The sequence below is a fragment of the Klenkia soli genome (assembly GCF_900103975.1).
Taxonomy (GTDB): Bacteria; Actinomycetota; Actinomycetes; order Mycobacteriales; family Geodermatophilaceae; genus Klenkia; species Klenkia soli.
In genome coordinates this window covers 69,934-185,276 of record NZ_FNIR01000005.1, presented here as the reverse complement: position 1 = coordinate 185,276, position 115,343 = coordinate 69,934, and the positions used below count along the sequence as shown (strand labels likewise).

The window sequence follows — 115,343 nt, the reverse complement described above, 5'->3', positions numbered from 1 at the left end:
CTGCTCCTCGGTGAGCCCCTCGGCCGTGCGGCGCAGGAAGTACCTGTGCTCGGCGAGGGTGCCCAGCAGGTCGTCGAGTTCACGGTCGTGCGTCATGGCGCCTCCGGGTACGTCGGGTTGCGGTGATGGTGGCACCGGGGTCCGACATCCCGGTGGCGGTCAGGCGCCGGGCAGGGGGACGTTCTGCAGCCGCACCTGGCCGCGGGCGACGGTCTTGCCGTCCTCGGCGCGGGTCAGGGTGACCAGCCACAGCTGCAGGGTGCGCCCTTGCTGCACCGGCTCGGCCAGCACCTCGAGCCGCCCCGACGTCATCGGCCGGAGGAAGTCGGTCTGGTTGTTCACGCCGACCGCGAACTGGCCGCGGTCCTGCACGGCCACGCTGGCGCCGATGCTGGCGGCCGACTCGATCACCGTCGCGTAGACGCCGCCGTGCACCACACCCCAGGGCGTGTGGTGGTCGGGGCCCAGCTCGACCGTGCCGGTCACCCGGGTGCCGGTCATCTCGTCGGGGACGAAGCCGGTGGCGGCGAGGAAGGCGCCGGCCGGCGCGCCGAGGTCGGGGACGGTCATGGCTGCTCCTCGGTGGGGGGTGGCAGTGGAGCGTCCCAGACCAGGCAGAAGGGGTGGCCCACCGGGTCGGCGTACACCCGGAAGTCGCCGCCGGCACCGGGCAGCCGTCGGGCGCCGAGGGCCAGCACGGCGGGCTCGGCGATGTCGATGTCGGCGACCCGGACGTCCAGGTGCGCCTGCTGCGGGCGGGCGGGGTCGGGCCAGTCCGGCGGCTGCAGGTCCGGGGCCTGCTGGAAGGCCAGCCGGTAGCCCTGGCCGGTGACGGTCACCCACCGGTCACCGGGTGAGCCGTGCACCTGCATGCCCAGCAGGTCGGCGTAGAAGGTCGCCAGCGCGTGGGCGTCGGGTGCGTCGACGACGTAGGAGTGCAGTTGACCGATCACGCCCGCCATCGTGGCCCACCCGCGCGGGGTGCACGATCGGTGCCATGACCGCACCGCAGCTGGGCACGCTGACCTGGGCCCCCGCCGCCGACCGCACCGACCTGCTCGCCGCCCCCGTGGCCGCGGCTCTCCCCGGTCTCGGCGGCCCGGCCTGGGTGACCGAGATCGACGACGCCCTGGCCGACACGGCCGCGTTCGGCGAGGCCTACGCGGTGCCGGGGCATGCCTCGGCGAACTGCGTCGTGGTGGCCGCGCGGCGGGGCGGGGAGACCACGCTGGCCGCCTGCCTCGTGCTGGCCACCACGCGGGCCGACGTCAACGGTCTGGTCCGCAAGCACCTGGGCGCCCGCAAGGCCTCGTTCGCGCCGCAGGACGTCGCGGTCGCCGAGAGCGGCATGGCCTACGGCGGCATCACCCCGGTGGGGTTGCCGGCGTCCTGGCCCGTGCTGGTCGACGCCGCGGTGGCCGCCGGGGAGCTGCTGGTCGTCGGGTCGGGCATCCGCGGCAGCAAGCTGGCCGTGCCCGGATCGGTGCTGGCCGCCCTGCCCGGCGCGGTCGTGCTGGCGGGGTTGGGCCTACCGTCGGGCGGGTGAGCGACCTCCCCGGACGAGCGGACCGGACGACCTACCGGCGACCGACCGCGCCGCCGCGCCGGCCCCGCCGACGGGCGACCTCACCGGGCACCGGCGCCGTCGAACCCACCCCGGTCGAGCCCGCCCCCGACGACAGCGACGTGGGCTGGGGGGACCGGCCGCCGGCCGACGAGGAGACCCGCTACCTCACCGACCGGCCGCCGCACTGGGGTTCCGACTAGGGGAAGGACCCCGTCGCCCCCCACGACGCGCTCCGCACGCCGTGGGCCCTGCGACGGGGCCGATCCGGTCGCTACAGCCGGCCGGGCAGCGAGGTGGTGCCGGGGCCCGACGGGTCGGGACGCGGGGCGCCCCCCTGCTGGGCGACCAGCAGGTCGCGGATCTCGACCAGCAGCTCGACCTGGGTCGGGCCGACCGGACCGGCCTCCTCGCCGCTCTTGCGCCGCTCGATGATCTTCTTCATGGGGACGACGACCACGAAGTAGACGACGGCCGCCGTCAGCACGAACGTGATCACCTGGTTGACGAACGCCCCCCAGGTGAAGGTCTGCCCGTTCACCGTGAACGTGCCGCCGTCGACCCCACCGCCACCGATGAGACCGATCAGCGGCTTCAGGAACGAGTCGGTGAACGACCCGACGACGGCGGTGAACGCGGCGCCGATGACGACGGCGACCGCGAGGTCGACGACGTTCCCGCGCAGCAGGAAATCCTTGAAGCCCTTGATCATGGTGGTCCTCCGGGTGGTCGACGAGCCGCGCGTCCCCCTCGCGACGGTCAGGGCGGGCCGAGGGTAACGGTCAGCGTCGACGTGGAGGTTGCGGTCGCCAACCGCGCCGCGGTGTCGGTGGCCACAGCCAGGACCAGCAGCCCGGCACCGGTCTCGGCGGACGGGACGGCGAGCACCAGGGCGTCGGCGGCCACCACCTCGGTGCCCGTGCCGTCGGCCGTGGCGAGGACGTCGACCCGGTCGCCGGACCGGAGCAGGGCGGCCACCGCGAGGTCGGCCAACCGCACCGGCGCGGCCACCTGACCGACCGGCACCTGCGACCACAGCCCGGGCCCGACCAGCCGGGCGTCGGTGACCGGCTCCCCGCGCCGGAGCGGGGAGGCCAGCACACCGCCCACGAGCAGGCCGGGGTCGGCCGCCGAACCGTCGGGCACCACGGCCGGGGGTAGCTCCGCCGTCGTCAGGTCGGCCTCGGCGAGCAGGGCACCGGCGGGCAGGTCGGCGGCGGCCACCACGACCGGCTCGCCCGGGGCCGCGGCCGCAGGGGCGTCGACCGGCGGCCGCAGCGCGAGCAGGAGGGCCCCGCCCGTCAGCAGCCCGGCGGCCACCCGGCGCAGGGTGTGGGCGGGGTGGCGCGGACGGCGCAGGGGGAGGAAGGGCACCGGCCGATCGTCGGTGCACGCCGCCCGGTCGCGACCGGTCCGGGTCGATCTGTGGACGGGCGCCCCCGGTGTGGACGACGGCGGGCGGACAGGCCGCCGTCCGTGCTACGTCAGCTGGACGACGACCCGCCGGTGGAGGACGACGAGGAGGACGACGACGAGGTGGACGGCGCCGGGGTCGACGAGCTGGTCGAGGACGACGAGCTGTCCTTCGACCCGCTGGAGGAGGACTCGCCGCCGGACTCCTTCGCCGAGGACGAGGAGGACGACGACGTCGAGGACTTCTTCGACCCGGAGTCGCGGCTGTCGGTGCGGTAGAAGCCGGAGCCCTTGAACACCACGCCGACCGAGCCGTAGACCTTGCGCACCGGTGCGCCGCACTCGGGGCAGGTCGCGACCGCCGGGTCGGTGAACGACTGGACCACCTCGAAGGAGTGCTTGGTCTCGGGGTTGGTGCAGGCGTACTGGTACGTGGGCACGGGTGCTGGGCTCCTGAGGTCGGTGCTGGTCTCGTCGCGCACCGGGCTGGCACTCGCACCCGGCGACTGCCAATCATGCGCCACCGCAGGTGCGTCGTCCACGAGACACCCCTTACCGTCCCGGTCGTGACGTCGCCGTGGTTGGACGAGCAGCAGCAGCAGACGTGGCGGACCTGGCTCGCCGTGGCCGAGCTGCTGCCGCGGGTGCTCGACGCCCAGCTGCAGCGCGACGCCGGGCTGACCCACGCCGCGTACGTGGTGCTCGCGATGCTGTCCGAGGCCCCCGACCGTCGTCGGCGCATGAGCGAGCTGGCCCGCATGGCCAACCAGTCGCAGAGCCGGCTCTCGCACACCGTCGCCCGGTTGGAGGACCGCGGCTGGGTGCGCCGGGAGAAGGCGGCCGACGACGGCCGCGGCAACGTCTGCGTGCTCACCGACGACGGCTGGGACGTCGTCGCCCGGGTCGCGCCGGGCCACGTGGCCGCCGTCCGCGAGGGGTTCTTCGCCGCGATGACCACGGAGCAGGCGGCCGCGCTGCAGGGCGCGCTGACCGCCGTCCTGGACGGTCTGGAGCCCGACCGCACCCAGCGGTGACCGCTCAGCCCAGGTGGCGCAGGAAGCCCTCCGGCCGGTCGAGGAACTGCCGCCAGTTCGCGGTGAGCTCGAGCTCCTCCCACGTCGCCGGGCGCAGTCCCCACGGCCCGACCTCGAGGACCCGGGCGCCGGGGAGCGCGGCCACCAGCGGGGAGTGCGTGGCGACGACGAGCTGCGCGCCCCTCGCCACCAGGTCCAGCAGTCCGGCCACCAGCCGGAGCTGACCGGCGAACGAGAGGGCGGCGTCCGGCTCGTCGAGCAGGAACACCCCGGCGCCCCGCAGCTTCTGGTCGAAGATCGACAGGAACGCCTCGCCGTGGCTGAGCCCGTGGAAGAGCGGCTCGAGCCGGAGCCGGTCCGGGTTGGCCTCCAGGTAGGTGTAGAGCGTGTGCAGCGTCTCGTCGCGCAGCAGGTAGGCCCACCGCGGCGCGCCCGGGGCCCGCTCGACGACGAGGGGGAGGGCTTCGGGCTCGGAGCGGCGGGTCTCGAGCCGGGCGCCGGCCGACCCGCCCTCGGGGTTCAGGCCGAGCGCCGCGGCCAGCACCTCGACGAGGGTGGACTTGCCCGAGGCGTTCTCGCCCACGAGCACCGTCGCGCCGGGGGCCAGCTCGAGGCCCTCGGCCCACAGCTGGGCCACCGCCGGCACGGTCATCGGCCAGACGTCGGCCGGGGGTGGCTCGGCGCCGCGGTCGGCCCGCACGCGTCGCACCCCGGGTCGCACGGCCACCCGCGCATCCTGGCGCACCGGGGTCAGCGGGCGCGGCGGCCCAGGTGGCGCCAGCGGGTGGCCCGGCTGCGCATCCGCTCGGTGTCGTCGCGACCCAGCAGGCCGGCCAGCTCCTCGGCGAGCACCCGGCCCAGGCGGGCGCAGAACTCGTCGGGCTCGTCGGCGGCGTCCGGACGCTCGGGGACGACGCGGTCGACGATCCCGGCCCGCCAGAGGTCGGTGGCCCGCACCCCCTGCTGCGCCGCCATCTCGCCCGCGTGGTCGACGTCCCGGTGCACGATCGCCGAGGCACCCTCGGGCGGCAGCGGACCCAGCCAGCCGTTCGCGGTGGCCAGCACCCGGTCGGCCGGCACCAGCGCCAGCGCGCCGCCCCCGGTGCCCTGGCCGAGCAGCACCGCCAGCGTGGGCGCCTTGAGGGTGACCAGGTCGGCCAGGCAGCGGGCGATCTCGCCGGCCAGCCCGCCCTCCTCGGCCTCCTTCGAGAGAGCCGCGCCCGGGGTGTCGATGAGCGTGACCAGCGGCAGCCGCAGCTCGGCGGCCAGCCGCATGCCGCGCCGGGCCTCGCGCAGGGCGGCCGGGCCGAGCGGCGCCGACAGCGACTGCCCGCGCCGGTCCTGGCCCAGCACCACGCACGGCGCCCCGCCGAACCGCGCCAGCGCCAGCAGCAGCCCGGGGTCGGACTCCCCGGCACCGGTGCCGTTGAGCGCCACGACGTCGGTGGCCGCGGTGCGCAGCAGCCGCCGCACGCCGGGCCGGTCGGTGCGGCGGGAGGCGGTGACGACGTCCCAGGCGGTGCGGCCGTCCTCGGGGTCGTCGGCGTCGGTGCCGTCGCCCTCCACCGGGCCGGCGACCTGGGCGTCGCGGTGCCAGGTGGCGCGGGCGGCGAGCACCCGCAGCGCGCGGTCGGCGACGTCGGCGACCTGCTCGTGGGGCACCACGGCGTCGATCACGCCGCGCTCGTGCAGGTGCTCGGCGGTCTGCACGCCCTCGGGGAAGGGCTCGCCGTAGAGCTGCTCGTAGACCCGCGGCCCGAGGAACCCGATGGACGCCCCCGGCTCGGCGATGGTCACGTGGCCCAGCGACCCCCACGAGGCCAGCACGCCGCCGAACGTGGGGGAGCGCAGGTAGACCAGGTAGGGCAGGCCGGCCTCCTTGTGCCGGGCGATGGCCTGGGAGATGCCGATCATCTGCAGGAACGCGACGGTGCCCTCCTGCATGCGCGTGCCGCCGGAGACCGGGGCGGCGAGCAGCGGCAGCCCCTCGTCGGTGGCCCGCTCGATGGCGGTCATCAGCCGCTCCGCGGTGGCGACGCCGATCGAGCCGGCCAGGAAGCCGAACTCGCCGGCCACCACGGCCACGCGGCGGCCCCGCAGCCGGCCCTCGCCGGTCACGATCGCCTCGTCCTGCCGGGTCTTCTCCTGCGCCCGGGCCAGGTCGGCGGCGTACTCGGGCGAGACGTCGCGCGGCCCGACCGGGGTGTCCCAGGTGATCCAGGTGTCGGGGTCGAGCACCAGGTCGCGCAGGGTGCGGGCGTCCATGCGGGTGCTCACGAGCGCAGCCAGGCGCGGATCGCGTCGCCGTCGGCGCCGAGCACCGGGGGAGCGGTGTGCGCCGTGCGGGTGGTCTCGGTCTCGCCGTCGGCGGACGGCGCGAAGAACCGCAGCGGCGGCCCCGGCAGCTGCACGGTGCCCAGGGTCTGGTGGTCGACGTCGACCAGCAGGCCCTGCGACCGCACCTGGTCCCAGCCGTAGACCTCGTCGATCGTGCGCACCTTGCCGGCCGGCACCCCTGCCGCGGACAGCCGGGCGAGCAGCGTCTCGGCCTCGACCTGGGCGAACGCGCCCTCCAGCAGCTCGATGACCCGCTGGCGGTTGCCCACCCGCTCGCCGTTCGTGGCCAGCCCCTCGGCCTCGGCGTCCAGCCCGAACTCCGCGCACAGCCGGCGCCACAGCGACTCCGACCCGCACGAGAGCTGCACCGACCCGCCGTCGGCGCAGCGGAACAGGCCGTACGGGGCGATGGAGGGGTGGTGGTTGCCCTGGGCGTGGCCGACCTCGCCCGCCACGGTCCACGCCGTCCCCTGGAAGGCGTGCACGCCGACGACGGCGGCCAGCAGCGACGTCCGCACGACCTGGCCGCGGCCGGTCCGCTCGCGCTCGAGCAGTGCGGCGAGCACGCCGTAGGCGCCGTACATGCCGGCCAGCAGGTCACCGATCGGGACGCCGACCCGCTGCGGGTCGTCGGGTCCGGAACCGGTCAGCGACATCAGGCCGGCCTCGCCCTGGGCGATCTGGTCGTACCCGGCCCGCCCGCCCTCGGGGCCGTCGTGGCCGAAGCCGCTGATCGCCAGGGTCACCAGGCGCGGGTTGAGCTCGGCGAGCACGTCGGTGCCGAAGCCCAGCCGGTCCAGGGTGCCGGGCCGGAAGTTCTCCAGCAGGACGTCGGCGCGGCGCAGCAGCTCGGTCAGCACCGCCTTGTCGGCGTCGTCCTTGAGGTCGAGGGTGATCGACTCCTTGTTCTTGTTCGTCGACAGGAAGTAGGTCGACTCCCGGGCCCCCTCGGGCGGGTCGACGAACGGCGGACCCCAGCCGCGGGTGTCGTCGCCGCTGCCCGGGTTCTCGACCTTGATCACCCGCGCGCCGAGGTCGCCGAGCATCATGCCGGCGTGCGGCCCGGCGAGTGCGCGGGTGAGGTCGACGACGAGGGTGCCGTCCAGGGGGCCGGTCATGGTGTCTCCGTTCATCAGAGCCACCCGGGGACGACGAAGACCAGCCAGGCCACCAGGGGCCCGACCAGGACGACGACGCCCGAGTAGCCGAGGATCTGCTTGTAGAAGCGGTCGCGGTCGACGTCCTGGGCGTTGGCCAGCACCAGGGCGCCGTTGGTGGAGAACGGGCTGACGTCGACGATCGTGGCGCTCACCGCGAGGGCGACGACGACGCCGACGGCCCCGATCTCGCCGGCCAGCAGGAACGGCACGGCCAGCGAGATGGCCACGCCGATGATCGCCGTGGAGCTGGCGAACGCGCTGACCACGGCCCCGATGTAGGCCAGCAGCAGGGCGACCAGCAGCGGGGCGCCGATCGAGGTCACGCTCTGCCCGACGTACTCGATGGTGCCGGCGGCCTGCAGCACCGACACGAAGGTCAGCACGCCGGCGATGAGCAGCACGGTCGACCAGCTGATCTGCATGACCGCGCCCTTGTGCCGGGCGGCGGAGAACAGGGCGAGCACGGTGGCGATGGTGATCGAGACGAAGCCGATGTCCAGGTCGAAGACCAGTGCGAGCAGCACCAGCACGACCAGCCCGAGCAGGGTGAGGACCTGCTCGAAGGTCACCTTCGACGGTGCGGTGACGGTGTCGACGGCGCTGCCCGCCGAGGTGCCGTGGCCGGTGACCTCGGCGGAGGTGTCGCCGTCCTCGGTGCTGGCGGGGACGTCCTCGTCGGTGACCTTGCGGCCGACCAGCTGACGGCCGCCGAGGACCACGAAGATGATCGCGCCGATGGCGACGTTGAAGAACAGGCTGCCCAGGAACACCGTGACCGGGGACGACGGCAGGTCGTTGTCGGCCACGATCGTGTTGACCGTGACGCCGTAGACGCTGATGGGGGAGAACCCGCCGGCCTGCGCGCCGTGCACGACCATCATGCCCATCAGCAGGGGGCTGATCCGGAACCGCGCGGCGAACCCGAGCGCGATCGGGGCGATGATCGCCACCGCCGCCGGGCCGAGGGCGCCGATCGCGGTGAGCACGCCGGTGACGGCGAACATGATCCAGGGGATGAAGGCCACCCGGCCGGCCACCAGCTTCACCGCGCCGCGCACCAGCAGGTCGACCGTGCCGTTGTTCTGCGCGATGGCGAACAGGTAGGTGACGCCGATCAGCGTCAGCACCAGCTCGCCGGGGAAGCCGGCGAGGATGTCGTCGGTGGTCATGCCGACGGCGAGGGTGCCGACCAGGAAGGCGGCCACGAACGCCAGGGCGCCCATGTTGATCGGCAGGAAGGTGGCGATCGCGAAGATCGCCACCAGCGCCAGGATCGAGATGATCTCGGGTGACACGGTCTGCTCCCACGTCGTCGGGGGCCAGCTGTGCGCCGGCTGTGCTCGGATCGTGCTCGTGCCGGCGGGGGCCAGCACCTCGGAGGAGTGGTCCAGTGGCCTAGCCACTGAGCCGGCGCTAGTGTGGCACCCATCACGACCGTCGTGTCAAGGAGGTGCCGGTGGGTCCGGGTCCGCTGCGCCGCAACCGGCTCTACGAGCAGGTCGTGCACCAGCTGCTCACCTGGGCGGCCGCCGCCGGGCTGGGTCCCGGTGACCGGCTGCCGGCCGAGCGCGAGCTGGCCGCATCCCTCGGCGTCAGCCGCGCCACGCTCGCGCAGGCGCTGGTCGCGCTCGAGGTGACGGGGGTGGTCGCCGTCCGGCACGGCGACGGCACCGTGCTGCTCGTGGCGCCGCGCGCGGACACCGTGCTGGCCGCGCTGAACGCCCGGCGCGAGGACCTCGGCGACGTCATCGAGGCGCGGGAGGCGCTGGAGGTCCGGCTGGCCGCGCTGGCCGCCGCCCGCCGGACCCCGGCCGACCTGGCCGAGATCGACGCCGCGCTGGCGGCGATGGCGGCCGACGTCGGGTCCGGCGGTCGCGGGGTGGCCGGCGACGAACGCTTCCACGCCGCCGTCACCGCCGCGGGCCACTCGGCGCTGCTGGCCCGGTTCATGGCCGAGATCGCCGACCGCATCCGGGACAGCCGCATCGAGTCCCTGTCCCAGGAGGGCCGCCCGCACCGCTCGCTGGAGGGCCACCGGGCGATCGCCGACGCCATCCGGGCCGGTGACCCCGACGCCGCGGCCGCCGCGATGGCCGCGCACATCCACCTGGTCTCCGACGTCCCCCTCCTCGGCGGCGGCTAGCGGCGCAGGGCGAGCCAGCCGCCGGACGGGGTGACCACGGCGTGCAGGCGGACGTCGTGCGGCTCCGCCGGCACGGTGTCCAGGAGCTCCTCGTCGAACACCACCCCGACGAGGACGGCGTCCGGCGCGGCGTGGGCCAGGGCGCGGTCGTAGTACCCGGCCCCGCGGCCCAGCCGGGTGCCGTCCAGACCCACCGCCAGCGCGGGGACGACGACCACCGCAGCCTCGCCCAGTGCCTCGGCCGGAAGCCTCGGCCCGCCGGGTTCCAGCAGGCCGTACCGGCCCTGGACCAGCTCGCCCGTCACCCGCGCCCAGGCCAGCACCCGACCGGACGGCGGGACCACGGGCAGCAGGGCGCGGGGGCCCAGCGCGGCGACCAGCTCGCCGTGCCCGGGCTCCTCGGCCGTCGGCACGTACCCGGCGACGACGCCCTCGGGCAGCCCGGCCCGCAGGTGGTCGGCCACGGCGCGGGCGGCCGTCGTCCGCACCTCGGCGGTCTGCGAGGCCCGCGCCGCCAGCAGGGATGTGCGCAGGGCCACCTTGGCACTCACCACGTCGGGGGAATCGCGCACCGCCGCAGGCTAGCTAGGGTCCACCCCATGCCGAGCTCGACGAACAGCCGTCCCGCCCGCAAGGCCGTCATCCCCGTCGCCGGGATGGGCACCCGGTTCCTGCCGGCCACCAAGGCCGTGCCCAAGGAACTGCTGCCCGTCGTCGACCGACCGGCGCTGCAGTACATCGTCGAGGAGTCCGCGCGCGCCGGCCTCGGTGAGGTCCTGATGGTCACCGGGCGCGGCAAGGCCGCGATCGAGGACTTCTTCGACCGCACCCCCGAGCTCGAGGCCGCCCTGGAGAAGAAGGGTGACCAGGCCCGCATCGACGCCGTCGCGGAGTCGACGGACGTCGCGCAGGTGCACTTCGTCCGCCAGGGCGAGGCCAAGGGCCTGGGCCACGCGGTGCTCCAGGCCGCCTCGTTCGTGGGTGACGAGCCGTTCGCCGTCCTGCTCGGCGACGACCTGATCGACGCCCGCGACCTGCTGCTCGAGCAGATGCTCGCCGTCCAGGCCGAGCACGGCGGTTGCGTCATCGCGCTGCTGGACGTCGGCGCGGACAACATCGACAAGTACGGCTGCGTGGCGATCGACGACGCCCCGCAGACGGACGCCGGCGAGGGCGACCAGGTCGTCCGGATCACCGGCATGGTCGAGAAGCCCCCGAGGGACGAGGCGCCCTCCAGCCTGGCCATCATCGGCCGCTACGTCCTGGCACCGGAGATCTTCGACGCCATCCGGGCCACCCCGCCCGGCCGGGGCGGGGAGATCCAGCTGACCGACGCCCTGCTCAAGCTGGTCGAGGACGGCGTCCCGGTGCACGGCGTGGTCTTCTCCGGCCGCCGGTACGACACCGGCGACAAGCTCGACTACCTCAAGGCCGTCATCCGGCTGGCCGTCGAGCGCGACGACCTGGGCCCGGCGCTGCGTCCCTGGTTGCGCGATTTCGTCGGTGACCTTGCTCCCGAGGGCGCGTCGCAGGCCTGACCGGGCCCGCGCACCGGGCACCATCGGGGGCCGGGCGCCCGCTCCAGGTGCGCTGCGGATCGGGACGGCGGTGGTGACGGTGGCGGGTGTGACCGAGGACAGGACGCGGGGCTGGTTCCGGGGTACCCGGGAGACCACGCAGATCGACCTCTCCACCGGCTCGCCGGTCGGCGCCCAGCCGACCCGGCAGATCGCGGCGACGGGCACCCACGCCACGGTGCAGGTCGACCGCGACCAGCTGCCCGAACCCCCCGCCGAGGCCCGCACCGACAGCTGGGCGGCCGTCGAGCCGGTCGTCCGCAGCGTCGAGCAGCACCTGGACCTGATCCTCGCCGCGGCGCCGACCCCCGACCCCATCGAGCTCGCCGTCCTCGACGCGCAGGGCCTGCTCTGCGCCGAGCACGTGGTCAGCGGCCGGGACCTCCCCTCCTTCGAGCAGGCCGCCCTCGACGGCTACGCGGCCCGCTCGGTCGACACCGTCGGCGCCACCCCGGAGGACCCGGTCGGGCTCGCCGTGGTGGGCGAGAGCCAGGCCGGGCCGGCCGAGCCGTCGGCCATCGGGCCGGGTCTGGCGCACCGGGTCGCCGCCGGCGCCATGCTGCCCACCGGGGCCGACGTCGTCGTCCCGACGGTCTGGACCGACTCCGGTGCCGCCCACGTCGGCGTCCACGCCGAGCTGGCCCCGGGCACCTACGTGCGGCACGCCGGGGACGACGTCGCCGTGGGCGACACCGCCGTCGCGCTGAACACCCCCATCGGCCCCGCCCAGATCAGCCTGCTGGCCGCCGTCGGCCGCGAGCGGGTGCTGGTGCACCCGCGCCCGCGGATCGCCGTGCTCTGCGCCGGCAGCGAGCTCGTGGACGTCGGCCGCACCCCGGGCCCCGGTGAGGTCGTCGACGTCAACAGCTACGCGCTGGCCGCGGCCGCCCGCGACGCCGGCGCCGAGGCCTACCGGTCGGGCATCGTGCCCCGGGACCGGCGGCGGCTGGTCGAGCTGCTAGAGAGCCAGCTGCTGCGCAGCGACATCGTGCTCATCGCCGGCACCTTCGCCGGCAACGGCTTCGACCTCGTGCAGGAGGCGCTCGCCCAGCTCGGCGAGGTCACCTGGGCCCAGGTCGCCATGCACCCCGGTCCGGTCCAGGCCTTCGGGCGGCTGGGTCGCGACGGCGTCCCGGTCATCTGCATCCCCGGCGAGCCGGCGGCCGCGCTGGTCGCGTTCGAGGTGTTCGTGCGCCCGGCCATCCGGCTCATGCTGGGCAAGCGCCAGCTGTTCCGGCGCACGGTGCAGGCCGTGTCGGCCCAGCAGCTGCTGAGCCCGCTGGGGTACCGGCAGTACCTGCACGGCCAGGTCATGCGGCACCCCGACGGCGGGTACGTCGTCGAGCCCGTCGGCGGCGGCGAGAGCGGGCACGACGCCGCGCTGGCCCGCACCGCCCGGTCCAACTGCCTGGTCGTGATCGACGAGGACGTCACCGAGGTCTCGCCCGGCGGGCTCGTCACGGTCATGCCCATGCTGCTCGGCGGCTGAGCTGACCGGGTTCTGGTCCGACCCCGCTCTCCACCCGGGCTGGCCCGCCGAGCTCGTGGACGGCGACGTCCGGCTGCACCCCCTGCGCCGTGCCGACGCCGCGGCCTGGTCCCGGCTGCGGGTGGACAACCGCGCGTGGCTCGCGCCCTGGGAACCCTCGGCGCCCGCGTCGTGGGAGCAGCGGCACACCCCCGCGGTCTACCGGGCGATGCGTCGCGCCGCCCGTCGGCGGGCCCAGCAGGGCCTCGCCCTGCCCTTCGCCGTCCGGCACCGCGACCGGCTGGTCGGCCAGGTCACCCTGGACAACGTCGTGCGCGGCGCGCTGCGGTCGGCGCACGTCGGCTACTGGATCGACCGGGCCGCCGCGGGGCAGGGCATCGCCTCCACGGCGGTGGCCCTGGTGTGCGACCACGCCTTCGGTCCGGCAGGTCTGCACAGAATCCAGGCCGACATACGTCCCGAGAACGGTCCCAGCCGCCGATTGGTAGAGCGACTGGGTTTCCGCGAGGAGGGGATGTTCCGCTCGTACCTCGACATCGACGGCGACTGGCGCGACCACCTGGGCTACGCGCTGCTCGCCGGTGACCACCCCCGCGGGGTGGTCGCGCACCTCCGTCGGTCGCACTGACCGACACGCCGACCCGTGCGACACGCCGGGTCGGTGCGACACGACACGGGCACGCCCCGGTGCGCCTCCCTCGATGGGGGGAGCGCGCGCCCTAACGTGCCTCCTCGAGTGACCCGTGTGACTCGTGTGACGCCAGGGATCGGCATCGCACATGCGGGATGCCAGGGATGGGGTGGTTCGCGATGGGATCGGGTGTGCTGCTGGCCGCTCTGGTCGTGCTGTGGTTCGTGGTGCTGGTGCCGATGGTGGTCACCCGCGGCGACGCGGCGCCGGCCCGGGCAGGTGCTGTCGACTCCGGGCGCACGCTGCGCCGTCGCCGGGTCGTGGACCCGGTGGTCCACGCCGACACCGAGCGGGTCTCCATCGACCGCAGCCAGCTCCAGCGGACCGGTGAGCTGCAGGTCGACGTGCACGCGCTGCGCCGCCGCACGCTGGCCGGCCTGGCCGCGCTCGCCGTCCTGGTCCTGGTCGGCGCGCTGACCTACCGCTCCTGGCTCTGGGCACCGCAGGTGCTGCTCGACCTCGCCGTCGTCGGCTACCTCATGGTCACCCGCGCCGCCGCCCAGCGGGAGCGCCGGGCGACGGCCCGCCGGCAGGCCCGGGCGGCCTCCCGCCCGGCGCGTCCCGCGGCCCGTCCCGCCCCCCGCCCGGCCGCTGCGGCCGCGCCGTCGGTCCCGGTGCACAGCCTGCCGCTGGCCCCGGTCCACCCGCTGCGCCCCGGGCGCACCGTCACCCCCTCCCACGCCGCCCCGGCGGCCGCGAGCTGGCAGCACAGCGCCGTGGTCGGCCTGGACGACGAGGACATCGGCTTCGCCGACATCGACGTCTACGCGCCACGGACGGCGACCGGCTGACCCTGCGCGGCAGCCGCACCGCCAGGCGGTAGGCTGTCCGGGTACCAGGGGCTGTGGCGCAGTTGGTAGCGCGTCTCGTTCGCAATGAGAAGGCCAGGGGTTCGAATCCCCTCAGCTCCACCGGTCGCAGAGCCCGGGTCCCGATCGGGGCCCGGGCTCTGCTGCGTCAGGCGAAGCCGGGCGGGCGCTTGCCCACGAACGCGGCGATCCCCTCGGCCGACTCCGGGTCGCCGGCCGACTCCACGATCAGCCGGGCCTCCTCGTCCAGCTGCGCGTCCAGCGTGGTGGTGGCCGCGCGGCGCACCAGACCACGGGTGCGCACCATCGCCCGCACCGGCCCGGCGGCGACCTGGTGGGCCAGCTCGGTGGCGGCGGTAGTCAGCGCCTCGTCGTCCACGAGCCGGCCGACCAGGCCGAACAGGTGCGCGTCTGCCGCGCCGAGCGTGCCGTTGGTGAGCATCAGCTCCAGCGCCCGCGGCGCACCCAGGGTGCGGGCCAGGGCCCACGAGCTGCCGCCGTCCGGGGAGAGCCCGATGGCCCCGTAGGCGGGGCGGAACTTCGTGGCGCGGGCGGCCACCACGAGGTCGCAGGCGCCGACCAGGCCGATCCCCGCCCCGGCCACGGCGCCCTGCACGCCTGCCACGACGGGCACCGGGCAGCCGACCACCCGTCGGACGACGTCGTGCCACCGGTCGGCCAGCGCGCCGATGAAGGCGGCGCGGTCGTCGGCGGCCGCCATGCCCTGCACGTCGCCGCCCACGCAGAACCGCGGGCCGGCGCCGAGCAGCAGCACGGTGCGGGTGTCGGCCGGGCGGTCGTCGAGGGCCCGCACGAGGGCGTCGGCCAGGGCCAGGTCGATCGCGTTGCCGGCCTCTGGCCGGTCCAGGGTGACCACCCAGACGTCGCCGTCCCGTGCCGTGCTCACCCGTCGCGTCGTCGCGCTGCTCGTCATGGCCCGACCGTAGGGGTGCCGGCAGCACCGTGCCCCCGGTCCGTCGGGACCGGGGGCACGGTGGCGCAGGTGGGGCGGGGTCAGCGACGGTGCAGGAGCTCCGCCTCGACCTCGCCGTCGACGGCACCCGGGGCACCGCCGAACTCGTCGGCGATCTCCCCGGCGACGTCGTCGGGTGCGTCGACCGGGTGGCCGTCCTCGGCCATCCCGCGGTCGGCCGCGGCCAGGATCCGGTGCCCGCTGGCCAGCACGGCGACGCCGGCCAGGACGGCCACCGCACCGACGTAGAAGGGCACGTGGACGTCGAAGGCCTCGACCAGCTTGCCCGCCGCGAAGGGCGCCAGCCCGCCGCCGAGGAACCGCACGAAGCCGTAGGCGGCCGAGGCGACCGGCCGCTCGACCGGGCTGACCTGCATGACCGCCTGGGTGGTCAGCGTGTTGTTGATGCCGATGAACGCCCCGGCCACGATCACGCAGGTGATCAGCGCCCACTTCGTGTCGGTGAAGACCGCGATCAGCAGCAGGTCGACGGCGAACAGGCCCAGCGCGCCGTAGAGGCTGCGGGCGGTGCCGAACCGGGCCTGCAGCCGGGGCGCACCGACGACCGAGAACAGCGCGACCAGCAGCCCCCAGCCGAAGAAGACGAAGCCCAGCTCGATCGCCGACAGCTCCATCGGGAACGGGGCGTAGCCGAGCATCGTGAAGAAGCCCCAGTTGTAGAGCAGGGCGGTGATCGCCATGGTCAGCAGGCCCCGGTGCCGCAGCGCCTTGAGCGGGGCGGACAGCGGCATCTTCTGCACGGGCTTGGGCGTCTTGTCCAGCAGGACGACGGTGGCCAGCAGCGCGATCGCCATCAGCACGGCGACGCCGAAGAACGGGCCGCGCCAGCTGATGCTGCCCAGCAAGCCGCCGACCAGCGGACCGGCCGCGATGCCCAGGCCGAGGGCGGCCTCGTAGAGCACGATCGCGCCGGCGAACCCGCCCGAGGCGCTGGCGACGATGACCGCCAGCGACGTGGCGATGAACAGGGCGTTGCCCAGGCCCCACCCGGCGCGGAAGCCGACGATGCCGCCGATGGAGTCGCTGAGCCCGGCCAGCGCGGAGAAGACCACGATGATCGACAGCCCGGCGACCAGGGTCTGCTTGGCCCCGATCCGGCTGGACACCCAGTTGGTGCCGAGCATCGCGACCGCGGTGACGACCAGGTAGCTGGTGAACAGCAGCGTCACCTGGCTCTCGCTGGCGCCCAGCTGGGTCTTCAGCGAGGGCAGGATCGGGTCGACGAGCCCGATGCCCATGAAGCTGACGACGCAGGCGAACGCGACGGCGTACACCGCCTTGGGCTGGCCGAGCATGCTGGACTTCTGGCTGGTTGCGCCGTGTGCGCTCACCAGGTCACCTCCGCAGGTGGGGGTCGTGGGGGATCAGTGCTGGAGGGCCCCGGCCAGGCGGCCGAGGGCGGGGAGTGCTGCGGCGATCCGGGCGACGTCGTCGTCGTCCAGGTCGGCCAGCGGGCGGGCGATGCGCGCGGCCCGCTGGGTCCGCCGCCGGGACAGCAGGTCGGCGCCGGCGTCGGTCAGGCTGAGGACGACGGCCCGGCCGTCGCGCGGGTCGGCGGCCCGGTGGACGAGACCCTGCCCCGACAACCGCGCGATGAGCGCGGTCATCGACGGCTGGCTGACACCCTCGGCGGCGGCCAGCTCGGTGAGCCGGGCGGGGCCGGAGCGCTGCAGGGTCGCCAGGGTGGCGGCCGCGGTGAGGCTGAGCTCGGTGCGGCTGCTGGTCAGCTGGCGCAGCCCGACGACGACGTCGTCCAGGTGCGCGGCCAGCTCGGTCCGGTCATCAACCATGCACCCAGTTGTACAACCCAACTATGGATACGTCAAAACCAGCTGGGGAACCACATGCGCTGCACCCACTCGGCGTAGGACAGCGGCTGCCCGGTGAGGACCGGGTAGAAGAACACGAACGTCAGCGCGACCACGGCCAGGTACAGGCTCACCGCGCCGAGGCCGAGCTGCCGGCGGAACGGGGTGGCCCGGTCGGGGCCGGTCTGCCGGCCCAGGACGTCCTGCAGGGCGAGGGTGACCGCCAGGACGAAGAAGGGCAGCACCGGTGCCATGTAGAAGATGAACATCGTGCGCTCGAGGTTGACGAACCAGGTCAGCCAGCCGGCGGCGATGCCCACCGCGACGGTGATGGCCGCCGGGTCGCGCCGGGCGACGATCCGCCAGACCAGCCACAGCATCGCCGGGGCGAAGACCAGCCAGAGCGTGGGGGTGCCCACCATCAAGATGTAGCGGATGACCTGGTCGCCGGCGGAGTCGGTGAGGCCCTGCGGGTTCCACAGCAGGATCGGCCGGCCGTCGACCAGCCACGACCACGGCCCGGACTCCCACGGGTGCGGGGTGGACAGCCCGTTGTGGAAGGCCAACCACTCACCGTGCATGTGCCACAGCGAGCGCAGCGGGCCGGGGATCCAGGGCCAGTCGGTGTCGGGGTTCTGGTCGGCCCAGTGCCGGCCCTGGGAGTTCTCGCCGCGGAACCACCCGGTGAAGGTGGCCAGGTAGGTGAGCACGGGGAGCAGCCCCAGGGCCCACGCGGCACCGGGCAGGCCGCGCAGCAGCGCCGTGCGGGTGGGGCTGGGCACGCCGGCCTCGCGCCAGGCGGCGCGGTCCCAGAACAGCGACAGGATCGCGAAGAAGGCCAGGAAGTACACGCCGGACCACTTGACCCCGGCCGAGCAGCCGAACAGCACCCCGGCCGCGATCCGCCAGCCCCGGGGGCCGAGCGCGAAGCCGTGGGTGAGCGGGCCGCGGGCGCGGATGCGGGCCCGCACCCGGTCGCGGTCGACGACCAGGCAGGCGACCGCGCTGACCACGAAGGCCTGCAGGAAGACGTCGAGCAGCCCGATGCGGCCGACGGTGAACGCGAAGCCGTCGAGGGCCATGAGCAGCCCCGCGACCAGCCCGAGCAGCGTGGACCCGGTGAGCCGCCGACCCAGCCGGGCGAGCACGACGACCGCCACGGTGCCGGCGACCAGGCTCGGGAACCGCCAGCCGAAGCTGTCGTACCCGAAGAGCTTGATGCCACCGGCGATCAGCAGCTTGCCCAGCGGCGGGTGGACGATGAACGTGTAGCCGCGGTTGTACTCGTACCCCCACTCGAGGACCTCGTTGGCCTCGGGCGGGTAGTAGGCCTCGTCGAAGAGCAGGTCGCCGGGGTAGGAGAGGTCCCAGAGCCGGCTGACGAAGGTCGCGACGCCGAGCACGGCGGCGAGCACCCACGACAGCACCCGGTCGGTGGGGAGCGGCGGGGTGAGCTGGCGGGCCGGACGCCGGGGCACCCGACGGGCCGGCGCGGCCTCGTCGGGCGTGCGCTCGGGAGCCAGCACCGCCATGCCGGTCAGGGTAGGCGGAGGGTCTGACACCCTCGTGCCGTGACGGGACGACTCGTGCTCGGCGGCGCGCCGCTGGGACAACCCGGTGACGTCGGCCCCCGACTGCGGGAGGCGATGGCCACCGCCGAGGTGCTCGCCTGCGAGGACACCCGCCGCCTGCACCGGCTGGCCCAGGACCTCGGGGTGACGTTCACCGGCCGGGTGGTGACCTTCCACGAGACGGTCGAGGCATCCCGGCTGCCCGGCCTGGTGGCCGCCATGGAGGCGGGGCAGACCGTGCTGCTGCTCACCGACGCCGGCATGCCGTCGGTGTCCGACCCCGGGTACACCCTGGTGCGCGCCGCCGTCGAGGCCGGCATCGAGGTCACCTCGGTGCCCGGGCCGTCGGCCGTCACCACCGCGCTGGCGGTGTCCGGGCTGCCGTGCGACCGGTTCTGCTTCGAGGGGTTCCTGCCCCGCCGCGGCCGACGGACGGCGTTCACCGCGCTGGCGGCCGAACCGCGCACGATGGTCTTCTTCGAGTCCCCGCACCGGCTGGCCGACGCGCTGGCCGACGCCGCCGCCGTGCTGGGTGACGACCGCCCCGCCGTCGTCTGCCGCGAGCTCACGAAGACCCACGAGGAGGTCGTCCGCGGCACCCTCGGGTCGCTGGCCGCGTGGGCGGCCGAGGGCGTGCGCGGCGAGATCACCCTGGTGGTCGCCGGTGCCCCGGCGGGCCCCGCCGACCTGACACCGGCCGAGATCGCCGCCGAGGTGGCCCGCGAGGAGGCGGCGGGGGAGACCCGCAAGGACGCCATCCGTGCCGTCGTCACCCGGACCGGCCTGCCCAAGCGCGTCGTCTTCGACGCGGTGGTGGCCGCCAAGCACCCCTGACCCGCCCCGCCCCGCCCCGCCGGGCCCGCTGCCGAGCCCCCGCCCCCGGCCCCGCGGTAAAGGAACCTCTGCACCCCCTGCCGGAGCCAGAACGGGGTGCAACGGATGCTTTGCCGTACTGCAGCGGGGGCGGGCGGGGCAGGGTCAGGCTGCGCGGAGCTGGGCCACCCGCACCCGGTAGACCGCCAGCACCTTCGCCCGCACTCCGTCGGGGTCGCGCAGCACCTCTGCGTAGGTGAAGCGGAGCACCAGCCAGCCCAGCGCGGCGAACACGGCGTCCCGGGCGAGGTCGTCGGCGCGCTGCCGGGGTGAGGTGTGGAAGGCCGCGCCGTGCAGCTCGACGGCGAGCATCGCCTCCTCCCAGGCACGGTCGTGGTGCCTGGTGATGCCGTCGGGGCAGTCCACGGCGAACTGGCCACGGCTGGTCGGCATCGACCGGTGGGTGAACACGCCCAGGACGCCGAGCGCCTCGAGCTCGCTCCGCACCCCGTCCGCGACCAGGGCGATGGCCTGGGCCAGTTGTCGTCGGCCGCCGATGTTGGACCTGCGTCCCAGTGCTGCGACGAGGTGCGCGGGGTCCAGCCGCAGCTCACGGACCGCGTCCACGAGCACCGGGCGGCGCTCGGCGCGGGGGAGCAGCGGCCATGCGGTCACCAGGCTGTCGGCCGGTGGCAGCACGGGCAGCCCGCGGACCCATTGGCGGTCGGCCTCGGAGAAGCCGTCGCGGCGGTGGACGACGAGGTCGGTCGCACCGGCCCTGCGGTGCTTCGAGGCGATGGTGACGTGGACCGGGCCGCTGGCTGCACGTAGGCCGTGCACGGCCAGCGCGGTGGTGTGGCTCAGCGCGACGACGCCGCCGACGCACATCACGGCCGCCCGCAGCCGACGATCACCTGCGGCTGGGTCGCCCTTCGCCGTGTAGACGTGGGGGAAGACGCGGAGCAGGCGGCCGCTGTCGACGTGGTTGTCGACGATGCTCCGCGGGGCCACCCGCAGGAGGTCCTGGCGGGTGGCCAAGCCGTGCTGCCCTCGCAGCAGGTCGTGGATGGCGCGGCGGTGGTGGTCAGCGGGCACGCCGGTGATCGTCGATGCCGGGACGCCGTGGTGGGGCACTGCGCCGCAATCTGTGGACAGCCCGCCGATCCGTGCCGCCTCGAGTTCGGCAAAGGAACCTCTGCACCCCCCAACCGCGCGGATGGGGGGTGCAGAGGTTCCTTTGCCTCGGTTCGAGGTGGGAGCGGGGTGTGGACAGCGGGGCTGGCGCGGGGGTTACAGCCAGCCGCTGCGCTTGAAGGCGCGCCAGAGGGCGGCGCAGGCGGCGGCCATCAGCAGCAGCACCAGGGGGTAGCCCAGGTGCCACTTCAGCTCGGGCATGTAGTCGAAGTTCATGCCGTAGATGCCGGCGATCGCGGTGGGGACGGCGATGATGCCCGCCCACGCGGAGATCTTGCGCATGTCCTCGTTGTCGGCCAGCGAGGTGCGGGCCAGCGAGGCCTGGAGGATGGAGGACAGCAGCTCGTCCAGGGACGCGATCTGGTCGCGCACCCGGATGGTGTGGTCCTGGACGTCGCGGAAGTAGGACCGCATCGCGTCGGGCACCACCTCGACCTGCCGCTCGGCGAGGGCGTGCAGCGGGAGGTCCAGCGGGGTGACCGCACGGCGCAGCTGCATGAGCTCGCGCTTGAGCTGGTAGAGCCGCGGGATGTCGTCGGTGCGCTGCGGGGAGAAGACCGACGCCTCGAGCTCGTCGACGTCCTCCTCGACGCTGGCCGCGACCTCCACGTAGTGGTCCACGACGAGGTCGGCGACGGCGTACAGCACGGCGGAGGGGCCGTGGCACAGCAGGTCGGGCTGCTCCTCCAGGCGGTGCCTGAGGTCGGCCAGCCCGCCGTGCTGGCCGTGCCGGACGGTGATCACGTGGTGCGGGCCGAGGAACACCATCACCTCGCCGGTGTCGACCACCTCGCTGGTGGCGGTCAGCTGCTCGTGCTCCACGTAGATGGCGGTCTTGAGGACCATGAACAGGCCGTCGTCGTAGCGGTCGAGCTTGGGGCGCTGGTGGGCGTAGACGGCGTCCTCGACGGCGAGGGGGTGCAGGCCGTACTCCTCGGCGATGGACTCGAACTCCTTCTCGCTGGGCTCGTGCAGACCCAGCCAGACGAAGCCGTCGCGCTCACGGGCCACCCGCAGGGCATCTGCGGGGGCGACGCCGTCGACGCGGTGGCCGTCGACGTAGACCCCGCACCCCACCACCGGGTCGCCCTCGGGTCGGTGCGGAGCCGGGCCCAGCGGCGCACCGGCCGGGCGTGGGCTGTGCCGCGGGCGGGGCTTGGGGGCCGGGGTGGCCGCAGGTGCGTCGGTCCCGGCGTCGGTGCTGGCCATCTGTCTCCTCCGCTGCGGGTCGACGGCGAGCGTAGGCGTGCGGCCCGACGTGACGCGTGGCACGCTCCGACCACCACACGTGATCAACAAGCAGGGCAGGGGGAACGCACATGGCCGTCACCAACCGCTGGCGCGTCAAGAGCGTCGAGGACTCCATCCACGACACCGAGGAGCCCGAGCACCAGCTCAAGAAGAACCTGTCCGGCCTGGACCTCACGGTCTTCGGCGTCGGCGTCATCATCGGCACCGGCATCTTCGTGCTCACCGGCGAGGTCGCGCAGACCACCGCGGGCCCGGCGGTCGCGATCTCCTTCGTGATCGCCGGCATCGTCTGCGGGCTGGCCGCGCTCTGCTACGCCGAGTTCGCCTCGACCGTGCCGGTCGCGGGGTCGGCCTACACGTTCTCCTACGCGACGTTCGGCGAGCTGGTGGCCTGGATCATCGGGTGGGACCTCGTGCTCGAGCTCGCGCTGGGCGCGGCCACGGTGAGCGTCGGCTGGTCCGGGTACCTCAACCAGCTGCTCAGCGACATCGGCATCGGGCTGCCCGAGACCATCGCCGGCGAGACCGCCCGCTTCAACATCCCGGCCATGTTCATCGCGCTGCTGATGACCGGGGTGCTCATCCTGGGCATCAAGCTGTCGTCGCGCATCACCTCGATCATCGTGGCCATCAAGGTCGCGATCGTGCTGCTGGTGATCGTGGTCGGCGTCTTCTACGTCAAGGCGGCCAACTTCAGCCCGTTCATCCCGCCGACCGAGCCGGCCGAGGGCGGTGGCTCCGGGCTGACCCAGCCGTTCATCCAGCTGCTCACCGGGTTCGCCCCGGCCAGCTTCGGCGTCGAGGGCGTCATCGCCGGCGCGGCCATCGTGTTCTTCGCCTTCATCGGCTTCGACATCGTCGCCACCGCGGCCGAGGAGACCAAGAACCCGAGCAAGGACCTCCCGCGCGGCATCTTCGGCTCGCTGGCCGTCTGCACGGTCCTCTACGTGCTGGTCAGCCTCGTGGTCGTCGGCATGCAGAACTACACCGAGCTGAACGCCTCGGCCCCGCTGGCCGGTGCGTTCTCCAGCGTCGGGCTGCCGTTCTTCGCCGGGATCATCTCGGTCGGTGCACTGGCCGGGCTGACCAGCGTGGTCATGATCCTCATGCTGGGCCAGTCGCGGGTGCTGTTCGCCATGAGCCGGGACCACCTGCTGCCCCCGGGCCTGGCCAAGGTGCACCCCACCTACGGCACGCCGTACCGGATCACGCTCATCACCGGCGTGGTCGTGGCGATCATGGCCGGGTTGATCCCGCTGGGCACGCTGGCCGAGCTGGTCAACATCGGCACCCTGTTCGCCTTCGTGCTGGTCAGCATCGGGGTCGTGGTGCTCCGCAGGACGCGGCCGGACCTCCCGCGGGCGTTCCGCGTGCCGCTGATGCCGGTGCTGCCGATCGTGGCGGCGGTCGCCAGCCTGTACCTGATGATGAACCTGCCCACCGACACCTGGATCCGCTTCGCGGTGTGGATGGCCATCGGCGTGGGCGTCTACTACGCCTACGGCCGCAAGCACAGCCGGCTGGCCAAGGGCGGCGACCACGACCACAGCGTGGAGACCGGCGACGGCACCACGGGTCAGGGCCACCAGCAGTAGCCCCACGACCGGCACGACGACGGCGGGGCCGTCTCACCCACCCGGGTGAGACGGCCCCGTCCTCGTCTCCGGACCCGGGCGCGGCGGGACGACCTCCACGGTGACCGACCGTCGCCGTCCAGGGAGATCCGTTGTCCAGCACCGCAGTCGCGCTGCCCCGCATCCCGGTCACCCCGACCACCGGGCGGCGCCGGGCACCGGCGACCGTCCTGGCCTCGGGTGCCCTCGCCGTCGTCCAGGCCGTGGGCCTGCTCGCGCTGGGCCTGACCTCGCTGGACGCCGTCTGGGGCGACGGACTGCGGCCGCCCGGGGTGCTGGTGGCCGGCACCCTGCTGGGCCTGGCCGGCTGGGTCGTGCTCGTCGCCGCGGGCGGTGCGTCGCTGGTCGACGGCGCCGGCAACCGGCTGCTGGTCTCGGTGTCCGTCGGGGAACTGGTGCTGCTCGGCGTCCTCGCCGTGGGCGGGGTCGCCGACGGGGTCCGGCAGGTCGACCTGGGCGGCCAGACCTTCTCGCTGTCCGCGCTGGCGGTGACGGCCGCCGTCCTCCCGCTCGTGAAGCTGCTGCTGGGCACGTCGCCGGCGGCCGGCGACTGGACGGCGACCACGCGCCGTCCGGTCCGCGTCCCGCGCCCGCCGGCGGCCCACCGCCGGGCCCGCGCCGTGACCCTGGCCGTGATCGCCCTGGCCCTGGTCACGGTCTCGCTCACCGGGCAGCCGGCGCCGGCCGGGACGGCGACGACGAACGTGGTCGACACCGCTCACTAGTCTCGTGCCGTGAGTGATCGGCACATCCTGACCGCGGTCGCCTGGCCCTACGCCAACGGCCCCCGGCACATCGGCCACGTCTCGGGCTTCGGCGTGCCCTCCGACGTGTTCAGCCGGTACCAGCGGATGGCCGGCAACCGGGTGCTGATGGTCAGCGGCACGGACGAGCACGGCACCCCGATCACCGTCGCCGCCGACGCCGAGGGCGTCTCGCCGCAGGAGATCGCCGACCGCAACAACCGGATCATCGTCGGCGACCTCACCGGCCTGGGGCTGAGCTACGACCTGTTCACCCGGACGACGACGGCCAACCACGCGGCGGTGAGCCAGGAGATCTTCCTGGGCCTGCTCAAGAACGGCTACGTCTTCGCGCAGACCACGCTGGGCGCGATCAGCCCCTCGACCGGGCGCACCCTGCCCGACCGGTACATCGAGGGCACCTGCCCCATCTGCGGCTACGACGGCGCCCGCGGCGACCAGTGCGACAACTGCGGCAACCAGCTCGACCCGATCGACCTGGTCAACCCGGTCTCGAAGATCAACGGCGAGACGCCGAAGTTCGTCGAGAGCGAGCACTGGTTCCTCGACCTGCCCGCCTTCGCCAAGGCCCTCGGCGACTGGCTGGGCACGCGCAAGGCGTGGCGGCCCAACGTCCTGAACTTCAGCGTGAACCTGCTCGAGGACCTCAAGCCGCGCAGCTACACCCGGGACATCGACTGGGGCATCCGCATCCCGCTGCCCGACTGGCGCGAGCGGGACGACAAGCGCATCTACGTCTGGTTCGACGCGGTCGTGGGCTACCTCTCGGCCTCGATCGAGTGGGCGCGGCGCTCGGGTGACCCCGAGGCGTGGCGGCAGTGGTGGCAGAGCCCGGACGCCGACGCCTACTACTTCATGGGCAAGGACAACATCGTCTTCCACGCCGAGATCTGGCCCGCGCAGCTGCTGGGCTACAACGGCGGCGGCGACAAGGGTGGCACCCCGGGCTCCTACGGGGCGCTGAACCTGCCCACCGAGGTGGTCTCCAGCGAGTTCCTGACGATGGAGGGCAAGAAGTTCTCGTCCTCGCGTCGGGTGGTCATCTACGTGCGCGACTTCCTCGAGCGCTACGACGCCGACGCGCTGCGCTACTTCATCGCGGTGGCCGGTCCGGAGAACCAGGACACCGACTTCACCTGGGCCGAGTTCCGCCGCCGGAACAACGACGAGCTCGTCGCCGGCTGGGGCAACCTGGTGAACCGGTCGATCTCGATGGCGGCGAAGAACGTGGGCGCCGTCCCGCAGCCCGGTGACCTCACCGACGCCGACCGCGACCTGCTGACGACGACGTCCGGCGCGTTCGGCACGGTGGGCGAGCTGCTGGGCCGCAACCGGCAGAAGGCCGCGATCAACGAGGCCATGCGGGTCGTCGGCGAGGCCAACAAGTACCTCTCGGACCAGGCGCCGTGGAAGCTCAAGGAGGACCCGGCCCGCCGGGACTCCGTGCTGTTCACCGCCCTGCAGGCCATCAAGGACTGCAACGGGCTGCTCTCGCCGTTCCTGCCGCACGCCGCGCAGCAGGTGCACGAGCTGCTGGGCGGCGAGGGCACCTGGTCGGTGCAGCCGCGCATCGAGGAGGTCACCGACCTGGACGACGGCCGGCCCTACCCGGTGATCACCGGCGACTACGCGACGGGTCAGGCCGTGTGGGCCTCGGTGCCGATCACCCCGGGGACGCCGCTGGACACCCCGAAGCCGGTCTTCACCAAGCTCGACGAGTCCATCGTCGAGGAGGAGCTGCGCCGGTTCGAGGAGGGGTCCTGAGCCGCTCGGCGTCCTCGCGGGCGAACAAGCGGGGCGAGCCGCCGCCGAGCCCGGAGCCGTTGCCGGCGCCGGTGCTGGACAGCCACACCCACCTCGACATCGCCGTGGGCGGTGAGGACCGGCTGCCCGACGAGCACGAGGTGGACGCCGAGATCGCCGCCGCGGCCGCGGTCGGGGTGACCCGGCTGGTGCAGGTGGGCGTCGACGTCGCCAGCTCGCAGTGGTCGGCGGCGCTGGCCGCCCGGCACCCGTCGGTGCTCGCCGCGGTCGCCGTGCACCCCAACGAGGCCGGGGCCGGCGCGGCGACCCCGGAGGCGCTGGCCGAGATCGACCGGTTGGCGGCGCTGCCGCGGGTGCGGGCGGTGGGGGAGACCGGTCTGGACCGCTTCCGCACGGGCCCCGAGGGCTGGGCTGCCCAGGAGGCGTCCTTCCGCGGGCACATCGCCGTGGCGAAGCGGCACGGGATCGCGCTGGTCATCCACGACCGGGACGCCCACCAGGAGGTGCTGCGGGTCCTGGACGACGAGGGCCTGCCCGAGCACACCGTGTTCCACTGCTTCTCCGGCGACGCCGCGTTCGCGCGGCAGTGCCTGGACCGGGGGGCGGTGCTCTCCTTCGCCGGCACGCTGACCTTCGGCAACGCCGGCTACCTGCGCGAGGCCGCGGCCCTGGCGCCGCTGGACCAGCTGCTGGTCGAGACCGACAGCCCCTTCCTCACCCCGGCGCCCCACCGCGGCCGCCCCAACAGCAGCCGCCTGGTCCCGCACACCGTGCGCGCCCTCGCCGAGGTCACCGGCACCGACCTCGAGCAGCTCTGCCACCAACTCACGGCAACCGCAGAACGCGTCTTCGGCCCCTGGCACGACTGAGCGGAACGCTCGCCCCCAACCACGGCGATCGGGGACGGCACCTGCTGAGCCGCGTTGCGCGCACGAGGAGCGGGGGCCCGGAGGGTCCCCCGAGGAGTGCTCGCGGGGCTCCACGCAGCCGGGGACGGCCGTTGGCCGCGGCCGGAGCGCGGAGCGCGACATCAGACACAGCGCCGCGTCGTCCGAAGGACCACAATCAACACCGTGGGTCGCCTCATCGCCGTCGTGCTGTTCATCGCCGTGATGGTGCCGTCGGGTCTGCTGGCCCGGGGGTGGGCCCAGGCCTCGGACCGCCGGCTGGTGGCCGGCGGGTCGGTGGAGCTGGTGCCGCCGTCCGAGGCCGGTGCCGCGGTGCTGGCCCGGCAGGCTCGGCACGGGCGGCGGGTCCGGCAGCTGGGCTTCGTGCTGGGGCTGGTGCTGATCGGGATCAGCGTGGCGATGTTCGCCGAGGCGTCGGTGTTCCTGTGGCTGCCGGCGCTGGTGGTGGGGTTGCTGGCCGGGGTGCTGCTGGCCGAGGCGACGCGTCCGCGGCCGCGGTGGGCCGCGGGGTCACGGCGTCCCCGGCGCGGGGAGCAGATCTCGCCCTGGCTCTTGTGGTCGATGCGGGTGGCCGTGGTGGGCGAGCTGGTGGTGGCCTGGACGCTGTGGTCGGCCGGCTCGCTGGACCGCGGCGTGGCCGTGGTCGCGCTGGTGGCGCCGGGGGCGGCGTGGGTGCTGGCCGAGGTGGCCCTGCTGCGGGTGGTCGCGCGACCGCTGGCGGCCGAGGGCGCCGACGTCCCGGTGGACGAGGCGCTGCGCACGTGGACGGCGCACCTGGTGTGCGCGGCGGCGAGCGTGCTCGCGCTGGTGCCGCTGGGGGCCTCGTTGCTGGTGGCCGGGGTCGACCTGGGTGACCGGGTGACCGACGGGGTGGACCTGGTGCCGGTGGCGCTGGTGGCGGGCGGGTTCTCGGCCATCACCGCCGGGTTGGCGGTGGCCTTCTTCCTGGTGACCTGGTTGCGCCCGGTCCGGCACGCGGCCCCGGCCCTGGCGGGCTGACCCAGGTCACACCGTGACGCTGGTCACGTGGCACACGGTCCCGTCGTACGGGGCCGGATAGGGCATTTGTGACGCGTGGTGTCGGCGTGGCTACTCCATGTCGACTGATCGACCTGATCAGATGTCTCCAGCACTGCCGTTGGACGCAACTCGTTCGTTATCGTGTCGTGACCGATCCCGTCGGGGTGGGGATGGACTTCCCCTGCCCGGGCCCCTGTGACCCGTGGATGTGCCGTGCACCGAACGCTCAAGCTCTCGCTCTTCGCCCTGGTACTCGTGGGCCTCGTGGGTGGTTCCACCGCCTACGTCCTGGCCCAGAAGTCGGTGACGCTCACCGTCGACGGCCAGTCCCGCGAGATCAGCACCTACGCCGCGACCGCGGGTGAGGTCCTCTCCGACGAGGACATCGACGTCGCCGCCGACGACGTCGTCCTCCCGTCGGCCGACAGCGCGGTCGACGACGGCGACACCGTCGTCCTCAACCGGGCCCGCCCCCTCGAGCTGACCGTGGACGGCGTGACGACCAGCGTGACGACGACGGCGCTGTCGGTCGACGAGGCGCTGGACCAGCTCGGCTACCGCGGTGACGGCCTGGTGCTCAGCGCCTCCCGCAGCGAGCGCCTCCCGCTGGACGGCATGGCCCTGCAGGTCACCACCCCGAAGACGGTCACGGTCATCGCCGACGGCGTCACCCGCGAGGTCACCACCACGGCCGGCACCGCCGGCGACCTGCTGACCGAGCAGGGCCTGACCCTGTCGGCGACCGACCGCACCAGCCTCTACCCGACCGCGCCGCTGATGGACCGCATGGTGCTGCAGGTCTGGCGGGTGCAGGTCAGCGAGGTCACCGAGACGCAGGCCGTCGACTACCAGACCGTCGAGACGCAGGACCCGAACTCCCCCGAGGGCACCCGCACGGTGACCACCGAGGGCGTCGAGGGCCAGCAGGCGACCACCTACACCGTCACGGTGACCGACGGCGTCGAGACCAGCCGGGTGCCCGGCGCGGTCACCGTCACCCAGGCCCCGGTCGACGAGCAGGTCTCCGTGGGCACCCAGCCCGCGCCCGTGGCGGCGGCGACGTCGGGCGGCAACACCGGCGCCTCGGCGCCGGCCTCGACCAGCGGCCTCGACTGGGACGCCCTCGCGCAGTGCGAGGCCGGCGGCAACTGGGCCATCAACACCGGCAACGGCTACTACGGCGGGCTGCAGTACAACATCTCGACGTGGAACGCCTACGGCGGCGCGGAGTTCGCCTCCCGTCCCGACCTGGCCACCCGGGAGCAGCAGATCGCCGTGGGTGAGCGGACCTACGCCGCCCGCGGTGCCTCGCCGTGGCCGTCCTGCGGCAAGCGTCTCTGATGGAGGACCTCACCGCCCCCCACCGCTCGCGAGCTGGCGGCGGACCCGTGCGGCGAGGCCTTACCTGAGCGCCGTCCCCGACGGCACGGACGGATTGCTGGGCCCGGCTGCGATCCGCAGCCTGGCCCAGCAGCTCGACCTGCGTCCGACCAAGCAGCTCGGGCAGAACTTCCTGCACGACGCGAACACCATCCGGCGCATCGTGCGCACCGCGGAGCTGCGCGCCGACGACGTGGTCTGCGAGATCGGCCCCGGCCTCGGTTCGCTGACCCTGGGCCTGCTGCCCGCCGCCCGGCGGGTCGTGGCCGTCGAGATCGACCCCCGCCTGGCCGACCAGCTGCCCCGCACCGTCGCGGAGCGCACCCCCGCGCTGGCCGACCGGTTGACCGTGGTCACCGCCGACGCCCTGCGGATCACCGAGCTGCCCGGACCGGCACCCACCGCGCTGGTGGCCAACCTGCCCTACAACATCTCGGTGCCGGTGCTTCTGCACCTCCTCGAGCAGTTCCCCACCATCCGCACGGCCCTGGTGCTGGTCCAGCTCGAGGTGGCCGACCGGCTGGCTGCGGCGCCGGGCAGCGACGCCTACGGGGTGCCCAGCGTGAAGGCGGCCTGGTACGCCGAGGTCCGCCGGGCGGGCGCGGTCGGGCGTCCGGTGTTCTGGCCGGTGCCCAACGTCGACTCGGGGCTGGTCCGGCTCACCCGGCGCGAGGCCCCGTCCGGCGACCGGCGGGCCACCTTCGCGGCCGTCGACGCCGCGTTCGCCACCCGACGCAAGGGGCTGCGGGCCGCCCTCGCCGGGTGGGCGGGCAGCCCGGCCGCCGCCGAGACCCGGCTGCGCGCCGCCGGCATCGACCCGACCTGGCGCGGCGAGCGGCTCTCGGTCCTCGACTTCGCCCGGTTGGCGGCCACCGAACCCGTCCCGGCAGGCTGAGGGCATGCCGCACGCGACCTCGGGGGGGCCCGGCCGGATCGCCGGTGACGGCTCGGTCACCGCGCACGCGCCGGCCAAGATCAACGTGCACCTGGCGGTCGGCCCGCTGCGGTCCGACGGGTTCCACGAGCTGACCACCGTCTACCTGGCCGTGTCGCTGCTGGACTCCGTCACGGCCTGGCCCGACGACGGGCTCTCGGTCACCGTGACGGGGGAGGGGGCCGACGGCGCCGTCCCCACCGACTCCCGCAACCTGGTCTGGCAGGCCGCCGAGCTGCTGGCCCGGCACGCCGGGGTGCGGGCCGATGCGGCCCTGCACATCGACAAGTCGATCCCGGCCGCCGCCGGGTTGGCCGGGGGGTCGGCCGACGCCGCGGCGACGCTGGTCGCGCTGGACGCGCTCTGGGGCACCCGCTGCACCCGCGGGCAGCTGGCCCGGTTGGCCGCGCAGCTGGGCAGCGACGTCCCGTTCAGCCTGGTCGGCGGTGTGGCGCTGGGCACCGGTCGCGGCGAGGAGCTCTCGCCGTCGCTGTCCCGCCGCCGCACCGACTGGGTGCTGGGCATCGCCGGGGCCGGGTTGTCGACCCCGACGGTCTACCGGGAGCTGGACCGGCTGCGCGCCGTGGGTCGGCTCCCGGGCGGGTCCACCGCCGGCCCGCCCGACGACGTGCTGACCTACCTGCGCGACGGCCCCGACGCGACCCTGTCCGGCCTCCTGGCCAACGACCTGCAGGCCCCCGCCCTGGAGCTGCGTCCCGAGCTGCGGGCCGGCCTGGCGGCGATGACCGGCGCCGGTGCCCTGGGGGCCGTCGTCAGCGGCTCCGGACCGACCGTCGTCGGACTGGCCGAGGACGCCGACGCGGCCACGGCCACCGCCGGGGCGTTGTCCGACGGGGGCGCCTTCCGGGCCGTCCGCACCGTCCACGGCCCCGTCCCCGGCGCACGCCTGGCCGGCTGACCGGTCCCCGTGCTCGCCCTGCCCGGTCGCGCGCCCTAGGCTCGGAGCCGCCTCCGGCGTGGCCGGGGGCGGTGGGGGATGGGGTAATCGGCAGCCCGCCGGCCTTTGGAGCCGTGCAGTCTCGGTTCGAGTCCGAGTCCCCCAGCTCGATCCCGTCGTCGTCCTGGGGAGTACACGTTGGCCGTACCGCCGTCCGTCACCGCCGTCGTCGTCCTGGCGGCGGGCCAGGGCACCCGCATGCGCTCCCGCACCCCCAAGGTGCTCCACGCGATCGGGGGCCGCAGCATGCTCGGCCACGTGCTCGCCGCGGCCGCCCCGCTGGGCGCCGCCCGCACGGTGGTCGTGGTCGGCTCCGGTCGCGACCAGGTCGAGGCGCACCTGGCCGGCATCGCCCCCGACGCCCGCTCGGTGGTGCAGGAGCAGCAGAACGGCTCGGGGCACGCCGCGGCGATCGCCCTGGAGGCCACCGCCGACCTGACCGGTCCGGTGCTGATCGTCAACGGCGACGCCCCCCTCCTGCGCACCAGCACGATCCAGGCGCTGGTCGAGGCGCACCGGTCGGCCGGGGACCTGCTGACCGTGCTCACCGCGTCGGTCGACGACCCCACCGGGCTGGGCCGCATCGTGCGCGACGGCGCGGGCCGGGTGACCGCCATCGTCGAGGAGCGGGACGCCACCCCCGAGCAGCGGACCATCACCGAGGTCAACGCCGGGGTGTACGTCGGCGACGGCGCCGCCGTCCGCGCCGCCCTCGGCCGGGTCGGCGCGGCCAACGACCAGGGCGAGCAGTACCTGACCGACGTCCTGGGCCTGCTGGTCGGCGACGGCGAGCAGGTCGGCGGGCACCGGGCGGACGACGCCGACGACACCCTCGGCTGCAACGACCGCCGCGAGCTGGCCGCCCGTCGCCGCACGCTCAACGACCGGGTGCTCGACGACCTGATGCGTGCCGGGGTCACCGTCGTCGACCCGCAGACCACCTGGGTCGACGTCACCGTCGAGGTCGGTGCCGACACCGTCCTGCACCCGGGCACGCAGCTGCTCGGCGCCACCGTGGTCGCCGGAGGTGCCGTCGTGGGCCCGGACAGCACGCTCACCGACACCGAGGTGGGGGAGGGCGCCCGGGTCGTGCGCACCCACGCCGAGCTCGCCGTCGTCGGCCCCGACGTCCAGGTGGGGCCCTTCGCCTACCTGCGGCCGGGCACCCGGCTGGCCCGCGGGTCCAAGGTCGGCACGTTCGTCGAGACCAAGAACGCCTCGCTCGGCGAGGGGTCGAAGATCCCGCACCTGTCCTACGTCGGCGACGCCACGATCGGCGAGGGCACCAACATCGGTGCCGCCACCGTCTTCGTGAACTACGACGGCGTCGCGAAGCACCACACGACCATCGGCGACCACGCCCGGACCGGCGCGGACAACATGTTCGTCGCACCGGTCACGGTCGGGGACGGCGCCTACACCGCGGCCGGGTCGGTGATCACCACCGACGTCCCGCCGGGGGCCATGGGTGTGGCCCGGGCCACGCAGCGCAATGTGACAGGGTGGGTGGGACGCCGCCGCCCCGGTACGGCCGCCGCCGCAGCCGCGGAGGCCGCCGCCGGCCGCGGCACCGACGAGCAGCAGGGGTCGCCCGCATGAGCGCCATCACCCAGACGCCCACCAAGAGCCTGATGCTCTTCAGCGGCCGCGCCTACCCGGAGCTGGCCGACGAGATCGGCGGCTACCTGGGGGTCGCGCCGACGCCCACCTCGAGCTACGAGTTCGCCAACGGCGAGCTCTACGTCCGGTTCGAGGAGTCCGTCCGCGGCTCGGACGCGTTCATCGTGCAGAGCCACACCTCGCCGATCAACACCTGGTTGATGGAGTCGCTGCTCATGGTCGACGCCGCCAAGCGCGCCTCGGCCAAGCGCATCACCGTCGTCGCACCGTTCTTCCCCTACGCGCGGCAGGACAAGAAGCACCGCGGCCGCGAGCCCATCTCCGCCCGCCTGGTCGCCGACCTGTTCAAGACCGCCGGCGCCGACCGGCTCATGTCCGTCGACCTGCACACCGCCCAGGTGCAGGGCTTCTTCGACGGCCCCGTCGACCACCTCTTCGCCATGGACCTCCTCATCGACGAGGTCAAGCGCAAGTGGGGCGACCGCGACCTCACCGTCGTGTCGCCGGACTCCGGTCGGGTCCGGGTGTCCGAGCGCTGGTCGGACAAGCTCGGCGGCACCCCGCTGGCCTTCATCCACAAGACCCGCGACATGACCCGGCCCAACGAGGTCGTCGCCAACCGCGTCGTCGGCGACGTCCGCGGCCGGGTCTGCATCCTGGTCGACGACATGATCGACACCGGCGGCACCATCGTGAAGGCGGCCGAGACGCTGTTCGCCGAAGGTGCGGCCGACGTCGTCATCGCGGCCACCCACGGCGTCCTCTCGGGGCCCGCCGTCGACCGGCTCAAGAACAGCCGGGCCGCCGAGGTGCTGATCACCAACACGCTGCCGGTGCCGCCCGAGCGCCAGTTCGACAAGCTCACCGTGCTCTCCATCGCCCCCCTGCTGGCCCGCGCCATCAAGGAGGTCTTCGAGGACGGCAGCGTGACCAGCCTCTTCGACGGCGCGAGCTGAGCGGTACCTGATGTCGCGCTCCGCGCTCCCACCGCGTCCAGGAGCCGTCCCCCGGGTGCGTTGAGCCCTCCCTTCGGTTCCTCGGGGGAGGGACTCGTGCCTCGCCCCTCCCCGCTCGTCGCCGACTGTCCGGGTCGGGTAGCCTTCTCCTGTTGCCCGGCGAGGGAGCTCTTGCTCCGTGATCGACGTGCGTGTGCCTGCTGCAGGTGTGCCGCGCGTCCCGCCGGCCCGCACACCGTCTAGCTAGGAGCACACCACCGTGGCCGACTTCCGCCTCGCCGCCGAGACCCGCACCGAGTTCGGCAAGGGCAGTGCCCGCCGCACCCGCCGCGCCGGCCGCATCCCCGCCGTCCTGTACGGGCACGGCCAGGACGTCCAGCACCTGTCCCTGCCGGCCCGCGAGTTCGCCGCGGCGCTGCGCAACGGCGGCACCAACGTGCTGCTGACCGTGACCCTCGAGGGCACCGAGCACCTGGCCCTCACCAAGGCCGTCCAGCGCGACCCGCTGACCCGCGTCCACGAGCACGTCGACCTGCTCGTCGTCCGTCGCGGCGAGAAGGTCACCGTCGACGTCCCGATCGTCGTCACCGGCGACGTCGCCCCCGAGACGATCATCAACTTCGAGCTGAACACCGTCTCCATCGAGGTGCCGGCCACGTCGATCCCCGAGAACATCGAGGTCGACGTCACCGGCCGCGCGGCCGGCGAGGGCTTCTCCGCCGCCGACCTGACGCTGCCCGAGGGTGCCGAGCTGCTCACCGACCCCGAGGCCCAGGTCATCGGCTTCCTGGCCGCCCCGACCGCCGAGGCCCTCGAGGCCGAGCTCGAGGCCGCCGAGGCCGAGGCCGGCATCGAGCGCGACGAGTCCGACGAGGAGGCTGCCGAGGCGGCCTCCGAGGACTCCGCCGAGGAGGGCGACTCCTCCTCCGACGAGTCCTGACCGAGAGCACGACCCGCAGGGGCGCCGGCACCGCCGGCGCCCCTGCGGCGTCTCCGCAGCCCCCGGCGCAGCCGTCCGAGGGGCCGTTCCTGGTCGTCGGCCTCGGCAACCCCGGGCCGGGGTACGCCGGCAACCGGCACAACGTGGGGGCCATGGTGCTCGCGGAGCTCGCGGCGCGGGCGGGGGCGAAGCTGTCGCCGGGCAAGGGGCCGCGGTCGCGCTCGCTGTCCGGCGACGGCCGGCTGGCCGGCCGGCGGGTCGTCCTCGCCCAGCCCACCACCTACATGAACGAGTCCGGTGGCCCCGTCCAGGGTCTGCTGGGGTACCACTCGATCGCCCCGACCGAGCTGGTCGTGCTGCACGACGAGCTGGACCTGGACTTCGACGTCGTCCGGCTCAAGCGCGGCGGCGGGGAGGGTGGGCACAACGGCCTGCGGTCGATCTCCCGGTCCACCGGCACGAAGGACTACCTGCGGGTGCGGGTCGGCATCGGTCGCCCGCCCGGTCGGCAGGACCCGGCGGACTTCGTGCTCAAGGACTTCTCGGCCACCGAGCGGAAGACCCTGGAGCTGCTCGTCGGCGAGGCGGCCGACGCCGCGGAGCTGCTGCTGGAGAAGGGTCTCGAGGCGGCCCAGAACGTGGTCCACCCCCGCAGCTGACGACGCCGTCCCCCGATCGTGATGGACCTCACGGGCTCGGGTCGCCCGATCGGTGGGGACCGCGCCCTGACGTGTTGACTCTCCGTCACCGACGCGACAGGCTCCTCGGGTCGGCAGAACGGGTCGAGGGGACCGTGACTTCGGGCTCGACCGGTCGTTGGGGGAGATGTGACGAGGGCGCACGCGTCGGCAGACCCAGGTGGCGGCGAGGAGCAGGGGCCGTCGGCCGCTCGTGGCCGGCATCCCGCAGGTAGCCGATTGGTCACGCAGAGTGATGCTCTGGTCCGGTCCGCGCGGGAGGCCAAGGCCGCCGAGGTCGCCGCGGCCGCCGAGCTGGCCGCCGAGGCCGCGGTGTCGGGGCTGGACGAGGACTCCGTGGTCGGTCCGGGGTCCGTCCGCCCCCTGCGGACCATCCGCCCGGTCCCGCCCGTCCGGTCACCCCGCACCGCCCGCGCGGCCCCGGTGCCCGACGCCGCGCCGGCGACGGCGGTGCCGCCCGCAGCTCTCGACCTGCCCCGCTACGACCCGCTGACCGCCCGACGGCGGCCCACCCCCGAGTGGCTGGTGCAGCACACGACCCTCCTGGTGGCCGGCGACCTGGCCGCCGGCCTGGGCTCCGCGGCAGCGGTCGTCGCCGTCGACGGCGGCGTGCGCTGGCCGGTGCTGGTGGGCCTCGCCTGGCCGCTGGTGGTCGCGCTGTGCGGCGGCTACGCCGAGCGGCGGGCCGGCTCCGGGTCGGCGGAGTTCCAGCGGGTGGCCCTCGCCGGGCTGGCCACGGTCGCGGTGCTGGCGGTGCTGCAGGCCCTGCAGCCCACCCCCGTGGTGGGCTGGGCGGTGCTCGTGGGCGTGCCGGCCGTGGTCGCCTGGACCGTGCTGGCGCGGGGATGGGCCCGGCGCAGGCTGCACGCCCGGCGTCGTGCCGGTGCGATGGCGAAGCGGGTCGTGCTGGTCGGCCGGCAGGTCGCCGTGGCCGACCTCGCCCGCAGGCTCGCCCGGGACCCCGCCAGCGGGCTGCGCGTGATCGGGGCCTGCGTCCCGCGGCCCGGGGGGAGCGGCGGTGAGGTGGCGCCCGGTGTCCCGGTCCTCGGTGGTCTCGACGACGCCGTCGCCGTCCTGGAGAACGTGCGGGCGGACGCCGTCGTCGTGGCCTCGGCCAGCGAGACGGCGGCCGAGTACCTGCGGGAGCTGACCTGGCGGCTCGAGGGCACCAACGTCGAGCTGCTGGTGGCCCCCGGCCTCATCGAGGTGGCCCCGGCCCGGCTGCACGTCCGGCCGACCAGCAGCGTGCCGCTGCTGCACGTCCGGGAGCCCGAGTTCCGCGGCCGGCGTCGACTGGCGAAGGCGACCTTCGACCGAGCAGCAGCCGGTCTGGCCCTCCTGGTCGGGGGGCCGGTGCTGCTGCTCCTCGCCCTGGCGGTGAAGGTGGACAGCCGGGGGCCGGTCTTCTACCGCCACCGTCGGATCGGCCGTCGCGGTGAGCCGTTCGAGCTGCTCAAGTTCCGCAGCATGGCCGTGGGCGCCGATGCCGGGATCAGTGCCCTGGCCGGTCAGAACCAGGGCAACGAGGTGCAGTTCAAGCTGCACCGCGATCCCCGGGTGACCCGGGTGGGTGCCCTGATCCGGCGGTTGTCCCTCGACGAGCTGCCGCAGCTGATCAACGTGCTGCGGGGCGAGATGTCCATCGTGGGACCGCGGCCGCACGTGACCCGCGAGGTCGACCAGTACGGCGCCGACATGCACCGGCGGTTGCTGGTCAAGCCCGGCATGACCGGCCTGTGGCAGGTGAGCGGACGGTCCGACCTCGACTGGGACGAGTCCGTGGAGCTCGACGTCCGCTACGTCGAGAACTGGTCCCTGTCGCTGGACCTGGCCATCCTGCGCCGGACGTTCTCGGCGGTCGTGTCCGGCTCCGGCGCCTACTGAGCCGCCGGGCCGCCGGTCGCCCCGGCCCGGCGTGCGGCGGAGCCGTCCTCGCCGCCGACCAGGCGGGCCGCGTCGTGCGTGAGGGGCTCGGCCACCGGGGGAGCCGGGGTCCAGGTCTGCCGGCGGCGCACCGCGGCCGGGTCGAGCACCTCGGCCGGCGGGGCGCCGGCCGGTCCTCCCGAGGCCCGGGTGGCCGCGAAGAACAGCTCCTCGAAGTACCGCTTGGCCTGCAGCTGCGACAGGCTGGCCACGGCGAGGTTGACCGACAGCACGGTCAGGACGACGGCCCACCCCTCGGCACCCAGCGCGCCGGTGGCGATGAGCACGAGGGCCGCGACGCCCAGCACCAGGGCCGGAGCCAGCGGGAACCAGAACGGGCGGAAGAGGTAGGTCATCACGAGGGTCTTCGCGGTGACCCACCGGCTGCGGCGGGACATGAGCTGGGTCCGGCCGGCCCGCTCGCTCAACCCGGACCAGTCCAGGGTCGCGGGGACCTCGACGATGCGGGCCCGGAGCACCTCGGCCTTGTAGATGATCTCGACGTTGATGTCGACGTCGGAGGCCTTGAGCGACAAGGACCGCAGGAAGCCGCCGTCGTAGAGGCGGACCATGCCGGTGAGCGTGCGGATGTCCTGCTGGGAGGTCAGCGAGAGCAGCCGGTTGGCGATGCGGCTGCGGCGCTCCAGGGTGCGCGGCACGTCGACGGTGCGGCCGCCGGGCATGTACGGGGAGGCGATGACGACGTCGGCACGGGTGTCGACCCAGGCGGCGACGAGTGCCAGGGCGTCGCGGACGGAGTAGCTGAGGTCGGCGTCGAGCACCAGGACGATGTCGCCGCGGGTGCGGCCGAAGGCCGTGCGCAGCGCACCGCCCAGCCCGGCGTTGCGCAGGTGCCGGACCACCACCGTCTCCAGCGGCAGCTCGGCCGCGGCGGCCGCCACCTGCTGCAGCGTGCCGTCGGTCGACCCGTCGTCGACGACGACGATCTCCCACTCGAAGTCGGGGTAGGCCTGGGTGACGGCAGCACCGACCTCGGCCAACGAGGCCGCGATGACCGCCTCCTCGTTGAAGGCGGGGACGACCACACTCGCGCGCACCATCTGTCTGCTCTCCACGGGATCGGCTGTCGGGCACAGCTTGCCCGACGGTGGCGGTCTTGCGTCGATCCGCGGCGCGCCTCTCCCCCCTCGGGGGTGCAGGACGGGGGACGGCCGGTCGGCACGGCGTCCCGGTGTGTGAGGCTGGGTGCGGCCAGCGGCGAGGGGGAGCACGGATGAGCGCGGACCGGTCGACCGGCCGATCGTCTGCCGGGCGCCGCGCGTCGGACGCCGTCCGCGGTGCGGCGCAGCGGATCGCCGCCCCGGCGGTGAGCCTGCCGTTCTCCGCCCTGGTCGCCGTCGTGACGGTCGTGCTGCACGTGCACAACGCGGCCGGGGCGCAGCAGCCGCCGCCCTTCGGGTGGTTCCACTTCGCCGACTTCCGCGACACCGTGTGGCTGCCGACGCGCGACCTGCTGGCCGGTCACGACCCCTACGACCTCCCGGCCTACCTGGACCGGAACCCCGGCGCGCAGGAGTTCCCCCTCTACGCACCCGTGGTGCTGCTGCTGGGGCTGGTCTTCGCCCCCCTCCCGCTCTGGGCGGCGATGGCCGTGTGGGCGGTCGTGCTCGTGGCGGCGCTCGCGCTCGTCGCGAGGGTGGGGCTGCGCCTCGCCGGGGCCCCGGTCGGGATCGGGCCGGTCGCCCTGGTCGTCGCGCTGCTGGTCCTGACCCCGCCCGGGCGCCAGGCCCTGTCCAGCGGCCAGTTCGCCATCCCGGCGGCCGCGGCCTGCCTGGTGGCGATGTCGACCGACCGGCGGTGGGTGGGCGCGGCCGCCGTCGCCGTGGCGCTGGTCAAGCCGCAGGTCGGCATCCCGCTGCTGGGCGTCCTGCTGGTGCTGGGTCGGTGGCGGGCCGTCCGGGACGGCTGCCTGCTGGCGGTCGCCGCCTCCCTGCCCGTGGCCGCCGTCCTGGTCGTGCGCTCCGGTGGGGTGCTGCCGTGGGTCCGCACGCTCAGCGACAACCTCGACCAGTCGTTCTCCTCGCCCGCCACCTCGGCCAGCCGTTCGGGCAGCACCCGCGTGGACGTCGCCGGGCTGCTGTCCCGGCTGGGGGTCGACCTGTCGACCACGGGGACGGCGGTGCTGACGCTGGTCGTGCTCGCGGTCACCCTCGTGGTGCTCCGCGCGGTGGTGCGGCGCGACGGGGGGACCGGGCTGCCCGTGGTCTGCGCCGCGACGGGTGCGTTGGTGCTGGCCGCCCCCACCGAGCTCTACGCCTACGTGGTGGCCGTGCCGGCCGTGCTCCTGGGCCTGGCGGTGCTGACCGGGGCCGGCGATCGGCGGCGAGCCGCGCCGGGCCTCCTCCTCCTGGTGCCCTTCCTGCACGCGACGACGGCGGTGCGGGCCGTCGGCCTGCCGGAGCTGACCGTCCTCAACACCACGGCGATCGCGCTGGGGGCGGTCGTGCTGCCGCTCCTGGTGCGACCGGGTGGCCAGCCCGCCGGAGGGCGGGCCCTGTCCTGGTCCCGGGGCGTGGCGGCCCGGGACGCGCCGGCGGACTAGCCTGGGTCGCGGCCCCTCCGCACCGGTTCGGAGCGTGCGGCCGCCGAGACCTCCAGGAGTTCCCCCCGTGACGCTGCGCGGCGTGCTCGACGTCGTCCTGACCGACCCCGGCGTGGCCCGTGTGGTGGAGCGGGCCGGCGCCGCCGACCTCGCCGTGACCGCGCCGCCGACCGTCCAGCCCCTCGTCGCCGCCGCGCTGGCCGCCCCGGCGCCGGGCGCGGACGTCCCGGTGCTGGTCGTGACGGCGGGGGAGCGGGATGCCGACGCGACCGCCGCCCTGCTGCGCTGCTTCGTCCCCGACCGCCGGGTCGAGGTCTTCCCGGCCTGGGAGACGCTCCCGCACGAGCGGTTGTCCCCGCGCGCGGACACCGTCGGCCGGCGGCTCGCCGTGCTGCGCGACCTGACCCACCCCGAGGCGGCCACCGGCCGCATCGACGTGCTGGTCGCCCCGATCCGCAGCCTGCTGCAGCCGCTGGCCCCCGGCCTGGGTGACCTGGTCCCGGTCGAGCTGAGGGCCGGCGACGCCGCCGAGCTCGAGGTGATCAGCAAGCAGCTGGCCGACATGGCCTACACCCGGGTGGAGCTGGTGGAGAAGCGCGGGGAGTTCGCCGTCCGCGGTGGGCTGCTCGACGTCTTCCCGCCGACCGAGCCGCACCCGGTCCGCGTGGAGTTCTGGGGTGACGAGGTCGACGAGCTGCGCTACTTCTCCGCCGCCGACCAGCGGTCGCTGGACGAGCGGCCCGAGCGGCTGTGGGCACCGCCGTGCCGCGAGCTGCTGCTCACCCCCGAGGTCCGGGAGCGGGCCCGCGCGCTGGCCGTCGAGCACCCCGAGCTGGCCGAGGTCACCGACAAGCTGGCCGAGGGCATCGCCGTCGAGGGCATGGAGGCGCTGATCCCGGCGCTGATCGGTGCCGCCCGCATGGAGCTGCTCACCGACCTGGTGCCGCGCGGTACCCACGTGCTGGTCTGCGACCCCGAGCGGGTCCGCAGCCGCGCCGCGGACCTGGTGCGCACCGCCGAGGAGTTCCTCGCCGCCTCCTGGCAGACCGCAGCCGAGGCCGGGCAGGCGCCGATCGACCTGGGCGCCTCGTCCTTCCGCGACCTCGAGGACGTCGCCGACGACGCCCGCGGCCGCGGGCTCCCCTGGTGGACCACCGGCCAGTTCACCCTGGCCACCGAGGACGACGACACCCACGTCACCCTCGACGCGACCGGGGTGGACCGGTTCCACGGCGACTCCGACGCCGCAGCCGCCCGCCTGCGGGAGTGGGCCCACGACGACTGGCGGGTGGTGCTCACCTTCGCCGGCCCGGGCCCCGCCCAGCGGGCGGCCGACCAGCTCACCGAGGCCGACCTGGGCGTCCGGCTGGTGCCCGACATCGCCGCGCCGCAGGACAGCGGCCTGACCTACGTCACCCAGGGCAACCTGGAGGCGGGGTTCGCCCTGCCCGGCGTGAAGCTCGCGCTGATCACCGAGCACGACCTCACCGGCCAGCGCGGCACCTCGATGCGCGACGCCACCAAGATGCCCGCCCGGCGGCGCAACGCGGTCGACCTGGTCCAGCTGCAGCCCGGTGACCTCGTCGTCCACGAGCAGCACGGCGTGGGCCGCTACCTGGAGATGGTCAGCCGCACCGTGCACGGCGGGCAGCGCGACTACCTGATCGTCGAGTACGCCCCGGGCAAGCGGAACCAGCCGCCGGACCGGCTCTTCGTCCCGACCGACGCGCTGGACCAGCTGACCCGCTACGTGGGCGGCGAGGCGCCCGCGCTGTCCAAGCTGGGTGGTGCCGACTGGACCAAGACGAAGGCCCAGGCCCGCAAGGCGGTCAAGCAGATCGCCGCCGAGCTGATCCGGCTGTACTCCGCCCGGATGGCGAGCAAGGGCCACGCCTTCGGCCCGGACACCGTCTGGCAGCGCGAGCTCGAGGACGCCTTCCCCTTCCAGGAGACCCCCGACCAGCTGGCCGCCATCGACGAGGTCAAGGCCGACATGGCCCAGCCGGTGCCGATGGACCGGATCATCTGCGGCGACGTCGGCTACGGCAAGACCGAGATCGCCATCCGCGCCGCGTTCAAGGCGGTGCAGGACGGCAAGCAGGTCGGCGTCCTGGTGCCGACCACCCTGCTGGCCAACCAGCACTTCAAGACCTTCTCCGAGCGCATGGCCCAGTTCCCGGTCACCGTCGCGGTGCTGTCCCGGTTCCAGTCGGCCACCGAGTCCGCCGAGACGCTGCGCAAGCTCGCCGACGGCGAGGTCGACGTCCTGGTCGGCACGCACCGCCTGCTGCAGCCGACCACCCGGTTCAAGGACCTCGGGCTGGTGATCGTCGACGAGGAGCAGCGCTTCGGCGTCGAGCACAAGGAGTACCTGAAGTCCATGCGGACGGCGGTCGACGTCCTCTCGATGTCGGCCACCCCGATCCCGCGCACGCTGGAGATGAGCCTGACCGGCATCCGCGAGATGTCGACCATCCTCACCCCGCCCGAGGAGCGGCACCCGGTGCTGACCTACGTCGGGGCGTGGGAGGACAAGCAGATGGCCGCGGCCATCCGCCGCGAGCTGCTGCGCGACGGCCAGGTCTTCGTCATCCACAACCGGGTGCAGTCCATCGACAAGGCCGCGGCCACCATCCGCCGACTGGTGCCCGAGGCCCGGGTGGCCGTGGGCCACGGGCAGATGAAGGAGCACGAGCTCGAGAAGATCATGGTCGGCTTCTGGGAGAAGGAGTACGACGTCCTGGTCGCGACCACGATCGTCGAGTCCGGCCTGGACATCCCCAACGCCAACACCCTGATCGTCGACCGCGCCGACACCTTCGGCCTCTCGCAGCTGCACCAGATCCGCGGGCGCGTCGGCCGTGGGCGCGAGCGGGCCTACGCCTACTTCACCTACGACCCCAACCGCCCGCTCACCGAGACCTCGGTCGACCGGCTGACCACCATCGCGAACAACACCGACCTCGGCGCCGGCATGGCCGTGGCGATGAAGGACCTCGAGATCCGCGGGTCGGGCAACCTCCTGGGCGGCGAGCAGTCCGGGCACATCGCCGGGGTCGGCTTCGACCTGTACGTCCGGTTGGTCGGCGAGGCGGTCAGCGACTACCGGTCGCAGGCGACGGGGGAGTCCCCGGCGGTGGAGCCGGCCGACGTGCGCGTCGACCTGCCGGTCGACGCGCACCTGCCGCACGACTACGTGCCCGGGGAGCGGCTGCGCATGGAGGCCTACCGCAAGGTCGCCTCCGTCCAGGACGACGACCAGGCCCAGGCCGTGCTCGACGAGCTCACCGACCGCTACGGACCCGCCCCGGCGCCGGTGCTGAACCTGCTGGCCGTGGCCCGGTTCCGCGCGGCCATGCGCGGGTTGGGCATCACCGAGGTGTCGATGGCCGGCCGCAACGTGCGGCTGAGCCCGGTGGACCTGCGGGAGAGCCAGCAGATGAAGCTCAGCCGGCTGGCCGAGGGCGCCACGTACAAGTCGGCCGGCAACCTGGTGTCGATCAAGGTGCCGGTCGGCCCGGACCGCCGCACCCCGCTGCGCGACGTCGCCCTGCTGGAGAAGCTGCACGCCCTGATGACCTCGGTGGTGGCGCAGCCGGTCGCGGCGTCGGCCTGACCCCTCCAGGGGAGACCGGCCCGCCGCAGCGGCCTCCCGGGCCGGCCCGGCACTAGGGTCGTCCGAGGTCTCGCGACGGAGGTGGTCAGCAGGTGGCAGGGGAGTCCCCGACCCGCACGGTCGTGGTGGGCGGCGGCATGCTCGGCGCATCGGTGGCCGGGGCGCTGGCCGCGGCCGGACGCGAGGTCACCCTGCTGGAGGCCGCGCCGTCGCTGGGCGGGCTGGCCTCGGCGTGGCAGCTGGCGACCCCGGACGGGCCGGTGGTCTGGGACCGCTTCTACCACGTGGTCCTGGAGCAGGACACCCGCGTGCGGGCCCTGCTGGCCGAGCTGGAGCTGGCCGACAGCCTCGCCTTCCGCGCGGTGGGCAGCGAGCTGCTGGCCGGCGGCCGGGTGCTGCCGATGAGCTCGGTGGTCGACTTCTTCGCGCTGCCCGGGCTGACCGTGGTCGCCAAGCTGCGCATCCTGGCCACGATGGCCGTGGGTGCCCTGACGGCGGGCCGACCGTCCGCCCGACGGATCACCACCGCGCGCTGGCTGACCCGCTGGTCCGGCACGCAGGCCGCCGAGACCCTCTGGGCCCCGCTGCTGAGGGCCAAGCTCGGCGTGCACGCCGACGCCGCCAGCTCGGTGTTCATCCGGTCGACGTTCGCCCGGCTGGTCCGGGCCCGGTTGGCCGGTGGGTCGGGCGACCGGTTCGGCCAGGTCACGGGGGGCTACGCCACCGTCCTGGGCCGGTTGGCCGACCGGCTCCGGGACCGGGGCGTCGAGGTCGCCACCTCCGCGCGCGTCGCCGCCGTCGTCCCCGGGGAGGCCACCCGCTGGACCGTGCGGCTGGCCGACGGCGACGAGCACGCCGCCGACGACGTGGTGCTGTGCACCCCGGGCCCTGCGGCCGCCGCCCTCGCCCCGCTGCCCCCCGCGCTCACCGCCCAGCTGGCCGCCATCCCGTACCTGGGCTGCGTGTGCGTGTCGGTGCTGCTGCGCCGGCAGCTGACCGGCGGGTACCTGACCTACGTCACCGACGAGACCCCGTACACGGCGGTCGTGGAGATGACCAACCTGGTCGGCCCGGCCGAGACCGGCGGTCTGCACCTGGTCTACCTCCCGCGCTACGTCGCCCCCGACGACCCGCTGTTCGACGAGGACCCCGAGGTCGTCGCCGAGCGCTTCGTCGCCGACCTCGTGACCCGGTACCCCGACCTGCAGGCGGCCGACGTGGTCACCGCCCGCACGGCCGCGGCGCGCTACGTCATGCCGGTGCCGACGCCGTCCCACCCGGGTGCACCGGCCGTGGAGACCGGTGTCCCCGGGCTCTACCTGGCCAGCAGCGCCCAGGTCACCAGCGGCACCCTCAACGTCGAGACCACCCTGCGCCTGGCCGAGGAGGCCGTCGCCGTGATCACCCGAGAGGACACGCCATGACCCGCCAGGGCAGCGTCAGCCTGGACGCCGACAACCTGTGGTCCTACCTGAAGACCCACGGCGACAGCACGTGGGAGGCGCGCCCCAGCTACCTCGACGCACTCCGCCCGCGCCTGCTCGACCTGTACGGCCGGCACGGGATCACCGGCACCGTCTTCGTCGTCGGGCACGACGCCGCGAAGGAGGACGGTCAGCGGTTGGTGTCGGAGATGGCCGCCGCCGGGCACGAGGTCGCCAACCACTCCTACGAGCACGAGCCGTGGCTGCACCTCTACGACCGGGGGCAGCTGGAGGCGGAGCTCGACCGCACCGAGCAGGCGGTGGTCGACGCCGGGGCGCCGCGGCCGGTGGGGTTCCGCGGTCCCGGGTACAGCCTGAGCCCCGAGCTGCTGGAGCTGCTGGCCGAGCGCGGCTACGAGTACGACGCCACCACGCTGCCCACCTGGATCGGCCCGCTGGCCCGCGCCTACTACTTCAAGACCTCCCAGCTGCCGGCCGAGGAGCTCGACCAGCGCGTCGCCCTGTTCGGGTCGGCGTCGGAGGTGCTCCGGCCGGTCAAGCCCTACCGCTGGGACGTGCGCGGACCGGCGTCGGCGGCCGGGTTGGCCGAGCTGCCGGTCACCACGATGCCGCTGGCCCGAGTGCCGGTGCACGCCAGCTACGTGCTGCACGCCCACTCGGTCAACCCCCGCCTGGCGAAGCTGATGGTGGCCGCCGCGGTCCGGGCCTGCCTGCTCACCGGCACCGCCCCCAGCCTGCTGCTGCACCCGTTGGACCTGCTCGACGCCGCGGACGCCCCCGGCCTGGAGTTCTTCCCCGGCATGCAGATCCCGGCTGCCGAGAAGGCCCGGGTGCTGGACCACCTGCTGCGGTCGCTGACGAAGCACTGGACGCTCGGCCAGACGCGGGCGCACGCCGCCGCGCTGCCCGTGGGTGGCACGGTGCTCGGGCACGACACGGCCGGACCGGGGTCCACCAGCTCCCGGGTGCGCGCGCTGCTCCGCCGCTGACGGGGTCAGCGACCGCCGGCGCCGAACACCTCGCGCACCGTCAGCAGGATGATCTTCACGTCGAGCCACAGCGACCAGTTGGCGATGTAGTAGTTGTCGAAGCGGGCGCGGTCGTCGATCGAGGTGTCGCCCCGCAGCCCGTTGACCTGGGCCAGGCCGGTCAGCCCCACCGGGACCCGGTGCCGGGCCCAGTACCGGGCGTGCTCCACCGCGAAGGCCGCGGCGAAGCCCGGTCGCTCGGGTCGGGGACCGACCAGGCTCATGTCCCCGCGGACGATGTTCCACAGCTGGGGGAGCTCGTCGACCGAGGTCCGCCGCAGGACGCGGCCCACCGGGCCCAGCCGGGGGTCGTCGGCGATGGTCCAGGTCTGCTGGGACTCCGCCTCGTCGACCGGCCGCAGGCTGCGGAACTTGTAGATGTCGAACGGTCGGCCGTCCAGGCCGACCCGTTCCTGCCGGAAGATGATCGGCCGGCCCCCCTCGGCCAGGACGCCGAGGGCCGCCAGCAGCAGGACGGGGGACAGCACGGCGAGGGCGGTGGCCGCGACCAGCAGGTCGAACCCGCGCTTGGCCCACCAGGTGGGACGCCGGCCGGGGTCGCCGTGGAAGCGGATGAGCGGGTAGCCGCGCAGCCGCTCGACGTCGGGCCCGTCGTGGTGCAGCTCGTAGAGCCGGGGGACTACCAGCAGGCCGGTGCCGTTGCGGGTGCCCTCGATCACCGCGTCGATCAGCTTCGCCTCGCGGTCGGAGCTGAAGGCCATGACGACGGTCTGCACGCCGTACTGCTCGATGATGCCGGCCAGGTCCGCCACGGAGGTGCCCAGCACCGGCAGGGGAGGGGACGCCCCCAGGGGTGCGCCGTCGAGGAAACCGACCGGCCGGAGCCCGAACTCCGGGTGCTCGAGCATCGTGGTGGCCAACTCCACGCCGACGTGCCCGGCACCCAGCACGAGGGTGCGCTCGCCGATGCCCCAGTGCCGGCGGACCCAGCGCCCGGTCGAGAGGACCAGGACGTGCAGGACCGACGTGGCGAGCAGGAAGGCCGCCGCGGACCAGCCCACCCGCGGGACGACGTCGGTGCCGGGGACGAGCCAGTGCCCGGCCGCGACACCGACGAGGGAGGCCAGCGCGGTGGAGGTCAGCGCACGGGGGACGTCGTCCAGGAACGACAGCCGCAGCCGGACCCGGTACAGCCGCGCACCGAGCCGGAGGGCCACCACGGCCACGGCGAACGCGGCGACGTCCGTGCTGTGCCCGGCGGCGACCAGCACGGCGGCCGCCGTGAGGACGTCCGCCGCCGCCAGGGCGAGGGACACCCCGGACACGCGGTCCAGCCAGCTCGGGGCGAGCCTCGTCGCCGCGGCAGGGCCGCTGGCGGAGGTGGTCACGGTCACGGACGCGTCCTCGCAGGGTTGGGGGGGTCGGCTGTGGCATGGTCGGCAGGTCGAGCCGCGGAGCGGAGCCGAGCACGGGTCCGGGTCACCAGGATGGGGGATGGCATGTCGTCAGGTACGGCGGTGGTGGTCGGCACCCGTCCGGAGGCCGTGAAGCTGGCCTACGTCGCCCGCGCGCTGGGTGACCGGGCGGTCGTCGTGCACACCGGCCAGCACTACGACGCGACCCTGTGGGCCGACGTCGTCGGCGACCTGCCGATGCCGCCCATCGCGCACCACATCGCCGTCGGCGGGCGCAGCCGGGGCGAGCAGATCGGGCGCGCCACCGAGCTGCTGACCCGCCTCCTGATCGAGCACCCGGTGCGCGCCGTGGTGGTGCAGGGCGACACCAACTCCACCCTGGCCGGGGCGTTGGCGGCCAACGCCACGGGCACGCCGCTGGTGCACGTCGAGGCCGGCCTGCGCAGCGACGACCGGTCGATGCCCGAGGAGAGCAACCGGTTGCTCGTCGACCGCATCTCGGACCTGTGCTGCGTGCCGATCGCGGCCAACGCCGCCCGCCTGGAGCGGGAGGGGGTGGCGGCCGACCGCATCGAGGTCACGGGGAACACCCTGGCGGATGCGCTCAGCGATCTCGTCCCGCGGACGGGTGAGGCCGACACCCTCCTGGGGGGCCTGGGGCTCGAGCGCGGTGGTTTCGCGCTGGCCACCGTGCACCGGGCCAGCAACGTGGACGACCGGCGGACCCTCGCGGCGCTGGCCGACGGGCTGGCCGCCCTCGCCCGCAGGGTGACCGTCGTGCTGCCGCTGCACCCGCACACCCGCGCCCGGCTGGCTGAGTTCGACCTGACCGACCGGCTGGCCGGCGTGCGCACCGTCGACCCGGTGGGTCCACGCCAGTTCCTGGCGCTCGAGGCCGCCGCCGGGCTCCTGGTCAGCGACTCCGGGGGCGTGCAGGAGGAGGCCTGCCTGCTCCGTCGTCCCCTCGTCGTGCTGCGCAACAGCACCGAGCGCCCCGAGCTGCTCGACGGGTGGTGCCGCCTGCTGGGCGACGCCGACCCGGTCGGGGTGCTCGAGCAGGCCTGGGCGGACGTCCCCTCGTGGACCGCGGACCTGGCGGTGCGCCCCCTGCCCTACGGCACCGACAGCGCGAGCGCGCGGATCGTCGCCGAGATCGACCGCCGGTGGCCGGTGCCCCGGTGATCCTCGGCGTGGTGGCCCTCGCGGTCGCCGTGCTCTGCTACGGCGTCGCCGGCTCCCGGCTCAGCGCCGGGGCGCAGGAGGCTGGTCCGGTGCTCCGGTCGGCGTCCTGGTGGACCGGCACGGCCCTGCAGGGCGGCGGGTTCCTGCTGGCCTTCGTGGCCCGGCGCGACCTGCCGCTGCTCGTCGTCCAGTCCGCGGTCGTGGCCGCCCTCGCCGTCACCGCCGTGCTGCAGCAGGTCGCCGGCGTCCGACGGTTCTCGCGCATCGACGCCCTCGCCCTCGTCGGGACCGTGGCCGGGCTGGCGCTCCTGGGGGCGGCGACCGTGCCCGGCCCGGCAGGTGGGCGGGAGTCGACGGTCCTGGTCTGGTCGGCCGGTCTGGCGGTGGTCACCGCGGCGGGTCTGCTGCTGCCGCCCCGGGCCTGGCTGCTGGGCGTGCTGGCCGGCGTCGGCTTCTCCGTGGCAGCGGTGGGTGCCCGCACGGTCGTCTCGCGGCTGCCCGCCGACTGGTGGCGGTTCTGGGACCTGCCGGCGCTCGTGTGGGTGGTCGGGGCGGTCACGGCGGCCGGTCTGCTGCTGGGCCAGGCGCACCTCACCCGGGGCCTGGCGGCGGCACCGGCCGTGCCCGTGCTGGCCACGATGTACGTCACCAGCACCGTGGTGCCGGCCGCCTTGGGGCACTGGTTGCTCGACGAGCGGATGCGGGCTGGCTGGGGTCCGGTCGCCGTCGTCGGGTGCGGCCTGGCGCTGGCCGGTGCGCTGCAGCTCCTGCGCGGGGAGCGGACCGACGGCCGGCTCAGCCCGGCGGGCGGCGGGCCACGAACGTGACCAGGTCGTCCAGCGGGTAGGGCACCGGCACCCGGCTGGTCAGCGGCACGGCCCGCTGCAGGGCCCGGCCGACCGCGGCCGGTGCCGAGGACGCGAGCTGACCGAGCACCGTGGCCAGGCTCACCGACTTCGGGCTCCGCCGCCAGGACACCGGTTCCAACCCGGCCCCCCGGACGAGCCGCGCCCCGCTGGGCGGGTCCAGCAGCCACAGGACCGAGGGCGCGGTCAGCTGCTGCCACCCCGCCCCGGCGGCCCGCGCCGTGCGGCTGGACAGGTCCCACGTCTCGCACACCAGCCAGCCACCGGGGCGGAGCAGCTCCGCGGCCCGGGCCAGGTCGGCCACCGGGTCGGGGACGTGCTCGAGGGACTGGAAGAAGGTCACCACGTCGACCGACCCCGGGGTGCGGTCGACCTCATCCAGCGTCGGGACGACGGTCAGCCCGCGGCCGCGTGCGCGCTCGGCGGCCCAGCGCGAGGGCTCGACGGCCACGGGGTCCCACCCGCGTGCCGCGGCGACGGACGCGAGGTGCCCGGTGGCGGCGCCGACGTCGACCAGCACCGGCCGGCCGACGGGGGCGCCGGCGTGCCGATCCACCCGGTCGAGCCGGCGCTGCGCCGTGCGGCGGTGGACCCGGGCATCGGCCTCGTAGTCCTGGTAGCCACCGCGCGCGCCCCCGGCGACGAAGTAGTCCTCGTCGTAGACGGCGGCCAGCGCCGTCGGCGCCGGCAGCGGGTCGATGCGGCCCAACCCGCACCCGGTGCACCGGACGTAGCCGTGGCCGCTGGTGTCGCGATCACGCAGCAGGGTCGTGCCGGTCGCCCCGCAGGACGGGCACCGCTCGTCAGCGGTCATCGATCCACGGCCGGGGTCGTGAGCACCGTGCCAGCCATCGGGTGGACCACCTCTTCCTCTTCTGCGGCGAGCCTAGGGCCGGGGGCCGGCCGGCAGGACGCCCCTCGCTCGTCCGGGGTGGCCCGCTGCGCCGTGGATCACACCCGGGCGTGAGAAGGTCACCCCGTGCGCCGACGTCCGATCCTGTCCCTGCTGGTCCTGGGCCTGGCCGTGGTGGGCTCCACCGCCCTGGCCGGCTGCCGCACGTCCCCGGACGTCGCGGCCTACGTCGGCGACGAGCAGGTCGGGGTCACCCAGCTGCAGGCCGCCGTCGCCGAGCGGCTGGCCGACGACGACGTCGCCACCTACGCGGCCGGGCTGGACGACGGCGGGTTCGCCCGGCAGGTGCTCAACCTGATGATCGGCGAGCGGGTCTACGACGCCGTCGAGGAGCGCTACGGCATCACCGTCACCGACGCCGACGTGGCCGCCCGTCTCGAGGAGCTGCTGGCAGGGGAGGACCAGGACGCCCTGTTCGCCCAGCTCGCCCAGCAGCAGGGCCTGGTGCCCGACGACGCCCGCGAGATCATCCGCGAGCTGCTGGTCCGCGAGGAGCTGGCGCAGGAGCAGGGTCTCGCCGACCTCACCGACGCCGGCATCCAGGCGGCCTACGAGGACGCGAAGACCTCGGGGCAGCAGTTCGACCTGGGCTACATCACCGTCCCCGACCAGGCGACCGCCGACGCCGTGGCCGCCCAGCTGCGCGCCGACCCGTCGAGCTACGCCACCCTGGCCGGCCAGTACGCCGGCACCTACACCCTCACCACCCCGCAGCTGCGCACGGCGGACCAGCTGCCCTCGGTGCTCGCCCAGCCGGTGCAGGCCACCCTGCCCGAGGGCGTGTTCACCGTCGCGGTCGCCGAGACCGGTGGCGTGGTGGTCGGCCAGGTCGGGCTCCCGACGCTCGACGACCTGCGGGCCGACCTCACCAGCCAGGCACGGCAGGACGCCTCCGACGCCGCCCAGCCGGTGGTCGACGACCTCGAGTCCGGGCTCGACGTCACGGTCAACCCGCGCTACGGCTCCCTGGAGGACGGGTCGGTGGTGGCCGGCGACGGCGGCGTGGTGCAGATCCTGTCCGGCGGGGGGACGACCGACGGGTCCGCTGCCGGAGACTGATCGGGTGCCCCTCCTCCTGACGGTCAGCCCCCGCCTGCCCGGACTCCTCGGTCCCGCCGCCTGGCGGGTGCTCGCCGACGCGCCCGCCGTGCTGGCCCTGCCCGGGGCGGCGGCGACGGCCGCGTCCCTGCGGGCGGCCGGGCTGGCGGTCACCGACGTCCCCGGTGCCGAGCACGCGGGACCCGACGACGTCCTGCTGCTCACCGCCGAGGAGGCCGGTGACGCCGAGGTCGTGGTGGGTGCACCCGAGCCGGTCGGCGCCCGGCTGCTGGACGTCGTCGCCGTCATGGACCGGCTGCGCTCGCCCGGGGGGTGTCCCTGGGACGCCGAGCAGACCCACGCCTCGTTGCGCGGCTACCTGCTGGAGGAGGCGCACGAGGCCTACGACGCGATCACCGACGAGGACCCGGTGGCCATGCGCGAGGAGCTGGGCGACGTGCTGCTGCAGGTCGCCTTCCACGCCCGCGTCGCCGCGGAGTCGCCGCAGGGCTTCGACGTCGACGACGTGGCCGCCGAGCTGGTGGCCAAGCTCGTCCGCCGGCACCCGCACGTGTTCGCCGACGCGGGCGAGCTCGACGTCGCCGGCGTCGAGGCCGGGTGGGAGGCGATCAAGAAGGCCGAGAAGCAGCGGCGCTCGCCCACCGAGGGGGTCTCGTCGTCGCAGTCGGCGGCCGCGTGGGGCGCGGCGCTGGTCTCACGGGCCCGCCGGGCCGGGTTGCCCACGCCGCCGCCGGCCGAGCTCGCCGTGGCCGACCAGGCCGCGCTGGGGGAGCAGCTGCTGGCGACGGTCGCCGCGGCCGCCCAGCGTGGCTGGGACGTCGAGGACGCCCTGCGCACCGCCGTCCGCGGGTACGCCGCCGACCTCGACGCGGCTGCGGCGGCCGCTCAGCCCTGATCCCGCGCCGCGGCCGGGGAGGAACCCAGCAGCTGCGGCACCCAGAGCAGGACGACGGCGGCCAGCGCCGTGGCGACTGCGAAGCCGGCCGGACCGCTGCCGTCGACGTAGGCCCACAGCAGGCCGACGACCGGGGCGAGGGCCAGGGCCACGGCGTCGCCGCGCAGCTGGCGGGCCATGCCCACCTCCGTCGCGGCGGGGTCGACCGGTGCCTGCCGCACGTCGCCGCGCGGGGCCGAGCGGCGGGACCGGCCCGACGGCCAGAGCTGCTGGCCGTCGACCACGGGCAGGACCCGGGCGGCGACGGCCGGGTCGCCGTGCACCGTGATGGCGGTGTCCGCCCGCATCCGGTCCAGCTCCGGCGCCCAGTGCACGGGCAGCCAGCGCACCCCGCGCGCGGTGCCCAGCTCGAGCCAGCTGCGCACCAGCAGGCCCTGCCGGACGACGAGGTGGGTGGCGGTCGCGGTGGTCGCCGGCCGGCGGGCCAGGCGGGGCCGGGTCGTCACCCGGGTCACCGTCAGCACCACGACGGCGGCCACCACCAGCGCCACCACGACCAGCCCGAACAGCACGTCCTGCACCGCCGCGTGCGCGGCGTCCCCGTCGGCGTAGACCAGGCCGTCGTCGGACGGCGCGTACTGCACGGCGATCTCGGCACCGGTCGGGACGTCGACGGCTTCGCGCAGCTCGAGGCGGCCCTGCCGGTCGCGGCCGTCGGCGTCGGTGAACGCCACCTCGACCTCGCGGTCCTGCACCGACTCGACGGTCGCGGTGGCCGTGCCGGTGGCCCGGGCCAGCGGTTCCTGGGTGGTGCCCAGCCGCAGGGCCAGCACGACCAGCAGCGCCACGCCGACCACCAGCACCGGCACCAGCCCGAGCAGCAGCTGGGTGCGGGCCCGGGTGTGCGGGCGGGACGGCGGAGGGCCGGTCGAGGGGCCGGTCGAGGGCCTGGTCGGGGGCCTGGTCGGGGGCTCGGTCATCGCCGCCCATGCTCCCGCACCGCGGGCGGCCCCGCCCCGATAGGCTCCTCCTCGTGGCCAGCATCGAAGCCGTAGGCGCGCGAGAGATCCTCGACTCGCGCGGAAACCCCACCGTCGAGGTCGAGGTAGCACTCGACGACGGGACGATCACCCGGGCGGCGGTGCCCAGCGGCGCCTCCACCGGCGCCTTCGAGGCGGTGGAGCTCCGCGACGGCGGTGACCGCTACCTCGGCAAGGGCGTGACCAAGGCCGTCGACGGCGTCCTGGACGTCATCGGCCCCGAGCTCGTGGGCTTCGAGGCCACCGAGCAGCGGCTGGTCGACCAGGCCCTCATCGACCTCGACGGCACCCCCGACAAGTCCCGCCTGGGCGCCAACGCGATCCTCGGCGTCAGCCTCGCCGTGGCGAAGGCGGCGGCCGAGTCCTCCGGGCTCCCGCTGTTCCGCTACGTCGGCGGGCCCTCGGCGCACGTGCTCCCGGTGCCGATGATGAACATCGTCAACGGCGGCGCCCACGCCGACTCCAACGTCGACGTCCAGGAGTTCATGATCGCCCCCATCGGGGCGGCCACCTTCGCCGAGGCCCTGGCCACCGGTGCCGAGGTCTACCACGCGCTCAAGGCGGTGCTGAAGAAGCGCGGGCTGTCCACCGGCCTGGGCGACGAGGGCGGCTTCGCCCCGTCGCTGCCCAGCAACCGCGACGCCCTGGACCTCATCACCGAGGCCGTCGAGAAGGCCGGGTACACCCCGGGCACCGACATCGCCTTCGCCCTGGACGTCGCGGCCACCGAGTTCCACTCGGCCGACGGCTACGCCTTCGAGGGCAAGACCCTCACCGCCGGTGACCTCACCGAGTACTACGCCGGGCTGCTCGACGCCTACCCGATCGTCTCGATCGAGGACCCGCTGTCCGAGGAGGACTGGGAGGGCTGGGTCGACCTGACCGCCGCCATCGGCGACCGCGTGCAGATCGTCGGCGACGACCTCTTCGTCACCAACCCCGTGCGGCTGGCCGACGGCATCGCCCAGGGCGCGGCCAACGCGCTGCTGGTCAAGGTGAACCAGATCGGCACGCTCACCGAGACCCTCGACGCGGTCAACCTGGCGCACCGCTCGGGCTACCGCTGCATGATGAGCCACCGCTCGGGCGAGACCGAGGACACCACGATCGCCGACCTCGCCGTCGCCACCGACTGCGGGCAGATCAAGACCGGCGCCCCGGCCCGCTCCGAGCGCGTGGCCAAGTACAACCAGCTGCTCCGCATCGAGGAGGAGCTGGACGACGCCGCTCGCTACGCCGGTGCAGCCGCCTTCCCGCGGCTGACCCCGGCGTCCTGACCGGGCGCTCGACGTGGTGAACGACCGCCCCCGCCGGGGCACGGCCCCCGGCGGGGGCGGTCGTGGTTCGGCCCGCCGTCGAACGGCGGCCCGGCCGGCTGCTCCCGGCGGGCGGGGCGCCGCCGATGCCCGGCAGGGACGCCGGCGGACCCGGCGCCCGGCCCGCACGACGGCCGTGCTGGGCCGCAGCCCGCTGGTCACCGGCCGGGCCGTGCTGCTCGGCGTCCTGGTCCTCCTGCTGGCCCTCACCCTGGCCGGACCCGTCCGGTCCTTCGTCGCCGGCCGGCAGGAGCTGGCCCAGCTGGCGGCCGACAACCAGGCCCTGTCCCTGCGCGAGCAGCAGCTGCAGGCCGAGCTCGACCGGCAGTCCGACCCCGCCTACCTCCGCCAGCAGGCGCTGGCCCGGTTGAACTTCGTGCTGCCCGGCGACCGGCTGGTCATCGTCGCCGACGGCACGGTGGTCGAGGGCGAGGCGCCCGCGCAGACCCCCGGCGTGGCCGACCAGGACACCCCCGACGTCCCCTGGTACGACGGCCTCCTCGAGTCCGTCGCCACCGCCGACGGATGAAGCCGAAGGACCCCCTCGCCCCCCACGGCACGCTCCGCGCGCCGCGGGCCCCTGCGAGGGAGCCGTTCCAGCAGGTCACCTCGGGTGTGGCCCGGGTGGTGGTGCTCCTGTCCGGCACCGGGTCGCTGTGCGCCGCCCTCCTGGCCGCCCAGCAGACCGCGTTCACCGTGGTCGCCGTCGGTGCCGACCGCGAGGCCCCCGGCCTGGCCGCACCGCGTGAGCTCGGGTTGCCGACCTTCGTGCTGCCGCTGCGCGACCACCCCGACCGGGGCTCCTGGGACGTCGCCCTGGCCACGGCGATCGCCGCCCACGAGCCGGACTGGGTGGTCAGCGCCGGGTTCATGAAGCTGCTGGGTCCCGCCGTCCTCGCCCGGTTCGGGGGGCGCGTCGTCAACACCCACCCCGCGCTGCTGCCGGCCTTCCCCGGGGCCCACGCCGTCCGCGACGCACTGGCCGCCGGCGTGCGCACCACCGGCGCGACCGTCCACCTGGTGGACGAGGGCCTGGACACCGGCCCGGTGCTGGCCCAGACCTCCGTCCCGGTCCTGCCCGGCGACGACGAGACCCACCTGCACGAACGGATCAAGGTCGCCGAGCGCACGCTGCTCGTCGACACCCTGGTCTCCCTCACCAGCTCGAGGAGCGGCACCCCATGACCGATCGCACCCCCGTCCAGCGGGCCCTGCTGGGCGTCTACGACAAGACCGGCATCGAGGAGCTGGCCCGCGGGCTGGCCGACGCCGGGGTCCAGCTGGTGAGCACCGGCGCCACCGCGCGCCGCATCGCCGAGGCCGGCATCCCGGTCACCCCCGTCGAGGAGGTCACCGGCTTCCCCGAGTGCCTGGACGGCCGGGTCAAGACCCTGCACCCGGGCGTGCACGCCGGGATCCTGGCCGACCGGCGCAAGCCCGACCACGTCCGGCAGCTCGACGAGCTGGGCATCGCCGCCTTCGACCTCGTGGTGGTCAACCTGTACCCGTTCCGCGAGACGGTCGCCTCCGGTGCCACCCCCGACGAGTGCATCGAGCAGATCGACATCGGCGGCCCGGCGATGGTGCGGGCCGCGGCCAAGAACCACCCGTCGGTCGCGGTCGTCGTCGACCCCGGCCGGTACGCCGACGTGCTCGCCGCGGTGCGCGAGGGCGGGACGACGCTGGTCCAGCGCCAGCGGCTGGCCACCGACGCCTTCCGGCACACCGCCTCCTACGACATCGCCGTGGCCTCGTGGCTGGGCAGCGTGGTCGCACCCGACGAGACCGGGTTCCCGGCCTGGACCGCCGCGTCGTGGGAGCGGGCCGACGTGCTCCGCTACGGCGAGAACCCGCACCAGGGCGCCGCGCTGTACCGGCACTGGCGGCCCGGCCTGGCGCACGCCGAGCAGCTGCACGGCAAGGCGATGAGCTACAACAACTACGTCGACACCGACGCCGCCTGGCGGGCCGCGCACGACCACGAGGCCCCCTGCGTGGCGATCATCAAGCACGCCAACCCCTGCGGCATCGCCGTCGGCACCGACCTCGCCCAGGCCCACCGCAGGGCGCACGCCTGCGACCCGGTCTCGGCCTTCGGCGGCGTGATCGCGGCCAACCGCGAGGTCGACCTCTCGACCGCCGAGCAGATCGCCGAGGTGTTCACCGAGGTCGTCGTCGCCCCCTCCTTCACCGCCGACGCGGTCGAGGTGCTGACCCGCAAGAAGAACGTCCGGCTGCTGCGCATGCCCACCGAGTCCGCGCCCGACCCGGTCGAGTTCCGGCCGATCAGCGGTGGCGTGCTCGTGCAGCAGGTGGACCAGGTGTCCGCCGACGGCGACGACCCCACCACGTGGACGCTGGCCACCGGCTCGCCGGTCGACGCCGCCACCCTCGACGACCTGGTCTTCGCCTGGCGGTCGGTGCGGGCGGTCAAGTCCAACGCGATCCTGCTGGCCGCCGACGGCGCCACCGTCGGCGTGGGCATGGGCCAGGTCAACCGGGTGGACGCCGCCCGGCTGGCCGTGCAGCGGGCGGGTGAGCGGGCCGCCGGGTCGGTCGCGGCCTCCGATGCGTTCTTCCCGTTCGCCGACGGGCTGCAGGTGCTGCTGGACGCCGGGGTCACCGCGGTCGTGCAGCCCGGCGGATCGGTGCGCGACGAGGAGGTCGTGGCCGCCGCGGCCGAGGCCGGCATCGCGCTCTACCTCACCGGCACCCGCCACTTCGCCCACTGACGCGCGCACGCTCCCGTGGGGCCGTCAGCGGACCTTGGGGCCGGTGAGGAGGGCCTTGAGGGCGCCGAGCAGGCCGAGGCCCGCGACGCCGAGGGCGAAGAAGTAGCCCAGGTCGAAGTCGGCCAGCTGCCAGTCCCGGGCGTGGGCGGGCACCAGCACGGCGGCCACCACCACGCCGGCGACGACGAGGGCCAGCACGCCGAGGGTGCGGTGGGCGCGGGCCGGCACCAGCAGGAGGAGCCCCAGCACGAACAGCACCGCGCCACCGGCCAGCACGGCTCCCGGCTGCCAGAGCCCGCGGTCGAACAACCCCGTCCAGTCGGTGCCTGCCTGGTCGACCACGTCGCGGGCGAGGTCCAGGCCGGTCGGGCCCTGCGGGGTCCACGGCAGCACCAGGCTCAGCGCGGCGGCGACCCCGGCCAGCAGGAGGCACAGCGCCCCGAACGTGTCGGCCCGACGCACGGCGACCGGCTTCGTGGACCACGCCGGCGCGGTCGTGGCCGGGTCGACCGGCGGCCGCCACGTCTCGGGGGCGGGCCGGTCGACGCCGTAGCCGGGGCCGTCGGCGGCCGCGACGCTGCGCACCGGCTCCGGCGCGGTGTCGTGCCGCGCGGTCGGGGCCACCGGGTGGACGGCGGTGGCCTGCTGGTCGGCCGGGTCCGCGGGCGGGGTGGTCCGCGGGGCGGCGTCCGGCGTGTCGTCCGGGGCGCGGAACACCCGGGTGCGGTCGTCGGCGGTCTGCTCGGGCTCGCTCACGGGTCCTCCTCGGGCACTGACCGGTCGGGCCGAGCCTAGGAGAACGGGCGGGCCTCGTCCCTCCCCACCACACGCTCCGCGCGCCGCGGGGCCCCGGGACGAGGCCGTGCCGGTCCGTCACCATGCGGCAGACTGGGCGGCGTGAGTGCGACGCGTCTGGACGGCAAGGCCACTGCGGGAGCGATCCGCACCGAGCTCACCGAGCGGGTGGCTGCCCTGACGGCGGCCGGCCGGCAGCCCGGGCTGGGCACCCTGCTGGTCGGCGACGACCCGGGCAGCCGCTGGTACGTGAACGCCAAGCACTCCGACTGCGCCCAGGTCGGCATCGCCAGCATCCAGCACGAGCTGCCCGCCGACGCCTCGCAGGCCGACGTGCTGGCCGTGGTCGCCGAGCTGAACGCCGACCCCGCCTGCACCGGCTACATCGTGCAGCTGCCGTTGCCACGCCAGGTGTCCGAGGCCGCCGTGCTGGAGGCGGTGGACCCGGACAAGGACGCCGACGGCCTGCACCCCACCAACCTGGGCCGGCTGGTGCTCGGCGTCCCGGGCCCGCTGCCGTGCACCCCGCTGGGCATCGTCGAGCTGCTGCGCCGGTACGACGTCCCGCTGGCCGGCGCCGAGGTCGTCGTCGTCGGCCGCGGGGTGACCGTGGGTCGTCCGCTGGGTCTCCTGCTGACCCGGCGCTCCGAGAACGCCACCGTGACGCTGTGCCACACCGGCACCCGCGACCTGGCCGCGCACACCCGCGCCGCCGACGTCGTGGTCGCCGCCGCGGGCGTCCCGGGCCTGATCACCGCGGACATGGTCAAGCCGGGGGCCGCCGTGCTCGACGTCGGGGTGAGCCGGGTCGACGGCAAGATCGCCGGGGACGTCGCCGCCGAGGTGGTCGACGTCGCCGGCCACGTGGCGCCCAACCCCGGCGGGGTGGGCCCCATGACCCGGGCGATGCTGCTGAGCAACGTCGTGACCCTCGCGGAGCAGGCCGGCTGAGGTGGCCCGCACCCCGCTGTACACCCGCCGGCCGCTGGTGGCCGGGGTCCTCCGCCAGCTGCCGCTGACGGCGGTGCTGCTGGTGGTGGCGGGCGGTCTGGTCATGGTCACGGCGGGGAACTGGCGCCGTGGGCTGGTGGTCATGGGTCTGGCCCTGGTCGCCGCCGGGGTGCTGCGCATGCTGCTGCCGGTGCGCCGGCTGGGGTTCCTCGCCGTCCGGAGCACGACGACCGACGTCGTCCTGACCACCGGGTGCGGCCTGGCCCTGGCCCTCGTCGCGCTGGCCATCCCGCCCGGCTGATCGGGGCCCGGGGGCGCAGGCGACGGGCTCCGGCGCTAGGTTTGCGGCCATGGCGACGAAGCCCGGCAAGATCACCGTGGTGGGTTCCGGCTTCTACGGTTCCACCACCGCGCTCCGTCTGGCGCAGTACGACGTCGTGGGCACGGTCGTGCTCACCGACATCGTCGAGGGCAAGCCCGAGGGGCTCGCCCTGGACATCAACCAGTCCCGCTCGATCGAGGGCTTCGAGACCGAGGTCGTCGGGGTCGGCGGCGGGTCCTACGAGGGCACCGAGGGGTCCGACGTCGTCGTGGTCACCGCGGGTCTGCCCCGCAAGCCCGGCATGAGCCGCATGGACCTCATCGAGACCAACGCCGGCATCGTGCGCTCGGTGGCCGAGAACGTGGCCCGCACCTCGCCCGACGCCGTGGTGATCGTGGTCAGCAACCCGCTCGACGAGATGACCGCGCTGGCCCAGCTGGCCACCGGTTTCCCCACGCAGCGGGTCATGGGCCAGGCCGGCATGCTCGACACCGCCCGGTTCACCGACAACGTCGCCCGCGAGCTCGGCGTCGCCACCTCCTCGGTGCGCACGCTGACCCTGGGCAGCCACGGCGACACCATGGTGCCGGTGCCCAGCCGCTGCACCGTCGACGGCCAGCCCCTGGCCGACGTGCTCGCGGCCGACCGCATCGCGCACCTGGTCGACCGCACCCGCAACGGCGGCGCCGAGGTCGTCGCGCTGCTGAAGACGGGGTCGGCCTACTACGCGCCGTCCGCGGCCGCGGCGCGCATGGCGAAGGCGGTCATCGAGGACTCCGGCGCGGTGCTGCCGGTGTGCGCGTGGGTCGACGGCGAGTACGGCATCTCCGGGGTCTACCTGGGGGTGGAGGCCGAGATCGGCCGCGAGGGCGTGCGCCGCGTGGTCGAGGGCGACCTCACCGACGACGAGCTGGCCGGGCTGCGCGACGCAGCCGAGGCCGTACGGACCAAGCAGGCGGACGTGGCCGACCTCTGAGTCGGCCTCCAACAGAGAGGGATCACCCACACGTGAGCAAGATCAAGGTGCAGGGCAAGGTCGTCGAGCTCGACGGCGACGAGATGACCCGGATCATCTGGCAGTTCATCAAGGACGAGCTGATCCTCAAGTACCTCGACGTCGACCTCGAGTACTACGACCTCGGCATGGAGAACCGCGACGCCACCGACGACCAGGTGACGATCGACGCGGCCAACGCCATCAAGGAGCACGGCGTCGGCGTCAAGTGCGCGACGATCACCCCGGACGAGGCGCGGGTCGAGGAGTTCGGCCTCAAGCAGATGTGGCGCTCGCCCAACGGCACGATCCGCAACATCCTCGGCGGCGTCATCTTCCGCGAGCCGATCATCATGCAGAACGTCCCGCGCCTGGTGCCGGGCTGGACCAAGCCGATCATCGTCGGCCGTCACGCCTACGGCGACCAGTACCGCGCCACCGACTTCAAGTTCCCCTCCGCGGGCACCCTGAAGGTCGTCTTCACCCCCGAGGACGGCGGCGAGACCATCGAGCGCGAGGTCTTCCAGGCCCCCTCGGCCGGCATCTCGCTGTCGATGTACAACCTCGACGACTCGATCCGGGACTTCGCCCGGGCCTCGCTGAACTACGGCCTGGCCCGCAACTACCCGGTGTACCTGTCGACGAAGAACACGATCCTCAAGGTCTACGACGGGCGCTTCAAGGACATCTTCCAGGAGATCTTCGACGCCGAGTTCGCCGAGAAGTTCGAGGCGGCCGGGATCACCTACGAGCACCGGCTCATCGACGACATGGTCGCGGCCAACCTCAAGTGGGAGGGTGGCTACGTCTGGGCGTGCAAGAACTACGACGGCGACGTCCAGTCCGACACCGTGGCGCAGGGCTTCGGCTCGCTGGGCCTGATGACCTCGGTGCTGGCCACCCCGGACGGCAAGACCGTCGAGGCCGAGGCCGCGCACGGCACGGTCACCCGGCACTACCGCCAGCACCAGGCCGGCAAGGAGACCTCGACCAACCCGATCGCGTCGATCTTCGCCTGGACCCGGGGCCTCGCGCACCGCGGCAAGCTGGACGGCACCCCCGAGGTCACCGAGTTCGCCGAGACCCTCGAGCGCGTGTGCATCGAGACGGTCGAGGGCGGTCAGATGACCAAGGACCTCGCCCTGCTGATCAGCAAGGACGCCCCCTGGCTCACCACCCAGGACTTCCTCGCCGCGATCGACACCAACCTGCAGAAGGCCATGGCCTGACGTAGCCGTCGTGCGTCCGGGGCTCGTGATCACCTCGGGCCTGGTGCTGCCTCAGGAAGACGCAGGCAGCGCCGGAGCCGAGGTGATCATGCCTGTGGACAACTCGACGCGTCCCGGGCCCGGGACGGGCAGGCTGCCCCGGTGCCCGTGCCGCCCGCCGTCCCTCCCGCGCTGGTCGGGCGGGTCTTCCGCGGCAGCGACGTGGTGCGGCGGGGGATTCTGACCGCGGCCCAGCTCCGGAGCTCGGCGTGGCGGCGGATCCGGCACGACGTGTACGTGGACACCGCCGTCCCCGACACGCACCTGGTCCGCGCGGCGGCCGTCGCGCTGCTGGTCCCGTCCGGTGCGGCGTTCGGTGGCCTGACCGCAGCAGCGCTGTGGGGTGTGCCGGACCTCGTGGACGCAGACGACCCGGTCGAGGTCGTCGTCCCCACCGGTGTCCGCTGGTCCCCGGCGGCCGACGTCGTCGTCCGGACGGCGGAGCTGGCCGGTGGCACCGAGCGTCGGCACGGCCTGCCGGTGACCGATCGGCGCCGCACCGCTGTCGACCTCGCGAGGCGGCAGCGCTGGCCGACGGCCTGGCCGAGTCGCCGCAGGAGACGAGGACCAGGCTGGTCCTGCGCCTCGGCGGGGTGCCGGCGCCGGTGGCTCAGCACCGGGTGGTGGTCGAGGGCCGGTTCGTGGCTCAGGTTGCCGCAGCAGCGGGCGGCCCTGGAGTACGACGGGGTCTGGCACGCCGAAGCGGGGCAGTTCGCGCGCGACCGCGCCCGGCTCAACGCCCTCCAGGCAGCCGGGTGGCGGGTGGTCTTCGTGACCGCCCGGGACCTGCACCACCCCGAGGAACTCGTCGCCCGGGTGCTGGCAGCGCTCGCCGCATGATCACCACGGGTCAGGTGCGGCCCCCACGGCGGTGAGGCAGCACCCGGGCCGGGGTGATCACACGTGTCCGGTCAGGAGCCGAAGAGCTGGGTCCACCAGGGGCCGCCGTCGCCGTCGGCGACGCCGACGCCGAGGCGGGTGAGGCTGCAGTCCAGGATGTTGGCGCGGTGGCCGGGGCTGTCCATCCACCCGGCCATCACCGAGGCGGCGTCGGCGTAGCCCTGCGCGATGTTCTCCGCCCGGGCGCCCGACACCCCGGCGGCGGCCGCCCGGTCGAAGGGGCTCTGGCCGTCGGGCGAGGTGTGGCTGAAGTAGCCGCGGTCCCGCATGTCGGCGCTGTGCGCCCGCGCCACCCCGGCCAACCCCTCGTCGGCGACCACCGGACCGCAGCCGGCAGCGGCCCGCTCGGTGTTCACCAGGGCCAGGACCTCGCCCTCGGGCCCCGGGGCGGCGGGGGCGGCCGCGGGTGCCGGAGGGGGTGCGGTCACCGGTGCCTGCGCCGTCTGCGGGGGAGCAGGTGTGGTCGGCACCGGCTCGGTGGTGGTCACCGGTGCCTCCGTCGGCGTCGGCGTGGGCGTCGGCGTCGGCGCGGTGGTCGTCGCGGTGGTGGCCGAGGTCGACGTGCTGGAGGACGGTGCGGTGGTCGCCGCCGCCGGGACCGGGTCGGTGGGGCCCGGCAGCAGCCAGAGCCCGCCGGCGACCACCGCGAGGACGGCGAGGACGGCGACCAGCGGCACCCAGGGGCGGGACCGCAGGCGCTCGCGCAGGCGGCGGGGCGGTCCGGCGGCGGTCACGGGGATCGACCGTAGCGGCGCGGTGGGGTCCCGCGGCACCCCCGGGGAGCGATCGGCGGAACGGACCGGCGGCACAGGCCGTTGCCAGGTGGACCGTCCGCGCCCGGCACGGGATCCTGGGACCGCCGTCCCCCACCAGCAGAAGGAGCACGCCGCCCTGTGAGCGACGTCTGGCTCAACATCGTCATGGTCGTCGTCTTCGTCCTCATCGGCGGCGCGTTCGCCGGCGCCGAGATCGCCCTGGTCTCGCTGCGGGAGTCGCAGGTGCGGGCCCTCGGCGAGCGGGGCGGGCGCGGCCGGGCGCTGACCAAGCTGCTGGGCGACCCCAACCGGTTCCTGGCCGCGGTGCAGGTGGGCGTGACCCTCGCCGGGTTCTTCTCGGCCGCGTTCGGCGCCAGCACGCTGTCCACCCCGCTCAGCGACTGGCTGGTCGGGCTCGGCCTGACCGAGGGCGTCGCCGACCCGCTCAGCTTCGTGCTGGTCACCATCGGCATCAGCTACCTGTCCCTCGTCGTCGGCGAGCTGACCCCCAAGCGGTTGGCGCTGCAGCGGGCCGAGGGGTTCTCCCTGGTCGTCGCCGGGCCGCTGAACCGCATCGCGACGGTGTTCCGGCCGATCATCTGGCTGCTGTCGCGGTCCACCGACGTCCTGGTCCGGCTGCTCGGCGGTGACCCCAAGCAGAGCGGCGAGTCGATCAGCCAGGAGGAGCTGCGCGACCTGGTCGCCGCGCACGAGTCCCTGTCCAGCGACGAGCGCCGGCTGATCGACGAGGTGTTCCGGGCCGGCGACCGCGAGGTCCGCGAGGTGATGACCCCCCGCACCGAGGTGGACTTCCTGGACGCCTCGATGACCGCCAGCCGCGCGGCCAAGCTGATCGCCGAGTCCGGCCGGTCCCGCTACCCGGTCGTGGGCCGCACCCAGGACGACGTCGTCGGGTTCGTGCACGTGCGCGACCTGCTCCTGCCCAACCACCCTGCGGGTCGCGCGGCCACGGTCGGCGACCTGGCCCGCGAGGTCAAGCAGCTGCCCGGGACGGCGGGGGTGCTGACCGCGCTGTCCGAGATGCGGCGCGAGAGCCAGCACCTGGCGATCGTGGTCGACGAGTACGGCGGCACCGACGGCATCGTCACGCTCGAGGACCTCATCGAGGAGGTCATCGGCGAGATCTACGACGAGTACGACGAGGACGCCGTCCCCGAGAGCGACGACCCGGCCGAGGGGCCGCACGACGTCGACGGCCTGCTCAACCTGGACGACTTCGCCGAGGCCACCGGCCTGCACCTGCCCGAGGGCCCCTACGAGACGGTGGCCGGCTGGGTGCTGGCCGAGCTCGGCCGCATCCCCGCGGTCGGCGACACGGCCGCGCACGAGGGCCGCGAGCTGACGGTCACCGAGCTGGACGGCCGGCGGATCGCCCGCATCGCGGTCTCGCCGGCCCCGCCGCCGGAGATCGACGGCGACACCCTCCGCACCGGCGCGGCGGCTACCTGACCAGGGACCAGGCGTCGCGGACCATCGTGGTCAGGTCGGCGTGCTGCGGGGTCCAGCCCAGGTCGGCCCGGATGCGCTCGGACGACGCGACCAGCTGGGCGGGGTCGCCGGCCCGGCGGGCGCCGACGACGACCGGCACCGGGTGCCCGGTGACCTCGCGGACGGCGTCGACGACCTGCTGCACGCTGAACCCGGTGCCGTTGCCCAGGTTGTAGATGCGGTGCTCGCCGGGCGCGGGGGCCGGCAGGGCCAGCAGGTGCGCGTCGGCGAGGTCGAGCACGTGCACGTAGTCGCGGATGCAGGTGCCGTCGGGCGTCGGGTAGTCCTCGCCGTAGACGGTGACGGCGTCGCGGGTGCCGGCCGCCACCTGCAGCGTGATCGGGATGAGGTGGGTCTCGGTGGCGTGCCGCTCGCCCCGGCCGAACCCGGCACCGGCCACGTTGAAGTACCGCAGGCTCACCGCGGCGAACCCGTGGGCGACCGCGTAGGAGGTCAGCATGTGGTCGACGGCGAGCTTGGAGGCGCCGTAGGTGTTGGTCGGGCGGGTGGGGGCGTCCTCGGTGATGGGCACCCGCTCGGGCTCGCCGTAGGTGGCCGCGGTCGAGGAGAACACGATGCGCCGGCAGTCGACGGCCCGCATGGCCTCGAGCAGCGCCAGCGACCCGCCGACGTTGGTGTGCCAGTAGTCCTCGGGCTGGGTCTGCGACACCCCGACCAGGCTCTTGGCCGCGAAGTGCAGCACCGCCTCGGGACGGACGTCGGCCAGCACCGGCCCGGAGTCGTGCAGCCCGGCCCGGACGAACGCCGCACCCTCGGGGACGGCGTCGGCGTGGCCGGTCGAGAGGTCGTCGAGCACGGTCACCTCGTGGCCCCCGTCGAGGAGGGCAGCCGTGACTACGCTGCCGATGTAGCCGGCTCCACCGGCGACGAGTACGCGCATGCGCACACCCTAGGAGAGGACCCGTCATGGTCAGCCCGCGCGCAGCGGTGAACGCCCTCCCGGCCTACCGGCCCGGCCGCAACCCCGCGGACCTGGCGCGGGAGATCGGGGTGCCGCGGGCGGTCAAGCTGGCCAGCAACGAGGTCGCCTTCCCGCCGCTGCCGGCGGTCGTGGCGGCGATCGCGCAGGTGGCGGCCGAGACCAACCGCTACCCGGACAACGGCGCCGCGGTGCTCACCGGGGATCTCGCCCGCCGCTACGGGGTCGAGCCCGCGCAGGTGGCCGTCGGGTGCGGCGCGGTCACCCTGCTGCAGCAGGTCGCCCAGGCCTTCTGCGACCCCGGCACCGGGCTGGTCTACGCCTGGCGGTCCTTCGAGATGTACCCGCTGCTGGCCCAGGTCGCCGGCGCGACCGCCGTCCAGGTGCCGTTGGTGCCCGGCGACGAGGGCGGTCCGGCCGACACCCACGACCTCGACGGCCTGCTGGCCGGGATCGACGACACCACCCGCGTCGTCCTGGTCTGCAACCCGAACAACCCCACGGGGACGGCGGTCCGGCGGGCGGCGCTGGAGCGCTTCCTGGACGCCGTGCCGGCGCACGTGCTGGTGGTGCTGGACGAGGCCTACCGCGAGTTCGTCACCGACCCCGACGTGCCCGACGGCGTGGAGCTGATGCGCGGGCGGGCGAACGTCGCGGTGCTGCGCACCTTCTCGAAGGCCTGGGGGCTGGCCGGGCTGCGGGTGGGCTACCTGATCGCCGAGGACCCCGCCGTCGCCGAGGCCGTCCGCAAGACCCACGTGCCCTTCGGCGTCTCGATGGTCGCCCAGGCCGCCGCGGTCGCCGCGCTGGCCAGCGAGGACGAGGTGCGGGCCCGGGTCGCCGAGGTCACCGCCGAGCGCGACCGGCTCACGGCCGCGCTGCGGTCGCGCGGGCAGTCCGTGGCCGACAGCCAGGCCAACTTCGTGTGGCTGCCGCTGGGCGAGCGCACCGCCGAGGTCGCGGCGGCCCTCGAGGCCCGGGCGGTGATCACCCGGCCGTTCGCCGGCGAGGGCCTGCGGGTCACCGTCGGCACGCCCGAGGAGGACGACGTCTTCCTGCAGGCGTTCGACGAGATCGCCGCAGGCTGAGCGGGTCCGGCCGGGGACTCGTGGGGTGCGTGGTTCGATGAGGGACGTGCCTGCTCCCCGCGTGCTGTCCGGCATCCAGCCGACGGCGGACTCCTTCCACCTCGGCAACCACCTCGGGGCGCTGCGGCAGTGGGTCAGCATGCAGGCCGACCACGAGGCGTTCTACTGCGTGGTGGACCTGCACGCGATCACCGTCGAGCAGGACCCCGCCGTGCTCCGCCGGCGCACGCTGGTGAGCGCGGCGCAGCTGCTGGCGCTGGGTGTCGACCCCGACCGCAGCGCGCTGTTCGTGCAGAGCCACGTGCCCGAGCACGCGCAGCTGGGCTGGGTGCTGCAGTGCCTGACCGGGTTCGGCGAGGCCGGCCGCATGACCCAGTTCAAGGACAAGTCCGCGCGGCAGGGCACCACCAGCACCAGCGTCGGGTTGTTCACCTACCCGATCCTGCAGGCCGCCGACATCCTGCTCTACCAGGCGCAGCGGGTGCCGGTGGGCGAGGACCAGCGCCAGCACCTGGAGCTCACCCGCGACCTCGCGACCCGGTTCAACGGCCGGTACGGCGACACGTTCGTGCTGCCCGAGGCCTACATCCCGCCGGGCGCGGCCAAGGTGCTGGATCTCCAGCAGCCGGACAAGAAGATGTCCAAGAGCCTGCCCGAGGCCGGGTGCGTCAACCTGCTCGACGACCCGAAGGTGATCGCCAAGCGGATCCGCAGCGCCGTCACCGACACCGGCCGCGAGGTCGTCTTCGACCCCGCCGACAAGCCCGGGGTGAGCAACCTGCTCACGATCCACTCGGCGCTGTCCGGGCAGAGCGTCGCGCAGCTCGAGGAGCACTTCGCCGGGCGCGGCTACGGCGACCTGAAGAAGGAGCTCGCCGAGGTCGTCGTCGACTTCCTGACCCCGGTGCAGGCCCGCACCGCCGAGCTGCTGGCCGACACCGCCGAGCTCGAGCGGGTGCTCGCCGGCGGCGCGGCCCGGGCCCGCGAGGTGGCGGCCCCCACGCTGGCCACCGTGCACGAGCGGATCGGCTTCCTGCCGCCCACGGGGGTCCGGTGACCCCTCCGGTACCCCCACCCCGGCCGCGGTCGGCGCCGCGCCGGCACGACGACACGTTCGTGCCGCGCAGCGCCAACCGCGACGTCGGCGACACCGCGGTCCTGGGCGTGGTCGTCGACATCCCCGAGCCGTGGGCGCAGCTGCTGGTCGACTGGCGCGCCAAGTGCGGTGACCCGCAGGCCCGCGTCGTCCCCCCGCACGTGACGCTGCTGCCGCCCACCGAGGTGGCCGTCGCCGACCGGTCGCTGATCTCGGCGCACCTGGCGGGGGTGGCCCGCAGCCACCCCCCGTTCGACCTGCACCTGCAGGGCACCGGCACCTTCCGGCCGGTCTCCGAGGTGGTGTTCGTGACCGTTGCGCGGGGCATCCTCGACTGCGAGCGGATCGCCACCGACGTCCGCAGCGGGCCGCTGGCCCGGCCGCTGAGCTTCCCGTACCACCCGCACGTCACCGTCGCCCACGACGTCCCCACCGACGCCCTGGACATGGCCGCCACCGAGCTGGCCGGGCTGGCCTGCACGTTCCGGGTCGAGCACTTCACCGAGTTCGAGCAGTCCTCGGGCGGCGCCTGGACCGTCGCCCGCCGGCACCCGCTGACCGGCCCCGCGCGCGGCTGACCGCACGCCCCCGGTCCTGCGGGCGCCGGGTGCGACCCGCACAATCTCCGCCGTGACCACCCCGCAGGAGCCGACCCCCGGCGGCAACGTGATCACCCGGACGATCGACCGGATCCGCGACCTGATCCACCGCGAGCGGGCCCGGCACCCGTGGTTCGACCACCTGGTGCACGCCGGCGGGCACTACAACCGGGCCCAGGCCGACACCCTGGCGGCCGCGGTGACCTACTACGCCTTCCTGGCGCTGTTCCCGGTCGTGCTGCTGCTGGCCTCGATCGCCGGGTTCGTGCTGGCCGGCAACACCGCGCTGCAGCTGCAGCTGATCGGCGCGGTCCAGGACGCCGTCCCGGGGAAGACCGGCAGCGACCTGGCCCAGTCGGTGGTGAGCGCGATCAACGCCCGCAGCACCACCGGGGTCATCGGCCTGGTCGGTTTCCTGGTCGTCGGCCTCGGCGCGGTCGACAAGCTGCGGGTCGGCATGGACGTCGTCTGGCGCGGCGAGCCCGATCAGCCCGACTTCCTCGGTGACCGGCTCAAGGACCTCCTCGTCCTGCTCGGTCTGGCCGCCGCCGGGGTGCTGTCGATCGGGCTGAGCACCGGGACGACGGCCGCCGCCTCGTTGGTCTTCGACGCCCTCGGCATCGACGAGGTGCCCGGCTTCTTCCTGCTCACCGCGGTGCTGGGCATCGGCCTGGCCCTGGTGGGCGACACCCTGGTGTTCCTGTGGGTGCTCAAGGGGGTGCCGAACACCCCGCACCGGGCCCGGATGCTGCTGCCCGGCGCGGTCTTCGGGGCCGTCGGGTTCGAGGTGCTGAAGTTCCTCGGCGGCTACTACCTGAACATCCTCAGCGGCAACGTCACCGTCTCCGCCCTGGGGGGCTTCGTCGGGCTGATCATCTGGATCAACGTGCTCGCCCGGTTCGGCTTCTTCACGGCCTGCTGGACCGCGACCCTCCCGGCGGTCGAGCACTCGGACGCGCAGGTGCCGTACGGCCCCGCTGCGCCGACCCGGCTGCCCGACGTGGTGCTGGTCGACGAGCGGGGTCCCCGTCCTGCTCCGCTCGGGCTCGCGGCGGGCCTGCTGGGGGCAGGGGCCCTGATGGGTGCGGCGGCAGGTCGGTGGCTGCCCGTCGCGGTCGGTCGACGCCGTCGGGCTCCGGACCGGGGCCGGCGTCGGGACGGCGCGGCGGCGGACGCCTGACCGCCCGGTCGTCGGACCACCCGCCCGCGGGCACCAGCCGGACCGCACGCCGCCGGCCCACCATCGTGGCGACGACGATCGCCACCGCCCCGGTGCCCAGCGCCGCGGGCAGCAGCACCGACTCGGCCGGGCTCTCGGTGGCCGCGGGTGCCACGGCGGGGGTCCGGGTCGCGGCGGCCGCGGCCTCCTCCGAGCTGAGCGTGCCGTCGGCGGGGGACGGGACGGCGAGGTCGGCCGCCGCGGTGTCGGTGGCGACGTCGCCGGGGGAGACCAGCGTGCCCACCCCGCCGCCGGCCGGGGTCGCGAAGCCCCAGTCCAGCAGCCGCTCCGCCTGCTCGGTCGTGGAGACCGGGTAGCGCTCGGTCTGCATCAGGCTGACCACCAGGCGCCGGCCGTCCCGCGCCGCGGCGGCCACGAAGGTGTGCCGGGCGGCGTCGGTGAACCCGGTCTTGCCGCCCAGGGTGCCCGGGTAGTCGGTGAGCAGGGTGTTCTGCGTCTGGATCTGGTAGCCGTCGCTCTTGCCGGGGACGGCGGGCATCTGCGCGGTGGTCTGCTGCAGGATCGCCGCGGTGGTCGGGTCGTCCACCAGCTGGGCCATGATCAGCGCCAGGTCGTAGGGCGAGGAGGTCTGGCCGGCGACGTCCAGGCCCGACGGGGTGCCGGCGACGGTGTCCAGCGCCCCGATCCGCCGGGCCGTGGCGTTCATCGCCGCCAGGGTCGCCGGCACCCCGCCCGCGGCCCGGGACAGCGCGTTGGCGGCGTCGTTGCCCGACTGCATGACCAGCGCGTCGAACAGCAGCGACACCGGGTACTGGCCGCCGGCGACCAGCCCGACCCGGCTGCCCTCGATCTGCTCGTCCTCGGTGGTGCCCTCGACGACGAGGGCCGGGTCCAGCTCCGGGGCGAGGGTCAGCAGCGTCAGGGTCTTCAGCGTGCTGGCCGGGTAGTAGCGGCCGTGCGGGTCCTGGGCGCCGAGCACCTCACCGGTGTCCAGGTCGGCGACCACCCAGCCGTGCGCGTCGATGCCCTCGGGGAGGGCGGGGGCACCGTCGGCCGTCACCAGCCCGCGGGTGTCCAGGCCCTCGCCGCCCACGGTGCTGCCGTCGGGGGCGTGGCCCTGGGCCGGCCCGCCGTCGGGCGGCGCGGTGGGGGTGGGGGCGGACGGGTCCACGGTGGGCCGGGGGGCGTCCTCGGCGAGGGCGGCCGGGGCGCCGGCCAGCAGGACGAGACCCGTGACCAGAGCCACCGCGGCCGCACGGGCACCGGGCAGCAGGGATCGCATGGGGGTGGACGCTAACCGCGCCGGGGCCGACCCGGGGGTGTCCGCAGCGTGTCGGGCGTCGTCCCGTGACGGATGTGCCGGGTGTGCCGGTCTGGGTCCGCGACGTTGCCGGGTGCTAACGATCGGGTCTCGGTGTCCCGGTGGTGGTGCCGGTGGCCCGCCGGCCGCGGCTAGCGTGCGCCAATCGCCGCCCTGCCCCCCGCGGGCCCGGGACGGCGGACCACCGGAACGCACACCCGGGGCCGCACCCACCTGGTGGTGGGTGCCGCCCCACACGAGAGGAGACCCCCTTGCGCCGAGCGCGTGGGATGAAGCTGGCCGCCCTGGCGATCGCCGGCAGCCTGGCCCTGGCCGCCTGTGCCAGCGACGAGCCCGCCAGCGGGAGCGGTGGCAGCGGGAGCAGCGGCGGCAGCGGCGACGGCCCCAAGATCGGCCTGGCCTACGACACCGGCGGCCGCGGCGACAAGTCCTTCAACGACTCGGCCTACGCCGGCGTCGAGGCCGCCATCGAGACCAACGGCGGCACCGTGCAGGAGGTGTCGCCCAACAGCGACGCGTCCGACCGGGCCGACCTGCTCACCCAGCTGGCCGACCAGGGCTACAACCCGGTCATCGCCGTCGGCTTCGCCTACGGCGACGTGATCGGCGACGTCGCGAAGCAGTACCCCGACGTCGACTTCGCCATCGTCGACTCCACCGGTGTCGACGTCGCCGACAACGTGACCGGCCTGCAGTTCGCCGCCAACCAGGGCTCGTTCCTGGGTGGCGTCGCGGCCGCGACCAAGAGCACGACCGGCAACGTCGGCTTCGTCGGCGGTGTCGAGACCCCGCTCATCCAGGCCTTCGAGGCCGGCTACGTCGCCGGTGCCAAGGCGGTCAACCCCGACATCACGGTGCAGGTGCAGTACATCTCGCCGGCCGGCGACTTCTCCGGGTTCAACGACCCGGCCCGCGGCCAGATCGTGGCCCAGGGCATGTTCGACGCCGGTGCCGACATCGTCTACGCCGCCGCCGGCGGTTCGGGCATCGGCGTCTTCCAGGCCGCTGCCGCCTCGGGCGGTCGCGCCATCGGCGTCGACTCCGACCAGTACGAGACCGTCGGCGACGCCTCGCTGCAGGCCGTCATCATGACCTCGGTCCTCAAGCGGGTCGACAACGCGGTCGAGGCCTACATCGGCACCTTCGTCGACGGCTCCGTGCAGGGCGGTCAGGACGTCGTCAACGACCTGTCCACCGAGGGCGTGGGCCTGTCCTACTCGGGCGGGTTCATCGACGACATCAAGTCGACCATCGACGACTACACCCAGCAGATCGTCGACGGCGAGATCACCGTGCCGGAGACCCCGACCAACTGACGTCGGGCACGTATCCAGCAGCAGGACGACGGGCCCGGGCGGCAGCGCCCGGGCCCGTCGTTCTTGCTGTGTACGGTCCATCCGACCGCAGATCGTCCACGGAGACCATCGGGAGTGGCAGTGACGGAGTCAGCACCGCCGGCTGTGGAGCTGCGGGGGATCACCAAGCGCTTCCCCGGTGTGGTGGCCAACAAGGACATCGAGCTGCGGGTCGCCCGCGGCGAGGTGCACGCCATCGTGGGGGAGAACGGCGCCGGCAAGTCGACGCTGATGAAGACCCTCTACGGCATGCACCGCCCCGACGAGGGCCAGATCCTGCTCGACGGCCGCGAGGTCGTGTTCAAGAGCCCGGCCGACGCGATCGCCGCCGGGGTCGGCATGGTGCACCAGCACTTCATGCTCGCCGACAACCTGACGGTGCTCGAGAACGTCGTCCTCGGGGCGGAGAAGCTGCACGGCATCGGCGCCGACGCCCGAGCGCACATCCTGACGATCTCCGAGTCCTACGCGCTGGGCCTGGAGCCCGACACCCTGGTCGAGGACCTCGGGGTGGGCGACCGGCAGCGGGTCGAGATCGCCAAGGTGCTCTACCGCGGGGCCACCACGCTGATCCTGGACGAGCCGACCGCCGTCCTGGTCCCGCAGGAGGTCGACGAGCTGTTCGGCAACCTCGCCGAGCTCAAGCGCGAGGGCCTGACGGTCATCTTCATCTCGCACAAGCTCGACGAGGTGCGCAAGGTCGCCGACTCCATCACCGTCATCCGCCGCGGCACCACCGTCGGCACCGCCGACCCGCGGACGACGACGGCCAAGCAGCTGGCCGAGATGATGGTCGGCTCGGAGCTGCCCACCCCCGAGACCCGCACGTCGACCGTCCGCGACACCCCGGTGCTCGAGCTGCGCGGTGTCACGGTCGGCGGCCAGGGCGCCCGCCCCGCCGTCGACGACGTCACGCTGACCGTCCGCGAGGGCGAGGTCGTGGGCATCGCCGGCGTCGAGGGCAACGGCCAGGCCGAGCTGGTCGACGCGATCATGGGCCTGCGCCCGCTGGCCGCCGGCACGATCGTGCTGGGCACCGACGACATCACCACCTGGTCCACGCGGACCCGGCGCGAGCGCGGCATCGGGTTCATCCCCGAGGACCGGCACCGTCAGGGCATGCTGCTGGACGCCCCGCTCTGGGAGAACCGCGTGCTGGGCCACCAGACCGAGGCGCCCAACGCCAAGGGCCTGTTCATCGACCGCAAGGCCGCCCGGGCCGACACCGAGCGGATCATGCGCGAGTACGACGTCCGCGCCCCCGGGCCCGACACCCTGGCCGTCGCCCTGTCCGGCGGCAACCAGCAGAAGCTGATCGTCGGCCGCGAGATGAGCGCGGCACCCCGGCTGCTCATCGCCGCCCACCCCACCCGCGGGGTCGACGTCGGCGCGCAGTCGGTCATCTGGGAGCTGCTCAAGGACGCCCGCGCGGAGGGGATGGGGATCGTGCTGATCTCGGCCGACCTGGACGAGCTGATCGGGTTGTCCGACACGCTCCAGGTGATGCTGCGCGGCGGGGTGGTCGCCACCCTGGACCCCTCGGCGGTCACCCCCGAGCAGCTGGGCGGCTACATGACCGGCGCCGTCTCGGGTGCGGCATGAGCGTGCTCCGCCGGACCGGCCAGGCGCTGCTGGCGCCGCTGCTGGCCGTGGCGATCGCGCTGGTCATCTCCGGCGTGGTCATGGCCGCCATCGGCGTCGACCCGCTGCGCGCGCTGTCTGTGATGACCGACTTCGGCGACACCCCCAGCCAGCAGGTCACCGCGATCGTGGTGATCCTCAACCGGGCGGTGCCGCTGTTCCTCGCCGGCCTGGCGGTCGCGGTGGCGTTCCGCATGGGCCTGTTCAACATCGGCGTCGAGGGCCAGTACCGCATGGCCACCGTCGTCGCGGCCGGTGTCGGCGCCTCGGTCACGCTCCCGGGCCCGCTGCACGTGCTGCTGATCGTCGTGGTGGCCATGGGGGTCGCGGCGATCTGGGCCGGCATCGTCGGGGTGCTCAAGGTGACCCGCGGCGTGTCCGAGGTGATCAGCTCGATCATGCTCAACTTCATCGCGCTGGGGTTGGCGTCGTTCCTGCTCACCGGTCCGCTGCGCGGCAGCGAGCCGGGCGCGTCCATCGTCACGACGAAGGAGATCCCCGAGTCGGGCTGGTTCCCCTCGCTCAACGGCCTGCTCGGGGCGCTGGGCCTGGCCAACCCGCCGCGGCAGCTCTACGGGTTCCTGCTGGTGGCCGTCGTGGTGGGCGTGGTCGTCGCGGTGCTGCTCAAGCGCACCCGGTTCGGCTTCGACCTGCGCGCCACCGGGCTGAGCGCCTCGGCCGCCTCGGCCAGCGGCGTCGACGCCAAGCGCATGGTCATCACCACGATGCTGATCTCCGGCGCGGTCGCCGGTCTCATCGGGCTGCCCGACCTGCTGGGCTCCGACCACAACTACGGCACCCAGTTCACCTCGGGCCTGGGCTTCCTGGGCATCGCGATCGCCCTGCTCGGCCGCAACAACCCGGTCGGCATCGCCGTGGCCGCGGTGCTCTTCGCCTTCCTGGACCGCTCGTCGGTGCCGCTGCAGATCGCCAGCATCCCGTCGTCGGTGGTCACGATCATCCAGGGCACGATCGTGCTCGCGGTCGTCATCGCCAACGAGGTCGCCCGCCGTATCGCCCGCCGGCAGGCCGAGTCCGGCACGGCCGTCGCCCCGCCGGCCACCGGTGACGGCAGCAGCGGCGAGCCCGGCACCGGGCCCCCGACCGGCCCGGCGCAGAGCACCTCGACCGCCGGCCGCACCGACCCGACGGGGAGCGCCCAGTGAGCACCGCCACCACCACGACGAAGGCACCCTCGCGGGGCCCGGTCACCGAGCTGTTCCTGGGCGGTGGCCGCGGCCGTCGGCTGACCTGGATCCTGGTCGGCCTGCTGCTGCTGGTCTCCGCCGTCCGGGTCATCTCCGGGCAGGAGGCGCTGACGTCGTCCTCGACCATGGCAGCCACGCTGCTGCTGGCCGTGCCGCTGCTGCTGGCCGCGCTCGGCGGGTTGTTCGCCGAGCGCGCGGGCGTGGTGAACATCGGCCTGGACGGCATGATGATCCTGGGCACCTGGGGCGCCGGGTTCGCCGGCTACCAGTGGGGCTGGCAGGGCGCCGTGCTCGGCGGCATCCTCATGGGCGCCCTCGGCGGGCTGCTGCACGCGGTCGCCACGGTCACCTTCGGGGTCGACCACGTCATCTCCGGCGTGGCCATCAACATCCTGGCCGCCGGCGTCGTCCGGTTCCTCTCCGAGAGCCTGTACGTGGACAACCCGGCCGGCGGCGGGGTCACCCAGTCCCCGGCCATGTCGTCGCGGCCGCCGACGTTCTCGTTGCCGGTGCTGTCCTCGGGCCCCGACCTGCTGGGCAAGCTGGAGAACCTGCACTGGTTCCTGCTCAGCGACCTGGCCGGCGTGCTGCGCGGGTTCACCAACGGGGTCGGCGTGCTCACCGTGGTCGCCGTCCTCATGGTCCCCGGGGCCTACCTGCTGCTGTGGCGCACGGCGTTCGGGCTGCGGCTGCGCTCGTGCGGCGAGAACCCGGCGGCGGCGGACTCCCTCGGCGTCCCGGTCTACCGGCTCAAGTACGTCGCGGTGATCATCTCGGGCTCGCTGGCCGGGCTGGGCGGGGTCTTCCTGGTCTTCATCGCCAACATCTACCGCGAGGGCCAGACCAACGGCCGCGGGTTCATCGGCCTGGCCGCGCTGATCTTCGGCAACTGGCGGCCCGGTGGCCTGGCCGCGGGCGCCGGGCTGTTCGGCTTCGCCGACGCCCTGCAGCTGCGCAGCCGCACCGGCGTCGTCGCGCTGCTGCTGCTGGTGGCGATCCTGCTGCTCGCCGTCGCGGTGGTGCAGGGCGCGCGCGGCAAGATCACCCAGGCCGTGACCGCGGCGGCGTTCGCCGCCGCCTCGCTGGTGGGCTACATCCTGATCGACGAGCTGCCCGAGGGCATCGTCAGCTTCACCCCGCACCTGACCACGCTGCTGGTCCTGTCGCTGGCCTCGCAACGACTGCGGATGCCCAAGGCCGACGGACTGGTGTACCGGAGAGGCGAACATTGATCGACTGGGATGCCCTGCGCGCCGCGGCCCGCGAGGCCATGACGCACGCCTACGCCCCCTACTCGCACTTCCCGGTCGGCGTGGCCGGGCTGGTCGACGACGGCCGCGTGGTCACCGGCTGCAACGTCGAGAACGCCTCGTACGGCATCGGGCTGTGCGCCGAGTGCGGCATGGTCAGCGAGCTGGCTCGCAGCGGCGGTGGCCGGCTGGTCGCGGTGGCCTGCGTGGGCGGTGACGGCCAGCCGCTCATGCCCTGCGGGCGCTGCCGGCAGCTGCTCTGGGAGTTCGGCGGCGCCGAGATGATGATCGAGACGGTGTCGCTGGGCATCGTGCCCATGCGCGAGGTGCTGCCCGACGCCTTCGGCCCCGACGACCTGGTGAAGGCGGCGAACCGGTGAGCGCCCACGACGCGATCGACGTCATCCGCGCCAAGCGGGACGGCGTCGAGCTGACCGGTGACCAGATCCGCTGGGTCATCGGCGCCTACACCGCCGGCCAGGTGCCCGACGAGCAGATGAGCGCACTGCTCATGAGCGTGTTCTTCCGCGGCATGACGCCGGCCGAGCTGGCCGCCTGGACCCAGGCCATGATCGACTCCGGGGTGCGCAAGGACCTCTCCTCGCTGGGCCGACCGACCGCCGACAAGCACTCCACCGGTGGGGTCGGCGACAAGACCACGCTGCCGCTGGCACCCCTGGTCGCGGCCTGCGGCGTGGCGGTGCCGCAGCTGTCGGGGCGCGGGCTGGGCCACACCGGCGGCACCCTGGACAAGCTGGAGGCCATCCCCGGGTGGCGCGCGGCGCTGACCGAGGACAAGTACCTGGCCCAGCTGCGCGACGTCGGCGCCGTGGTCTGCGCCGCCGGCAACGACCTGGCCCCGGCGGACAAGCTGCTCTACGCGCTGCGCGACGTCACCGGCACCGTCGAGTCGATCCCGCTGATCGCCAGCTCGATCATGAGCAAGAAGATCGCCGAGGGCGCCGACGCGCTCGTGCTGGACGTCAAGACCGGCTCGGGTGCGTTCATGAAGGACGTCGAGAGCAGCCGCGAGCTGGCCCGCACCATGGTCGGGCTGGGCGAGGCCGCCGGCGTGCGCACGGTGGCCCTGGTGACCGCGATGGACCGGCCGCTGGGCCGCTCGGCGGGCAACGCCGTCGAGGTCGCGGAGTCCCTCGAGGTGCTGGCCGGGGGCGGTCCGGCCGACCTGGTCGAGCTCACCCTGGCGCTGGCCCGGGAGATGCTCACCGGCGCCGGGTCCGACGCCGACCCGGCCGACGTGCTCGCGTCGGGTCGGGCCATGGACTCCTGGGAGGCCATGATCCGCGCGCAGGGCGGCGACCCCGACGCACCGTTGCCGCAGCCGACCGAGCGGCACGTGGTGACCGCCCCGGCCACCGGCACGCTCACCCGGCTGGACGCCTTCTCCCTCGGCGTGGCCGCCTGGCGGCTGGGTGCCGGCCGGGCCCGCAAGGAGGACCCGGTGTCCGCCGCCGCCGGGGTGGTCTGGCACGCCACGGTGGGGGAGCAGGTGACCGCCGGCCAGCCCCTGCTGGAGCTGCAGACCGACGACGCCTCCCGCATCGAGCGGGCCCTGCAGTCGCTCGAGGGTGCCGTCGGCGTCGACACCGACGACGTCCCGTTGCCCTTGGTCGTCGACCGGATCACCGCCTGAGCAGGTCGCTGGGGGAGACTGTCTCCCCGTGAGCAGTTCCGCCGCGACGGCATCAGCCAGCAGCACCCCTCTCGACCCGGACGCCGCCATCAGCGTGCGGGGGCTGGTGAAGTCCTACGGCGGGCGCAACGCCGTCGACGGGCTGGACCTCGACATCCGGCGGGGCGAGATCTTCGCGCTGCTGGGCCCCAACGGCGCCGGCAAGACCACCACCGTCGAGGTGCTGGAGGGCTACCGCAGCCGGGACGGCGGCCAGGTCGCCGTCCTCGGGGTCGACCCGGCCACCGGTGGCCGCCGCTGGCGGGCCGACATCGGCATCGTGCTGCAGTCCGGCGCCGGCGACAGCCAGCTGACCTGCCTGGAGCTGCTCACCGCCCAGGCCGCCTACTACCCCGACCCGCGGGACCCGCACGAGGTGCTCGAGCTGGTCGGCCTGACCGAGAAGGCGGGGGCCCGCGGTCGCTCGCTGTCCGGTGGCCAGCGCCGCCGGCTGGACGTCGCCCTGGGCATCGTCGGCAAGCCGGCCCTGCTGTTCCTCGACGAGCCGACCACCGGCTTCGACCCCGAGGCCCGCCGGCAGTTCTGGTCGCTGATCCGCTCCCTGCGCGAGCTCGGGACGACGATGCTGCTCACCACCCACTACCTGGACGAGGCCGAGGAGCTGGCCGACCGGGTCGGTGTCATCACCGCCGGCCGGCTGGTCGAGGTCGCCGTCCCCGCCGAGCTGGGCGGCCGCGGGCAGGCGCCCGCCGTCGTCAGCTGGACCGAGGACGGCCTCCGCCGCACCGAGGCCACCCAGACCCCGACCGCGTTCGTCGCGGGTCTGGCCGCCCGCTTCCCCGGCGAGGTGCCCGACCTCGCCGTCGCCCGCCCGACCCTGGAAGACGTGTACCTGCAGATGATCGGCCAGCCCTCGTGACCGCCCCCACCACCCGGTTGCCCGCGCTGGGCCGGGTCTTCCGGGTGCGCGCCGGCGTGGAGCTCAAGGAGTTCTTCCGGCAGCGGGAGTCGGTGGTCTTCACCCTGATGTTCCCGGTCATCCTGCTGGTGGTCTTCGGCGCCGTCCTGGACTACCAGATCGGCGAGGGCGTCACCTTCACCCAGTACTTCATGGCCGGGGTGATCGCTGCCGGCATCCTGGGCGCCAGCCTGCAGAACATGGCCATCGGCATCGCCACCGAGCGCAGCGACGGCACCCTCAAGCACCTGGCCGGCACGCCGATGCCCAAGGCCGCCTACTTCGTCGGGAAGATCGCCCAGGTCGTCGCGGTCACCGTGGTCACCATCGCGATCCTGCTGGTGGTCGGGGTCGTGCTCTACGGCATCGACCTGCCCAGCGGCAGCCAGTGGCTGACCTTCGCCTGGGTCGCCGTCCTCGGGTCGGCCGCGTGCACCCTGCTGGGCATCGCGGTCTCCAGCCTGGCCAAGAACGGCCGGTCGGCGTCGGCCACGGTCACGCCGTTCGCGCTGGTCCTGCAGTTCATCTCCGGGGTGTTCTTCCGGTTCGACCAGATCCCCGAGTGGATGCAGACCATCGCGGCGGTCTTCCCGCTCAAGTGGATGGCCCAGGGCCTGCGGTCGGTGTTCCTGCCCGATGCCCTGGCCGCCTCCGAACCGGCCGGCTCGTGGGAGCTGGGCCGGGTCGCGCTGGTCCTGCTGGCCTGGGTCGTCGTCGGCCTGCTGCTGTGCGTGCGCACCTTCCGCTGGCGCGACCGCGCCGACGGGTAGCGTTCCGCGGATGCCCGCGCCGCTGACCCAGGAGACCCTCGCCCGCGCCCCCAAGGTGCTGCTGCACGACCACCTGGACGGCGGGCTGCGGCCGCAGACGGTCCTGGAGCTGGCCGACGCGATCGGCTACACCGACCTGCCCGCGGACGACGCGGAGTCCCTCGGCGCCTGGTTCCGGCAGGCCGCCGACTCGGGCTCGCTGGTGCGGTACCTGGAGACGTTCGCGCACACCGTCGCCGTCATGCAGACCCCCGAGGCCGTGCAGCGGGTGGCCCGCGAGTGCGCGCTGGACCTCGCCGCCGACGGCGTCGTGCACGCCGAGGTGCGCATGGCCCCCGAGCTGCTGACCGCGATGCCGGTCGAGGCCGCGGTCGAGGCGATGCTGGACGGCTACGCCGCGGGCGCGCGCGAGGCCGGCACGATCCGGGTCGGGGCGCTGCTGTGCGCGATGCGCCAGGCCGACCGGTGGGACGAGGTCGCCGGGCTCGTCGTCCGGTACCGCGACGCGGGCGTCGTCGGGTTCGACCTGGCCGGGCCCGAGATCGGGTTCCCGGCCGACCGGCACCCCTCGGCGATCGCCCTGCTGGACGACGCCGGCGCGCACCGCACCATCCACGCCGGCGAGGCCGACGGCATCGAGAGCATCCGCGGTGCGCTGGACGGCGCCCGGGCGGAACGGCTGGGCCACGGCGTCCGCATCGCCGACGAGGTGCCCGAGGACGGCGGTCCGCTCGGCCCGGTCGCGCAGCGGGTGCTCGACGAGCAGGTGGTGCTCGAGGTGGCGCCGTCGTCCAACGTGCAGACCGGGGCCTACTCCTCGATCAGCCGGCACCCGGTCGGTCGGCTGCACCGCGCCGGGTTCGCCGTCACGCTCAACACCGACAACCGGCTGATGAGCGGGGTGTCGGTGAGCAGCGAGTTCGCCGCCGTGGTCGACGCCCACGGCTGGGGCTGGGACGACGTCCAGACCGTGACCGAGCGGGCCGTGGGCGGTGCGTTCCTGGACGACGGGGACCGGGCGCAGCTGCTGGCCCGCGTGCGCGAGGGGTACGCCGCCCTCCGCGGGTGACGGGTGGGGTCCGGCGGTCGGGGCGGGGTGACGGCTCCCACCCGTCGCGGGGAATGCGCGGGCCGGGATCGCTGCTAACCTGGGCAGGTCGGCGATCGCCGGCCACACCTCCCGGGCGGTTCTGCCCGGGGTAGAGCGCATCCGTGCAGACCTCCGCGTCACCGCAGACGCATCCTGGGGTCGCCCAGTGAGTCCCGCCCTCGGGCGGGCCCGGCACTACATCACGGGACGCGCCCGATACGCATCGGAGTCCCCGCTTGTCCTCGTTCGACACTGTCGACACCAGCACGACCGTTCCCACCGACGCTCCCGAGATCGCCGTCGAGACGGCCCCGGAGCCCACCGGCCCGTCCTTCGCCCAGCTCGGTCTCCAGCAGCAGCTGGTCACCGCCCTGGAGCGCAAGGGCATCAAGCACCCCTTCGCCATCCAGACCTCCGCGCTGCCGGACGCCATGGCCGGCCGCGACGTGCTCGGCAAGGCCGCCACCGGCTCGGGCAAGACCCTGGCCTTCGGCCTGCCGCTGCTGCACCGCCTCGGCCAGGACGTCCAGCAGGGCCGCCGCGCCCCGCGTGGCCTGATCCTGGTCCCGACCCGCGAGCTCGCGCAGCAGGTGCACGACAACCTCGCGCCGCTGGGCCAGTCCAACGGCGTCCAGTTCGCCGCCGTCTACGGCGGTGCCTCGATGTACCGCCAGATCCAGCAGCTGCGCCGCGGCGTCGACGTCGTCATCGCGACGCCGGGCCGTCTGCAGGACCTGATCAACCAGGGTGAGTGCACCCTGGCCGAGGTCGAGATCGCGATCATCGACGAGGCCGACTTCATGTCCGACCTGGGCTTCCTGCCCGTGGTCAAGGAGCTGCTCGACCAGACCCGCCAGGACGGCCAGCGCCTGCTGTTCTCGGCCACCCTGGACGGCGAGGTCGACACCCTGGTCCGCCGCTACCTCAAGGACCCGGCCCGGCACTCGGTCGTCACCGCGGCCGACTCGGCCCCGCCGGCCGAGCACCGCGCCTACAGCGTGTCCTTCCCGGACCGGCTGCGGGTCACCGAGCAGCTGGCCGCCCGCCCGGGCCGCACGATCATCTTCGTGCGCACCCAGCACGGCGCCGACCGGCTCGCCGACAACCTGCAGCAGGTCGGCATCAAGGCCGAGCCGATCCACGGCGGTCTGCCGCAGGCGGCCCGCCGCCGCGCGCTCGAGGCGTTCACCGACGCCCGCTCGCCGGTGCTGGTCGCCACCGACGTCGCCGCCCGCGGCATCCACGTCGACGACGTGTCGCTGGTCCTGCACTACGACCCGCCGGCCGACCACAAGACCTACCTGCACCGCTCCGGCCGCACCGCGCGCGCCGGTGCCGCAGGTGTCGTCGTGTCGCTGCTGCTGCCCGACCAGGTGGGCCAGGCCAAGCGCCGGTTCCGCCAGGCCGCGGTGAACACCGACGTCTCCCGGATCCGTCCGGGTGACGCCCCGATCGCCGAGCTGGTGGCGTCGGGCGTGCACGTGGAGCCGGTCGAGCGCCCGGTCCGCCCCTCCCGGGGTGGGCAGGGCAGCGGCCGTCCGCGTCGGGACGGCGACCGTCGTCCCCCGCGTCGCGACGGTGACCGCCCGGCCCGTTCGTTCGGCGACCGGCCGGCCCGCCCGGCCGGTGACCGGCCGTCCTACGGCGAGCGCTCGGAGCGGCCGTCCTACGGCGACCGCCCGGCCCGCTCGGACCGGCCCGCCTACGGGGACCGTCCGGCCCGCCCCTCGGGTGACCGGCCCTCCTACGGCGACCGGCGGCCCAGCGGCCCCCGCCCCCAGGGCGGCAGCACCGGCGGACGCCCGCCGCGCCCGGCCCGCTCGTACTGACGCACCGAGCACCACGAACGCCCGGTCCCTCCTCGGAGGGGCCGGGCGTTCGGCGTAGGTGAGGTGCTGGAACGGCCCTGTCGTAGGGCCCGCCGTGGCGCCCCGCGCCATGCACCCACCCCGGCATGGGAGCCCATGCACCTACCTGCGGGGCTCATGGGTGGGTGCATGGGCTCCCATGCCGGGCGGGCCGGGCGTCGTAGCCGGGTCCTCCGTCAGTCGCGGAAGACGAGGGCGGTGCTGATCTCGCGGACGAGGTCGTCCCACGGGCCGGTCAGGGTGGCGGCGTCCTCGGCGCGCAGGGCCGCGCCGGGGTCCCGCTCGGCGCGGGCCGCCGCCTGGCCCAGCGGGGTGCCGGGGGCCAGCAGCGCCTCGACCCGGGCCAGCCCGGCGTACTCGGCGAGGTCGCGCACGCCCTCCAGCGGCTGCACCAGCACGCTGTGGTCGACCAGCCCGGCGGCGCCGTCGGCCACCTCGGCCAGCACCTCGGCCACCTCGACGAGGTCGTAGCGGTCCTGGTCGACCGGCAGCGGCAGGGTGTCGGTGTCGGCGACCTCGGGCCAGGAGGCGATCTCGGTGAGGTCGTGCTCCTCGTCGCCGTGGGCGAACGCGGCCAGCTCGGCCGGGGTGCCGAACAGGTACACCTCGCGGTCGGCGCCGAGGAACCGGGAGGCGTCGTCCACGTAGCAGCGCAGGGTCAGCCCCGCGCCCTCGGGGACGACGACCTCCACGGGCAGGATGCCGACGCCCTCCCAGAAGCCGGCGGCCGCGGCCACCGCGGTCGGGTCGATCGCCACCCGGCCGCCGCTGCTGATCGTGCTGGTCGGCGAGGCGGCAGCAGGTGCGGACGGCGTCTCGGCGGCGGACTCGTCGTCCTCGTCGTCGTCCTCGGTCTCCTCCTCCGACGGGCCGGCCTCGGCGGCGGACGGGTACTCGTCGATCTCGGCGGTACCCGCGCCGGTCCAGTCCAGGTGCTCGTCGAGCTCCTCGAGGACGTCCTCCCAGAGCTCGTCGACGGCGCCGCCGAGCCGGATCCAGGCGTCCTCGCCGGCCCGGCCGACGAAGGCGTCGAGGCCGAGCCCGAGCAGGGCGACCTCGGGCTTGGCCATCAGCTCCGCGACGGACTCGAACGCGGTGTCCTCGGCGTCGTCCTCGTCGTCGTCGTCCTCGGGGGCGGTGTCGCAGCACTCGGCCAGCCGGCCGGTGATGTCGAAGGTGGCGGCGAGGTCCTCGACGGCCCAGCGGTCCGGGTTGTCGGCGACCACGTCGTACACGCCGTCCAGGTCGTACCGGTGGTCGTCGTCGGGGGTGACGTCGGCCGCGCCCAGCCCGGCGACGACGGGCCAGACCGGGTGGTCGGCGAGGTCGTGGTCGGTGCTGGTGCGGCAGAACGCGGCCAGGGCGTCGGGCGTGGGGAACAGGTGCACGACGGCGGTCTCGCCGTCGCTGTTGCCCAGGAAGGCCTGCCACTCCTCGCCGTCCTCCTCCCACGGCGGGGCCCACAGGGTGTAGCCCGTGCGGTCGTCGAGGGTGAGGGCGATGGGGACGATGCTCGGCCTGGCCACGGGCCCATCCTGCCGTGCCCGGCTGTGATCAGTCCCGCGGGTCGCCCACGGGGGTCACCCGCTCCCGCCAGACGAACGCCACGAGCGCTGCGGCGGCGAGCATGACGACCACCCCGATGCCGGCCGCGGCGTCCATCCCGGCGCTGAACGCGGCGCGGGCGCTGTCGGCGACGGCGGCCGCGGCGTCGCCGGGCAGCCCCTCGGCGACGTCCACGGCACCGCCCAGGGTGCTGGCCGCGGCCCGCTGGCCGGCGTCCAGGGTCTCCGGGAGCACGAGCCGCGAGGTGTAGACCGCGCCCAGGACGCTGCCCAGCACGGCGACGCCCAGGCCCGTGCCCAGCTCGTAGGCCGTCTCGCTGACCGCGCTGGCCTGGCCGGCCCGCTCGGCCGGGGCCGCGGTGAGGATGGCGTCGTTGGTCAGCGTCTCGCTCAACCCGGCACCGGCGGCCACCAGGCCGAAGGCGACGACCACCAGGACGACGCCGGACTCCGGACCCAGCCGGGTGGCGACGACGTAGCCGGCGGCGCCGAGCAGCAGCCCGGCCACGACCAGCCAGCGCACCGGCGCGACCCTGGCCAGCGGCACCGCCGCGAGACCGGCGAGCACCGAGGCGAGCAGACCGGGCACGAGCAGCAGGCCGGAGTCCAGCGGGCTCACGTCGAGCACGAGCTGCAGGTACTGCGAGGTGAGCAGCAGCAGGCCGGTGAGGGCGGCGATGCTGAGCAGGTTCGCGCTGATCGCCGCGCTGACCACCCGGGAGCGGAAGAGCCGGAGGTCCATCAGCGGATCGCGACCGGTGAGCTGGCGCCGGACGAACGCGACGCCGCTGGCCACGCCGACGACAGCCGCGACGACCCCGGTGACCGGCGACGAGCCGGCGGCGAGGGTCTTGATGGCGTAGACCACCGGCAGCATCGTGGTCAGCGACAGGCCGACGCTGACCAGGTCCAGGCGGCCCGGCGAGGGGTCGCGGCTCTCGGGCAGCAGCAGCGGGCCGACCACCAGCAGCAGGGCCAGCACCGGCACGTTGACCAGGAAGACCGAGCCCCACCAGAAGTGCTCGAGCAGCCAGCCGCCCAGGATCGGGCCCAGCGCGGCGCCGCCGGAGAACCCGGCCGCCCAGACGGCGATGGCCAGCCGCCGCTGCTGCCGGTCCAGGAACAGGTTGCGCAGCAGGGACAGGGTCGAGGGCATGAGCGCCGCGCCGAAGATCCCCTGCAGGGCGCGGGCGGTGATCAGCCATCGGACGTCGGGGGCGTAGGCGGCCAGCACCGAGGCGATGCCGAACCCGGCGGCGCCGACCAGCAGCATGCGACGCCGGCCGAACCGGTCGCCGAGGCTGCCCGCGGTGATCAGCAGGCCGGCGAGCACCAGGGGGTAGACGTCGACGGCCCACAGCAGCTCGGTGCCGGTGGGCACCAACGCCCGGGTGATCGAGGGGACGGCGAAGGTCAGCACCGTGCCGTTGACCGAGACCAGCAGGACCGGGAGCATGAGGACGACGAGGCCCAGCCACTCCCGTCGTCCGGCGCGGGGGGTGCTGGTGTCGACCGCCGCGGCGGTCGGGGTGGTGCTCATGGTCCCTCGTTCGACTCGTGGTGGATGTACCGTCCAGCCGGTACAGTAACCGACCATGGCGAGACCGTCGAACCGCGACCGCGTGCTGGACGCCTACGAGGGGTTGCTCGTCGAGGGCGCCGGGGCCACCGTCACCCTCGACGCGGTGGCCCAGGCGGCCGCGGTGTCCAAGGGCGGGTTGCTCTACCACTTCCCCAGCAAGGAGGCCCTGGTCGACGGGCTGGCCGACCGGCTGCGGAGCCGGGCGGCCGAGGACGTCGAGCGGCTGCGGACCTCACCCGAGGGCCCGGTCGCCTACTGGGTGTCCACGGCCACCAGCGAGGTGGCCACCGGCCTCGGTCGCACCTACCAGGCACTCCTCGGCCTGGCCGGCACCGGTCAGCCGACCGCCCGACGAGCCATCGCCGACGTCGAGCACGGCTGGACATCGGCCCTCGAGGAGCTGATCGCCGACCCGGTGGTGGCCCGGCTGGTGCGGCTGGTGGGTGACGGCCTCTACCTGGAGAGCCTCACCGGCCTGCCCGGCGTCGCCGACGACAGCGCCCTGGTCACGCTGCTCGAACGCCTCGCCACCTCCTGACCCAGAAACTGCGGTTCTCGGCAGTCAGAGGCCGATCGGGTGCCAGCAGAAGGACCCCCTCGCCCCCCACCCCTCGTTCCTCGGGGCGGGCCCCTGCGAGGGGCCTCACACGCCGATCGGATGCCAGACGGTCTTGGTCTCCAGGAACGGGGTCATGCGGGTCAGGCCGGGGTCGGCCGTCCAGTCCGGCTCCTCGGCGGGAGCACGCAGCACGCGCTTGAGCGTGCCGGCGGCCGAGCGCTCGAGCTCCATCGCCGCCGTCCCCGCCCCGGCGAGGTCGATGCCGTCGACGTCGGCGTGCTCGGCCAGCCACGGACCGATCTCGGCCGCCGACCCGGTGAGCAGGTTGGCCACCCCGCCGGGGACGTCGGAGGTGGCCAGCACCTCGGACAGCGTGATCGCCGGCAGCGGGCGCTCGTGCGAGCTCACCAGGACCGCGGTGCACCCGGTGGCCAGCACCGGGGCCAGCACGCTGACCAGGCCCAGCAGCGAGGACCGCTGCGGTGCCAGGACGGCGACCACCCCGGAGGGCTCGGGCACCGAGAAGTCGAAGAACGGTCCGGCGACCGGGTTGGTGCCGCCGAGCACCGACGCGAGCTTGTCGGTCCAGCCGGCGTACCAGACCCAGCGGTCGACCGCGGCGTCGACGGCGGCCCGGGCCTTGGCGGCTGACAGGCCCTCGCCCGCGGCCACCTCGTCGGCGAACTGCGCGGCCCGGCCCTCCATCACCTCGGCCACCCGGTAGAGCACCTGGCCGCGGTTGTAGGCGGTCGCGGTCGACCACCCGGCGAAGGCGCCGCGGGCGGCCACGACGGCGTCCCGGGCGTCCTTGCGCGAGGCCCACGCCGCGTTGGCCACGAAGGCCCCCTTCGCATCGGTGACGGAGTAGGTGCGGCCGGACTCCGACCGGGGGAACTTCCCGCCCAGGTACAGCTTGTAGGTCTTGCGCACGGCCAGCCGGTCGCTCATCAGGACTCCTTCAGGTACGCGCGCAGGCCCAGGCGGCCGCCCTCGCGTCCGTGGCCGGACTGCTTGTAGCCACCGAACGGCGACGTCGGGTCGAACTGGTTGAACGTGTTGGCCCACACCACGCCGGCCCGGAGCTGGTTCGCGATCGACAGGATCCGCGAGCCCTTCTCCGACCAGATGCCGGCCGACAGCCCGTAGGTCGAGTTGTTCGCCTTGGCCACCGCCTCGTCCGGCGTGCGGAAGGTCAGCACCGACAGCACCGGGCCGAACACCTCGTCGCGGGCGATCCGGTGGGCGGGGGAGACGTCGGTGAACACCGTGGGCTTGAACCAGTTGCCCCGCTCGGGCAGCTCGCCGGCCGGCTGCCACAGGTGCGCGCCCTCGGCCTCGCCGATGCCCACCAGCTCGCGGATGCGGGCCAGCTGCTCGCGGGAGTTGATGGCCCCGATGTCGGTGTTCTTGTCCAGCGGGTCACCCACGCGCAGCGTGCCCATGCGCCGCTGCAGCGAGGCGATCACCTCGTCGTGCACCGATTCCTGCACCAGCAGCCGGGAACCCGCGCAGCAGACGTGGCCCTGGTTGAAGAAGATGCCGCGCACGATGCCCTCGACGGCCTGGTCGACCGGCGCGTCGTCGAAGACGATGTTCGCCGCCTTGCCGCCCAGCTCCAGGGTGAGCACCTTCTGCGTCCCCGCGACCGCGCGGGCGATCTGCTTGCCGACCTCGGTCGAGCCGGTGAAGGCGACCTTGTCGACGTCCGGGTGCTCGACGACCGCGCGCCCGGTGTCGCCGGCGCCGGTCACGATGTTGACCACGCCCGGGGGCAGATCGGCATGCTGGCAGATCTCCGCGAACAGCAGCGCGGTGAGCGGCGTGGTCTCCGCCGGCTTCAGGACGACGGTGTTGCCCGCCGCCAGTGCCGGGGCGACCTTCCAGGCCAGCATCATCAGCGGGAAGTTCCACGGGATGACCTGGCCGGCCACGCCGTGCGGGCGGGGGGCGGCGCCCAGGCCCACGTGGTCGAGCTTGTCGGCCCAGCCTGCGTGGTAGAAGAAGTGCGCCGCGGCGAGGGGGACGTCGACGTCGCGGGACTCGGTGATCGGCTTGCCGTTGTCCAGGGTCTCGAGGACGGCGAACTCCCGCGCCCGCTCCTGCAGCAGCCGGGCGATGCGGAACAGGTACTTGCCGCGGTCGGCGGGGCGCATCGGCCCCCAGACGCGGGTGAACGCCTTGCGGGCGGCGCGGACGGCGCGGTCGACGTCGGCGTCGGTGCCCACCGCGATCTCGCTGAGCACCTCCTCGGTCGCCGGGTTCACGGTCGTCAGCGGGGTGCCCTGCCCGGCGGTGAACTCGCCGTCGACGAAGAGCCCGTAGCTGGGGGCGATGTCGACGATCGACCGGGACTCGGGGGCGGGGGCGTACTCGAAGACGCTGGTCATGTCAGTCCACCGAGACGTGGTCGGGGCCGGAGTAGTGGCCGGTGCGGAGCTTCTGGCGCTGCAGGAGCAGGTCGTTGAGCAGGCTGGAGGCGCCGAACCGGAACCAGTCGGGGCTCAGCCAGTCGGCGCCGACCACCTCGTTGATCATCACCAGGTGCTTGACGGCGTCCTTGGTGGTCTTGATCCCCCCGGCGGGCTTGACGCCGATCTGCACCCCGGTGGCGTCGCGGAAGTCGCGCACGGCCTCCAGCATCACCAGGCAGACCGGGAGCGTGGCGGCGGGGGAGACCTTGCCGGTGGAGGTCTTGATGAAGTCGCCCCCGGCCAGCATCGCCAGCCAGGACGCCCGCCGGACGGCGTCGTAGGTGCGCAGCTCACCGGTCTCGAGGATCACCTTGAGGTGGGCGGGGCCGCAGGCCTCCTTGACCGCCACGACCTCCTCGAACACGTCGAGGTAGCGGCCGGCCAGGAACGCGCCGCGGTCGATGACCATGTCGATCTCGTCGGCGCCGGCCTCGACGGCGTCCCGCACGTCGGCCAGCTTGACCGCGCGACTGGCCCGGCCCGACGGGAACGCGGTGGCGACGGCGGCGGTGTGGATACCGGTGCCGGCCAGGGCGTCGCGGGCCACCCCGGCCAGGTCGCCGTAGACGCAGACCGCGGCCACGGCCGGGCAGCCGGCGTCGGTCGGGTCGGGGCGGCGGGCCTTGGCGGCCAGCGACCGGACCTTGCCCGGGGTGTCGGCGCCCTCGAGCGTGGTCAGGTCGACCATCGAGATCGCGGTGTCGATCGCCCAGGCCTTGGCCGTGGTCTTGATCGAGCGCGTGCCCAGCTGCGCGGCGCGGGCCTCGGCGCCGACCTGGTCGACCCCGGGCAGGCCGTGCAGGAAGGCGCGGAAGGCGGAGTCGGACCGGGTCACGTCGGCGAACGCGTCGGGTGCCCCGGTGGTGACCGGGCGCCCCGCTGCCGTGGGGTCGAGCACGTGCGTCATGACCGGCATTCTCCACGTCGCCGGTCTGCCCGGGTCCGGCCGTGCAGCGATCAGGCCGCCGCCGGGGTGCAGTCCGGGCACGACCGCGACTCCCGGCGACCGCGGCGCAGCGCGCCCAGACCGCCCAGCAGCAAGGCGCCACCGGCCAGCGAGGCCAGGGTGGACCCCGCACCGCCGGCGACGAGGCGGCCGACCCAGGGGATGACCAGCACCGACCGGCCGAGGTCGGCGCCGGCGAGGGAGACCTGCCAGGGGTCGGCGGTGGGGTTGGCGTCGCCCTGGGTGGTCATCAGCGGTGACCCGGGGGCACCGGTCAGGCCCGCGACCCGGTGCAGGATCGGGTGCCCGCCGACGACCTCGAAGGGAGCCGGGGGGCGGAAGGCCACGACGTCGCCCACGGCGACGTCCTCCCCGGCGACGGGCACGGTGACCACGAGGGAGCCGGCCGGGGAGTAGGGGGTCATCGACCCGGTGAGCACCGGGACCAGCCGGACGCCGCACAGGTGCACGACGACCACCGCGGCCACGACCAGGACCTGGGCGACGACGACCGCGGTGCGGCGCAGGCGGTGGCTCACGTCGTCGTCCGGTCCGCGCCGCCCGGCCGGGTGACGACCGGTGTCGCGGTGAGGGTGACCGTGTTGAGCACGCCGGTGACCTGCACCTTCAGGTAGATCGAGGCGTTGGCGTCCACCGGGGCGGTGGTGCTGTAGGTGACGGCCTGGTTGGGCTGCGCGGCCGACCCGACCGTCGCGACCACACCCGGGCAGACCCCGGTCGTGGTGTTCCACGGCACGGGGCAGACCGAGACCGGCGACGTCCCGATGAGGTTGCCCGTCGACATCGACAGGGTGAGGGTCGCCGGGATGGTCGAGGTGTTGGCCAGCTCCACGTACCCGGTGGCCGTCGTCAGCAGGCCCGACAGCGCGTACTGCGTCGGCGACACCGTGCCGGTCCCGACGGCGTTCTGGAACGAGCTGCCCACCCGGGCCATCGTGACCGGGCTGGACGTCGTGGCGGTGCCCACCCAGGGGGCGGCCACCGCCGGGGTCGCGGCCTGCAGCAGGACGACGAACCCCAGGAGGAACCCCGCCACGACGAGGGCCGCGGCGGTGGTCCGCCCGGTCCTTCGTCGTGGCGGGGTCGTCAGCACGGCGGATCAGCCGCCGGTGCGGTCGTTGCCGCCGACCGCGGTGTTGCTGACGGTCGCGGAGAGGCTGCCGGTCTTGCCCTGCAGGGTCGAGGGGGCACTCGCGGAGAAGGTGAACTTGTAGCGCACGTGCTGGGCGGCGGAGGCACCGTTCGCGACCGTGCCGTGGTTGACGACCAGCGGCGTGGCGGCGGTCGGCGTCCCGGTGCCCAGCGCGGTGGTCGTGCCGCTGCAGACGCTGCCGGCGGTCCACGCGACCGAGCAGCTGGTCGCCTCGACCAGCACCTGGCCGGCCAGGTCACCGGAGGCGGTCACGGTGCCGGTGAACGTGCTCGGCGCGGAACCGTCGTTGCGCACGTCGACGTAGCGGTAGAAGTAGTCCGCGGGCAGCAGGTTGGCCACCGCGGTGGTGAACGAGCCGCCGTTGGCGTCCACCAACGCCGGCGTGACGACGCCCGCGGCCACGTTGCCCGACACGGCGGTGGTGGCGTTCCAGGCCGAGAAGGCGCCGGTGCCCAGCAGGCTGGCGCCGGCGAGGGCGACCGCGGCGGCCCCGACGATCCGGCCCCGACGGCGGTGGGTGTGGCAGGGGGCGGGTGCCGCGGACGGGGTGACCGTCGGGCCGGTGGTGGTGGTCGAGGTGGTCACGGGCTCAGCTCCGGGGTCGATGCGACGGACGATGCTTTCTCGGAACCATTTCGTCCCGTTGTGCACGATCAACGGATCCGGTGATTCGGAACCTGAGCGTCCGTAGTTCGACCTCACCCGTCGGGGTGGGGCGTCGCACCGATCGGGTTTCGCCGTGGTCTCCCGGTCACCGTGGGTCGGCGGCTACCGTGCAGCGGTGCAGCTGACCGTCGTGGACCACCCGATCGCCCGCGCCCGACTGACCCGGATGCGCGACGAGCGCACCGACAACGCCGCGTTCCGCGCCGCGCTGCGGGACCTCACCGAGCTGCTGGTCTTCGAGGCCACCCGCGAGCTCACGGTCGAGGAGTACGAGATCACCACCCCGGTGACCACCACGACCGGCTACCGGTTGGCCGCCCCGCCGCTGATCGTGCCGGTGCTGCGGGCCGGGCTCGGCATGGCCGACACCGCGCACTCGCTGCTGCCGGAGTCGCAGATGGGCTTCGTCGGGCTGGCCCGCAACGAGACCACCTTCGAGCCCGAGGCCTACATGGCCTCGCTGCCCGAGACGCTGGTCGACCGCGAGGTCTTCGTGCTGGACCCGATGTTGGCCACCGGTGGGTCGCTGGTGCACTGCTGCACGTTGCTCACCCAGCGCGGCTGCACCTCCATCACCGTGCTGTGCGCGCTGGCCGCCCCCGAGGGCCTGCGCCGGCTGGAGGAGTCCGGCCTCCCGCTGCGGGTGTTCACCGGCTCGATCGACGAGGAGCTCAACGAGAACGCCTACATCGTCCCGGGCCTCGGCGACGCCGGCGACCGCCAGTTCGGCGCCGTCTAGTGCGCTTCGCCGTGCTGGGCAGTGGGTTCTGGGCCACCGAGGTGCACGCGGCCTCCCTGGCCGAGCACCCCGACGCCGAGCTCGTGGGCATCTGGGGCCGGGACGCCGGCAAGGCGCAGGCCGCCGCCGCGCGGTACGACGTGGCCGGCACCGACGACCTGGACGCGCTGCTGGCCGACGTGGACGCCGTGAGCATCTCGGTCCCGCCGGCCGTCCAGCCCGACCTCGCGGTGCGGGCGGCGGAGGCCGGGTGCCACCTGCTGCTGGAGAAGCCGGTCGCCCTCTCGGTCGCCGACGCCGACCGGGTGGTCGCCGCGACCGCTGCGGCCGGGGTCGCCTCGGTGGTGTTCCTGACCTTCCGCTTCCGGACGTCGGCGACCACCTGGCTGGAACAGGCCTCCCGCTCGACGCTGGTGGGTGGCTCCGTGACCTGGCTGGCCAGCACATTCGCCGCCGACAGCCCGTTCCGGGGGTCGGTGTGGCGGGCCGAGCCCGGTGCGCCGCTGTGGGACCTCGGCCCGCACGCGCTGTCGCTGCTCACCCCGGTGCTGGGGCCGGTGGTGGCCGCGCAGGGCAGCCGGGCCGCCGACGGCACGGTGAACGTGATCCTCGAGCACGAGGCCGGCCCGACCAGCACGCTCACGCTCTCGGCGACCGCGTCGCCGCTGTCGGCCGGCGAGGAGTTCTGGGTGCACGGCGACGCCGGTCGGCTGGTGCTGCTGCCCGAGGAGGGCCGCACCGCCCACCTGGCGCACGCGGTGGCCGTCACCGAGCTGCAGGCCGCGGCGCTGACCGGTGGTGCGCACCCCTGCGACGCCGCCTACGGCGCCGAGCAGGTGCGGGTGCTGGCGGCGGCCGAAGCGGCCATCGCGGCGGGGGCCCGGCAGCGGGTCTGAGGGTCGGGCACCCCGTACCGTCGAGCACCAGGTCGGGAGTCGGAGGAGCGTCGTGGAGTTCATCAACTGGTACGTGCGGCGGGGCCGCATCGGCCGTCGGGTGTTCTGGCTGCACTACGTGCTGCCCATCATGCTGCTGACCGTGCTGGCGATCGGGGTCGACCTCTCCTTCGGCGACACCAACCTGCTGGCCGTCGCCGAGGGGCGCGAGACGGTGCTCGAGCTGGGTGCGGCGACCACGGCCATCGGCTACCTGACGATCGCCCCGACGCTGAGCTCGCAGGCCACCCGGCTGCACGACCAGGGCCGCTCGGCCTGGTGGCTGCTGCTCAACGTCGTCCCGCTGTTCGGCCAGCTGGCGCTCTTCGGCATCTGCGGCTTCGTGCCCGGGCAGCCCGGCCCCAACCGCTACGGCCCGGCGGTCGACGCCGCCGCGCCCGCGGCGCCGCCGGCCGAGCCCCTCGCCCCCTGGACGCCGGGCCCGGCCGACAAGGCGCCGGACTACCCGCCGTCGGACTGGCGCTGACGGCGGCGCCTGCGCACCCGCAGCGCCACCACCGCGCCCAGGGCGAGCACCACGACGGCCACCAGCCCGCCGGTCGAGATGTTCCCCAGCAGCTTCTCGGCGGCGGCGCCCAGGGCCACGACCACCGCGGTGGTCACCCCGGCCCACAGGGCTGCGCCGGCCCAGTTGGCGATCGCGAACCGCCGGTAGGGCATGCCCAGCGACCCGGCCAGGGGACCGCTGAGGATGCGCAGCAGGGCCACGAACCGGCCGAGGAAGACCGCCCACATGCCGTGCCGCTCCATGAGCGAGCGCGCCGCGGCCACGCGCTCGGGGCCCAGGTGCTTCGGCGAGCGACGAGCCGCCCAGGCGAACAGCCGGTCGCCGTACCGGCGGCCCAGCAGGTAGCCGATGCTGTCGCCGACCGCGGCCGACAGCGCCGCGCACACCGCGACCGTGACCGGGGAGACGACGCCCTGCCCGGCCAGCAGCGCCGCACCGATGAGCACGGTCTCCCCGGGCAGCGGGACGCCGATGCTCTCGACCCCGACGACGAGCAGGACGGTCAGGTACACCGCCAGCGGGGGCAGGCCCTGCAGCCACTCGACCACCGCGCTCAGAGCCCCAGGGCGGTCGACATCTCCGCGCGGAGCCGGGCCAGGTCGGCGTCCCCCTGCACGCGGGCGGCGGTGACGTCGCCGGTGACCGGGACGACCGACTGCAGGTAGGCCTTGAGCTTGGGCTCGGTGCCGCTGGGGCGCACCACCACCCGCAGGCCCTCGCCGGTGAGCCGCACGCCGTCGACCTCCGGCAGGAGGTCCTCGGACGTCACGGGCCGGTCCAGCAGGCGGGCCGGCGGTGCGGCGCGGAGCCGGGCCATGGCGTCGCCGATGACCGACAGGTCGGTGACCCGCACCGACAGCTGACCGGTGGCGTGCAGGCCGTGCTCGGCGGCCAGCTCGTCGAGCCGGTCCAGCAGCGTGCGGCCCTGCGCGGCGAGCTCGGCCGCCAGCAGCGCGACGGCCAGGCAGGCGGAGATGCCGTCCTTGTCCCGGGCGACCCCCGGGGTCACGGCGTAGCCCAGGGCCTCCTCGTAGCCGAACACCAGCGGGGCGGCCGGGCCGCCCGCGCGGATGATCCACTTGAAGCCGGTCGGGGTCTCCTCGGCGGGTTGCCCGTGGGCGGCGGCGAGCTCGCCCAGCAGCGACCCGCTGACCAGCGAGCGGGCGTAGGTGCCGGTGACACCGCGGCGCAGCAGCCAGTCCCCGAGCAGCACGCCGACCTCGTCGCCGGTCAGCTGCCGGCCGCCGCACACCACCGAGCACCGGTCGGCGTCGGGGTCCTCGGCGAGCGCGACGTCGGCGCCGAGCTGCTCGGCGAGCGCCAGCAGCAGATCGACCGCACCGGGCTCCTCGGGGTTGGGGAAGGCGACGGTCGGGAAGTCGGCGTCGGGGTGCTCCTGCTCGGGCACCGCGTACAGCTCGGCGAACCCGGCGGCCCGGAACACCGCGCGGGTGGTCGCCGTCCCGACGCCGTGCATGGCGGTGGTCGCGATGGTCAGCCGGTCGCGGCCGGGGACCCGGCCGGGGTCGAGGGCCGCGACGACGGCGGCGACGTAGTCGGCCTCGACGTCGTCGCCGAGGGTCTGCCAGCCGTCGCCCCTCGGCAGCTCGCGGGCCGGGCCCACGGCGGCGATGGCCGCCTCGATCTCCCGGTCGGCCGGCGGCACCAGCTGCGCGCCGTCGCCGAGGTAGACCTTGTAGCCGTTGTCCTGCGGCGGGTTGTGGCTGGCGGTCACCATCACCCCGGCCACGGCCCCCAGGTGCCGGACGGCGAAGGACAGCACCGGCGTGGGCAGCGGACGCGGCAGCACCTGGACGGCGAACCCGGCCCCGGTGAGCACCTGCGCGGTGATCCGGGCGAACTCGTCGGAGCGGTGCCGGCCGTCGTAGCCGACCACCACGCCCCGCCCCGCCGTCCCCTGGTCGGCGAGGTACCGCCCCAGACCCGCTGCCGTGCGGGCGACGACGGCGGCGTTCATGCCGCCCGGCCCCGCCCGCAGCGGACCGCGCAACCCGGCGGTGCCGAACGCCAGCGGCCCGGCGAACCGGGCGGCGAGCTCGGTGTCGTCCCCCGCGTCGAGCATTGCCTGCAGCTCGGCGGCGTCGCCGAGATGGGGGTCGTCGGCGATCCAGCGCTCGACGGCGGCGCGGTCCACCCCGGTCACGGCTGCTGCGCCCGGGCGGCGACGGCGTCGACGGCGAAGTCCGGCCCGGCGTACTCGCCGCCGACCCGGTCGAACTCCACCGTGCCCGGGGTCGGTTCCCCGTGCGCGGCGCTGATGGCCGCGGCGTGGGCCTCGGCGTCGTCGACGGGTGCGTAGCCCAGCGCGCGGGCCGGGGCGAGGTCCCACCAGCCGCGGGTGTTGGCCGAGACCCCCCACACGACGGCGAAGCCGGGGGCGGGCGCGGTGAGCGCGGCGTCGACCAGCCCGACGGTGTCGGAGGGGGACAGCCAGGTGGACAGGTGCCGGGGGGTGCGCGGCTCGGGCAGCGCGGAGCCGATGCGCAGGCAGACGACGTCCAGGCCGTAGCGGTCGACGTAGAGCGACCCGAGCGCCTCCATGGCCACCTTGGACACCCCGTAGTACGTGTCCGGGCGGGGCTGGGCGTCGGTCTGCGCCAGCTCGGTGCGCAAGGACATGCCGGTCGCGTGGTTGCTGCTGGCCAGCACCACCCGGGGCACCCCGGCCAGCCGCGCGGCCTCGAGGGCGACGTAGGTGCCCTCGATGTTGGCGTGGCTGATCGCGGCCCAGGAGGACTCGGTGGCGATGCCGGCCATGTGCACCAGCGCGCCGGCGCCCTGCGCGGCGGCGGTCACCGCCGCCAGGTCGGTGGCGTCCGCGACCAGGTGCTCCTCGCCCGGGCGGGGGTCGGTGATCGGGACGACGTCCAGGCTGCGCAGCGCGTGGCCCCGCTCGGGCAGCCCCTCCCGCAGCAGCCGCCCGATGTACCCGGCGGCCCCCGTCAGCAGGACCGGCCCCGTCACGAGCGGGCGATGAGGTCGACGAGGAAGGAGCCCAGCCGGGTCGCGGCGGCCTTGCCGGCGGCCAGGACCTCCAGGTGGTCCAGGGGCTCGCCGGTCATGCCGGCCGCGGCGTTGGTGACCATCGACAGGCCGAACACCTCGACGCCCTCGGCGCGGGCCGCGATCGCCTCGAGGGCTGTGCTCATGCCGACCAGGTCGGCGCCCAGGGTGGTGAGCATGCGGATCTCGGCCGGGGTCTCGAAGTGCGGGCCGGGGAGCGCGGCGTAGACGCCCTCGACCAGCGACGGGTCGATCTGCCGGGCCAGCTCGCGCAGCCGGGGGGAGTACAGGTCGGTCAGGTCGACGAACCGGGCGCCGACCAGCGGGGAGCGGGCGGTCAGGTTCAGGTGGTCGCTGATCAGGACCGCCTGGCCCACGGTGTGCTGGGGCGAGAGCCCGCCGGCGGCGTTGGTCAGCAGCACGGTGCGGACCCCGGCGGCGGCCGCCGTCCGGATGCCGTGGACGACGGGCTCGACGCCCCGGCCCTCGTAGAGGTGGGTGCGGCCGAGGAACAGCAGCACCTTGTGGTCGCCGACGGCGACCGAGCGGATCTCGCCGCCGTGGCCCTGCACCGTCGGGGCGGCGAACCCGGGCAGCTCGCCGATGCCGACGCTGGCCAGGGTCTCGCCGAAGGCGTCGGCGGCGGGCGCCCAGCCCGAGCCCATGACGACGGCGGTGTCGTGCCCCGCGCCGAGCGCGGCGACGAGGTCGTCGGCGGCGCGGGCAGCCAGGGCGGCGGGGTCGGTGGGGGAGGTCTCGGCGGTCACGGGCACGACGCTAGCCCAGCCGCCGGGACCTCCCGGACGGTCAGCCGACGGTGATCGCGTCGACGTCGATCCAGCCGGTGTCGCCCTGGTTCATCGCGATGCCCACGGTCGAGCCGCCGGCCGGCAGGTCCACCACGAAGCTCTGCTGGCTCCAGGTGTTCCAGTCGGCGGTGGCCGCGTAGGAGACCACCTGGGTGGCCTGCCCGCCCACGAGGGCCGTGAGGGTGCGCGCCCCGGCGGGCCCGCCGCCGCCGGCGGCGTACCGGACGGTGATCGTGACCGGCCCGGCAGCTGCCCGGGTGACGGGCACGGTGGTCGAGGACCCGGCGGTGATCAGGTTGGCCACGTACCCGGTCCCGGTCCACCCGGTGCTGCCGGTCCAGACGACCGCCGAACCGGCCAGCGTGCCGGTCTCGCCCTGGACGACGGCCGCCGCCGGGGCGGTGGTGAGCCCGGTCCGGACCGTGAAGCTCGCGTCGGCCGTGAACAGGGCGGACCCGTCGGTGGCCTGGGCGACGAGCTGGTAGTTCTGGTGCCGGAGGTAGACCCCCGGGGTGCCCCACAGCTGCAGGGAGGTGCCCTGCCCGGTCAACCCGGTTACCGGCAGGAACGTCGCCGCGGCCGCACCCGCCGCGGTGCCGTCGGGCCGGGCGAGGGTGACCCGGCCCCCGGTGCCGTTGGCCCTCAGGTACTGCCCGGGGAAGCCGACCGCCTCCAGCGAGATCCCACCGGCTCCGGCGAGGCCGGGCCGGACGACGAAGGAGCTGTCGGCCTTGTCCCCGGCGCCGCTGGCGGCGCCGATGGCCGAGAGGGCGCCCTGGAAGTTCTGGTGCCGCACCAGGTAGCCGGCGATGTTCCCGGCCTCCAGGCCGACGCTGGTGCCCACGGTGAGCGGCACGGTCGGGACGCCCGTCAGACCGGCCCGGACGGCGAAGGTGGCGTCGTTGCGGAACAGGTCGGAGCCGTCGGTGGCCTGGCCGTACAGCTGGAAGTTCTGGTGGCGGAGGTAGACCCCCGGGGTGCCCCACAGCTGCAGCGACGTGTTCTGCCCGTTCAGCCCGCCGACCGGGAGGAAGGTCGCCGCCGCGGCCCCGGCGGCGGTGCCGTCGGGGGTGGCCAGGGTGACCCGGCCGCCCGTGCCGTTGCTGCGCAGGAACTGGCCCGGGGAGTTCACCGACTCCAGGGAGACGCCGTCGGCACCGGCGAGCCCGGTGCGCACGACGAAGGAGCTGTCGGCCTGGTCGGCGGCTGCGCTGGCGGCGGTGATCGCCGACAGGGAGCCCTGGTCGCCGGCGTGGCGCACGCGGTACCCGGGGTAGTTCACGGCCTCCAGGCCGACGCTGGTGCCCACGGTCAGCGGGACCGAGCCGGTGGGCGTGGTGGCCGGGGTGCCGCCACCGGTCGCGGTGGTGGGGGCGTTGACGGTGACGCTGCCGGCCGCGCCGTTGCGGATGGTGAGCACCTGGCCGGCCGAGGGCACGCCGTTGGAGTCGACCGTGCTGAGCAGGTAGTCGCCGGCCGGCAGCGTGTTCGCGCTGGTCGGCAGGGAGACCTTCACGCTCGCCCCGTTCTGCGTCACCGTCAGCGGCACGCGGCGCTGGTCGGTGGCGTAGGAGTGGGTGACGCCGCCCATGCTGATCAGGGACGCCTCGCGGATGGTCCGGTTGTCGCCCATGCCGAGGGTGAGCTGGCCGCCGTAGGTGGCCGAACCGGCCAGGGTGGTGATCGTCGGCCGGCTGGCCCACCGGGTGACGCCGTCGGCGCCGCGGGTGAACAGCGACGGCGGGTAGAACATCTCGGCGTTCAGGTTGTCCTCGGGACCGGGCACGCCGCCCCCGCCGGTGAAGACCGCGCCGCTGGGCATGACCAGGGCGGTCGAGTGGTAGGTCCGGATGCGCTGGGCCGTGGCGGCCGCCGTCCAGGTGCCCGTGGCCGGGTTCCAGATCTCGGCCCGGCGCACCGCCGAGTCCCCGTTCGTGCCGGTGGCCGTGCCGCCGGAGGCGAGCACGCGGCCGTCGGGCAGCACGGTCAGGTTCAGCCAGTTGCGGGCCGAGGCCATCGAGGCCGTGGAGGTGATCCGCGGGGTGGTGCCGGTGTAGTCGACGACCGCGGCGCGGTTGGTGGCCGCGGTGCCGTCCTCGTTGAACGCCTGGCCGCCACCGGCCACGAGCACCCGGCCGGGGGCGTACATGACCTGGGAACCGGAGACGCGGGGGTTGAACGGCAGGGTGCCCGTACGCGTGACGCTGCCGGTGCCGGCGACCGACATCCGCCAGACCACGTCGCCGGAGGTGCCGACGATCGTGCCCCCCGGGCCGTTGAACGCGCGGGGGTACCACCAGCGGTTGTCCGTGGCCCCGAAGGCCAGCGCGCTGTTCGCACCGGTCAGCGACGTCCAGGCACCGGTCCCGGTGCCGATCTCGGGGGTGGTGGCGACCTTGGAGTTGTCGTTCGGGGTCCGGTAGGCGCCGGTGTTGTAGTAGTCGGCCCCGCCGAGGACGACGACCCGGTCGTCGGGCAGCCGCAGGGCGGTGGCGTACCAGCGCTGGCGGGCCAGGTTCGCGCCCATCGTCTGGTCGCGGCTGGTGGGGTCGTAGACCATCGTCTGCATGGTCGAGTTGCCGCCGACCATGAGGATCCGGCCGTCGGGCAGCGTGACGCCGGCGTTGCAGAAGCTGTTGTAGTCGTGCATCGAGGGCGACTGGGTGTGGGTCGCGGCGGCGGCCCCGGCCGAGGGGTCCCAGTCGTCCTAGGTCAGGCCGCCCTGCTGCGCGGTGCCCAGCGGCGTGCCGTAGGTGACCAGGTGGCCGTTGCGGGCCACGACGGCGTGCAGCGGGATGACCGGCCAGGCCATCTGCGGGCCGAACATGCCGGCGGTGGCCGCGTCGGCCGCGGGCTGCAGCGTGCCGAGGTAGGGGTCGGCCGGCTGGTTGAGCGCGATCGGGGTGGTGCCGACGACGTAGGTGCCGGGGGTGGCGGCCGCGGCGGGGGCGGCCGCGACGACGGCGGCGACGGAACCGGCGAGGGCGACGGCGAGGCCGCCGGCCAGCAGGCGGGGCCCGCGCAGGCGGCGGGCGGTGGAGCGGAGGGACACCAGGAGCTCCCGGGACGACGGGCTGCTGGCTCGTACCAGCCGGGAGAGGATGACGCACGGTGATCGTCCTGCCAAGAAACCCCGGCATGCGCGGTGGTCTCGACTACTCTCAGTGGTCGAACGGTTGTGGTTCGGCGCACACCCGGGGCGAGGACGGGTGGGTCCCCGGGCCGCCGTCAGCCTCCCGGGTGTCATCCGACCCGTCGGGGTGGGTGCGTGCTCCGCCGTGCCCGCGGTCGCGACACACCACCCCGCTCGGGGGACGGTCGTTGTTCCGAGCCTGGGAGGTGCACATGATCTCCCTGTGCAGCGCATCCTCCTCGACGGCGTCCCCGTCCTCCACCTGTCCGGCTCCCGTCGGACCTCCATGGCGCTGGTCTTCGGCGTCGGGGTCCGTGACGAGACGTTCGCGACCCGGGAGACCACGCACCTCGTCGAGCACCTGGTCATGGGCGCGCTGCCGAAGAGCAGCCTGCAGCGCAACGCCACCACCGGCATCGGCACCACCGACTTCCACGCCACCGGGCGGCCCGAGGCCGTCGCCGCGTTCGTGGAGCAGGTGTGCGGGGCCATCCGCGAGCTGTCCCTGCAGCGGATCGACGCGGAGATCGGCGTCCTGCAGGCCGAGGACTGCTCGGGGGTCGGGGGGTTCGTCGAGAGCATGCTGGCGCAGCGCTACGGGCTCACGGGACCGGGGGTCGCCTGGCCCGGTGGGCCCGGGCCGCACTTCCTGCGCGACGAGGACGTCCTCGCCCATGCCCGCCGGTGGTTCGTGGCCGAGAACGCGGTCCTGGTCTGCCACGGCGAGCTCCCCGAGGGGCTGCGCCTCGACCTGCCGCACGGGCCGCGCCCGGTCCACGCGGAGGCCGTGCTGCGATCCCAGCGCGCGGCGTCGTGGTCGAAGAGCTGGGCGGCCGGCGTCGGCCTGATGGTGTCGGCGGACGGGGCGTGGGACCCCGCGCTGCGGCTGGCCCTGGACGTCGTCCGCGAGCGGGTGCAGGACGTCGCACGCGTCGAGCGCGGCCTCAGCTACTCCTCGGGGGTCGCCGTCCTGGAGTTCGAGGCCGGCCACCGCGAGCTGGTGCTCGCCGTGGATGCCCGCGAGGGCCAGGAGGGTGCCGTCGCCGGGATCGTCTGGGACGCCTGGCGGTCCCTGTGCGCCGACGGACCGCGGGCCGACGAGGTGGCGCACGTCGTGGACGAGGTCCGGGAGGAGCTGGACGGGGCCGACCCGGACGACCTCGCGTCGGGTGACCTGCACGAGGCCGCGGCCGCCCAGCTCCTCGGCCTGGAGTCGCGCCCCAACGCGTCCCTGCTGGACAGCTACCTCGCCGTGACCGCCGAGCAGGTCCGGGACGCCGCGCGAGCGGTGTGGACCTCCGCCCTGCTGCAGGTGCCCGAGTGGTCGACCTTCGAGGGGCTCCCCGGGCTCGAGCGCTGGCGCGCGTGCGGGTGGGCACCGGAGGTCCCCGCCGGTCGCACCCTGCGTCCGTCGGCGCTGGTCCGCATGCTGCCCGGGCCGGCCAAGAAGCGTCGGGTCGTCCTGTCCGACCACGGCATCGCGCACCAGGACGACGACGGGGACGTCCACGTCATCTCCTGGGGCGACCTCGACACCGTCTTCCGCCAGGGCGAGGTCAAGGACGAGAAGGGCAAGGTCCAGGACGGCGGTGCGCTGGTGGTGATCGGGCGGAACGCCTGCATGTTCCGCGTGGACGACGACTCCTTCGGCACGAAGGCCGTCGAGACGGCGTCGGCGCACGTGCGCCGGCACGTCCCCGGTCTGCGGTGGCCCGCGGAGCGGGTGCCGCAGTGGACCCGTCCGCAGTGGGCGGGTGCCTGAGCCCCGCCGCTCCTACACTCAGCCGGTGCAGATCCCCTTCACGTCCTCCGAGCGCTCGAGCCTGGGGGTCGAGTGGGAGCTGCAGCTGGTCGACCGCGAGACCCGCCAGCTCACCTCCGGCGCCACCGAGATCCTCGCCGAGCTCAAGCCGGCCGACGCCGACGAGCACCCCAAGGCCAAGCACGAGCTGCTGCAGTCGACCGTCGAGATCATCACCGGCATCTGCAGCACGGTCGCCGAGGCCAAGGCCGACCTGGCCGGCACCCTCGCCGAGGTCGTCGAGGCCGCGGACCGGCGGGGGCTCGGGGTGCTCTGCGCCGGCACGCACCCGATCACCGACTGGCAGACCCAGGACATCTCGCCGAAGGAGCGGTACGCACAGCTGGTCGAGAAGATGCAGTGGCTGGCCCGCCGGCTGCAGATCTTCGGCGTCCACGTGCACGTCGGCGTCCGGTCCTCGGACAAGATCATCCCGATCGTGAACGCGCTGACCCAGTACGTGCCGCACTTCCTCGCCCTGTCCGCGTCCTCGCCCTACTGGGTCGGTGCCGACACCGGTCTGGCCAGTGCCCGGTCCAAGGTGTTCGAGGGCATGCCCACGGCGGGGCTGCCCTACCAGCTCTCGGGCTGGGACGGCTTCGAGCGGTACATGGAGACGCTGATCTCCACCCACACGATCGAGACCGTGCGCGAGGTGTGGTGGGACATCCGCCCGCACCCCGAGTTCGGCACCGTCGAGCTGCGCATCTGCGACGGCCTGCCCACCCTCGACGAGATCGGCGCGGTCGCGGCGCTCAGCCAGTGCCTGGTCGAGCAGTTCGACCGCGAGATCGACCGCGGCTACACGCTGCCGGTGCCCGCGAGCTGGGTGCTGCGCGAGAACAAGTGGCGCGCGGCGCGCTACGGCCTGGACGCCGAGATCATCGTCGACGACCGCGGCACGGTGCAGCCGGTCCGCGAGGCCCTGCGGGAGCTCGTCGAGCAGCTCACGCCGACGGCCAAGAAGCTGCAGTGCCTCGACGAGCTGTTCGACGTGCTGCGCATCCTCGAGGTCGGTGGGTCCTACCAGCGGCAGCGCGCGGTCGCCGCGGCCAACGACGGCCGGCTCGAGCCGGTGGTGGACAGCCTGCTGGCCGAGATGAGGGACGGGCTGCCCTCGTGAGCGCGGCCGACTCCGTCGACCGCTGGGTGGAGGCGCACCACGACGAGCTGGTCGCGACCCGCCGGCACCTGCACGCCCACCCGGAGCTGGGGTTCGCCGAGCACGAGACGACGGCCTACCTCGAGCGCCAGCTGCGCCGGGCGGGCCTCACCCCGCAGCGGCTGCCCGGCGGCACCGGGCTTATCTGCGACGTCGGGTCCGGGGGACCGGTCACCGTGCTGCGGGCCGACATCGACGCGCTGCCGCTGGCCGACCTCAAGGACGTCCCGTACGCCTCCACCCGTCCCGGCATGTGCCATGCCTGCGGGCACGACGTCCACACCACCGTGCTGCTCGGGGTGGCCCGGGCGCTGGCCGCCCAGGGCGACCTCCCCGGCACCGTGCGCGCGGTCTTCCAGCCCGCCGAGGAGCAGGTGCCCGGCGGGGCGCTGCAGGTGCTCGAGGCCGGGGTGCTGGACGGCGCGAGCCGGGCCTTCGCGCTGCACTGCGACCCCTCGGTGCCGGTCGGGCGGGTGGGCCTGCGCACCGGGTCGATCACCGCGGCCTGCGACCGGCTCGAGGTCACCCTCACCGGTCCCGGCGGGCACACGGCCCGACCCCAGCTGACCGTCGACCTGGTCCACGCCCTCGCCCGCGTGGTCACCGAGGTCCCGGGCCTGCTGGGCCGGCAGGTCGACCCGCGGGCCGCGATGTCCCTGGTCTGGGGCGCGGTGGGGGCCGGTGTCGCGGCCAACGCCATCCCGCAGACGGGGATGCTGCGCGGGACCGTGCGGGTGCTCGACCGGGCGGTCTGGGACCGGTCCGAGGAGCTGGTCCGGCGCCTGGTGCACCGGGTCGGCGAGGACTCCGGGGCCACGGTCGACGTCGAGTACGTGCGCGGCGTCCCGCCGGTGGTCAACGACCCGCGCGGGGTCGCCCTGCTGCGGTCGGCGGCCCTCGAGACCGTCGGCGGCGACGGGGTCGTGCTGTCGCCGCAGAGCATGGGCGGCGAGGACTTCGGCTGGTTCGCCGAGCGGCTGCCGATCGCCCTGGCCCGGCTGGGCACCCACGGCGGGGGCGACCCCCTCGACCTGCACCGGGGCACCTTCGACGTCGACGAGCGCGCCATCGGGGTGGGCGTGCGGTTGATGGCCCGCACCGCGCTGCACTCCCTCTCCGCCGACGCGCCGGCCGCGGCCCGGTCCGGTCAGGTGTGACCGTCCCGACAGCCGCTGCGGGCGCCGCCGTCGGTGACGTCCGGTAGACACAGCGGCGACGCACACCCCGGCGTTGCACACAGCAGGAGAACGGTGATTCGACGATGAGCCACCCCACCCCCGAGGCCGCGACCGAGCCGGTCGCGCCGCCCGACGACCTCGCCCTGGCCGCCGACTTCCCGCAGCCCACCCTCGACCAGTGGCGCGAGCTGGTCGCCGGCGTGCTGCGCAAGGCCGGCCGCGAGGAGCTCCCCGAACCGGTCGAGGAGGCGCTGCGCAGCACCGTGGCCACCGGGGTCTCGGTCCGGCCGCTGTACACCGCGGCCGACGTCGCGCTGCTGCCCGGCACCGGCGCCCCGGGCCTGCCGCCGTTCGTGCGCGGTTCCCGGGTGGTCCGCCCGTCCCCGGCCGCCGCCGACGGGCAGGCGGCCACGAGCACGCCGGCGGGGTGGGACGTCCGGCAGCGGCACGCCGACCCCGATGCCGGGACGACGAAGGACGCGATCGGCGCCGACCTCGAGCACGGCGTCACCTCGCTCTGGCTGGTGCTCGGCGAGGGCGGCACCCCGGTCGACGCGCTGGGTGAGGTGCTCGCCGACGTCCTGCTCGACCTCGCCCCGGTCACCCTGCAGGGCGGCCCCGCCGCGGCGGAGGCGTTCCTCGACCTGGTCGAGGGACGCACCGACCTCGCCCCCGGCGGCAACCTCGGGCTGGACCCGCTGGGCGTGCAGGCCGCGTCGGGGCAGGCGCAGGACCTCTCCGGGCTGGGCGCGCTCGCCCGGCGGGCCGCCGAGCACGGCGACCTGCGGTCCGTCGTCGTCGACGCCACCGTCGTGCACGACGCCGGGGCCACCGCGGTCGAGGAGCTGGGCTGCGCGATCTCGGCCGGGGTCGCCTACCTGCGGGCGCTCACCGAGCAGGGCCTGCCGGTGGCCGAGGCCGCGGAGCAGCTGGAGTTCCGGTTCGCCGCGACCGCCGACCAGTTCACCACCATCGCGACGCTGCGGGCCGCCCGCCGGTTGTGGGACCGGGTGGCCGAGGCCTCCGGCGTCCCCGCGGCCCGGCGCGGCATGCGCCAGCACGCCGTCACCTCCTCGGTGATGACCACCGCGCGCGACCCCTGGGTGAACATGCTGCGCACCACCGTGGCCTGCTTCGCCGCCGGCGTCGGCGGGGCCGACGCGATCACGGTGCAGCCCTTCGACGCCGCCCTGGGCCTGCCCGACCCGTTCGCCCGGCGCATCGCCCGCAACACCCAGGCACTGCTGCTCGAGGAGAGCCACCTGGGCCGGGTGCTCGACCCCGCCGGCGGCTCCTGGTACGTCGAGTCGTTGACCGACGCGCTCGCGCACGCCGGCTGGGAGTGGTTCACCGAGATCGAGCGGGCCGGCGGGTACGCGGCCGCGCTGTCGTCGGGCCTGGTGGCCGAGCGGGTGGCTGCGGCCTGGGCGGACCGGTCGCGGCGGCTGGCCACCCGGCGGGACCCGATCACCGGCGTCAGCGAGTTCCCGAACCTGGCCGAGAAGCTGCCCGAGCGTCGTCCGGCGGGCGAGGCGCTGCCGCCGGGCCCGGGCGGGTTGCCGCGGGTGCGTGCCGCGCATGCCTTCGAGCAGCTGCGCGACCGCTCCGACGAGCCGGGCGACCGCCCGTCGGTCTACCTGGCCACGCTCGGCAAGCCCGCCGCGCACACCGCCCGGCTGTCCTTCGCCTCGAACCTGTTCCAGGCCGGTGGCCTGGCCACCCCGTCCGGCTCCGGCGTCGAGGGCTTCACCGACGCCCGGACGACGACCGCGTGCGTCTGCGGGTCCGACAGGGACTACGCCACCGGCGCCGCGGACCTCGTCGCCGAGCTGCGGGCCGCCGGCGCCCAGCGCATCTGGCTCGCCGGGAAACCGGAGCTCGACGTGCCCGGCGTCGACGGCCACGTGTTCGCCGGCTGCGACGCCGTCGACGTCCTCACCACCACCCTCGACGAGCTGCTGGGAGCACGGGCATGAGCGGCATCCCCGACTTCGGGTCCCTCGAGCTGGGCACCACCGACCCCGCCACGGCTGCCGACTGGGCCGCCGAGTTCGCCGAGCGCACCGGCCGGGCGGTCGGCGATGCCGAGTGGGAGACGCCCGAGGGCATCGGCGTGCCGCCGCTGCTGACCGCCGAAGACCTGGCCGGGCTCGACCACCTCGACGGCCTCCCGGGACTCCCGCCGTTCGGCCGCGGGCCCTACCCGACGATGTACACGACGCAGCCGTGGACGGTCCGGCAGTACGCCGGGTTCTCCACCGCCGCGGCCTCGAACGCGTTCTACCGGCGCAACCTGGCGGCGGGGCAGAAGGGCCTGTCGGTCGCCTTCGACCTGCCCACCCACCGCGGCTACGACTCCGACCACCCGCGGGTGCCCGGCGACGTCGGCATGGCCGGGGTGGCCATCGACTCGATCTACGACATGCGCCAGCTCTTCGACGGCATCCCGCTGGACCGCATGAGCGTGTCGATGACGATGAACGGCGCCGTGCTGCCGGTGCTGGCGCTCTACATCGTGGCGGCCGAGGAGCAGGGGGTGGCGCCCGAGCAGCTGAGCGGGACCATCCAGAACGACATCCTCAAGGAGTTCATGGTCCGCAACACCTACATCTACCCCCCGGGGCCCTCGATGCAGGTGATCAGCGACATCTTCGCCTACACGTCGCAGAAGATGCCCCGGTTCAACTCGATCTCGATCTCCGGGTACCACATCCAGGAGGCCGGGGCGACGGCCGACCTGGAGCTGGCGTACACCCTCGCCGACGGCGTCGAGTACCTCAAGGCCGGCCGCGAGGCCGGCATGGACGTCGACGCGTTCGCGCCCCGGTTGAGCTTCTTCTGGGGCATCGGGATGAACTTCTTCATGGAGGTCGCGAAGCTGCGGGCCGGCCGGTTGCTGTGGGCCAAGCTGGTCGAGCGCGAGGGCGCGACCAACCCCAAGTCGCTGTCGCTGCGCACGCACTCGCAGACCTCGGGCTGGTCGCTGACCGCGCAGGACGTCTACAACAACGTCGTCCGCACCTGCGTCGAGGCGATGGCGGCCACCCAGGGCCACACCCAGTCGCTGCACACCAACGCCCTGGACGAGGCGCTCGCGCTGCCCACCGACTTCTCCGCCCGGATCGCCCGCAACACGCAGCTGCTGCTGCAGCAGGAGTCGGGCACCACGCGGGTCATCGACCCGTGGGGCGGGTCGGCGTACGTGGAGAAGCTGACCGCCGACCTGGCCCGCAAGGCCTGGGCGCACATCGAGGAGGTCGCGGCGCACGGCGGCATGGCGCAGGCGATCAGCGACGGCATCCCCAAGCTGCGCATCGAGGAGGCCGCGGCCCGCACCCAGGCCCGCATCGACTCCGGCCGGCAGCCGGTCATCGGGGTGAACAAGTACCGGGTCGAGGCCGACGAGGCCATCGAGGTGCTGCGCGTGGACAACGCCGACGTGCTGGCCCAGCAGGTGCAGCGGTTGAAGGACCTCCGCGCCGAGCGGGACCAGGCGGCCTGCGACGCGGCGCTCGCGAAGCTGGCCGAGGCCGCCCGGGCCGCGGCCGACGGCAAGCGGGGCCAGGAGCTGGAGACCAACCTGCTGGCCCTGGCCGTCGACGCCGCGCGGGCGAAGGCGACGGTCGGGGAGATCTCCGACGCGCTGGAGGAGGTCTACGGCCGGCACGCGGGCCAGGTGCGCACGATCTCCGGGGTGTACCGCGAGGAGGCAGGGGAGGGCGGCCCGATGCAGGAGACCCGACGGCTGACCGAGGAGTTCGCCGAGGCCGAGGGCCGCCGTCCGCGCATCCTGGTGGCCAAGATGGGCCAGGACGGCCACGACCGCGGCCAGAAGGTGATCGCCACCGCGTTCGCCGACCTGGGCTTCGACGTCGACGTGGGCCCGCTGTTCCAGACGCCGGAGGAGGTCGCCCGGCAGGCGGTGGAGGCCGACGTGCACGTCGTCGGGGTCTCCTCGCTCGCCGCGGGCCACCTCACGCTGGTGCCGGCGCTGCGCGACGCGCTGGCCGAGCTCGGGGCCGACGACGTGCTGATCGTGGTCGGCGGGGTGATCCCGCCCGACGACGTGCCGACGCTGCGCGAGATGGGCGCCGCGGCGGTGTTCCCGCCCGGGACGGTGATCGCGGAGGCCGCGCAGGAGCTGCTGCGCGAGCTGTCGTCCCGCCTCGGTCACTGATGGAGCTCGCGGACGGGGTCCTGGCGGCCGACCGCAGGTCGGTGGCCCGGGCCATCACGCTGGTGGAGTCCCGGCGGCCCGACCACCGGGAGCGGGCGCAGGAGCTGCTGGTCGAGCTGCTGCCGCACGCCGGCGGGGCCCGGCGCGTGGGCATCAGCGGGGTGCCCGGGGTCGGCAAGTCGACCTTCATCGACCAGCTCGGCGTCGACCTGACGGCCCAGGGCTCGAAGGTGGCCGTGCTCGCGGTGGACCCGTCGTCGGCCCGGTCGGGCGGGTCGATCCTGGGTGACAAGACCCGCATGGCCCGGCTGTCGGTGGACCCGGCTGCGTTCATCCGGCCCTCGCCCACGGCGGGGACCCTGGGCGGGGTCGCGCAGGCCACCCGGGAGTCGATGGTGGTGGTGGAGGCCGCCGGCTACGACGTCGTGCTGGTCGAGACCGTCGGCGTCGGGCAGAGCGAGACCACGGTCGCCGAGATGGTCGACACCTTCCTGTTCCTCACCCTGGCCCGGACCGGCGACTCGTTGCAGGGCATCAAGCGGGGGATCCTGGAGATCGCCGACGTCATCGCGGTCAACAAGGCCGACGGCCCGTCCGCCGGCGATGCCCGCACGGCGGCCCGCGAGCTGGCCGGCGCCATCCGCATGCTGCGCGGCGCCTCGGACTGGGACGTGCCCGTGCTCACCTGCGCCGGGCTGACCGGCGAAGGCCTGGCCGAGGTGTGGGCCCAGGTGGTCGCGCACGAGGAGCGGCTGCGGGCGTCGGGGGAGTTCGTCCGGCGGCGCAACGCCCAGCAGGTGCGCTGGACCTGGCAGCTGGTCCGCGACGGCCTCGAGGCCCGGTTGCGCGAGCACCCCGACGTCCGGGCCTCGTCGGGTGAGCTGGAGCGGCGGGTGCTGGCCGGCGAGCTCACCCCGGCGCTGGCCGCCCGCGAGCTGCTGAGCACGTTCCTGGCCGACCCGACCCCCTGACCCCATGCGTCCCGCAGTCACCGCCGGACCCGTGTCGGACCGCCACGTCACACCGCCCACCGTCGGCACGTCGTAGCTTTCCGCAGTCGGTCGATGACGGTCATCCCGACGGTGCCCTCGGGCGCGGTGCTGTGCGGGGGAGAGCTGTGACGACGACGGGTGTGGTGCACGAGCGGGTCGGCGGCCGGCTGGCGCTGCTGGACGGGTTGCGGTTCGTCGCGGCGCTGGCGGTGGTGGCGTTCCACTACACCGGCCGGGACAGCGTGGCGTGGTCCCAGAGCGTGCGCGACGTCTTCCCGACCGTCAGCCGGTTCACCCTCTACGGCGGGTTCGGGCCCTACCTCTTCTTCATGATCAGCGGTTTCGTCGTCCTCATGAGCGCCTGGGGGCGCTCGGTGCCGTCCTTCCTGGCCTCCCGTGTCGGCCGGCTGTTCCCCGCCTACTGGTTCGCGGTGGCCTTCATCGCTGCGGTGCTGCTGGTCGACCGCCAGACCATCCCGATCTGGCGCGACCTGGGGTTCTCCGGCGTGGCGATGAACATGACCATGCTGCAGTCCGCCTTCGGCGTGGGCCATGTCGACGGCGTCTTCTGGACCCTCTGGGTCGAGCTGAAGTTCTACGTGCTCGTCGCGGTGCTGGCCCACGTCGGGCTGACGACCCGCCGCGTGCTGGCGCTCTGCCTCGCGTGGCCGGTGCTCGGCGCGCTCGCCGCGCAGACCGGGACGTCCTGGGCCGTCACCGCGCTCGAGCCCACGTACGCACCCTTCTTCTGCATCGGCATCGCGGTGTACCTGGTGTTCCGCAACGGCTGGACCCCGCTCACCGCCCTCGTGCTCGGGGTGAACTACCTGGCGGCGCTGTGGACCGCCACGACCTACTACGTGCAGTGGTCGCAGGACGTGGCGGGTGCGCCGGTCTCGCGCCGGGGCATCGCGCTGCTGCTCACCCTGTGCGTGCTGGCGCTCGTCGCGGTCACCCTGACCCGGTTGCGGCGGGTGTCGTGGCGGTGGGTCTCGCTGCTGGGTGCGCTCACCTACCCGCTGTACCTGGTGCACGAGTACCCCGGGTGGATCGCGATCCACCACCTCGGGCCGGTGCTGCCGGCGCACCTCCTGGTCCCGGTCGTGGTCCTGCTCGCCCTGGTGCTGGCCTACCTGGTGCACCGCTGCGTCGAGCGACCGCTGGGACCGTGGCTGCGGCGCACCGTCGAGCGCGAGCTCACCGGGACCGGCGCCCCCGACGGTCCCGGAGCCCGTCCCGCGGGTCGGCGGCGCAGCAGGCACGCCCCGCGTGCGGTGCACGTCGAGCAGATCGGCACCCCTGTCGCCCGGACCCCCGCCGACTGACCGGCCCGGTCGAGGTGGGTGCGCCGCCCCGGAGACGGCACCAGGGAGGATGGGGGAGCACACCCACCGCACAGCACCGCACGGGAGCCCCTTCATGACCCGCATCGTGATCATCGGCGGCGGACCGGCCGGCTACGAGGCCGCCCTGGTCGCCGCCCAACTGGGTGCCGAGGTCACCGTCGTCGAGCGGGACGGTCTCGGCGGCGCCAGCGTCCTCACCGACTGCGTGCCGTCCAAGACCCTCATCGCCGCCGCCGGCGCCATGACCGCGGTGCGCGACTCCGCCGTCCTCGGGCTGCAGGGCTCGGACCTGGCCACCGTCAGCCTCGACCTGGCCAAGGTGAACCACCGGATCAAGGGCCTGGCCGTCGCGCAGTCGGCCGACATCCACGCCCGGCTCGAGAGCGTCGGGGTGCGCTGCGTGAGCGGACAGGCGCGGTTGTCCGACGAGATCCGCGGGCTGATCGCCCACCGGGTCGAGGTCTGCGACTTCGACGGCGGGGTCAAGCAGGAGATCGAGTGCGACGTCGTCCTCATCGCCACCGGCGCCGACCCGCGCGTGCTGCCCGGGGCCGAGCCCGACGGCGAGCGGATCCTGTCCTGGCGCGACGTGTACGAGCTGGAGGAGCTGCCCGAGCACCTGGTGGTCGTCGGGTCCGGCGTCACCGGCGCCGAGTTCGCCTCCGGGTACCTCGAGGCCGGGGTGCCGGTCACGCTCGTCTCGTCCCGCGAGCAGGTGCTGCCCGGTGAGGACGCCGACGCCGCCGCAGTCGTGGAGCAGGTCTTCCAGTCCCGGGGCGGCAAGATCGCCGACCGTGGTCGGGCGGAGTCGGTCACGCGGACCCCGACCGGGGTCGAGGTGCGGCTGACCGACGGCCGGGTGGTCACCGGTTCGCACGCGCTCATGACGGTCGGCACGGTCCCGAACACCGCCGGGCTGAACCTGGAGCAGTGCGGGGTCGCCACCTCGCCGTCCGGGCACGTGGTGGTGGACCGGGTCTCCCGCACCTCGGTCTCGGGCATCTACGCCGCCGGCGACGTCACCGGGGTCTTCCAGCTCGCCTCGGTCGCCGCCATGCAGGGCCGCATCGCGATGTGGCACGCCCTGGGTGAGGCGGTGTCGCCGATCCGGCTCAAGACCGTGGCCGGCAACGTCTTCACCCATCCCGAGATCGCGACCGTCGGCGTGCAGGAGAAGACCCTGCCCGAGGGCACGGACATCGAGAGCGTCCAGCTGCCGCTGGCCACCAATGCCCGGGCGAAGATGAGCGACCTGCGCGACGGCTTCGTCAAGATCTTCGCCCGTCGGTCGACCGGGGTCGTGGTGGGCGGGGTCGTCGTCGCCCCGGGGGCCTCGGAGCTGGTGCTGCCCATCACGCTCGCGGTCAGCAAGGGCCTCACGGTCGACGACCTGGCCCAGACGTTCTCCATCTACCCCTCGCTCTCGGGGTCGATCACCGAGGCCGGCCGGCGGTTGATGAACAGCCAGGACGACTGAGATCAGCACACCAGGACGGGTGAGGTGACCACCCAGGACGGGTGATGTCCTCAAGCTGCACCGCCACCGGGCCGAAGACCTGGCAGATCCCCTTCTGCTCAGGAGTCCCACGTGCCCCACGCCCGTCGCCGCAGGTTGCGCTGCTCGGTGCTCGCCGCCTCCGTCGCGGTGATCGCCTCGCTCGCGGTCGCCCCCGCGGCGCAGGCCGACACCGCCGTCCCCACGGGGACGGAGGCCGCGCCCACGACGCAGTCCGAGCCCTCCACCGGGGTGACCCCGACCACCGACAGCCCGGCGCCGACGACCACGGACGCGCCGACCGCGCTGCCGACCGACGCACCGACCTCGTCCACGGCCGACGCCACGGCCGACCCCACGGCCCCGGCGACCACCGACGCGGCCGAGGTCACCGCGGGCGACACCGTCGTCGGTGAGCTGGTGCAGGCCTACCCGGACCCCGAGTCGGTCGACCACGACCACGAGCAGGGCGCGGCCCACGACGACGCCCCGCTCAGCTGGATCGAGACCCCCGCGGGCGACGCCGTCCGGGTGCCGACCGACGACCTGCCCGAGGTGGCGACCGGGTCCACCCTGGCCGTCACGGTGGGCGACGAGGTCACCGACGAGGCGAGCCAGGAGCAGGGCCTCGCGCCCGCCCTCGAGGTGCAGTCGGCCAGGGTGCTGGCCGCCGCCGGCACCGACCCGACCACCGCGGCCGCCGGCACCACCCCGACCAACCTCGTGACCGTCGTGATGGTCCTGCCCGCAGGTGCCTCGCCCGACGGCACGACGGTGGACCAGGTCGTGGCCCAGGTCAACGGCGGTGTCGCCGCGTTCTGGAACGAGCAGAGCGGCGGCACCGTGCGCATCGAGGCCGGCTGGGGCGCCCGGGGGTGGGTGCGCTCCACCGCCGACTGCACGGACCCGCAGGGCCTGTGGAACACCGCCGTCTCGGTGACGGGCTGGCGGCAGGACCCAGGTCGGCACCTCATGGTCTACGTCCCCAGCACCGCCTCGGGCTGCGCCTACGGGCTGGGCACCATCGGCTCGTCGGTCGGCACCGGCGGCCGCGCCTACGTCAAGGACGTCGCGACCTCGGTGATGGCGCACGAGCTGGGCCACAACTTCGGGCTGGGCCACTCCTCCCAGTTCCAGTGCGACGGCACGGTGGAGACCGGCCGCTGCCAGACCGTGCAGTACGCCGACTACTACGACGTCATGGGCTTCAGCTGGGCCCAGGTGGGCTCGCTGAACACCGCCCAGGCAGCCAGGATCGGGCTGCTCCCGGCGTCGGAGATGGTCGCCCTCACCCCGGCCAGCGCGCCGACGACGGTCACCCTGGCCCCGGTCTCCGCGGCGAGCGGTACCCGCGCGGTCAAGCTGACCGACTCGGCCGGCGCGGTGTACTGGATCGAGTACCGGCAGGCCAGCGGCCAGGACGCCTGGCTGTCGACGCCGTCGAACAGCCGCCGGCTCGACGTGGGCATCGTGGTGCGCCGGGTGACCGGGGACGGCAACTCCACCTCCGTCCTCCTCGACGGGACCCCCAGCGCCGCGGCGAACTGGAACGCCGACCAGCAGAGCGCGCTGCCCGCGGGCAGCTACGTCGACGTCGGGGCGGACTTCGCCGTCCGCGCCGGGAGCGGCGGGGTCGTGACGATCGGCAACCGGGCGAACGTCGCGGCCGACATCGATGCGGCGTACGCCCGCGCCGGCGGTTCGGGCGGGTCGCTCCGGGCGCCGACCAGCGGTGTCATCTGCGGGATGGTGGGCTCCGGCTGCGGTCGCAACTACCAGGGCGGGGTCATCTATTGGACCCCGGGCTCCGGGGCCCACGTGGTGGCCGACCCGGTGCTCTCGGCCTGGGGTCCGCGCCGTGAGACCGGCGTGCTGGGCTACCCCGTCTCCGACTACGCGTGCGGCATGGCCCTCGGCGGTTGCGGTCAGGCGTTCCAGGGTGGTCGGGTGTACAGCACCTGGAGCACCGGTACCCACGCGGTGTACGGGGCGTTCCAGGACGTCTGGACGGCGCAGGGGTACGAGAACGGTCCGCTGGGCTACCCGACCACCGACGTGATCTGCGGCATGCGCGGTGGTGGGTGCGGTCAGGTGTTCCAGGGTGGTCGGATCTACTCCTCGCCCTCGACCGGGACGTACGCGATCAGCGGTGCTGTCCACGCCGCGTGGG

Annotated in this window: 105 protein-coding genes, 2 tRNA genes and 1 pseudogene (1 of these 108 running past the window's edge); 69 read left to right on the top strand and 39 right to left on the bottom strand. The window is 74.5% G+C overall.

Going from position 1 to position 115,343, the window contains the following annotated elements:
* The 3 genes from BLS67_RS09480 to BLS67_RS09470 form a co-directional block, all read right to left on the bottom strand.
* Positions 1 to 96, bottom strand: the start of a protein-coding gene (locus tag BLS67_RS09480; protein ID WP_091243760.1) for a DinB family protein. Its footprint begins 399 nt before the window's first position; only the first 96 of its 495 coding nucleotides appear in the window; the start codon lies at positions 94 to 96; its stop codon lies beyond the left edge, outside the window.
* 63 nt (positions 97 to 159) lie between these two features.
* Positions 160 to 570, bottom strand: coding sequence for a PaaI family thioesterase (locus BLS67_RS09475; RefSeq protein WP_091243757.1), 411 nt, complete (start codon positions 568 to 570; stop codon positions 160 to 162).
* Positions 567 to 953 carry a VOC family protein gene (locus BLS67_RS09470; protein WP_207500448.1) on the bottom strand — a complete coding sequence of 129 codons (387 nt, stop codon included), beginning with the start codon at positions 951 to 953 and terminating at the stop codon, positions 567 to 569. Before BLS67_RS09470 ends, BLS67_RS09475 begins: the two co-directional genes overlap by 4 nt.
* Positions 954 to 997: 44 nt before the next feature.
* Between BLS67_RS09470 and BLS67_RS09465 the strand changes: the two genes are divergently transcribed.
* Positions 998 to 1,546, top strand: a complete 549-nt coding sequence (locus tag BLS67_RS09465) for a YbaK/EbsC family protein (protein ID WP_207500446.1) — start codon at positions 998 to 1,000, stop codon at positions 1,544 to 1,546.
* On the top strand, positions 1,543 to 1,767 hold the full coding sequence (locus BLS67_RS09460; protein WP_091243752.1) for a hypothetical protein: 225 nt from the start codon (positions 1,543 to 1,545) through the stop codon (positions 1,765 to 1,767). Before BLS67_RS09465 ends, BLS67_RS09460 begins: the two co-directional genes overlap by 4 nt.
* A 71-nt stretch (positions 1,768 to 1,838) precedes the next feature.
* On the opposite strand, the gene mscL is transcribed toward BLS67_RS09460, so the two are convergent.
* The 3 genes from mscL to BLS67_RS09445 all read right to left on the bottom strand — a co-directional run bounded on the left by mscL (position 1,839) and on the right by BLS67_RS09445 (position 3,417).
* Positions 1,839 to 2,276 (bottom strand): large conductance mechanosensitive channel protein MscL, encoded by a 438-nt coding sequence (mscL, locus tag BLS67_RS09455; RefSeq protein ID WP_091243749.1) that lies wholly within the window; start codon positions 2,274 to 2,276, stop codon positions 1,839 to 1,841.
* Between the two features lie 47 nt (positions 2,277 to 2,323).
* Complete coding sequence (gene cpaB / locus BLS67_RS09450; RefSeq protein ID WP_091243746.1) at positions 2,324 to 2,938, bottom strand: Flp pilus assembly protein CpaB; 615 nt, start codon at positions 2,936 to 2,938, stop codon at positions 2,324 to 2,326.
* A gap of 110 nt (positions 2,939 to 3,048) precedes the next feature.
* Positions 3,049 to 3,417, bottom strand: a complete 369-nt coding sequence (locus tag BLS67_RS09445) for an FmdB family zinc ribbon protein (RefSeq protein WP_091243743.1) — start codon at positions 3,415 to 3,417, stop codon at positions 3,049 to 3,051.
* Positions 3,418 to 3,543: 126 nt separating this feature from the next.
* On the opposite strand from BLS67_RS09445, the gene BLS67_RS09440 reads away from it, so the two are divergent.
* Positions 3,544 to 4,011, top strand: coding sequence for a MarR family winged helix-turn-helix transcriptional regulator (locus tag BLS67_RS09440; protein ID WP_207500444.1), 468 nt, complete (start codon positions 3,544 to 3,546; stop codon positions 4,009 to 4,011).
* A 4-nt stretch (positions 4,012 to 4,015) separates the two neighbouring features.
* On the opposite strand, the gene BLS67_RS09435 is transcribed toward BLS67_RS09440, so the two are convergent.
* The 4 genes from BLS67_RS09435 to BLS67_RS09420 are packed head-to-tail and all read right to left on the bottom strand — an operon-like array spanning position 4,016 to position 8,911.
* Positions 4,016 to 4,738 carry an AAA family ATPase gene (locus BLS67_RS09435; protein WP_091243737.1) on the bottom strand — a complete coding sequence of 241 codons (723 nt, stop codon included), beginning with the start codon at positions 4,736 to 4,738 and terminating at the stop codon, positions 4,016 to 4,018.
* 23 nt (positions 4,739 to 4,761) lie between these two features.
* The gene (locus BLS67_RS09430) at positions 4,762 to 6,288 is read right to left on the bottom strand and encodes an acetyl-CoA carboxylase carboxyltransferase subunit alpha/beta (protein ID WP_242653954.1); all 1,527 of its coding nucleotides are present in this window, start codon (positions 6,286 to 6,288) and stop codon (positions 4,762 to 4,764) included.
* Positions 6,285 to 7,466, bottom strand: a complete 1,182-nt coding sequence (locus BLS67_RS09425) for a CaiB/BaiF CoA transferase family protein (RefSeq protein ID WP_207500442.1) — start codon at positions 7,464 to 7,466, stop codon at positions 6,285 to 6,287. The genes BLS67_RS09430 and BLS67_RS09425 overlap by 4 nt, the downstream gene beginning before the upstream one ends.
* Positions 7,467 to 7,480: 14 nt before the next feature.
* On the bottom strand, positions 7,481 to 8,911 hold the full coding sequence (locus tag BLS67_RS09420; RefSeq protein WP_242653953.1) for an SLC13 family permease: 1,431 nt from the start codon (positions 8,909 to 8,911) through the stop codon (positions 7,481 to 7,483).
* Between the two features lie 53 nt (positions 8,912 to 8,964).
* On the opposite strand from BLS67_RS09420, the gene BLS67_RS09415 reads away from it, so the two are divergent.
* On the top strand, positions 8,965 to 9,651 hold the full coding sequence (locus BLS67_RS09415) for a FadR/GntR family transcriptional regulator (protein WP_207500440.1): 687 nt from the start codon (positions 8,965 to 8,967) through the stop codon (positions 9,649 to 9,651).
* Here BLS67_RS09415 and BLS67_RS09410 read toward each other — a convergent pair.
* Positions 9,648 to 10,223 carry a 5-formyltetrahydrofolate cyclo-ligase gene (locus BLS67_RS09410; RefSeq protein ID WP_091243725.1) on the bottom strand — a complete coding sequence of 192 codons (576 nt, stop codon included), beginning with the start codon at positions 10,221 to 10,223 and terminating at the stop codon, positions 9,648 to 9,650. The genes BLS67_RS09415 and BLS67_RS09410 overlap by 4 nt on opposite strands.
* Positions 10,224 to 10,250: 27 nt before the next feature.
* Here BLS67_RS09410 and BLS67_RS09405 point away from each other — a divergent pair, with 27 nt between their 5' ends.
* The 5 genes from BLS67_RS09405 to BLS67_RS09385 all read left to right on the top strand — a co-directional run bounded on the left by BLS67_RS09405 (position 10,251) and on the right by BLS67_RS09385 (position 14,319).
* Positions 10,251 to 11,189 carry a UTP--glucose-1-phosphate uridylyltransferase gene (locus BLS67_RS09405; protein ID WP_091243722.1) on the top strand — a complete coding sequence of 313 codons (939 nt, stop codon included), beginning with the start codon at positions 10,251 to 10,253 and terminating at the stop codon, positions 11,187 to 11,189.
* 88 nt (positions 11,190 to 11,277) lie between these two features.
* Complete coding sequence (glp, locus tag BLS67_RS09400; protein ID WP_242653952.1) at positions 11,278 to 12,717, top strand: molybdotransferase-like divisome protein Glp; 1,440 nt, start codon at positions 11,278 to 11,280, stop codon at positions 12,715 to 12,717.
* A 55-nt stretch (positions 12,718 to 12,772) separates the two neighbouring features.
* The gene (locus BLS67_RS09395) at positions 12,773 to 13,345 is read left to right on the top strand and encodes a GNAT family N-acetyltransferase (protein WP_242653951.1); all 573 of its coding nucleotides are present in this window, start codon (positions 12,773 to 12,775) and stop codon (positions 13,343 to 13,345) included.
* Between the two features lie 182 nt (positions 13,346 to 13,527).
* Entirely contained in the window at positions 13,528 to 14,199 is a 672-nt protein-coding gene (gene sepX / locus BLS67_RS09390; protein ID WP_091244212.1) for a divisome protein SepX/GlpR, read from the top strand.
* A 47-nt stretch (positions 14,200 to 14,246) separates the two neighbouring features.
* Positions 14,247 to 14,319: transfer RNA gene (locus BLS67_RS09385), tRNA-Ala, on the top strand.
* Positions 14,320 to 14,365: 46 nt separating this feature from the next.
* Here BLS67_RS09385 and BLS67_RS09380 read toward each other — a convergent pair.
* The 4 genes from BLS67_RS09380 to BLS67_RS09365 all read right to left on the bottom strand — a co-directional run bounded on the left by BLS67_RS09380 (position 14,366) and on the right by BLS67_RS09365 (position 18,551).
* Positions 14,366 to 15,151 carry an enoyl-CoA hydratase/isomerase family protein gene (locus tag BLS67_RS09380; RefSeq protein ID WP_091243716.1) on the bottom strand — a complete coding sequence of 262 codons (786 nt, stop codon included), beginning with the start codon at positions 15,149 to 15,151 and terminating at the stop codon, positions 14,366 to 14,368.
* Between the two features lie 80 nt (positions 15,152 to 15,231).
* The gene (locus tag BLS67_RS09375; RefSeq protein WP_242653950.1) at positions 15,232 to 16,542 is read right to left on the bottom strand and encodes an MFS transporter; all 1,311 of its coding nucleotides are present in this window, start codon (positions 16,540 to 16,542) and stop codon (positions 15,232 to 15,234) included.
* Between the two features lie 33 nt (positions 16,543 to 16,575).
* Positions 16,576 to 17,001 carry a MarR family transcriptional regulator gene (locus BLS67_RS09370; RefSeq protein WP_091243711.1) on the bottom strand — a complete coding sequence of 142 codons (426 nt, stop codon included), beginning with the start codon at positions 16,999 to 17,001 and terminating at the stop codon, positions 16,576 to 16,578.
* A 32-nt stretch (positions 17,002 to 17,033) separates the two neighbouring features.
* Positions 17,034 to 18,551, bottom strand: coding sequence for a dolichyl-phosphate-mannose--protein mannosyltransferase (locus BLS67_RS09365; protein ID WP_091243708.1), 1,518 nt, complete (start codon positions 18,549 to 18,551; stop codon positions 17,034 to 17,036).
* Positions 18,552 to 18,590: 39 nt separating this feature from the next.
* Here BLS67_RS09365 and rsmI point away from each other — a divergent pair, with 39 nt between their 5' ends.
* The gene (rsmI, locus tag BLS67_RS09360) at positions 18,591 to 19,424 is read left to right on the top strand and encodes a 16S rRNA (cytidine(1402)-2'-O)-methyltransferase (RefSeq protein ID WP_091243706.1); all 834 of its coding nucleotides are present in this window, start codon (positions 18,591 to 18,593) and stop codon (positions 19,422 to 19,424) included.
* 144 nt (positions 19,425 to 19,568) lie between these two features.
* On the opposite strand, the gene BLS67_RS09355 is transcribed toward rsmI, so the two are convergent.
* Both BLS67_RS09355 and corA read right to left on the bottom strand, forming a co-directional pair.
* Entirely contained in the window at positions 19,569 to 20,498 is a 930-nt protein-coding gene (locus BLS67_RS09355) for a DUF559 domain-containing protein (RefSeq protein WP_091243703.1), read from the bottom strand.
* Between the two features lie 195 nt (positions 20,499 to 20,693).
* Positions 20,694 to 21,806 carry a magnesium/cobalt transporter CorA gene (corA, locus tag BLS67_RS09350; protein WP_091243698.1) on the bottom strand — a complete coding sequence of 371 codons (1,113 nt, stop codon included), beginning with the start codon at positions 21,804 to 21,806 and terminating at the stop codon, positions 20,694 to 20,696.
* A 110-nt stretch (positions 21,807 to 21,916) separates the two neighbouring features.
* Between corA and BLS67_RS09345 the strand changes: the two genes are divergently transcribed.
* The 14 genes from BLS67_RS09345 (at position 21,917) to BLS67_RS09280 (ending at position 37,308) form a co-directional block, all read left to right on the top strand.
* Positions 21,917 to 23,443: an amino acid permease gene (locus BLS67_RS09345; protein ID WP_091243693.1), complete on the top strand. Its 1,527-nt coding sequence runs from the start codon at positions 21,917 to 21,919 to the stop codon at positions 23,441 to 23,443.
* 131 nt (positions 23,444 to 23,574) lie between these two features.
* Entirely contained in the window at positions 23,575 to 24,207 is a 633-nt protein-coding gene (locus tag BLS67_RS09340) for a hypothetical protein (protein ID WP_091243690.1), read from the top strand.
* A 9-nt stretch (positions 24,208 to 24,216) separates the two neighbouring features.
* Complete coding sequence (gene metG, locus BLS67_RS09335) at positions 24,217 to 26,010, top strand: methionine--tRNA ligase (RefSeq protein ID WP_091243688.1); 1,794 nt, start codon at positions 24,217 to 24,219, stop codon at positions 26,008 to 26,010.
* 59 nt (positions 26,011 to 26,069) lie between these two features.
* A complete protein-coding gene (locus BLS67_RS09330) occupies positions 26,070 to 26,879 on the top strand; it encodes a TatD family hydrolase (RefSeq protein ID WP_242653949.1) in 810 nt (269 codons plus the stop codon).
* 204 nt (positions 26,880 to 27,083) lie between these two features.
* On the top strand, positions 27,084 to 27,917 hold the full coding sequence (locus BLS67_RS09325; RefSeq protein ID WP_091243685.1) for a hypothetical protein: 834 nt from the start codon (positions 27,084 to 27,086) through the stop codon (positions 27,915 to 27,917).
* 234 nt (positions 27,918 to 28,151) lie between these two features.
* Positions 28,152 to 29,279, top strand: coding sequence for a resuscitation-promoting factor (locus tag BLS67_RS24720; protein ID WP_091243682.1), 1,128 nt, complete (start codon positions 28,152 to 28,154; stop codon positions 29,277 to 29,279).
* Positions 29,280 to 29,373: 94 nt separating this feature from the next.
* The gene (gene rsmA / locus BLS67_RS09315) at positions 29,374 to 30,213 is read left to right on the top strand and encodes a 16S rRNA (adenine(1518)-N(6)/adenine(1519)-N(6))-dimethyltransferase RsmA (RefSeq protein ID WP_242653948.1); all 840 of its coding nucleotides are present in this window, start codon (positions 29,374 to 29,376) and stop codon (positions 30,211 to 30,213) included.
* A 4-nt stretch (positions 30,214 to 30,217) separates the two neighbouring features.
* On the top strand, positions 30,218 to 31,171 hold the full coding sequence (locus BLS67_RS09310; protein WP_091243677.1) for a 4-(cytidine 5'-diphospho)-2-C-methyl-D-erythritol kinase: 954 nt from the start codon (positions 30,218 to 30,220) through the stop codon (positions 31,169 to 31,171).
* 72 nt (positions 31,172 to 31,243) lie between these two features.
* A tRNA-Gln gene (locus tag BLS67_RS09305) sits at positions 31,244 to 31,316 on the top strand.
* Positions 31,317 to 31,348: 32 nt separating this feature from the next.
* A complete protein-coding gene (gene glmU, locus BLS67_RS09300; protein WP_242653947.1) occupies positions 31,349 to 32,809 on the top strand; it encodes a bifunctional UDP-N-acetylglucosamine diphosphorylase/glucosamine-1-phosphate N-acetyltransferase GlmU in 1,461 nt (486 codons plus the stop codon).
* Entirely contained in the window at positions 32,806 to 33,786 is a 981-nt protein-coding gene (locus tag BLS67_RS09295) for a ribose-phosphate diphosphokinase (protein ID WP_091243673.1), read from the top strand. The genes glmU and BLS67_RS09295 overlap by 4 nt, the downstream gene beginning before the upstream one ends.
* Positions 33,787 to 34,045: 259 nt before the next feature.
* Positions 34,046 to 34,726 (top strand): 50S ribosomal protein L25/general stress protein Ctc, encoded by a 681-nt coding sequence (locus tag BLS67_RS09290; RefSeq protein WP_091243670.1) that lies wholly within the window; start codon positions 34,046 to 34,048, stop codon positions 34,724 to 34,726.
* 89 nt (positions 34,727 to 34,815) lie between these two features.
* Positions 34,816 to 35,385: an aminoacyl-tRNA hydrolase gene (gene pth, locus BLS67_RS09285; protein WP_091243662.1), complete on the top strand. Its 570-nt coding sequence runs from the start codon at positions 34,816 to 34,818 to the stop codon at positions 35,383 to 35,385.
* 258 nt (positions 35,386 to 35,643) lie between these two features.
* Positions 35,644 to 37,308 (top strand): sugar transferase, encoded by a 1,665-nt coding sequence (locus tag BLS67_RS09280; RefSeq protein WP_165617534.1) that lies wholly within the window; start codon positions 35,644 to 35,646, stop codon positions 37,306 to 37,308.
* Here BLS67_RS09280 and BLS67_RS09275 read toward each other — a convergent pair.
* Positions 37,302 to 38,405, bottom strand: a complete 1,104-nt coding sequence (locus BLS67_RS09275) for a glycosyltransferase family 2 protein (RefSeq protein ID WP_165617533.1) — start codon at positions 38,403 to 38,405, stop codon at positions 37,302 to 37,304. The genes BLS67_RS09280 and BLS67_RS09275 overlap by 7 nt on opposite strands.
* Positions 38,406 to 38,581: 176 nt before the next feature.
* On the opposite strand from BLS67_RS09275, the gene BLS67_RS09270 reads away from it, so the two are divergent.
* From BLS67_RS09270 to BLS67_RS09255, 4 genes are all read left to right on the top strand, one after another.
* Positions 38,582 to 39,910: a glycosyltransferase 87 family protein gene (locus BLS67_RS09270; protein ID WP_091243650.1), complete on the top strand. Its 1,329-nt coding sequence runs from the start codon at positions 38,582 to 38,584 to the stop codon at positions 39,908 to 39,910.
* A 67-nt stretch (positions 39,911 to 39,977) separates the two neighbouring features.
* The gene (gene mfd, locus BLS67_RS09265; protein ID WP_091243647.1) at positions 39,978 to 43,526 is read left to right on the top strand and encodes a transcription-repair coupling factor; all 3,549 of its coding nucleotides are present in this window, start codon (positions 39,978 to 39,980) and stop codon (positions 43,524 to 43,526) included.
* A 92-nt stretch (positions 43,527 to 43,618) separates the two neighbouring features.
* Complete coding sequence (locus BLS67_RS09260) at positions 43,619 to 44,950, top strand: FAD-dependent oxidoreductase (protein WP_091243644.1); 1,332 nt, start codon at positions 43,619 to 43,621, stop codon at positions 44,948 to 44,950.
* Positions 44,947 to 45,960, top strand: a complete 1,014-nt coding sequence (locus BLS67_RS09255; RefSeq protein WP_091243620.1) for a polysaccharide deacetylase family protein — start codon at positions 44,947 to 44,949, stop codon at positions 45,958 to 45,960. The genes BLS67_RS09260 and BLS67_RS09255 overlap by 4 nt, the downstream gene beginning before the upstream one ends.
* A gap of 5 nt (positions 45,961 to 45,965) precedes the next feature.
* Here the strand turns inward: BLS67_RS09255 and BLS67_RS09250 are convergent, their stop codons facing one another.
* The gene (locus BLS67_RS09250) at positions 45,966 to 47,354 is read right to left on the bottom strand and encodes a sugar transferase (protein WP_165617532.1); all 1,389 of its coding nucleotides are present in this window, start codon (positions 47,352 to 47,354) and stop codon (positions 45,966 to 45,968) included.
* A 105-nt stretch (positions 47,355 to 47,459) separates the two neighbouring features.
* Here BLS67_RS09250 and wecB point away from each other — a divergent pair, with 105 nt between their 5' ends.
* On the top strand, positions 47,460 to 48,557 hold the full coding sequence (wecB, locus tag BLS67_RS09245; protein WP_091243613.1) for a non-hydrolyzing UDP-N-acetylglucosamine 2-epimerase: 1,098 nt from the start codon (positions 47,460 to 47,462) through the stop codon (positions 48,555 to 48,557).
* Positions 48,539 to 49,384, top strand: a complete 846-nt coding sequence (locus tag BLS67_RS09240) for a hypothetical protein (protein WP_207500438.1) — start codon at positions 48,539 to 48,541, stop codon at positions 49,382 to 49,384. Before wecB ends, BLS67_RS09240 begins: the two co-directional genes overlap by 19 nt.
* Here the strand turns inward: BLS67_RS09240 and BLS67_RS09235 are convergent.
* Entirely contained in the window at positions 49,353 to 50,237 is an 885-nt protein-coding gene (locus BLS67_RS09235) for a class I SAM-dependent methyltransferase (protein ID WP_091243609.1), read from the bottom strand. The genes BLS67_RS09240 and BLS67_RS09235 overlap by 32 nt on opposite strands.
* Positions 50,238 to 50,402: 165 nt before the next feature.
* Between BLS67_RS09235 and BLS67_RS09230 the strand changes: the two genes are divergently transcribed.
* Together BLS67_RS09230 and BLS67_RS09225 are read left to right on the top strand one after the other, a co-directional pair.
* Positions 50,403 to 51,395: a SurA N-terminal domain-containing protein gene (locus tag BLS67_RS09230; RefSeq protein WP_091243604.1), complete on the top strand. Its 993-nt coding sequence runs from the start codon at positions 50,403 to 50,405 to the stop codon at positions 51,393 to 51,395.
* 4 nt (positions 51,396 to 51,399) lie between these two features.
* Entirely contained in the window at positions 51,400 to 52,290 is an 891-nt protein-coding gene (locus BLS67_RS09225; protein WP_091243600.1) for a nucleoside triphosphate pyrophosphohydrolase, read from the top strand.
* Here BLS67_RS09225 and BLS67_RS09220 read toward each other — a convergent pair.
* The gene (locus tag BLS67_RS09220) at positions 52,281 to 53,270 is read right to left on the bottom strand and encodes a hypothetical protein (RefSeq protein ID WP_091243597.1); all 990 of its coding nucleotides are present in this window, start codon (positions 53,268 to 53,270) and stop codon (positions 52,281 to 52,283) included. The two genes, BLS67_RS09225 and BLS67_RS09220, sit on opposite strands and share 10 nt — an antisense overlap.
* Positions 53,271 to 53,323: 53 nt before the next feature.
* Between BLS67_RS09220 and eno the strand changes: the two genes are divergently transcribed.
* Genes eno through purH form a run of 4 tightly spaced genes read left to right on the top strand, consistent with a single transcriptional unit; the run spans position 53,324 to position 57,378 of the window.
* Positions 53,324 to 54,607: a phosphopyruvate hydratase gene (eno, locus tag BLS67_RS09215; protein ID WP_091243594.1), complete on the top strand. Its 1,284-nt coding sequence runs from the start codon at positions 53,324 to 53,326 to the stop codon at positions 54,605 to 54,607.
* Positions 54,608 to 54,623: 16 nt separating this feature from the next.
* On the top strand, positions 54,624 to 55,175 hold the full coding sequence (locus BLS67_RS09210) for a septum formation initiator family protein (RefSeq protein WP_091243590.1): 552 nt from the start codon (positions 54,624 to 54,626) through the stop codon (positions 55,173 to 55,175).
* Positions 55,172 to 55,831: a phosphoribosylglycinamide formyltransferase gene (gene purN / locus BLS67_RS09205; RefSeq protein WP_091243587.1), complete on the top strand. Its 660-nt coding sequence runs from the start codon at positions 55,172 to 55,174 to the stop codon at positions 55,829 to 55,831. The genes BLS67_RS09210 and purN overlap by 4 nt, the downstream gene beginning before the upstream one ends.
* A complete protein-coding gene (purH, locus tag BLS67_RS09200; protein ID WP_091243583.1) occupies positions 55,828 to 57,378 on the top strand; it encodes a bifunctional phosphoribosylaminoimidazolecarboxamide formyltransferase/IMP cyclohydrolase in 1,551 nt (516 codons plus the stop codon). The genes purN and purH overlap by 4 nt, the downstream gene beginning before the upstream one ends.
* 24 nt (positions 57,379 to 57,402) lie before the next feature.
* Here the strand turns inward: purH and BLS67_RS24060 are convergent, their stop codons facing one another.
* The gene (locus tag BLS67_RS24060; protein WP_207500436.1) at positions 57,403 to 58,134 is read right to left on the bottom strand and encodes a hypothetical protein; all 732 of its coding nucleotides are present in this window, start codon (positions 58,132 to 58,134) and stop codon (positions 57,403 to 57,405) included.
* A 141-nt stretch (positions 58,135 to 58,275) separates the two neighbouring features.
* Between BLS67_RS24060 and BLS67_RS09190 the strand changes: the two genes are divergently transcribed.
* The 5 genes from BLS67_RS09190 to BLS67_RS09170 all read left to right on the top strand — a co-directional run bounded on the left by BLS67_RS09190 (position 58,276) and on the right by BLS67_RS09170 (position 62,548).
* A complete protein-coding gene (locus tag BLS67_RS09190) occupies positions 58,276 to 59,124 on the top strand; it encodes a bifunctional methylenetetrahydrofolate dehydrogenase/methenyltetrahydrofolate cyclohydrolase (RefSeq protein ID WP_091243579.1) in 849 nt (282 codons plus the stop codon).
* A 1-nt stretch (position 59,125) separates the two neighbouring features.
* Entirely contained in the window at positions 59,126 to 59,425 is a 300-nt protein-coding gene (locus tag BLS67_RS09185; protein WP_091243576.1) for a DUF3017 domain-containing protein, read from the top strand.
* Between the two features lie 49 nt (positions 59,426 to 59,474).
* Complete coding sequence (gene mdh, locus BLS67_RS09180) at positions 59,475 to 60,422, top strand: malate dehydrogenase (RefSeq protein ID WP_091243572.1); 948 nt, start codon at positions 59,475 to 59,477, stop codon at positions 60,420 to 60,422.
* Between the two features lie 32 nt (positions 60,423 to 60,454).
* Positions 60,455 to 61,669, top strand: coding sequence for an NADP-dependent isocitrate dehydrogenase (locus BLS67_RS09175; protein ID WP_091243568.1), 1,215 nt, complete (start codon positions 60,455 to 60,457; stop codon positions 61,667 to 61,669).
* Between the two features lie 141 nt (positions 61,670 to 61,810).
* A complete protein-coding gene (locus tag BLS67_RS09170) occupies positions 61,811 to 62,548 on the top strand; it encodes a hypothetical protein (RefSeq protein ID WP_242653945.1) in 738 nt (245 codons plus the stop codon).
* 71 nt (positions 62,549 to 62,619) lie between these two features.
* Here BLS67_RS09170 and BLS67_RS24385 read toward each other — a convergent pair whose 3' ends face one another.
* Positions 62,620 to 63,342, bottom strand: coding sequence for a CAP domain-containing protein (locus BLS67_RS24385; protein WP_242653944.1), 723 nt, complete (start codon positions 63,340 to 63,342; stop codon positions 62,620 to 62,622).
* 159 nt (positions 63,343 to 63,501) lie between these two features.
* Between BLS67_RS24385 and BLS67_RS09160 the strand changes: the two genes are divergently transcribed.
* Positions 63,502 to 64,833: a hemolysin family protein gene (locus BLS67_RS09160; protein ID WP_091243565.1), complete on the top strand. Its 1,332-nt coding sequence runs from the start codon at positions 63,502 to 63,504 to the stop codon at positions 64,831 to 64,833.
* On the opposite strand, the gene galE is transcribed toward BLS67_RS09160, so the two are convergent.
* Positions 64,826 to 65,773 (bottom strand): UDP-glucose 4-epimerase GalE, encoded by a 948-nt coding sequence (gene galE, locus BLS67_RS09155; RefSeq protein ID WP_091244193.1) that lies wholly within the window; start codon positions 65,771 to 65,773, stop codon positions 64,826 to 64,828. The two genes, BLS67_RS09160 and galE, sit on opposite strands and share 8 nt — an antisense overlap.
* Before the next feature lie 26 nt (positions 65,774 to 65,799).
* Between galE and hisC the strand changes: the two genes are divergently transcribed.
* The 4 genes and pseudogenes from hisC to BLS67_RS24380 form a co-directional block, all read left to right on the top strand.
* A complete protein-coding gene (hisC, locus tag BLS67_RS09150) occupies positions 65,800 to 66,900 on the top strand; it encodes a histidinol-phosphate transaminase (protein WP_091243561.1) in 1,101 nt (366 codons plus the stop codon).
* Between the two features lie 37 nt (positions 66,901 to 66,937).
* Positions 66,938 to 67,957 (top strand): tryptophan--tRNA ligase, encoded by a 1,020-nt coding sequence (gene trpS / locus BLS67_RS09145; protein ID WP_091243557.1) that lies wholly within the window; start codon positions 66,938 to 66,940, stop codon positions 67,955 to 67,957.
* A gap of 59 nt (positions 67,958 to 68,016) precedes the next feature.
* The gene (locus BLS67_RS09140; RefSeq protein ID WP_242653942.1) at positions 68,017 to 68,574 is read left to right on the top strand and encodes a 2'-5' RNA ligase family protein; all 558 of its coding nucleotides are present in this window, start codon (positions 68,017 to 68,019) and stop codon (positions 68,572 to 68,574) included.
* A 52-nt stretch (positions 68,575 to 68,626) separates the two neighbouring features.
* Positions 68,627 to 69,472 (top strand): annotated as a pseudogene (locus BLS67_RS24380) (YihY/virulence factor BrkB family protein); the annotation flags it as partial.
* A gap of 31 nt (positions 69,473 to 69,503) precedes the next feature.
* Here BLS67_RS24380 and BLS67_RS09130 read toward each other — a convergent pair.
* On the bottom strand, positions 69,504 to 71,057 hold the full coding sequence (locus BLS67_RS09130; RefSeq protein ID WP_091243544.1) for a D-alanyl-D-alanine carboxypeptidase family protein: 1,554 nt from the start codon (positions 71,055 to 71,057) through the stop codon (positions 69,504 to 69,506).
* 290 nt (positions 71,058 to 71,347) lie between these two features.
* Here BLS67_RS09130 and BLS67_RS09125 point away from each other — a divergent pair, with 290 nt between their 5' ends.
* The 10 genes from BLS67_RS09125 (at position 71,348) to BLS67_RS09080 (ending at position 82,851) form a co-directional block, all read left to right on the top strand.
* A complete protein-coding gene (locus BLS67_RS09125; protein ID WP_242653941.1) occupies positions 71,348 to 72,412 on the top strand; it encodes a BMP family lipoprotein in 1,065 nt (354 codons plus the stop codon).
* A gap of 144 nt (positions 72,413 to 72,556) precedes the next feature.
* Positions 72,557 to 74,053, top strand: a complete 1,497-nt coding sequence (locus tag BLS67_RS09120) for an ABC transporter ATP-binding protein (protein ID WP_242653940.1) — start codon at positions 72,557 to 72,559, stop codon at positions 74,051 to 74,053.
* Positions 74,050 to 75,258: an ABC transporter permease gene (locus BLS67_RS09115; RefSeq protein WP_091243537.1), complete on the top strand. Its 1,209-nt coding sequence runs from the start codon at positions 74,050 to 74,052 to the stop codon at positions 75,256 to 75,258. The genes BLS67_RS09120 and BLS67_RS09115 overlap by 4 nt, the downstream gene beginning before the upstream one ends.
* Positions 75,255 to 76,532 (top strand): ABC transporter permease, encoded by a 1,278-nt coding sequence (locus BLS67_RS09110; protein WP_091243534.1) that lies wholly within the window; start codon positions 75,255 to 75,257, stop codon positions 76,530 to 76,532. The genes BLS67_RS09115 and BLS67_RS09110 overlap by 4 nt, the downstream gene beginning before the upstream one ends.
* Positions 76,529 to 76,930, top strand: coding sequence for a cytidine deaminase (locus BLS67_RS09105; protein ID WP_091243531.1), 402 nt, complete (start codon positions 76,529 to 76,531; stop codon positions 76,928 to 76,930). Before BLS67_RS09110 ends, BLS67_RS09105 begins: the two co-directional genes overlap by 4 nt.
* A complete protein-coding gene (locus BLS67_RS09100; RefSeq protein WP_091243527.1) occupies positions 76,927 to 78,204 on the top strand; it encodes a thymidine phosphorylase in 1,278 nt (425 codons plus the stop codon). Before BLS67_RS09105 ends, BLS67_RS09100 begins: the two co-directional genes overlap by 4 nt.
* A 28-nt stretch (positions 78,205 to 78,232) precedes the next feature.
* The gene (locus tag BLS67_RS09095) at positions 78,233 to 79,123 is read left to right on the top strand and encodes an ABC transporter ATP-binding protein (protein WP_091243524.1); all 891 of its coding nucleotides are present in this window, start codon (positions 78,233 to 78,235) and stop codon (positions 79,121 to 79,123) included.
* Positions 79,120 to 79,932 (top strand): ABC transporter permease, encoded by an 813-nt coding sequence (locus BLS67_RS09090; protein WP_091243522.1) that lies wholly within the window; start codon positions 79,120 to 79,122, stop codon positions 79,930 to 79,932. Before BLS67_RS09095 ends, BLS67_RS09090 begins: the two co-directional genes overlap by 4 nt.
* Positions 79,933 to 79,942: 10 nt before the next feature.
* On the top strand, positions 79,943 to 81,001 hold the full coding sequence (locus BLS67_RS09085) for an adenosine deaminase (protein WP_091243519.1): 1,059 nt from the start codon (positions 79,943 to 79,945) through the stop codon (positions 80,999 to 81,001).
* A 257-nt stretch (positions 81,002 to 81,258) separates the two neighbouring features.
* The gene (locus BLS67_RS09080; RefSeq protein WP_091243516.1) at positions 81,259 to 82,851 is read left to right on the top strand and encodes a DEAD/DEAH box helicase; all 1,593 of its coding nucleotides are present in this window, start codon (positions 81,259 to 81,261) and stop codon (positions 82,849 to 82,851) included.
* A gap of 215 nt (positions 82,852 to 83,066) precedes the next feature.
* Here BLS67_RS09080 and BLS67_RS09075 read toward each other — a convergent pair whose 3' ends face one another.
* Entirely contained in the window at positions 83,067 to 84,416 is a 1,350-nt protein-coding gene (locus tag BLS67_RS09075) for a hypothetical protein (RefSeq protein ID WP_091243512.1), read from the bottom strand.
* 28 nt (positions 84,417 to 84,444) lie between these two features.
* Entirely contained in the window at positions 84,445 to 85,995 is a 1,551-nt protein-coding gene (locus BLS67_RS09070) for an MFS transporter (protein ID WP_091243507.1), read from the bottom strand.
* Positions 85,996 to 86,050: 55 nt separating this feature from the next.
* On the opposite strand from BLS67_RS09070, the gene BLS67_RS09065 reads away from it, so the two are divergent.
* A complete protein-coding gene (locus BLS67_RS09065) occupies positions 86,051 to 86,575 on the top strand; it encodes a TetR/AcrR family transcriptional regulator (RefSeq protein ID WP_207500434.1) in 525 nt (174 codons plus the stop codon).
* Positions 86,576 to 86,680: 105 nt separating this feature from the next.
* Here the strand turns inward: BLS67_RS09065 and BLS67_RS09060 are convergent, their stop codons facing one another.
* From BLS67_RS09060 to BLS67_RS09035, 6 genes are read right to left on the bottom strand one after another with little or no spacing between them, the layout of a single operon-like run.
* A complete protein-coding gene (locus BLS67_RS09060; protein ID WP_091243504.1) occupies positions 86,681 to 87,544 on the bottom strand; it encodes an aldehyde dehydrogenase family protein in 864 nt (287 codons plus the stop codon).
* Positions 87,544 to 88,983 (bottom strand): aldehyde dehydrogenase family protein, encoded by a 1,440-nt coding sequence (locus tag BLS67_RS09055; protein WP_091243500.1) that lies wholly within the window; start codon positions 88,981 to 88,983, stop codon positions 87,544 to 87,546. Before BLS67_RS09055 ends, BLS67_RS09060 begins: the two co-directional genes overlap by 1 nt.
* A gap of 1 nt (position 88,984) precedes the next feature.
* Complete coding sequence (gene deoC, locus BLS67_RS09050) at positions 88,985 to 89,974, bottom strand: deoxyribose-phosphate aldolase (protein WP_091243496.1); 990 nt, start codon at positions 89,972 to 89,974, stop codon at positions 88,985 to 88,987.
* Between the two features lie 50 nt (positions 89,975 to 90,024).
* Positions 90,025 to 90,552 carry a signal peptidase I gene (locus tag BLS67_RS09045; RefSeq protein ID WP_091243493.1) on the bottom strand — a complete coding sequence of 176 codons (528 nt, stop codon included), beginning with the start codon at positions 90,550 to 90,552 and terminating at the stop codon, positions 90,025 to 90,027.
* Entirely contained in the window at positions 90,549 to 91,127 is a 579-nt protein-coding gene (locus BLS67_RS23745; protein ID WP_165617531.1) for a hypothetical protein, read from the bottom strand. Before BLS67_RS23745 ends, BLS67_RS09045 begins: the two co-directional genes overlap by 4 nt.
* 6 nt (positions 91,128 to 91,133) lie before the next feature.
* Positions 91,134 to 91,772 carry a hypothetical protein gene (locus BLS67_RS09035; protein ID WP_091243486.1) on the bottom strand — a complete coding sequence of 213 codons (639 nt, stop codon included), beginning with the start codon at positions 91,770 to 91,772 and terminating at the stop codon, positions 91,134 to 91,136.
* Positions 91,773 to 91,968: 196 nt separating this feature from the next.
* Between BLS67_RS09035 and upp the strand changes: the two genes are divergently transcribed.
* The 3 genes from upp to BLS67_RS09020 are packed head-to-tail and all read left to right on the top strand — an operon-like array spanning position 91,969 to position 94,014.
* Positions 91,969 to 92,592: a uracil phosphoribosyltransferase gene (upp, locus tag BLS67_RS09030; RefSeq protein ID WP_091244187.1), complete on the top strand. Its 624-nt coding sequence runs from the start codon at positions 91,969 to 91,971 to the stop codon at positions 92,590 to 92,592.
* 11 nt (positions 92,593 to 92,603) lie between these two features.
* Positions 92,604 to 93,488, top strand: a complete 885-nt coding sequence (locus tag BLS67_RS09025; protein WP_242653939.1) for a Gfo/Idh/MocA family protein — start codon at positions 92,604 to 92,606, stop codon at positions 93,486 to 93,488.
* Positions 93,489 to 93,540: 52 nt separating this feature from the next.
* Positions 93,541 to 94,014, top strand: a complete 474-nt coding sequence (locus BLS67_RS09020) for a DUF805 domain-containing protein (RefSeq protein WP_165617530.1) — start codon at positions 93,541 to 93,543, stop codon at positions 94,012 to 94,014.
* Here BLS67_RS09020 and BLS67_RS09015 read toward each other — a convergent pair.
* The 6 genes from BLS67_RS09015 to BLS67_RS08990 are packed head-to-tail and all read right to left on the bottom strand — an operon-like array spanning position 93,990 to position 100,941.
* Positions 93,990 to 94,604 carry a DedA family protein gene (locus BLS67_RS09015; protein ID WP_091243476.1) on the bottom strand — a complete coding sequence of 205 codons (615 nt, stop codon included), beginning with the start codon at positions 94,602 to 94,604 and terminating at the stop codon, positions 93,990 to 93,992. The two genes, BLS67_RS09020 and BLS67_RS09015, sit on opposite strands and share 25 nt — an antisense overlap.
* Positions 94,605 to 94,609: 5 nt before the next feature.
* Positions 94,610 to 96,220 (bottom strand): phospho-sugar mutase, encoded by a 1,611-nt coding sequence (locus BLS67_RS09010; RefSeq protein ID WP_242653938.1) that lies wholly within the window; start codon positions 96,218 to 96,220, stop codon positions 94,610 to 94,612.
* Positions 96,217 to 97,041 (bottom strand): NAD-dependent epimerase/dehydratase family protein, encoded by an 825-nt coding sequence (locus BLS67_RS09005; protein ID WP_091243473.1) that lies wholly within the window; start codon positions 97,039 to 97,041, stop codon positions 96,217 to 96,219. The genes BLS67_RS09010 and BLS67_RS09005 overlap by 4 nt, the downstream gene beginning before the upstream one ends.
* Positions 97,038 to 97,847, bottom strand: a complete 810-nt coding sequence (locus BLS67_RS09000) for a purine-nucleoside phosphorylase (protein WP_091243471.1) — start codon at positions 97,845 to 97,847, stop codon at positions 97,038 to 97,040. The genes BLS67_RS09005 and BLS67_RS09000 overlap by 4 nt, the downstream gene beginning before the upstream one ends.
* A gap of 40 nt (positions 97,848 to 97,887) precedes the next feature.
* Positions 97,888 to 100,539: an AbfB domain-containing protein gene (locus tag BLS67_RS08995; RefSeq protein ID WP_091243469.1), complete on the bottom strand. Its 2,652-nt coding sequence runs from the start codon at positions 100,537 to 100,539 to the stop codon at positions 97,888 to 97,890.
* A gap of 57 nt (positions 100,540 to 100,596) precedes the next feature.
* The gene (locus tag BLS67_RS08990; RefSeq protein WP_091243467.1) at positions 100,597 to 100,941 is read right to left on the bottom strand and encodes a hypothetical protein; all 345 of its coding nucleotides are present in this window, start codon (positions 100,939 to 100,941) and stop codon (positions 100,597 to 100,599) included.
* Between the two features lie 304 nt (positions 100,942 to 101,245).
* On the opposite strand from BLS67_RS08990, the gene BLS67_RS08980 reads away from it, so the two are divergent.
* From BLS67_RS08980 to BLS67_RS23740, 9 genes are all read left to right on the top strand, one after another.
* Entirely contained in the window at positions 101,246 to 102,784 is a 1,539-nt protein-coding gene (locus tag BLS67_RS08980) for a peptidase M16 family protein (RefSeq protein ID WP_091243460.1), read from the top strand.
* Positions 102,785 to 102,809: 25 nt separating this feature from the next.
* Positions 102,810 to 103,946 carry a glutamate--cysteine ligase gene (locus tag BLS67_RS08975; RefSeq protein ID WP_091243457.1) on the top strand — a complete coding sequence of 379 codons (1,137 nt, stop codon included), beginning with the start codon at positions 102,810 to 102,812 and terminating at the stop codon, positions 103,944 to 103,946.
* Entirely contained in the window at positions 103,943 to 105,142 is a 1,200-nt protein-coding gene (locus BLS67_RS08970) for an amidohydrolase (protein ID WP_091243455.1), read from the top strand. The genes BLS67_RS08975 and BLS67_RS08970 overlap by 4 nt, the downstream gene beginning before the upstream one ends.
* A gap of 104 nt (positions 105,143 to 105,246) precedes the next feature.
* On the top strand, positions 105,247 to 107,139 hold the full coding sequence (locus BLS67_RS08965; protein WP_091243452.1) for a methylmalonyl-CoA mutase family protein: 1,893 nt from the start codon (positions 105,247 to 105,249) through the stop codon (positions 107,137 to 107,139).
* Positions 107,136 to 109,340, top strand: a complete 2,205-nt coding sequence (gene scpA, locus BLS67_RS08960) for a methylmalonyl-CoA mutase (RefSeq protein WP_091243448.1) — start codon at positions 107,136 to 107,138, stop codon at positions 109,338 to 109,340. Before BLS67_RS08965 ends, scpA begins: the two co-directional genes overlap by 4 nt.
* Positions 109,340 to 110,311 carry a methylmalonyl Co-A mutase-associated GTPase MeaB gene (meaB, locus tag BLS67_RS08955; protein ID WP_091243445.1) on the top strand — a complete coding sequence of 324 codons (972 nt, stop codon included), beginning with the start codon at positions 109,340 to 109,342 and terminating at the stop codon, positions 110,309 to 110,311. Before scpA ends, meaB begins: the two co-directional genes overlap by 1 nt.
* Before the next feature lie 146 nt (positions 110,312 to 110,457).
* Positions 110,458 to 111,657, top strand: a complete 1,200-nt coding sequence (locus BLS67_RS08950) for an acyltransferase family protein (RefSeq protein ID WP_165617529.1) — start codon at positions 110,458 to 110,460, stop codon at positions 111,655 to 111,657.
* 94 nt (positions 111,658 to 111,751) lie between these two features.
* On the top strand, positions 111,752 to 113,155 hold the full coding sequence (locus tag BLS67_RS08945) for an NAD(P)H-quinone dehydrogenase (RefSeq protein WP_091243438.1): 1,404 nt from the start codon (positions 111,752 to 111,754) through the stop codon (positions 113,153 to 113,155).
* A gap of 111 nt (positions 113,156 to 113,266) precedes the next feature.
* Positions 113,267 to 115,343, top strand: a 2,077-nt coding sequence (locus BLS67_RS23740; RefSeq protein WP_278247120.1) for a zinc-dependent metalloprotease family protein, incomplete at its 3' end; no start/stop codon positions are given.

What these genes read in the sequence shown, in the direction of transcription:
- BLS67_RS09465 (WP_207500446.1), top strand. Translation starts at nt 998, where the DNA reads ATGACCGCACCGCAGCTGGGCACGCTGACCTGGGCCCCCGCCGCCGAC.
- BLS67_RS09065 (WP_207500434.1), top strand. Translation starts at nt 86,051, where the DNA reads ATGGCGAGACCGTCGAACCGCGACCGCGTGCTGGACGCCTACGAGGGG.
- BLS67_RS09380 (WP_091243716.1), bottom strand. Translation starts at nt 15,151, where the DNA reads ATGACGAGCAGCGCGACGACGCGACGGGTGAGCACGGCACGGGACGGC.
- BLS67_RS09060 (WP_091243504.1), bottom strand. Translation starts at nt 87,544, where the DNA reads ATGAGCGACCGGCTGGCCGTGCGCAAGACCTACAAGCTGTACCTGGGC.
- BLS67_RS09270 (WP_091243650.1), top strand. Translation starts at nt 38,582, where the DNA reads ATGAGCGCGGACCGGTCGACCGGCCGATCGTCTGCCGGGCGCCGCGCG.
- mdh (WP_091243572.1), top strand. Translation starts at nt 59,475, where the DNA reads ATGGCGACGAAGCCCGGCAAGATCACCGTGGTGGGTTCCGGCTTCTAC.
- hisC (WP_091243561.1), top strand. Translation starts at nt 65,800, where the DNA reads ATGGTCAGCCCGCGCGCAGCGGTGAACGCCCTCCCGGCCTACCGGCCC.
- trpS (WP_091243557.1), top strand. Translation starts at nt 66,938, where the DNA reads ATGAGGGACGTGCCTGCTCCCCGCGTGCTGTCCGGCATCCAGCCGACG.
- BLS67_RS09235 (WP_091243609.1), bottom strand. Translation starts at nt 50,237, where the DNA reads ATGACCGCTGACGAGCGGTGCCCGTCCTGCGGGGCGACCGGCACGACC.
- BLS67_RS09220 (WP_091243597.1), bottom strand. Translation starts at nt 53,270, where the DNA reads ATGACCGAGCCCCCGACCAGGCCCCCGACCAGGCCCTCGACCGGCCCC.
- BLS67_RS08945 (WP_091243438.1), top strand. Translation starts at nt 111,752, where the DNA reads ATGACCCGCATCGTGATCATCGGCGGCGGACCGGCCGGCTACGAGGCC.
- BLS67_RS09425 (WP_207500442.1), bottom strand. Translation starts at nt 7,466, where the DNA reads ATGACCGGCCCCCTGGACGGCACCCTCGTCGTCGACCTCACCCGCGCA.
- mscL (WP_091243749.1), bottom strand. Translation starts at nt 2,276, where the DNA reads ATGATCAAGGGCTTCAAGGATTTCCTGCTGCGCGGGAACGTCGTCGAC.
- BLS67_RS09310 (WP_091243677.1), top strand. Translation starts at nt 30,218, where the DNA reads ATGCCGCACGCGACCTCGGGGGGGCCCGGCCGGATCGCCGGTGACGGC.
- BLS67_RS09405 (WP_091243722.1), top strand. Translation starts at nt 10,251, where the DNA reads ATGCCGAGCTCGACGAACAGCCGTCCCGCCCGCAAGGCCGTCATCCCC.
- galE (WP_091244193.1), bottom strand. Translation starts at nt 65,773, where the DNA reads ATGCGCGTACTCGTCGCCGGTGGAGCCGGCTACATCGGCAGCGTAGTC.
- purN (WP_091243587.1), top strand. Translation starts at nt 55,172, where the DNA reads ATGAAGCCGAAGGACCCCCTCGCCCCCCACGGCACGCTCCGCGCGCCG.
- BLS67_RS09070 (WP_091243507.1), bottom strand. Translation starts at nt 85,995, where the DNA reads ATGAGCACCACCCCGACCGCCGCGGCGGTCGACACCAGCACCCCCCGC.
- BLS67_RS09345 (WP_091243693.1), top strand. Translation starts at nt 21,917, where the DNA reads ATGGCCGTCACCAACCGCTGGCGCGTCAAGAGCGTCGAGGACTCCATC.
- BLS67_RS09295 (WP_091243673.1), top strand. Translation starts at nt 32,806, where the DNA reads ATGAGCGCCATCACCCAGACGCCCACCAAGAGCCTGATGCTCTTCAGC.
- BLS67_RS09055 (WP_091243500.1), bottom strand. Translation starts at nt 88,983, where the DNA reads ATGACCAGCGTCTTCGAGTACGCCCCCGCCCCCGAGTCCCGGTCGATC.
- BLS67_RS08995 (WP_091243469.1), bottom strand. Translation starts at nt 100,539, where the DNA reads ATGCACGACTACAACAGCTTCTGCAACGCCGGCGTCACGCTGCCCGAC.
- BLS67_RS09370 (WP_091243711.1), bottom strand. Translation starts at nt 17,001, where the DNA reads ATGGTTGATGACCGGACCGAGCTGGCCGCGCACCTGGACGACGTCGTC.
- BLS67_RS09475 (WP_091243757.1), bottom strand. Translation starts at nt 570, where the DNA reads ATGACCGTCCCCGACCTCGGCGCGCCGGCCGGCGCCTTCCTCGCCGCC.
- deoC (WP_091243496.1), bottom strand. Translation starts at nt 89,974, where the DNA reads ATGACGCACGTGCTCGACCCCACGGCAGCGGGGCGCCCGGTCACCACC.
- BLS67_RS08965 (WP_091243452.1), top strand. Translation starts at nt 105,247, where the DNA reads ATGAGCCACCCCACCCCCGAGGCCGCGACCGAGCCGGTCGCGCCGCCC.
- purH (WP_091243583.1), top strand. Translation starts at nt 55,828, where the DNA reads ATGACCGATCGCACCCCCGTCCAGCGGGCCCTGCTGGGCGTCTACGAC.
- BLS67_RS09085 (WP_091243519.1), top strand. Translation starts at nt 79,943, where the DNA reads ATGCCCGCGCCGCTGACCCAGGAGACCCTCGCCCGCGCCCCCAAGGTG.
- corA (WP_091243698.1), bottom strand. Translation starts at nt 21,806, where the DNA reads ATGGCCAGCACCGACGCCGGGACCGACGCACCTGCGGCCACCCCGGCC.
- BLS67_RS09115 (WP_091243537.1), top strand. Translation starts at nt 74,050, where the DNA reads ATGAGCGTGCTCCGCCGGACCGGCCAGGCGCTGCTGGCGCCGCTGCTG.
- BLS67_RS09365 (WP_091243708.1), bottom strand. Translation starts at nt 18,551, where the DNA reads ATGGCGGTGCTGGCTCCCGAGCGCACGCCCGACGAGGCCGCGCCGGCC.
- BLS67_RS09255 (WP_091243620.1), top strand. Translation starts at nt 44,947, where the DNA reads ATGACCCGCCAGGGCAGCGTCAGCCTGGACGCCGACAACCTGTGGTCC.
- scpA (WP_091243448.1), top strand. Translation starts at nt 107,136, where the DNA reads ATGAGCGGCATCCCCGACTTCGGGTCCCTCGAGCTGGGCACCACCGAC.
- BLS67_RS09130 (WP_091243544.1), bottom strand. Translation starts at nt 71,057, where the DNA reads ATGCGATCCCTGCTGCCCGGTGCCCGTGCGGCCGCGGTGGCTCTGGTC.
- sepX (WP_091244212.1), top strand. Translation starts at nt 13,528, where the DNA reads ATGGGATCGGGTGTGCTGCTGGCCGCTCTGGTCGTGCTGTGGTTCGTG.
- meaB (WP_091243445.1), top strand. Translation starts at nt 109,340, where the DNA reads ATGGAGCTCGCGGACGGGGTCCTGGCGGCCGACCGCAGGTCGGTGGCC.
- wecB (WP_091243613.1), top strand. Translation starts at nt 47,460, where the DNA reads ATGTCGTCAGGTACGGCGGTGGTGGTCGGCACCCGTCCGGAGGCCGTG.